Genomic DNA, 93,231 nt, shown 5'->3' on the forward strand with positions numbered 1-93,231 from the left:
CACAGCCGCCAGCAGGAGGGCCAGCTTCAACGTGCCATGGCCCGTGATCGCTGCCAGCGGAAAGGCGCGGGTGGCCTGGTCGTCCTTCACCGCTACTCCGGTTGCCACCATGGACGCGTTCAGCCCGTTCGTGCGCGCCAGTCTCGCTGATGCCCTCCATCGATGACGCTTCTGTTGCGGTGGCGCTGGGGGCGAACCGACCCAGTGCGGCGGGATCGCCGCGCGAAACGTTGGTGGCGGTGCGGCCTTTGCTGGAGGATCTGCTGAGGGTCTGGTCCGATCAGGAGCTGGTTTGCCGCTGGTCATCCCTGCACGACACCGCCCCCGTAGGTGGCCCCCCGGACCAGCCTCGCTACTGCAATGCCGTGATGCTGGTGGAGGGGCTGCGAGCCTCGCCAAGCGAGGCCTCCGCACTGCAATTGCTGGATGAGCTCCAGCGGTTGGAACAGCAGTTCGGCCGCGACCGATCGCGGGAACAGCTCTGGGGGCCGCGCAGCCTCGATCTGGATCTGTTGTTCTGGGGTGAGCTGCGGCTGGAGCACCCGCGACTACAGCTCCCGCATCCACGCCTGCATCTCAGGCGTTTCGTGCTTGCGCCGTTGCTGGAAGCGATGCAGGGCTCGGCTGCACCGTGATCACCTGATCGGCCTGGGCCAGGAGCTCCGGGTCATGACTGCTGATCAGCATCAGCCGTTGCTCGGTGCGTTCGCGAATCACTGAACGAACCTGCTCAGCGGCCTTGGCATCGAGGAAAGCGGTGGGCTCATCGAGCACCTCCATCGGCTTGTCGCGCAGCCAGGCGCGCAGCAGGCCGAGCCGGTGAATCTCGCCACCTGAAAACGGATCCTGCGCCAGGGCGAGCGGTGCATCCAGCCCGCCCTGGCGCTGAAGCAGGTGGGCCAGCCCCAGCCGTTGTAGCCAGGTCTCGATGTCGTCTTGGTGGCGATTCGCCCCCAGCAGCAGGTTCTCGCGCAGGTTGGCCTCAAACAGCACGGCGTTCTGGGGCGCGTAGGCGATCAGCTGGTGCATCTGCCGAGCGCCGGCCAGCCCGCTCAGCGACCAGCCCCCCCCACTGCAGCTCAGCTGCCAATGGCTGTCTTCTTCGCGCAGCAACCCGCAGATCCGATCGAGCAGGGTGGTCTTGCCGCTGCCGGAGGGTCCGGTGATCGCGACCAGTCCGTTGGCGCGCAGGCAGAGGGAATCCAGGCTTTGTGTTCCGTCATCACGACGGCTCCACTGCAACTGATGCCAGCGTTGACGGCTGAGCCTCGACAGCGTGTCGTCAGTGATGGTGAGGTCGCTGGCTTCGCCTTGGCGGGGGATCAGTTGAGCGCGCCGTTGCCGCAGTGCTTCATAGCCCGGCAGGTTCCCCAGGCAGAGCCGGCGGGCCTGCACCACCGTGCTCAGCGAAGCGCTGGCGCGGTAGGCCAGCACCAGGGTGGTGGTGAGCGCTTCGGCGGTCAGGGACTCCCCCTGAAGCAGCATCCACAGACCGGCGACGGCCACCACCAGGGTGTCGCGCCAGGCGTTGAAGCTGGCCCGGCGGCGCACCCGTTCCCGCAGCAGCCAGCGTCCTTCGGCGGTTTCCCTGGCGAAGCGCTGAAGCAGCCAGGCCTCCGCCGTTGCTGCGCGCAGGGCCTTGAGGCCATGCAGCCCATCGCCGACGGTGCGTTGCAGGGCGGCATTGAGGCGGCTCTGTATCCGCCCCAGTCCCCAACTGCCGGAGCGCTGCAGCAACGACGCTGCCGTGGTGGCCAACAGGGCCAGCAACAGCGGCCAGGCGGTGGCCTGGCCCACCAGCAGCACGCTGGCGAGGTAGATCGCCATCGCCAGAAGCGACTGCCCCATGCGCACCGCCTGATCCAGGCTCAGTGCCGTGCGGTTGATGTCGGCCATCAGCAGGGCGAGCAGCTCACCGCGTCCCAGCCGGTCGAGTTGGGCCGATGAAGCCTCGAACACTTCATGCAGCAGCTGTTGCCGAAGTCGATCGGTGAAGCCGGAGCGCAGCCGTTCCCGGTTGATGTCGACCTGGGCCTGGATCAGACCTCGCAGCAGGATCAGGCCGACCAGCAGCCCGAGGCTGGCGGCAATGGGAAGGCCGCCGATCAGGGGTGCGGCGTCCGTGCTGGAGCCTGATCCCAGCAGCAGCGTTACCGCTAGGCCGAGGCCGCCGATATCGAGCAAGCTGTTGAGGGTGCTCAGGCCACTCAGCAGAGCCAGATGGCGCCATCCCGCCTCAAGGGCCAGGGCCTTGAGCAGCTGGACCTGGCGCCGACGGGGCAGTGGTTGCGGGCCTGTTTCGGTCAAGGCAGACGACACGGGTGCTGGGTTTACCCGCCATGCTGGGCCCTAGCAATGCCCTTGAGCCATGGCGCCCCTGCCGTCGCCGGAACCGTTCGAGCTGCTGGACACCGTTGAAGTGGTGGATGCTCGCAAGCTCCGTTTCGAGCGCAACAGGATCAAGTTGCCGATGGGTGTCGAGGCCACCTTTGGGATGATTCGTCACCCAGGCGCCTCTCTGGCGGTGCCGATCACCAACGATGGCCAGGTGGTGTTGTTGCGTCAATACCGCTTTGCGGTTCAGGCCCGCCTGCTCGAATTCCCTGCCGGCACGCTTGAAGATGGCGAAGATCCACTGGAATCGATGCAGCGGGAGCTGGGGGAGGAAGCCGGCTACAGCGCTGCGCAGTGGGATGTGCTGGGGCCGATGCTTCCCTGCCCTGGTTATTCCGATGAAGTGATCCATTGCTTCCTGGCCCGGGAGCTCACGCCCTTGGAGAACCCGCCAGCCGGCGATGACGACGAAGATCTGGAGGTGGTGCTGATGAGCCCAGCTCAGCTGGATGCAGCATTGGCCTCGGGCGACGAATGGCTCGATGGCAAAAGCGTGACCGCCTGGTTCCGTGCCAAACAGCTTCTCGGCCTCTGATGACCAGCTCCCGCGTTCTGTTTTGGCACCGCCGCGACCTGCGCCTGGCGGACAACCTTGGTTTGGTGGCTGCTACAGACATCAGTCCGGCGGTGACGGGGGTGTACGTGCTCGACCCGCAGCTGATCAACCCGCCGGATCATCTGCCGCCGATGGCGCCGGCCCGGCTGTGGTTTCTGATCGAGAGCCTGGTGGAACTGCAACGGCGCTGGCGGGAGGCCGGAAGCCGGTTGCTGATTGTCAAAGGAGACCCGGTGGCGTTACTGCCGCAGTTGGCCCAGCAGATCGGTGCTGATGCTGTGGTCTGGAACCGCGACGTCGAGCCCTATGCCCGTGAGCGGGACCGCCAGGTGGCCAAAAAACTGCAGGCCGATGGCCGCAAGGTTTTGGTGGATTGGGATCAGCTGCTGATCGCTCCGGAGCTGCTCAAGACCGGTGGTGGTGACCCATATCGCGTGTATGGCCCGTTCCTGCGCAACTGGCGCGGCCAGGTGCTGGCCAAGCAACCCAGCACCGTTGCTGCCCCCACCGGGCTGGTGGATCTTGATCCCGCTCAAGTGCCGGCCGGAGATCCGCTCGCGGATCTGAGGGAGAGCCATGGTTTCAAGGGCGCCGAGATCTGCCCTTGTCGTCCTGGAGAAGCGGCGGCCCTGGAGCAACTCACGAGCTTCTGTGATGGGCCGCTGCTCGGCTATGAGCCTGATCGCAATTTTCCAGGAACATCAGGCACTTCTTATCTCAGTGCGGCCCTGAGCATCGGCACGATCAGCCCTCGCCAGGCCTGGTGTGCCGCCCAGGACTCCCGAGAGCAAGCCCGCAGCGAGGAACACTTGCAGGCCATTGCAGTGTGGGAGCAGGAGCTGGGCTGGCGCGAGTTTTACCAGCAGGCTCTGTTTCATTTCCCGGAACTGGCCGATGGCCCCTACCGCGAGCAGTGGCGCCGCTTCCCCTGGGAGAACAACGAGGACTGGTTCGACTTCTGGAAGGAGGGGCAGACCGGAATGCCGATCATCGATGCCGCCATGCGTCAGCTCAACCAGACCGGTTGGATGCACAACCGCTGCCGCATGATCGTGGCCTCCTATCTGGTCAAAGACCTGATCTGCGACTGGCGCTGGGGCGAGCGCGCCTTCATGGAACTCGAGGTGGACGGTGACCTGGCCGCCAACAACGGTGGTTGGCAGTGGAGCGCCAGCAGTGGCATGGACCCCAAGCCCTTGCGCATCTTCAACCCCGCCACCCAGGCCTCCAAATTCGATTCAGCTGGTGACTACATCCGCCAGTGGGTGCCTGAGCTCCGCCATGTGAACACAAAGGATCTGCTCAGCGGTGAGATAGGAGCTCTCGAGAGACGCGATTACCCCGAGCCTCTCGTGAATCACAAAACCCAGCAGGCCAGGTTCAAGGCGCTTTACGCCACCATCCGGTCCTGATCACGGTCGTCGCCGCGGCGGAATTGAGCTGGTGTGTTGTATCCCAGCAACTGGCGCACGGTGTCGATCACTGCCTGTTGCTGGTCGACCGTTAGCTCCGGGAAGATCGGCAGGCTCAGCACCTGGCTGCAGAGCTGTTCTGTAATAGGCAGTGATCCCTGCTTCAAGCCCAGGTGGGCGTAGGCCGGCTGCCGGTGGATTGGAATGGGGTAGTAGATGATCGTGCTTACCCCACGCTCCTGCAGGGTCTGCTTGACCCAGTCGCGACAGCAGCTCTCGGGGATGCCGTGGCGTGCACTGGTGCTGGAGGGATTGCAGCTGGCGTTGCAGAGCGGCTGGCCGGTGGGGCAACTGCCGATGCGCACCACGAACTGGTTCCAGCTGTGACCGTCGTCGGCTGTCGGCAGGGTGAGCCCGTGGAGATCGCCAAGGGCATCCCGGTAACGCTCGGCAATGCTGGTGCGTTTGCTGATCCACTCCTCGAGCTTCGGCAGCTTCACGTTCAGCACCGCTGCTTGGATCGCATCCAGCCGGCTGTTGTAGCCAAGGCTGGTGTGAAGGTACCGCTCGGGCATGCCGTGCACGGCCAGCTCACGCATGGCCTGGGCTAGTTGGGCATCGCTGGTGGTGACAGCACCGCCATCGCCCGCCGCGCCGAGGTTCTTGGTGGGGAAGAAGCTGAAGCAGCCCGCATTGCCGAAGCTGCCCACCGCCTGGCCCTGCCAGCGGGCTCCCGTCGCCTGGGCGCAGTCTTCGATCACCTTGAGCTGATGTCGTTCGGCAATGGCCATAAGCCGGGTCATGTTCACCGCACGCCCGAACAGGTGAACCGGCATAAGGGCCCTGGTGGCGGGGGTGATGGCGGCTTCGATCTGATCGAAATCGATCAGGTAGGTACTGGGGTCGACATCCACGAACACCGGCGTGGCGCCGACGGCGCTGATGGCCTCAGCTGTTGCGAAAAAACTGAACGAGCAAGTGATTACCTCGTCGCCGGCGCCAATGCCCAGGCCGCGCAGGGCGAGGATCAGAGCGTCGGTGCCGCTGTTGCAGCCCACGGCGTGCTCGCAGCCAACGCTGGCGGCAAAGGCCTCCTCGAAGCGTTTGATTTGCGGTCCACCGATGTACTGACCGCTGCGCAATACCTCGAGCACCGCCTCTTCGAGGTCCACACCAAGATCGTCGATCTGCTGGCTGAGGCTGAAGGGAGGTACTTGCATAAAGCAAAGCTTAAGTGGCTCAGTCGAACCACTCCGGCTCCTGTCCGGGGTTCCACTTCACATTGCAGCCCACCGAGGCGGTCTGGTCTGAATTCACCAAAGCTCCCGTCAGTACGGCCTCGAGGGCGGCCCGCAGGTCACGACCATCGAGGGGCTGATCGTTGCCGGGTCGGCTTCCGTCCAATTGGCCGCGATAGCGCAGGCTCTGCAGGCCCTCGCCATCGGGTGAAAACAGGTAGAACTCCGGCGTGCAGGCGGCCCTGAGCGCTCGGGCCAGGGTTTGCTGCTCATCTAGCAGGTAAGGGAAGCTCCAGCCATGGCGCCTGGCCTGGTCCGCCAGTTGCTTCGGCCCATCCTGGGGGTGGGTGATCAGGCTGTTGCTGCTGACGCCCACCAGCTGCACCGCATTGCTGAAGTCGAGGTCCAGCCGAGTGAGCTCGGGCTCCACATGTTTCACAAAGGGGCAATGGGCACAAAGCACCATCAGCAGCACGGGCCGTTGGTCCAGAGACCTGCTGCTCAGCCGACCACCCATGACCTGGGGAAGATCAAAATCAGGCAGGCCTGTTCCCAGCGCCAGCATCGTGGATGGTGTCAGGGCCATAAGGCGCAGGCAGATGCAGCGAATCTGCTTCAGGATGGCCACCTCGGGTGGTGATGGATGCCGCGCTTGCAACTGCTTTGGGGAGTCGCCCTGCTGCTGGGGGCCTGCGCTACTCCAAAGGAACCGCCCAGCTGGCGCTTGTTCTCTTTAAAGCGCCATTCCCCCCATGACGGGGTGGCTGTGGTCAATCAGCCCGATGGCTACGGGGTCCACATCTATCTTGAGACAGACACCAGCTTCCCGGGAGTGTGTCGTCCCCGATGGCTGCCGGATCCGGCCCGTCTGTTCAACGGCAATGGATCCACACCGTTCAGTTCCGGGTTGGCGACCCGTGAGGAGTTTTTTGATGCCGTGGCCCGGCGCGATGTGCGTGGCCTGTTGAAGAGCGAGCTGAAAGCTCTGTGCCAGGCCCGCTCTCCGGAAGACCGCTGGCAGTGGATCGAGCCGCCCCGGAACGACAAGCAGGTGGTTCCTGTGCAGCTGCCCTCACTCGAGGAGGAAGATCTGCTCACCAATCCCGTGGAGGAATTGAAGCGGGCCCGGCAGCTGCTGAGGGATCAACGGGCTGATGAGTAGCCCTCCCACACCACCGCTTCGGCATCGCGCCAGTAGCGGCTGAACCGCCCCAGCCGTGGTGGCCGCGGCAGTTCCACGAACGGTTCGGGATCCAGCAGTTCAAGCGGCAGTTCTGCGTCGATGGACTCGCCGATCCGCTCCAGGCGTGGATCCACAGAGCTGGTGCTCACCACACCATCGGCCTGATGGCGACGGGCAAAGGCCAGCACCTCATCGGCCACATCCCCCTTGCGCAGGGTGAGGGGAAGGTCGAGGGCGTTTTCGTAGAGAAAGCCGAGCCGTTTGCGGCTGATTCGTGCGTCCTGGATCCAGCGGGTGTCGAACACGAACACTGCTGGTGCCTCGGGCCAGGCATGCAGCGCTGGGTTGTTGGTACCAAGGGCCTCCTCGTGAATCCAGAGGATCGGGCGTTGAAATGTCATCGAGGAATCTCCTGCTTATCGCTTGGGACGGGCCAGGGCGGCACGGGCGCCTTCGCTGCTCCGGCGTTGGCGGTTGCGCTGCTGGTTGCGGTTGTTGCCGGTCTCCCGTATGGCCGGTATCGGGGCGAACAGCTGGCTCTCCAGTTGGTCGTAGCTGCCATCGAATGGGCAGCTGTTCGCGCTGGGGCAGCTGTCGCAGTAATGCCCGTCGCTGTAGCGCTCCAGGTTGCTGCGGTTGAAGAAGTAAGGCTTGTGGCTGAAGGTGCTGGCCACCCATTGCCAGCTCAGATGGTTGCTGGCCGGATCGCCATCCAGCAGGTGCTCCAGGAACCAGTCGGCTCCGGCTTTCCAGTGCACCCGTCGCCAGTGCACGAGCCAGGCGGCCATCCACATGCGGGCGTGGTTGTGCAGCCAGCCGGTCGTCACCAGTTGATCGCGGAAGCCATCCATGCAGGCCAGCCCCGTGCTCCCTGCGCGCACATCGGCCGGCAGTTCCCGGGCATAGGCCCCGGCGTCATGGCCTGTTTTGAACGGTTCCTGATCGTCATGGATGCCATCCCCCAGATCGAGCCACATCCGTTGCCAGAAGTCCCGCCAGCCGAGTTCGTTGATCAACTTTCCGCCCTCATCGCGGTTGCGGATCCGTGCAAACACTGAATCGCGCACCTCCGCGAGGGTCAGCACGCCGTGACGGATGTAGGGCGACAGCCCGGTGACCGCACCCTTGAGGTGATTGCGACTTTTGGCGTAGCGCCTTGCGTTAATGCGCCGCAGTTTGTCTTCGGCTGCTTCACGCCCACCGCGGATCGGGCTGAGTTCTCCCTCCGCCCCTGGGAACTCTTGCGCCAACAGGGTGTTGAGGGCATCGCGGGACGCGAATTGCCGCGGCAGGTCGCCGTTGATCGGGGGTGACGCAGCGCTGGGCACCGGCCTTTGTCAGTAAAGGAGCGGTGATCTTGGCGGGGGATGGGGGAGAATCGCGCGAATTCAACCCGTTCCGGTCTGTCCCGATGCTGCTTGATCTCACCGGCAAGAAGATTCTCGTCACCGGCATCGCCAACAACCGTTCGATCGCCTGGGGCATCGCTCAGCAGCTGAAGGCGGCCGGTGCCGAACTGGGCATCACCTACCTGCCTGACGACAAGGGCCGCTTTGAGGCCAAGGTGCGCGAACTCACCGCTCCTCTGGATCCCAGCCTGTTTCTGCCTCTGAATGTGCAAGATGCCGACCAGATGGCTGAGGTTTTCGGCGAGATCAAGGAGAAGTGGGGCGTCCTCGACGGTCTGGTGCACTGCCTGGCCTTTGCCGGCAAGGAAGAGCTGATCGGTGACTACAGCGCCACCACCGCTGAGGGTTTTGCCCGTTCCCTCGACATCAGCGCTTATTCCCTGGCGCCCCTCTGCGCCCATGCCAAGCCGCTGTTCAGCGAAAAGGCCGGTGTGATCACGCTCTCGTACCTCGGTGCTGAGCGGGCGATCCCCAACTACAACGTGATGGGCGTCGCCAAGGCGGCTTTGGAGGCGTCCGTTCGCTACCTGGCGGCAGAGCTGGGCCCCGAAAAGCAGGTGCGCGTCAATGCCATCAGCGCCGGCCCTATCCGCACCCTGGCCAGCTCCGCCATCGGTGGCATTCTCGACATGATCCACAACGTGGAGGAGAAGGCTCCTCTGCGCCGAACCGTCACCCAGATGGAAGTGGGTGGTACCGCTGCCTTCCTGCTCAGCGATCTGGCCAGCGGCATCTCCGGTCAGACCATCTACGTGGATGCGGGCTACTGCGTCACCGGAATGTGAGGCACGATGAGGGCACTGAAGCTCGGGTGATGGCACGTCAGGGAACGATCCATCGGGTCACTGGTGAAACCGACGTGAAGGTGCGTCTGGATCTGGACGGCTCCGGCCAGTGCCAGGCCAGTACTGGTGTGCCGTTTCTCGACCACATGCTTCATCAGATCAGCAGCCATGGCCTGATCGACCTGGAGATCAATGCGGTGGGAGACACTCACATCGACGATCACCACACCAATGAGGACGTGGGCATTGCCGTGGGGCAGGCCCTGGCCCAGGCCCTGGGGGACCGGCGCGGGATTCATCGCTTCGGTCACTTCGTGGCACCGCTGGATGAGGCCCTGGTGCAGGTGGCCCTGGATTGTTCCGGTCGCCCCCACCTCAGCTACAGCCTCGCGATTCCCAGCCAGAAGATCGGCACGTATGACACCGAGCTGGTGAAGGAGTTCTTCGTGGCGGTGGTCAACAACAGCGGGCTGACCCTCCACATCCGTCAGCTGGATGGGGCCAACTCCCACCACATCGCTGAAGCCTGCTTCAAGGCCTTTGCCCGGGCCCTGCGCATGGCCACGGAGGTGGATCCACGCCGGGCCGGCGCCATCCCCAGCAGCAAAGGGGTGCTGGAGCAGGCCGGCGCCAGCTGAGCGCGGCTCCGCGCTTCACAGTCCGTTACGAGAGGATGGGCGGACGTTGATCGTTCTCCCGTGACCGTTGCCCCCGCCCGCAGCTACGACCGCAGCGACTGGGCCAGTTCCTTTGTGAACGTTGAGCAGGAACTCACCGACGTGGCGCTGACCCCGGTGCGTGGAACGGTTCCGACGGAGCTTCAGGGCACCTTTTATCGCAATGGCCCCGGGCGGCTTGAGCGGGATGGGCATCGGGTGCATCATCCCTTCGACGGCGACGGCATGATTGCGGCGATGCGGTTTGAGAACGGCAGCGTCTGCCTCAGCAACCGTTTTGTGCGTACTGAAGGTTGGCTGGCGGAGGAGAAGGCCGGCAAGGTGCTCTACCGAGGCGTGTTCGGCAGTCAGAAGCCGGGTGGTCGGCTGGCCAACGCCTTTGACCTGCGCTTGAAGAACATCGCCAACACCAACGTGGTGTGTCTGGGTGATCAGCTGTTGGCCCTCTGGGAGGCGGCGGAACCCCATGCGCTCGATCCCCGCAGCCTGGAGACCCGTGGCCTGTCACGCCTCGATGGTGTGTTGAAAAAGGGCGAGGCCTTCAGTGCTCACCCCCGCTTCGATCCCGGCCACAACGGACGGCCCTCCATGGTCACCTTCGGGGTCAAGACCGGGCCCCGCAGCACCATCCGTCTGATGGAGTTCGCCACCGATGGCCCGGAGGCGGGCGCCTTGCTGCACGACCGTTCCGACAGCTTCCCCGGCTTCGCCTTCCTTCACGATTTCGCCATCACCCCCAACTGGGCGGTGTTCCTCCAGAACGCCATCGCCTTCAATCCCTTGCCGTTTGTGACCGGCGAAAAGGGTGCGGCCCAGTGCCTGGCATCTCAACCCGGCGGCAAGGGGCGTTTCTGGCTGATTCCCCGCGATTCCGGTCGCTTCGCTGGTCAGAAGCCCCGCATCCTCGAAGCTCCCGACGGTTTCGTCTTCCATCACCTCAATGCCTTTGAGGATGGCGATCATGTTGTGGTGGAGAGCATCGTCTACGACGATTTCCCGTCCATCGGACCTGATGAGGATTTCGCCGAGGTGAATTTCGACACGGTGCCGGAGGGGATCCTGCACCGTTGCCGCCTCGATCTCAGTCGGGAATCGGTGCAGACCGAGCGGATCAGCGAGCGCACCTGTGAGTTCGCCATGGTCAACCCCGAGCGTCAGGGCCTCAGCGCCCGCTTCGCCTGGATGGCGGTGGCGGAGCGGGAGAGGGGCAACGATCCGTTGCAGGCCATCCAGAAACTTGATCTGGATTCCGGGGAGACCCACACCTGGAGTGCGGCGCCCAGGGGCTTTGTGAGTGAGCCGTTGATGGTGCGTCGTCCCGGTGCTGAGGCGGAGGACGACGGCTGGGTGCTCGATCTGGTGTGGAACGGGGCCCGGGCCGCATCCGATCTGGTGATCCTCAACGCCCGTGATCTGTCGGAGGTGGCGGTGCTTGAGCTGCCGTTGGCCGTTCCCCATGGCCTGCACGGGAGCTGGGCGGCGGGTTCAGTCACGGCTTGACATAGGCCGGTCACGGTTGAGCAGGGTTTGCCGCTCCAAGCTCGCCAGCATGGGGATTCAACAGAAGGCTCGGCATGACTTCTCGACTCTGGGGCAGTGCCACGGTCGCCGTGGCCGTCCTCTCCAGGCTGAGTGCTGTGGCGCCATTCCCCCTGAGGGCTGAGGAACGCGTTTGCAATGGCACCCTGCTTCAGATCCAGGTGAACGAGCGTGGAACAAGCCGTAGCGATCGCTTTCGCTTCTCGCTCGGGCTCGACGCTGAAGATCTCAGTAAGGACGCTGCGCTGAGCGCCCTTAATGCTCGGTTGGCAGAGGCGCGTCAGGCCATTCAGCCGCTCGCCCTGGGTCAGCTCACCATCCCTGCACCCCGCAGTTACCCCGTTGGGGGAGGCGCGGCGGGATCACGACTGGAGCGGGCAAGCACCACCATCACAGGCGAGGTGAGCCGTGACGATTACGACGCGCTGATCCAGGCCGCCAGTCGCTTGCCGGGAGTGCGACTGCAGGGAATGACGTCCTTGGCCTCCAGCAACAGCCATGCCTCATTGGCTGATCAGTTGCTCAAACAAGCTCTTGAGACGGGGCGACGTCGCGCTCAGACCACAGCACGGGCTCTCGGCCTGCGCGAGGTGGAGTTGTTGCTGATTGACCAGCGGGGTTCGATCCATCGATCCATGCCGATGGTGGCGCGCATGGGGGAGGCAAGCTTCAGGCCTGGGGAGGCTCCCAAGCCCAGTCAGAACCTCACTCTCAAACTGAACTACTGCCTGCGTTGACTGGCATCGGGATCACTGGGGAGTGACCGTGGTGCGCCGCCATTCCTTCCAGGCCAACCGTGGCGCGCTCCAGAGGGTGGCCAGCACCAAGGGGGTGACCGGCACCGCGGTGATCACGATGAAGGCTTGCAGGGCATCGATGGAGGTGCTGTCCCCCAGGCCCGAGCCGATGCGCAGCAGCACCAAGGTGAGGCTGCCGATCATCAAGGCCCAGAACAGGCGCAGCAGAGCAGGGGGCTCGTTGCGGCCGCTCACCACCATGGCCGCGGCGTAACTCATTGAGTCGGCGCTGGTGCACATGAACAGCACCACCAGCACCAGGCCGATCGGAATCAGCAGACCGGCCAGGGGGAGTTGGCTGAGGATCGTGAGCAGGGCAGCGGCGGCTCCGTTCTGGGCCAGGGCTTCGCTGATGCCGCCCCCCGCCAATTCGAGATGCAATCCGGTGCCCCCCAGCAGGGTGAACCAGAGGTTGGTCACGATCGGGCAGAGGATGGCCACCGCCAGCACCAGTTCACGGATGCTGCGGCCGCGGCTGACACCGGCGGTGAACAGCCCCATCAAGGGCGCATAGCCGAGGAACCAGCCCCAGTAGAACACCGTCCAGCCGTTCACCCAGTTCGCCGGCACGGCATTGGGAGTGAGGGCCATCTGCGGCAGGTGGATCAGGTAGGTGATGAAGCCGCTGAAGAAGTGCTGCATCAGCCAGAGGCCGGGGCCCAAAAGCAGCAGGCCCGTCGCCATGCCCAGGGTGAGCCACACATTGAGCTCCGACAGCCACTTGATGCCTTTCTGAATGCCGCTGACGGTGGAGGTCGCGAAGACGGCGGTCAGCAGCACCACCACCAGGGATTGCAGGCCGGCACTGTCGCTGAGCCAGGGCAGTTGCCCTGCGGCATTGCTGAGCTGCAGCGAGAGGAAGCCCAGGGGGCCAACCGTGCCGGCGATTGCGGCCACCACAGACAACCCATCCGCCAGGTGACCGAGCGGACCATCCACCCAGCTGCGCGGAACGATGTTCACCAGCAGTGTGCGGGGACGCAGGGGTTCACCCCGTCGCTCCAGGATCGAGAAGGTGATCGTGGTGGTGGTGGCCACCAGGGCCCAGGCGAGGAAGCCCCAGTGCAGAAAACTCACCGCCAGGGCGGGATCCACCGCTGCGGCTGTGCTGCCCTCGACCCCCGCAAACACCGGTGATGGGGTCTGGAAGTGATACAGCGGTTCGGCTGCCGACCAGAACACGCCACCCCCCGCCAGCAGGGTGCAGATCAGCACTGCACACCAGTCGAAGAATTTGAGACTGGGCTTGCTCTCCCGGCCTCCAAGCCGGAGTTTGCCGACTGGGCTGATGGCCAGGATCAGCGCGATCAGAAACAGCAGCACCACCATCCACTGCCAGACCCCGCCGAGGGCATCACTGATCACGGCTTTGCCGTTGTCGGTGAATTGCTTGGCCAGCGCCAGGTCGATGGCCGACACCAGCAGAAAGATCAGCAGTGGAGCAGCCCCCACCCAGAGGGGGGGCTGGCGCCACCAGGAGCGCTGGTTCGCGGGGGTGTCAGACATCGGATGAGGGGTGAGGGGTCAGGCGCGGACGGCGGCGCGTTGGTGGCTCCAGCAGGAGAGATCCACCGTTGGTTGCTCTCCACTGGCCAGGCGTGCCAGGGAATCACCGATCAGGGGGGCGAACTTGAAGGCCTGGCCGGAGCCTCCTGCGAACAGGCTCAGCTTCGGGGTGAGCCGGTCCAGCACGAAGTTCACGTCGCTGGCCATGGAGTAAGGGCTGATCACGGTCTCCACCCGCTCCTGCACACCCTCCAGTTCGTTGAACAGGAAGGTGTCGAGTAGTTCCACCAGGCGAGCGGGTGGCTCGGTCACCATGGCGTTGGGTTCGGCGACGCGCAGCTCCCGCGGAGCCCAGTCGATGCCCGCCTTGATCCGGGGGCGGTCATCCGCCGTTTGGCTGAGGACGGGGAATCCGTAGTAGAGGCCACCGTCATCGCCGCGTTCCTGCTGGAAGCAGAACCACTGGGGGTAGCGATCGGCCAGTGCCGGGTCGACCGTGTAGTGAGCCCAGAGCATGGGCCATACCTCCAGTTTGGGTGAGAGGCCCAGAGGGGCCAGTAACAGCTGGCTCCAGATCCCGCAGGCCACCACCAGCTGTCCTGCGGCGATGTGTTCGCCGCTCTCCAGGGTGACGCCACCGCCATCGGCATCGAGGCCCGCTACGGGGCAGTGCTCGATCAGCTGATGGCCGGCATTGCGGGCGGTGTTGATCCAGTGGGCCACGACCCTGTCGCTACGCACGGCGCCGGCGGTGGGCTCGAAAAGTCCTGTGAAGCCCGGCTTCGGCTTCAGCGGGAAACGGGCCGCGATCTGGTCGGCGTTGAGGGCCTCATAGGGGATGCCCTGATCGTCCATGACCCGTCGGGCCCCAGGGATCGACCCCTCGATCGTCTCTTCATCCCAGCTTTCGCCGTAAAAGAGTAGGCCGTGGGTCTCCCGCAGTTGCTGACCGGCGTGGTTTTCTTCCTCGCGCCAGAGGCGGTTGGCCTCCTGGGCGAGACGGCAGAGCACCGGGTCGGAATACATCTCCCGGAACATCCGGGTTTCGCCATAGCTGCTGGCTTTGGCGTGGGCCAGGGTCTGAGCTTCCAGCAGCACCACATCGCGCACGCCACGGCGGGCCAGGGATGCAGCGCAGCTGAGGCCGGCCATGCCGCCGCCAACAATCACGACGGCTGCCCGGCTGGGCAGGGACGCTGTTGCGCTCATTCGCTTTCTCCAAAGCTGAGGCCGATGGGCTCGGTGGAAGGTGTTGCAGCCACCTCCTCAAGGGCTGCACCCACAGACAGGCCCTGTTCGCGCTGATTCAGATACTCGCTGGCCCGTCGGCGCACCTCATCGCGAACGAAGGCATAGACGTCCTTGGCACCAGCGTCTTTCCAGGCGTCGGGGGAGAACCGCTCGATTGAGTCGGCGATCACAGCTCCTGCATTCACCAGGGGGTCCGGCAGCACCCGCACACCGCGGCGACGCAGGTCATCCGCCAATTGGGGTTGCTGGAAGGGGGCATTGGCGGCAGGCACCACGGCGGGGGTTTTCAGCGCCGACGCCATTTCGGCGTTGATCAACCCGGAGATCGAGCAGGGCAGCAGCAGGTCAAGGTTCAGTTCCCACCAAGCGCAGCTCTCCGGCAGCGGCGTTGCGCCAGGAAAACTGGCTTTTTCTCGGTCCAGATCCACGGTGAACACGGTCCAACCGTGCGCGACGAGATGGCGGGCAACGGTGCCACCAACGGCACCGCAGCCGTGCACGAGGGCCCGGCCGGGGCGGGCGTCGTTGAGGTCCTTGTCCAGAACGGCCTCCACAGCGCCGAGGGTGCCGTGGGCGGTGGCGGTACTGGCGTCCACAGGGCTGCCGACCGCCGCCAGCACATGGGGGGTGAGCGCCGTCAGACGCTCCATGTCTTCCAGGCTGGTGTTGAGATCGCAGCCGGTGATCATCGCGCCGTCAAGCGACTCCAGCAGCTCGGCGGTGACGCTGATCAGCTCATCCTTGACGGCATCGGGTTCAGCGGCCCGGGCAACGATCTTGCCGCCGGCGAAGCCGGTGCCGTAAAGATCGTGCTTGTGGGTCATCAATCCCGCCAGTCGCTGGCCGTCTGCGATGCAGGCCTCGTCGCTGGGGTAATTGAGCACCCGCAGGCCTCCGTTGGCGGGGCGCTTGGCATCGGTGTCTTCCGCCACCACGAACACCGAGAGGTGATCGGAGACGTGTTCCGCCAGCACCGACACGGTCGGCGCTGTTTTCTTGCCGCTGCTCATCAGGCCACCTTCTCCATCATCTGGTGGTGTTCGACGTAGTCGAGGCTCCATTCGCTGGGAGCTTCGGCGATGCGCTGCTGCAGCCGCTCGAACACCGTGTCTGCTGCGGTGTCGCCGGCAGCACTGGCGAAGCTGTGGCGGCTCCAGCTGCGGATCGTCGCCATCAATCCGGCGGCGAACGTCGCGGTGTCACCGTTCTCGCTCCAGCGGCGTCGGTAAGGGCACTTCACGTAAACGGTGCGCTCGTCCACCAGCCGCAGGCCGTTGCGGTAGGCGGCGCTGCTCTCGTCCTTCAGCGGAGCCATGAACTCCTCGGGGGACTTGTAGAAGTTCAGAACCGTGCCTTGTTGGTACTGCTCCTGGCTGATCAGGCCTTCCTCGGCCATGCCCCGCCAGATCTGGTGCAGCTGGTCGTGCACGTTGCGGGTTTCGCCGCCGTTTTGGCCGAGATAGAGCCCTGCTTCATCACGGGAGAGGTTCACCGTCAGCAGGCGCCCGCCCACTTTCAGTTCGCGGCTGCGCAGCTCGAGGATGTAGTTCCAGTCCTTCATCGCCTGGGCGGTGAAGCGCTGAAGTGCGTCGGCATCACCGGACGCCAGCACATGGGTGTGGCTGTTCAGGGGGCCGGGGGAGGCGCTTAGCCAGTGCATGGCCGTGGCGGAAAAACCGAAGCTCACCGAGTTCGGCGCCACGGAGGGCTCGTAGAAGCTGCGGGCACTCACCAGCACCGTTGGTTTCGGATCCCGGGGGATCTGCAGGGCCAGATTGTTCGCCAGAGCGATGTTGTCGTTGCTCGGTAGGTCGTTGCCGATCAGCGTCAGGTGGGCCTTCGGCTGGTTGGCATGCAGGCGATCTAGTACCTGGTTCCAGAGCCCAACGGCGGTGCCGCCGTCGGCAGCTCCGTAATCGATCAGGACATGGCTGTCAGCGACAGCCAGTTGATTCACACAAGTCAGGGCCCAGTCCGAGGCGGCTTCGATGCACAGAAGAGCACCCTCGGTCTGCGCGCTGTAACCCGTGGTCATGGCGATGGCCATGGACCTCGTCAGCGGCAGGCCTCACCGTACAGACCATGCCCCGAGAGCCTTCCTATCCGTGGTTCTTCTTCAGCTTGCTTCGAGCAACTGGCGCAACATGGGTTCCAGGAGGCTGAAGGCTTTGCCGCGGTGGCCGTGCTGCTTTTTCTCCGCCAACGGCATCTCCGCGAAGGTGCGGCCGGTTCCAGCAACTTCGAAGATCGGGTCGTAGCCGAAACCCTGATCTCCCCGGGGTGCGCCCGTGATCAAGCCGTCGCAGCGGCCTTCCACCTCCAGCAGGATCGTGCCGTCTGGGGCGGCGACACAGAGCGCGGCGCAGAAATAGGCCTGGCGTTGGTCTGAGCCGTTCAGGGCCTTCAGCAGCCGGGCAATGCGTTCCGGGTCGGTGGGGGCGTAGCGGGCGGAATGAACACCCGGAGCGCCATCAAGCGCATCAACGCTGAGGCCTGAATCGTCGGCCAGGGCCCATTCCCCTGTGGCGGCGGCAACCGCTTGAGCCTTGAGCCGGGCATTGGCGGCAAAGGTGGTGCCCGTCTCCTCCACCTCCAAGCCTTCTGGCTGGGGTTGCACGCTGACGGGCAGGGCCTGCAGCAGACCCTGGAATTCACGAATCTTGCCGGCGTTGCCGCTGGCGATCACAAGGGTCTTCATGCGGCCTCCGCAAAATGTCGGGCCCAGGCGAGCACCTCGTTCACCCGCTCGGCATCCGGCCCTTCGCAGTAGAGCCGCAGCAGCGGTTCCGTGCCGGAGAAGCGCAGCATCAGCCAGTGGTTCGGCCCCATCCTCAGTTTGATCCCGTCGGTGCTGATCACTTCCAGCACGTCTGCGCCGGCGACGGTCGAGGGCGTGCTCTGGTCCAGCAGTGTCTCGAGCCGTCGGCGTGCCTCCATGTCGGCCAGGCGCAGGTCGAGTCGGTCGTAGTGACTGCTGCCTCCATGTTGTTGCTGGAGTGCATCCAGACGCGCACCCAGGGGTTGCTTCCCTTCCACCAGGGCCTCAAGCACCAGCATCGCCGCGAACAGGGCGTCCCGCTCGGGCAGGTGCATGCCGAAGCCCACGCCACCGGATTCCTCTCCGCCGATCAGCACATCCCCGGCCAGCATCTCTGCGGCGATGTACTTGAAGCCCACCGCGAGCTCCAAAACCTTGCGTCCCTGGGCCTCCGCCACCAGCCGCATCAGATCCGAGCCGCTCACGGTCTTGACCACGGCGCCCGGCAGCTGGCGGGCTCGGGCCAGGTGATCGATCAACAGGGGCATCAGCAGCTGGGTGCTGCAGAACCGGCCGGTTTCATCCACGGCAGCGATGCGGTCACCATCGCCGTCGAACACCAATCCCACCGCAGGAGTCCCGGCGGCCATTGAGGCTTTCACGGCCGCGATCAACGCCCCGAGGTAGGGCGCCAGGGGTTCCGGTGGATGACCGCCAAACAAGGGATCACGGTCGCTGCGGATCTCTTCCACAACGCCAGCGGCTTCAGGACCGAGCAGCTCCGTCACACAGCCGGCGGCTGATCCATGCATCGGATCGACGATCACCTTGAGGTTGATGGCCTTGAGGCCATCAACCAGGGCACTGAGGTCCAACTTGCGGCGCAGCCCTTCCAGATGCTCGCCGCGCCCATCAAACCGGGGGACTTCCGCCTTGATTGGTGCCGTGATGCCGCCGGCCGCCAGACGTCGTTCGACTGCGGCCGTGAAGTCTCCCTCGACCGATCCACCAAAGGGTCCTTTGATCTTCAGCCCCAGCCATTCAGGTGGGTTGTGACTGGCGGTGATCACCAACGCTCCCAGGGCTTTGCGCTCCACCACGGCCCAGCTGCAGGCCGGCGTGGGCACAGCGGTTTCGGTGAGCAGGGGTTCCAGTTCACAACCCCGCACAGCGGCCGCGATGGCTTCCGCCAGTTCTGGAGCCAGAAAGCGCCGGTCGTAACCGATCACCACCGTTCGGCTGTTGAGACCCTCGGGGGCGCGATGGGCGAGCTCCTGAGCCGCGGCAGCGGCAACGGGCAACAACCGCTCAACCGTGATGTCGACGCCGGTGATCCCGCGCCAGCCATCGGTGCCGAACTTGATCGGAGCTGGACTCAGGGGGAGGGGAGCCGATGCCATGGCACAGCCTGCACTTCAGTGGATCTAGCAGCTGGCAGCCGTAGGGTCGGCGGATGGGTGACACCCCGGCTGCCGCCAACGCTCTCACCGACCGGTTGCTGCGCAGTTGGCTGCGTTGCCGTCGCAAGGCCTGGCTCGATCGCCACGGGAATCCTGCCGAGCGGCGTTGGACGGCCCATCGCAATCTGCTGCTGGACGACCAGCAGCGCTGTTTTGTGGCCTTGCTGCCCCGCAAGCCTGGCCATGGCATCGCCGCCTGTGCTGCCGGAGCCGAGGCCGTGGTGGGTCTGCGCCTGAAGGGGCTTGGCCCATCCGGTGAGCCGTTGGAGGCACACCCTCCACTGCTGCGGCGGGTCAAGGGGAAGAGCCGCTGGGGTGACTTCGTCTATCAACCGGTGCTGGCCCGTCAGGGCCGCCGCACCACCCGGGAACATCAGCTGCCGCTGGCACTGATGGCCTTGTTGCTTGAGCAGCATCAGCAGGGGGACGTTCCGTCGATGCTGGTGCTCGGCGGTGGTGGCCGGCGCCTGGAACAGGAGCGGCTGCATCTCTCCAGTGGTCTGCGCCGACAGCTGTCGGAGGGGCTGCGCAAACTGCGCTCTGACCTCGAGAGCCCGGTTCCTCCTCCGCTGGCCGCTGACCGGCGCAAGTGCTCACTTTGCAGCTGGCGTGTCGCCTGCAATGCCGTGGCGGTGGAGGAAGGGCATCTGAGCGAGGTCAGCGGCATCGGCGCCAAGCGGCGCGAGATGTTGCTGGAGCTTGGGATTCGCGGCTTGTCCGATCTCGCCGGGGCTGATCCGTTGCAGCTCGCCAAGCAGCTGCAACGTTTTGGGGATCAGCATGGTGAGGTGGCCGCATCCCTGGTGGCTCAGGCCCGGGCGCAGCGGGATGGACGGGTGGAGCGTTTGGATGCCTCAGCGGCACTGCCGGAACTGCAGGATTGTCCTGGTGTGCTGCTCTACGACATCGAATCCGATCCCGACGCCCGTCACGACTTCCTTCACGGTTTTCTGGTGTTGCCCAGAACCAAAAGCGGAAATTGGGATCTGGCATCCGTGGCGTATCACCCGATCCTGGCCCTGGCTGAGCATGGTGAAGCCCGTTGCTGGCTTCGTTTGCAGCGGTTGCTGAATCGCTATCGGGGTTGGCCGATCCTCCACTACGGGGAGACAGAAAGCCTGGCCTTAAGGCGTATGGCTGAGCGGCAGGGTGCTGCCGAGGCCGAGGTGCTGCAGCTTCGTCAGCGGTTGGTGGATGTGCATGCCCGGGTCAGACATCACTGGCGCCTACCCCTGGCCAGTTATGGCCTCAAGGCCGTGGCTGTTTGGCAGGGGTTCCAATGGAGTCAGGCCGGTGTGGATGGGGCCAGGGCCCTGCTCTGGTGGCGGCAGTGGCAGGGAGAGGGGCCCGATCGACGCGGCACCAGACACGGGCTGCGCTGGATCTTCGATTACAACCGCGACGACTGCCTGGCCACCTGGGCAGTAGCCGACTGGTTGCTTGAACAGGATCAGGCGTCGGGATCCTGAAACGCCTCAGGTTGACGGATCTGGAGCTGTTCTCCGTTGGGACCTTCCAGCGTTGGACTGGCCAGGCACTGGCGGCGCACTAGGGCCAGCCCAAGCCAAGTGCCATCGCGTTCGAGCGCACTGGTGATCACCCCGGCTCGCTCGCCATCCAGCGTGAGCTTGGCGGCGGCCGCCAGCGGACTGGGGCAGCTCCAACAGCGCAGCTGTTGCTTCACCCCTGCCTGGCCGATGAGTTTGGCCATGGTCTCCTGGCCGAGGTAGCAGCCTTTCTCCGTGCTGACCTGAGCGATGAGCCCAAGCTCCAGGGGGTTGGTCTCGCCATTGAGTTCACCGGGGCCCGGGGGGAATCCGCTTTGAAGCCGCCATTGCTCCAGAGCCGTCGCGGTGGCTGCTTCCCCTGATGCCCAGGGTTCTGGCAGGGGCACATCCGTATCGCACCACACGGCTGCAGCCATGGGCTCGAGCCACTGCAGTCGGCGCAACTGGCCCAGGGGTTGGAGGCGAACCCGATCGGCTGGAAAGATCACCTGATCAAATCCAGCGTGAACGGCAGAGGCCTCTCCCGCCAGAACGATCACATCGGCCCCTTCTGCATCGAAACGAAGTTCCAGCACGGCCCGCAAGCGTCCCGTTGCGGTCAGCCAGCAGGTCTGAAGCAAATCCCCGGATTGGAGTGCGTTGAGGTCAGCACTGGTCTGCCCCTGAAGAAACTGGCGTGCTCCGCTGCCGTTCAAGCGCAGCCAGGGGACCTTGGCGTCCCAAAACAACTTGCTCATGCCGGCGTGAAGGCGGCGATTTCAGACAGCTTGAAAAGGCTGATCAGTTCAAGATTTTCAGCCGTCATCGCAGCGTCACCCCCTTCTTCCCGGTCGACGATGGTGACGACCCGCTCCACCTTGTAGCCGGCGTCGCGCAGCTGCCGAACCGCCTTGAGGGATGAGCCTCCTGTGGTGACAACGTCTTCCAGCACGGTGATGCGTGCCCCAGGGGCAGGGAGCGGACCCTCCAGCCAGGCACCGGTGCCGTGGCCTTTGGCTTCCTTGCGCACGATCAGCGCATCAAGCTCCCGACCTCGATCGGCGGCGGCCATGGCAACACCGCTCACCAGTGGGTCTGCTCCGAGGGTGAGACCAGCCACGGCCAGCGCATCGGCCTCCACGTGGGTGAGCATCGCCCGGCTGATCAGCGCCAGGCCGGAACCGCTCAGGCTCACGGGTTTGCAGTTCACGTAGTGCTCGCTCTTGCGGCCTGAAGCCAGGGTGAAGTCTCCGCGTCGGTAGGCCAGGGTGGCCAGACGGTTCAGCAGTTGCTCCCGCTCAGTCGGGACACTCGACGATTCAGACATGGGGCTGGCCGCGCTTCGCAGATGTCCTTAGTTTGCGCTTAGAGCTGATTCATCCGGTGCTGCTGCGGTCGTTCTTTGGTTCGAGCCTGCTCCTGCTCGCCGGCCCATCGGTGTTGGCGGGTCCGTTGGTCTGCACCACCAGTGTTGAGGCGCCTATGCCCGGCAGTGGTGGTGCTCCCGTCGAAGTCACGGTGTGCCACCCCACGGAGACCACCAGTGAGCTGGTCAACCGTCGCTTCTACACCTGGACCTCGCCCATGGCCCGGGGCGTGGACCCCCTGCATCAATTGACCGATTTTCTGGGGATCGCAGTTGGCGGCATCGAGGGGAATCGGGTCATGGGATTTGGCTTCCCCGACCAGACGCTGATCTGGGATGGGTCTGCACTTCAGAACACGACGGGAGCGCTGTTGGAGGAGCAGAGTCCGCCGCTGCCGATGCGAACCATGGATATCTCAAGCGGTTTCAACGGCAGCCTGGCGGCCACCGAGACCATCGAAGCCGTGCAGGATGCGCCCTCAGACGATCACTTCCCCGGCGTGACTCCCCTGTGGTAACACTCTCCCCATGGGGGTCTAGCAATCTGGTGAATGCAGCGAACTCATAATTCGCCTAAGGCGAGTTCGATCCTCGCGACCCCCATTCCACCCTGTTGATGCGGCTTCTTCTGCTGGCTGTTCTGCTGATTCTGCCGGCCTTCTTCGCGGCTGCAGAGGTGGCCCTGCTGCGGCTACGCCCCAGTCGCGTTGAAGTGCTCGTTGAGGAAGAGCAGGCCGGGGCCCGTTCCATCCAGCGTCTTCAGCGACGCCTGCGGCGCGCTCTGCTGGTGTCTCAACTGGGTGCAACCCTTGCTCTGGTGGCCCTTGGCTGGGCTGGCCGTGGTCTGGGGGGGCGGCTCTGGTCGGATGGGTCTGTGGGTGTCGCTTGGCGCGACACAGCCTTGTTCCTCAGCATCGTGTTGCTGGCCACGCTGGTGGCTGGTTTGCTGCCCAAGGCCTGGGTGTTGAACCGTCCGGAATCCTCGGCGCTTCGCCTGGTGCCGCTGCTGGAGGTGGTGATGCGCTGCCTAGCCCCACTGCTCAATCTGCTTGAGGCGCTGGCGGGTCTGTTGATGCGCCTGCTTGGCCTGGCTCCCCAATGGGATGTGCTGGTGCCAGCCCTTTCCGCTGGTGAGCTGGAAACCCTTGTGGAGTCTGGACGGGTCACGGGGTTGTTCCCGGATGAGAAGAACATCCTGGAAGGTGTCTTCGCCCTGAGGGACACCCAGGTGCGGGAGGTGATGGTGCCGCGCTCTGGGATGGTCACTCTGCCGGCCACGGTCCGTTTTGCGGAAATGATGGAGGCCGTGCACCACACCCGTCATGCCCGCTTTCCGGTGATCGGCCAGTCGTTGGATGACGTGCGTGGCGTGCTGGATCTGCGTCAGATGGCCGAACCGATCGCACGGGGTGAGCTCCAAGCCGATTCGTTGCTTGAGCCGTATCTCCAGCCTGCGGTGCCCGTGCTGGAGACCTGCACGTTGGCGGAACTGCTGCCGATGATCCGCAGCGGTCAGCCGCTCCTGCTGGTGGTGGATGAGCACGGCGGCACCGAGGGTCTGGTGACCGCAGCTGATCTCACCGGAGAAATCGTTGGTGATGAGGATCCCGCCGAGACCGATGAACCGGATCTGCTCGAAGAGAAGGACTGCCCCGGTGCCTGGCTGGTGGCCGGAGATCTGGAGATTTTCGAGCTCAATCGACAGCTCGATCTCGATCTGCCCGAGGCCGATGACCATCACACCCTGGCGGGCTTCCTGCTGGAGCGGCTCCAGCACATTCCGTCCGCGGGGGAAGGTCTTCATTTCAACGGCCTGCAGTTCGAGATCACAGCCATGGCCGGGCCGCGGATCGAGCGGGTCCGGCTTGTTCTCCCCAGCTCAGAGGAAGATTCCGACTGAAGGCCGATAGTCTTCCCCCAATCGACCGCCTGCGCTGATGTCTCCCGACCCCATGGTCCCAGTCAAGGTAGGGGTGATCGGCATCGGCAACATGGGTTGGCACCACGCGCGGGTGCTCAGCCTTCTGCGGGATGCCGATCTGGTGGGTGTCGCGGATCCGGATGCTGAGCGCGGCAAGCTCGCCACTGAGCAATTCGGCTGCCGCTGGTTCGCCGACTACAACGCCATGCTCTCGGAGGTGGAGGCCGTCTGCATCGCGGTCCCCACGCTGCTGCACCATCCCGTCGGTCTGGCCTGCCTGCGTGCGGGTGTGCACGTTCTGATTGAAAAGCCGATTGCGGCCAGTCAGGACGAGGCCACAGCACTTATCGAGGCCGCTTCAGCGGCGGGGTGTCTGCTGCAAGTGGGCCACATCGAGCGGTTCAACCCTGCCTTCCGTGAGCTCACCAAGGTGGTGGCCAACGAGGAGGTGGTGGTTCTTGAGGCCCGTCGCCACAGCCCCCACTCCGATCGTGCCAATGATGTCTCTGTGGTGCTGGATCTGATGATCCATGACATCGACCTCGTGCTGGAGCTGGCAAAGGCACCGGTGGTACGGCTTGCCGCTGCCGGTGGTCGCAGTGCCGAAGGCCCGATCGATTACGTCAACGCCACGTTGGGTTTCGAGAACGGTGTTGTGGCCAGCCTGACGGCGAGCAAGATGAGCCACCGAAAAATCCGCAGCCTCAGTGCCCATTGCCGTTCGAGCCTGGTGGAGACGGACTTCCTCAACCACACCCTGCATATTCATCGCCGGGCTCACGAGTGGTATTCCGCTGATCACGGCGAGCTGCTGTATCGGAATGATGGCTTCATCGAGGAGGTGAGCACCACCTCGATCGAACCGCTCTATGCCGAGCTCGAGCACTTTCTGCAGTGCGTTCGCGGCCGCGAGACCCCTGCGGTGGATGGTCTTCAGGCCTCGCGGGCTCTCAAATTGGCAGACCTGATCGAGCAGGCCGTTGAACATCCGGATACGGGAGCGCCCCTGTGCGCACCGATCTGAGGGCTTTCACTGGGATTACACCAGCCCCTGCTCTTCGGCCAGTTCCCGCAACGCCGTGACCTGCCAGCGGCGGCAGTCACCGGGTGAGGACCGATAAAACTGCCCCCAGGCCTGGGCCTTGTGTTGCGGGTAGTTCTCTGGATGAAGAGAGGGATGGCTCTGCTGCCAGCCCACCCTGACGGCATGACCGATCACCACGTCGAGGGCCAGGTCATCCTCGAAGCGCACCTCTGGATTGGCTTCGACGAAGGCCATCAGCGAAAGCAGGCATTCGCTGCAGAGTTGTCGGTATTCCGGTGCCTTGATCCGACTGAGCAAATGGTCGACCTGGGCGGCAAAATTGCGCTCCCCTGGCGTCTTCTCGAGGATGAGGCTGCTGTTGAGGCGATTGCGCCGCTCCAGCTTGTCGCCAATCACCAGGCCGCGGCAGTGCTGCAGCAGCGACCAGATCCCGGCATAGAAATCGCGGGGAACTTTCTGGAAGGAACCCAGGCGGATGCGGTGTTGAAGCCAGTCCCCACCCCCCGGTGTTTCCTCCAAGGGGTCAGGCACTGACCACTGCACCCGGCCGCTCACGTGCAGCTGTTCGCCGCGTTGCAGGGCTGCTCTGGCATGGTCCACATCGGCGAGCACGGCGCGCAAGCGCTTGCGAATCGCATGGGGTGCTTCGCTGCAGAGGGCTTCAAAGGCTTCGTCCTGACTAAGCGTTTTCTCCACGGCCAGCTCTGATGTCAGCAGCAGCATCAGCTGCCCCAGCTGCAGGGTGAGGCTCCCCTTCAGCAGCGCTGGCTCCCGCCGCGCCACGCTGTCGAGGGCGAGCAGGAGTTCTTGTTCGAGCATGCGTTCACGGCCGTCGATTCCGCTGGTGGTTTCAATCCGCTCTGCGATGGCGGCACTGTCCATCGGCTGACGCAGCCGGGAGTCGCCGGTGTAGTTGCGCCCCACCACCACCTGTTTCTGACGCACGAGAAGATCGGTGAGGGCATCTTCGAGTTGGGGATGCACCATTCCCATGGCGCCAGCACAGCGCCGCACCACATTCCAGTCTTCACAACGCAAGCCCCGTTGATAGACCTCCTCAAGCAGGGTGCGCAGGGCCACCGGATGGCCCTCAGGGCTGCGTTGAATCCCCTGGGGGCCAAGACGCCGTTGCAGCAACTCGAGCACTTCCGCCTGTTCATGGAGCAGCGCACTGTTCCAGAGGCGCTGGCTCAATTGTTCGATCGGTGTGTCATCCAGCTCCTGCTCCTCTGCGGCGGTCAGATCCCGCAGATCGGTGGCGTCGCGCAGAAGCGGCTTGGCTGGCTCGGAGCATGGAACCGGTTTCTGTTGGAGCGGCGGCAGCTGCACCTCCTGCGCCTGATCCACCAGTTCACTGAGGCAGCCCAAGCGGACGGGGATGCTTTCAATGACGCCGCTGCCGAGTTGCCGGGCCAGTTTGAGGATGACGTCGCGGTGCTGCTGCAGTGCTGCGTCGCGAATGGGGATCACCAGAAGGGGATGTCCCATGCCGCGCCAGTGTCGTTGCAGCAGATGCAGCTCGTCCACAACGGTCTCCAGGAGCTCCTCCGGGTCATCGGCCAGATAGCTGCTGACGTCTTCCAGCACGGACGGGGTGAACACACTGATGGCGCCGTCCTGGCGGTAGACCCGAGCCGTGTCCTCGGTTTCCACCCGGTGCCCGGGGCGCCCAGTGAGCTCAAGCCGCGAATTGGTGCCGGCGGCTTTCAACCGTTGCTTCAGCTCGTCGGACGACTGCACGGAAATCACTGAGGTTGGGTCGATTGGCACCTCGGCGGCCAGCAGCGCCTGGCGCACGTCATCCGTCTCCGCAGCCATCGCCACAAGAACACTGTCGGCGCCGAGCGGCTGCGGCTCCCTGCGGCAACAGGGGTCAATATCCTCGGGACGGATCAGATCGTCCAGCAGCATTTCCCCGAGCCACACCAGGCTCTGGGTCCAGATCAGCGGCAGGTTGGTGTTGGCCACCCGCTCCTGGCTGCCTGGATTGAGCCGTTCCTGATCGACGGCACTGGCCGGCACCTGATAGAGCTCGGGGTAGAGACGTTCGCCGTCCTGTTCAACGGCCAGCGTCTTGAGCTGGCTGTGCAGTTGCCGGGCCTCGTCCCAGCGTCTTTCGCAGCAGGCGGTGACCAGTTCAAAGGCCAGAAATAACGGCCACTCCGACTCGATCCCTTCAAAGGCGGCGAGCTCCTCCGGTTCGTAGTGCAGGCGGTTGACGTCTTCCACCGCCGTTTGGTGACCATCCCGGAGGAAGCGTTTGTAGCCGTAGGACCCGCCGAGTTCTCGTCGAATCCGACGGCCGGTGCGCTCCACCAGGGCGGCATCCTCTACGGCCCAGGCGGGATAACCAATCACCGAGAGGCAGGCACTGTCGGCTTCCTTGCTGGCGGATTCCCGCGGCAGGAGCCCTTGCAAGGCGCGCCGGAGCCGTGCGATGGCCCCCTGGGGAATCAGCAGGATGCAGCTGCCGTCGCCATGGGGGCCGTAGAGGTCAACCCCATCCAGGGCCTCCAGGGCGGCTTTGGCCATGCCAATGGAGCTGGCATTGCGCTCCGGCAAACCATGGTTGCCTTTGTCGCCCCGTTCCCAGATCCCGTAGTCGGGAGTGCGGTAGGCCCTGGCGACGTAGTGCACCAGATTTTGGAGGAAATCCACTTCATCACGGCTTTGCACCACCGCGCAGCCGCCCCTGGTCAACTGCGCCAGCTGCAGCAGAAACAGGGAGGTGGCATCGAGTTGCAGATGCCCCCAGGCGTCGTCAGCCACCACTGGCTCGCCGGTGCAGCTGTCGTATTTGGCGTGAAGGGCGTCGAGGGGGTTAAGGCTCTCTTTGAAGCGCTCCACCTTCTCGGCCTGCCGCATCATCGAGCGCATCAGGCCGCGCATGAGGGCCACCACCCGCTGCTCCAGCTCCCAGGCGCGCAGGCTGTTCTGCCCCTGCTCACGGCGGTGGGCCAGGGCCAGTCCCCAGACGCACTGCACCGAATAGACGCAGTCCCGCACCCAGGCATCGCCGTAGTTTCCATGGATGGTGTGCGCGGTGCTGGCGGGGAGCAGGCCGCTGATCGGGTCCTGCCGATCGAGAACCACCCGTTGGATGGATTGATCCAGACGCTGAAGGGTCGTGGCGTGGTTCTGCGGAAGGGTTTTCGTCGTCGTCACAACCATGCCCTCATCCATTACCGCCCCTAAATTCTCCAACGCAGCCCCATGGCCATGGACTCTGTCAGCACCGCCCCCGATGACCGTCGCCGCTGCCAGGTGCTCGGCGTGCCTGTGGATGCCTGCCGTGATGTCTGTGCTGCTGCACTCGGTCTGCATGCCCGGGGCGGCGGACGCATCGTCACCCTCAACGCTGAGATGACGATGTCGGCCCGGGCCGATGCAGCCTTGGGTCAGGCGATCGCAACGGCTGATCTGGTGATCCCTGATGGTGCGGGAGTGGTCTGGGCCCTGGGCAGTCAGCAGATCCGGGTTGTCAAAACTGCCGGCATCGAACTGGCCTGGACCTTGCTGGAGTACGCCGCCGCCCACCAATGGCGTGTGGCGTTGGTTGGTGCATCACCTGCGGTGATGGCAACGCTGCGCGCGGAGTTGCCGCAATGCATCCGTGGGCTCAACCTGGCTCTCGCGGTGGATGGTTATCAAGCTCCCGAGGCCTGGCCGGGCGTTGAAGCTCAGCTCAAGGAGTTGAAGCCTGATCTCGTTCTGGTGGCCCTGGGGGTGCCGCGCCAGGAAACCTGGTCCGAACGCGTGGCGGCCGGCCAGCCTGGATTGTGGATGGGTGTCGGCGGCAGTTTTGACGTCTGGGCCGGCACCAAAAAACGTGCTCCCGGTTGGATGTGTCGGATGCAGCTTGAGTGGCTGTATCGGCTCATTCAGGAGCCTTCGCGCTGGCGACGCATGCTTTCGCTACCAGCGTTTGTTTTGAAGGTGATCCGGTTGGGCTGAGGCTTCAGCGGAAGCCCACAGATGCCTGCCAAACGAAGGCGAGGAGCAGGAAGAAGACTGGGATCAACGGGAGAATGTCGATCAGCGGAGAGAAGGCCTGATAGGCCTCGGGCAGCTGTGCCAGCAGGTCGAGGGTGAAGGCGGCCATCCCTTGCATCAAAAAGGCGTTGGGCTGGACGCTACCACGTGTGATGGGCTGGCGAGTCTGGCTTCCAGGGAGCGAAATCCTCTGAAAAACAGCCGTCGCGAATCGCTTGTGCCATGGCCGAGGTGAAACGCACCAGATGGGTGATGTTGTGAATGCTCAACAACGTGAGGCCCAGAAGCTCCTCACTGCGAATCAGGTGATGCAGGTAGGCCCGGGTGTGACCGGTGCAGGCCACGCAGGAGCAGCTCGGATCCAGGGGAGTGTGGTCGTGGCGGAAGCGTGCATTGCGCAGGTTCCAACGTTCACCGCCCACCAGGGCGGTGCCATGACGGCCGAGTCGGGTGGGCAGGACGCAGTCGAAGAGGTCGATCCCGTTGGCAACGGCAATGGCCATCTCGCGCAGGGTGCCGATGCCCATCAAGTAGCGCGGTTTGTGTGAAGGAAGCAGGGGCGTGACGTCCCGCACGATGCGATGCATCTCCTCAGCGGGCTCACCAACGCTGACGCCACCGACGGCAATGCCCGGCAGATCAAAGGAGGCTACGGCCATGGCACTCTCCCGCCGCAGATGGGGGAAGCAGCCGCCCTGAACGATGCCGAAAAGCGCCTGATCCTCGCGGGTGTGGGCTGTGACGCAGCGCTCGAGCCAGGCATGGGTGCGGCGACAGGCATCGATGACGTCGTTCTCCGTCGCCGGATAGGGCGGGCACTGGTCGAAGGCCATGGCCACATCCGCCCCGAGGGCCATCTGGATTTGGGTGGCATGTTCCGGGGTCATGTCGATGGTGCGTCCATCGCGGGGGTTTCGGAACACCACCCCACGGTCATCGATCTTGTTCAGGTCCCCCAGGCTGAACACCTGAAAGCCGCCGGAGTCGGTGAGCATCGGGCCGTTCCAGCCCATGAACCGGTGCAGGCCACCGGCCGCCGCCACGATCTCCTCCCCCGGTTGCAAGTGCAGGTGGTAGGTGTTCGAGAGCACCATCTGGGCTCCCGTGCGCCCGAGCTGCTCCGTGCTGATGCCCTTGACGGTGGCCAGGGTTCCCACCGGCATGAAGCGTGGTGTGTGCACCGGCCCATGCGGGGTCTCAAAGGTGCCGCACCGTGCTGATGTGTTGGCGCAATGCGCGTTGATCTCGAAGCCGAACACGACTGATCCGCCTCTGCATTGACCCTACGGTGAGGGCCGATTGCATCCCTCGCGCCATTCCCAGGATCGTTCCGCCCTGGCTTTCCGATCTGGCGGGAGCCTGGATCTTCTACACGGTGCTGCCCGCATGGCCCTGGCCGCAGCCCTCGTTTCAGCGCATTGCCCGCTTCGCCCCCTGGATGGGGCTGCTGATCGGTGCGTTGCAGGGGCTGCTCTGGATTGGTCTGTCCAGGCTCTCCTGGCCTCCGGCGGCCTGTGCCCTTTGCGTGGTGGCTCTCGGCATCCAGCTCAGTGGTGGCTTGCACCACGACGGCCTGATCGACACGGCGGATGGCCTCGGGGCGCCAGCGGAGCGGCGGCTCGAGGCGATGGAGGACAGCCGGGTGGGCGCCAGTGGTGTGCTGGCTCTAGTGATGGTGCTGCTGCTGCAGGTTGCGGCATTGATCCAGCTGGGGGGGCAGGCCCCGCTCGGGCTCTGCCTGGCGGCGTTCTGGGCCCGGGTGGCGCCGCTCTGGGCCATGGCACGTTTCGACTACCTCCGCGCTGATGGAACCGCAGCGTTTCATCGCGAGCACGGCAGGCCGCTCTGGGATGCCTTGCCCTCACTTCTGGTGGTGGTTCTCTTGGCCGGTTGGGTGGGGGCCATGCCCCTTCTCCTGGGGGGCGTGGTGGCGATCCTTGTCGCCCAGAGCCTTGGGCGACGATTGGGGGGGCACACCGGTGACAGCTATGGAGCAGCTCTTGTGCTCACCGAGATGATCACGTTGTTGGGTCTGGCCTTGCTCCTGCCGGCCAGCTGAGGACGAATGCATTGCCCTGAGCGGGCAGATCCGGAGCGATTGTGGAAGGCTCCACGCAGAGCGTGAGCTTGCGGCCCTGCTGCTCCGCCAGGGAGCGTGCAAGGGCGAGCCCAAGTCCGGTGCCCGCCCGGTCCTGTCCGGTGGACCCCCGTGCTCCCCGCTCGAAAATCAGGTCGCGCTCCTTCAGGGGGATCGGCGGCCCGTTGTCCCAGACGCATAGCCCATCGGGCAACAGGCATAGCCCCACGCTGCAGCCCGCTGGGCTGTAACGGAAGGCATTCTCAAGGAGGTTGGCGACGATCTCCGCGATCGTTCCGTCCTGGGACGGTTGATCAAGCCACTGGGGCCACAGGTCTGGTCCCCGCCAGGGGCGGCACTGCAGGCTTGCCGTCGCTTCCGCCCGCTCCAGCAGAGGTATCAGCAGGGTTTGCATGGTGGCCTCACCTTCGGCAGGCCCGGGGGGCAACAGGGTGGGGCCAAGGGGGTCCTGTTCGGGGAGACGTTGTTGCCCGAGGCCATCGAGCACGTCGATGTACTGGCCGAGTTGGCGTTGTTCCGAGAGCATTCCCTCCACGAGTGGACGGTGGGAGCTGTCGGCTTCGAGCCGCCGCAGCAGCAGTTGGGCGTAGGTGCGCAGGGCAGCCAGTGGATTGCGCAGCTGATGCACGAGGGTGCGCAGCTGCTCGTTTTGTTGGCTGAGTTCCTGGCGAAGTTGCAGGCATTCCAGGTCACGCCCCAGTGCGTGGCTGATGGCGGCGGCACTGCGCCGCATCCGTTGGTCCAGGGTCAGCGTCCAGCTCCGCTGCGGATCCAGGTCCGCGCGCAGGGCTCCCAGGATCAGACCGGCATCCTGGAGGGGGTACCAGCGCCGACTCTCGTTCGGCAGGCGCAGGTTCGGGTCTGCGTCGGCAGGGGGAAGCGATCGTTCATTGGCTGACCATTGCCGGATCAGCAGCAGTGGCGGGCCTTGCTGATTGGGTGGCGCACTGACGTACAGCCCCAGATGTTGGATGCCCTCTTTGGCGGTTAGATCAGCCAGCTGTTGATCGGTGAAATCGAAGAATCGATCGGTGAGCTGCATCAGTTCCGGACGATCAATTCAGGTGCTTGGGCAAGCCTGCGCCAGGGGGACTTGAAAAATCTGGGAAAAGTCTTAAGATCCTCATATCGACCGAGGCGCTGTTCACCGTGAACAGACGTCCGCCAGCTCTCACAAAGGTTGCAATTGCTTCGCAACCAAAGCTACAGCAGAGGTTGCAGTGTCCTCCGCTGGTTCCCGCTTGGGTGTTGGTGTCCTGCCGGTGATTGTGGTGTGTCTGCAATTGCCCCGACGCTTCCCTTGCGTCTGGCGTTTTCGCGCCGACGGCACCTGTTTGTTCTGACGATCCACCCCGTTCTTCCTTTCGTACCGGAGCCCTTCCATGTCCAAGAAGCGCAAGCGCATTAGCCGTCGTCGCCTGGCAGGTCAGCGGGTCCTGGCCCATGTGCCAACCCATCACCTCGAAACCGGTGAGTACAAGCCCGTGACGGCCGCTCGTCGTTACATCGCTGAGGGTGGACTGGTGCCTCCGGCGTTGCTGAATGTGCGCCGCAATGAGCACACCACCGACCGCTTCTTCTGGGGTGAGAAAGGTCTGTTCAGCGCCCAATACGCCGAAGAGAACCATTTCCTCTTCCCCTCATTGCGCACGATTGTTGATTCCATTGGTGAAGACAAGCTCTTCGAGGGGCTCGAGCTTGGCGCTGATGATTGGGAGGAAATGGAGGAGTACGAATACGCCTTCGTTTGATCAGGCGTTCTCCAGAACACGCTCGATAAACATCAGCATCGGCTTCACCGTCTCATCAGGGATGGTGTGGCCGTTTTTGAATGGAATTGTCTGGCATTGATCGGGCTGCAACTGCGCAGCGATCGACTGCATGGCCTGGAACGGCACCACGGGATCGTCTGAACCATGCATCAGCAACACAGGGGGGTGTTGCTGGGGCGGAGCCCAGTTGGGGTGTGGATAGCCGCTGCAGCTGATCAGCCCTGCGATCGGAAGGGCGCAGCCTCCCTCCAGGGCCATGGCTCCCCCCTGGGAAAAGCCGAACACCACCGTTCGTTCGAGTCCAAGGCCTGAGCTGCTCAGGCTCTGAAGTTGAGCCTTGAGGCGCTCAACGGCCGCGGGCACGGCATCCCACTGTGCTGGGAACAGGCCGTACCACTGACGCCCTCCCGGTTGGTCGGGATGGAGCTCAGGAGCCTCCAGGTACACCACATCAAGGGTCTTGGAACACTCGCCCGCCAGGCGATCGCCCAGGGGTTTGAGATCCTCTCCGTTGGCTCCCCAGCCGTGGAGCAGCACCAGCCGGCCATCCATGGGGCATGAGCATCACTGCTGCGTAGGTTGGCTCACGACCCAGTCACGACCCTTCGATGGCTCCTGTCGCTCTGCTGAGTGTTTCCGATAAGTCCGGGCTGGTGCCCTTGGCGGAGGCCCTGCATCGGACCCATGGCTATCAGCTGCTCTCCAGTGGGGGCACGGCCAAGGTGCTCGAGCAGGCCGGCCTTCCGGTGACCCGTGTGTCGGAGCACACCGGGGCTCCAGAAATTCTTGGCGGTCGTGTGAAAACGCTCCATCCAAGGGTGCATGGCGGGATTCTTGCCAAGCGGGGTGACGCGTCCCACCAGGCTGATCTTGAGCAGCAGAACATCGCCCCCATCGATGTGGTGGTGGTCAACCTCTATCCCTTCCGCGAGACGATTGCTCGGCCTGACGTCACCTGGGATCAGGCGATCGAGAACATCGACATCGGAGGCCCCGCCATGGTTCGGGCGGCCGCCAAAAATCATGCTGATGTGGCTGTTCTCACCAGCCCTGACCAATACGACCGTCTGTTGACCGCCATGGCGGAGTCGGGCGGGAGCGTGCCTTCGGAGCTGCGGCGCCAACTGGCCCTGGAAGCGTTTCAGCACACGGCGTCGTACGACACGGCGATCAGCCGCTGGATGGCCGACCAAACCGCTGCAGAAGACAGCCCCTGGCTGGAGGCGGTGCCGCTGCGGCAGACCCTTCGGTACGGAGAAAATCCCCATCAGAAAGCGCGTTGGTTCAGCCATCCCAAACAGGGTTGGGGTGGTGCGATTCAGCTGCAGGGCAAGGAGCTGAGCACCAACAACCTCTTGGATCTCGAGGCGGCTCTCGCCACGGTGCGGGAGTTCGGCTACGGAGCCGATGGTTCCGCTCCGGCCTTGCAGCCTGCCGCCGTGGTCGTCAAGCACACCAACCCCTGCGGTGTGGCGATCGGAGCTTCGATTCCTGCTGCACTGACGCGTGCCCTGGATGCCGATCGGGTGAGTGCCTTCGGCGGCATCATCGCCATCAATGGTGTGGTGGAAGCTACGGCGGCCCGTGAGCTCACCAGTCTGTTTCTGGAATGCGTCGTGGCACCGGGCTTCACGCCCGAGGCACGGGAGGTGCTGGCGGCCAAAGCCAATCTGCGCCTGTTGGAGCTGGCTCCGCAGGCCATTGACCTGGCCGGCCCCGATCACGTGCGCAGCATCCTGGGTGGTCTCCTGGTTCAGGACCTCGATGACCAGGCGATCACCCCGGCCGACTGGACCGTGGCCAGCCAGCGGCCGCCCACGCCGCAGGAAAAGCAGGACCTGGAATTTGCCTGGCGCTTGGTGCGTCACGTTCGCTCCAACGCCATCGTTGTGGCCAAGGATGGCCAGAGCCTCGGTGTGGGTGCTGGTCAGATGAATCGTGTGGGCTCAGCGCGGATTGCGCTGGAGGCTGCGGGTGACAAAGCCCAGGGGGCTGTTCTGGCCAGTGATGGTTTCTTCCCGTTTGACGACACGGTGCGTCTGGCCGCCAGCCACGGCATCACCGCCGTGATCCATCCCGGTGGGAGCATGCGCGATTCCGATTCGATCAAAGCTTGCGATGAGCTCGGCCTGGCGATGCAGCTCACGGGGCGCCGCCATTTCCTCCATTGACGCTGGTGGGGGCCGCCGGCCCCCTAGCCTCGCGGCACTGAAGAGTCCCCTTCAATGCTCGCCACCCTCCCCTTCAGCCTCAATTTCGCTCACCCCCTAGCAGAGTGGGGCCTGCTCGCCGTTGGTGGTTGGGCTCTCTACCTGGGGATCAAGGCCAAGAAAACGCGCACCGGTACCCCAGAACAGCGCAAAGAACTGGTGCCGAAAAAGTTCGCCCAGCGGCACTACCTCTGGGGCAGCATCCTGCTGGCCGTGATGACCCTCGGGACCCTGGGTGGCATGGCGGTCACCTATCTGAACAACGGCAAGTTGTTTGTCGGTCCGCACCTGCTGGTGGGTCTGGCCATGACCGGGATGATCGCCGTTGCCGCCTCGCTCTCACCCCTGATGCAGCGGGGCAATGTGATTGCGCGTAAGGCTCATGTGGGCCTGAACATGGGCATGCTCACGCTGTTCCTCTGGCAGGCCGTCAGCGGCATGGAGATCGTCAACAAGATCTGGACCAACCGCTGAAGATTCTTCAGAAGGCTGCCCGCTGACGCGGTGGGCAGCTCAGACCATGGGCGGCGTGGAAATCTTCCTGGACCTTCCAGGTGAGCCGTCGTGAAATCTGACGGACAATCTGCTTGAGCAGATGATCACCACTGCTCTGGACCAACTGATCCGGGAGCATGGTGATCACCTTGGGCAGACGGATCCAGACCTTCAGATCCAGATCCCACTGGACTGAGGTGTGCTCCTGTTCGGAGATCAGGCGCATCCCTGCGCGGAAGTCGACGTCGTAGTGATGGCGCAGGGCGAGCGACTTCGGCACGGTTCGAACGGTTTCGATGCGATAGATCCCTTCCTGCTGTGGCAGCAGTCGCAGAGCGATCGTTGGCTCCACCTCAAAGCCGAAGTTGCCGAACCGCCCCAGGGTCAGGCTGTAGGACTGCCGATCGATGGCCTCGACCTGCATCGGGCTGGCGCAACGTTCAAACCAGCTCTGATGGTCATCCAGGTAGCGAGCTACCACCGCTCGGGGCGCCAGCATCTGCATCGAATCCTCGAAGTGGCTGCTGTAGCAGCGCACTTGCGGGTCGGCACCGTGAAGCTGATTGTCGGTTTCAGTGGGCGACAAGACCGTCACGGATGGGGAGCTGCCGGCGGAGGGCGATTAAAGATGAACCAATGTAAAGCTCTCTGCGCTTCAGTTTTCGCTCAATTGCATCAGTTTTTCGATCACCTCTTCCACCGCCCGATCCGGGGTTGAGGCACCGGAGGTGATTCCCACCCGCACGGGGCCTTCAGGCAGGAAATCGCCCTCACGACGGAGTTCGGCTGCCAGTGGTTTGTGCTCGATCGAATTGCTGCCGACGTCGATGCGCTCGGGCGTGTCGATGTGGAACGAGCGAATCCCACGGCTGACGGCAATCTCCTGAAGGTGGGTGGTGTTGGAGGAGTTGAAACCACCGATCACCACCATCAGGTCCAGAGGTTCATCCACCAGGGAGAACATGGCGTCCTGACGCTCCTGGGTGGCATCGCAGATGGTGTTGAAGGCCAGGAAGTGGTCGTTGAGTTGGGTGGGACCGTATTTGCTCAACATCGTGCGTTCGAACAAGCGGCCGATCTCTTCCGTTTCGCTCTTCAGCATCGTGGTCTGGTTGGCCACGCCCAGACGTTCGAGGTCCCGATCGGGATCGAACCCTGGAGAGCAGGCTTTGGCAAACCGTTGAATGAAGTCATCTCGGTCCCCGTTGCCGAGGATGTAATCCGCGACGTACTGGGCTTCCTCCAGATCGAGCACCACCAGATAGGTGCCGGCAAATGAGCTTGTGGCCAGTGTCTCCTCGTGCTTCACCTTGCCGTGAATGATCGAGGTGAAGGTGTGCTTCTTGTGCTTCTCGACGGTGTTCCAAACCTTGGAGACCCAGGGACAGGTCGTGTCAACGATGTGGCAACCCCGTTCATTCAGCAGCTGCATTTCCTGAACGGTGGCACCAAAGGCCGGCAGGATCACCACATCACCGGAGGTGACACCTGAGAAGTCCTTCACTCCCTGTTCGACAGGGATGAACTGCACATCCATTTCCCTGAGGTGATCATTCACGGAAGGGTTGTGAATGATCTCGTTCGTGATCCAGAGACGCTCGCTCGGGTAGTGCTTGCGGGTCTCGTAGGCCATCGCCACAGCCCGTTCAACACCCCAGCAGAAGCCGAAGGCTTCCGCCAACCGGACGTTAAGCCGGCCGTGTTCCAGTCGGTAGCCGTTGTCCCGGATCGTGCCGATCAGGCCGCTCTGGTAGGCCTGCTCAAGGCTCTCCGCTACTTCCTCGGCGCGCCCGAAGCCTCGCCGGTTGTAACGCTCGGAATGGTGGAGGGAGCGCTTGAAGGCGTGGGTGTCCATGGAGGGCGCTGGAGTGGGGCAACTCTATGTGGCCTGAAGCGCTGCTTCAGGCAGTAAAAAAGCCCGGCCATTCGGCCGGGCTTGAGAACAGCAACAGATCGACGCGGAATCAGTTGTTGGTGGTGGAGAAACCGGCGTAGGCCTCCATGCCGTGTTCGCCGATGTCGAGACCTTCGGACTCTTCCTGTTCGGTGACGCGGATGCCGCCGAAGAGGGAGCCGATGATCTGCCAGGCGATGAAGCAGGTGACCACGGTCCAGATGGCATAGGCAGCAGCACCCAGAGCCTGGATGCCGAGCTGGTCGATGCCGCCGCCGACCAGAAGGCCGAGGCCGGAGCCGTCGCCCTGGACGTCGTATCCCCAGAGACCGATCACGATCGTGCCCCAAACGCCGCACACACCGTGTACGGAGAAGGCGCCGACAGGGTCGTCAATGCCTGCGGCATCGAGAGCGGCAACGGAGAAGACGACGATGATGCCGCCCACCAGACCAGCCACCCAGGAACCCGTCAGGGTGAGGTTGCCGCAACCGGCAGTCACGCTCACCAGGCCGGCCAGGATGCCGTTGATGATCATGGTGAGGTCAGGCTTTTTGGAGGTGATCGTGGAGATCACCGTGGCGCCGATGGCACCACCGGCAGCACCGAGGGTGGTGGTGACGGCCACGTAGGGGACCCACTGGTCCATGGCCAGCTGGGAACCGGGGTTGAAGCCGTACCAGCCGATCCAGAGGATCAGGGCGCCAAGGGTGGCGATGGACATGTTGTGACCAGGGATGGCCTGAACCTTGCCGTCGACGTACTTGCCGATGCGGGGTCCAAGCAGCATGGCGCCGACGAGGCCGGCCCAGGCGCCAACGGAGTGAACGATCGAGGAACCAGCGAAATCGATGAAGCCCATTTCGCTGAGCCAACCACCGTTCCACTGCCAGCTCCCGGCAATCGGGTAGATGACTGCGGTGAGCACCAGGGCGAAGATCACGAATTCGCCGAACTTGATCCGCTCAGCCACAAGACCGGAAACGATCGTGGCTGCGGTTCCGGCGAAGGCCGCCTGGAACAGGAAATCAACGGTGGGAACCAGGCCGGCTTCGCTGATGGTCTCAGCGGTGACGGTCGGGTCGAAGAAGAGGCCCCCGAAATACAACCAGCCGCCAATGACGGAGTCGCCGTACATCAAGGAGTAGCCCACGAACCAGTAGGCGGTCACCGCGAGGGCGAACACGAATAGGTTCTTGGCGAGGATATTGACGGCATTCTTTTGCCGGCACATGCCGGCTTCGACCATGGCGAAGCCGGCATTCATGAAGATCACCAGGATGGTGGCGACCAGAAGCCAAAGGTTGTTAGCCAGGAAAGCGGCGGAGAGCTCAGGCAGCTCTTCGGCTTTGGCTGACAGGGTGAAGATGCCAAGGCCCATGAGCGCCAGGGGCGCACAGGCGAGCCAGGTCATGGCACGGTTGGAACTGAAGCCCCGAATGCTCTTCAGGAGCAGCATCGGGCCTTCCAGGAGGCTGGCCTCCTGAAGGGTTTTGCGCCGCGTTTGCGGTGGCGCGTGGAATGCAGTTGTCATGAACGAGAGTGCAGAGCTGCGTGACACGCCCAGTTGTAACTAGGCGAACCAACCCACGCTGCACCTCAAGAAAGTCTTTCTATGTTCGATCTGCTACCAAAATCAATCTAGGTGGACTAGGCGTGTCCCCTGCCAGTGCACCGCATCGGCGCTGAAGCTGAAGCAGCATGGCAGAACTTCCACTCCGCTGTTGGTGGCCTGACGAAACAGCTCCCCGTAGCGCGGATCGGCGCTGTCACCGGGAGCAAAGGCAGTCACGTCCGGCCGGCTGAGGCAGGGCACCAGCACCGCACGCGCGTCCGGAAGGAGCCCCATCAGCTCAATCAGATGCTTCTGCCCCCGTTCGGTCACCGTGTCGGGGAACAGGGCCGTGCTGCCGTCGGTCCAGGTGGTGTTCTTCACCTCCAGGTAGATCGGTCGTTGATCAGGGTTCTGCGCGGATGGCGTCAGCAGGAGGTCGATCCGGCTGCGTTTGTTCGTGCCGTAGGCCACTTCAGCGCGGATCCCCTCAATGCCCCCGAGCTGGGCCTCCAGGCACCCCGCTTCGACCGTGGCACGAATCAGTCGGTTGGGCAGGGCCGTGTTGATGCCCACCCAGCAAGGTTGGCCATCGGCGCCTGGCACCTCGGCTTGCTCCCAGGTCCAGGCCAGCTTGCGTTTGGGGGAGGGGGCGTAGCGCAGACGCACCCGTTGGCCAGGGATCAAGACTCCTGTCATCGGGCCGGTGTTGGCGCAATGGGCGGTGACGGTCTCACCGCTGCTCAGCTCCACATCGGCCAGGAAGCGTTTGTAGCGCTTCAGCAGCACACCCTCCGTTAGGGGTTCAAAGCGCAGCAGGGCATCGCCCGGAGAGGGAAGGCCAGTCATGGCAGCAGCCGAGATTGGCCCATGGTCTCGTGTGGTGCCTCCACAATGCGCCCAATGCTGGGGGCCGAATGGCGCGTTCACTGAAGGGGATCGCACTGGTGGTGACCCTCGGCACCTTGCTGAGCAAGGTGGGTGGCCTGATTCGGCAGCTGGTGATCGCAGCGGCCTTCGGGGTGGGCGCGGCCTATGACGCCTACAACTACGCTTATGTACTGCCTGGATTTCTGCTTATCCTGCTCGGGGGGATCAATGGTCCCTTCCACAGCGCCATGGTGAGCGTGCTGAGCCGGCGCCCCCGGGCTGAAGGGGCGCACATCCTTGCGGCGCTCAACACCAGCGTCAGTGCTCTGTTGCTCCTGGTCACCATCGTTCTGGTGCTGGCGGCGGATCCTCTGATCACCCTTGTGGGCCCTGGCCTTGCCCCCGAGCTTCACGCCATCGCACGGGTCCAGCTGCAGGTGATGGCGCCGATGGCGCTGCTGGCGGGGCTGATCGGGCTCGGCTTCGGGTCCCTCAACGCCGCCTACGAATTCTGGATCCCTGCGATTTCACCGCTGATGTCCAGCGGGGCCTTGATCCTGGGGGTGGGACTGCTCTGGTGGCAGCTCGGCGCTGATATCGCCTTGCCGTCCGCCGCCATGACAGGTGGTGTGGTGCTGGCCTTGGCCACGTTGGTGGGGGCCTTGCTGCAGTGGTTGATCCAGCTGCCGGCGTTGATCCGGCAGGGGTTGGCCCGTTTCCAACTGGTCTGGGACTGGCGGCACCCGGGAGTGCGGGAGGTGTGGCGTGTGATGGGGCCGGCGACGTTGTCGTCCGGAATGCTTCAGATCAATGTGTTCACGGATCTGTTTTTCGCCTCCGGCATCGTCGGTGCGGCGGCAGGTCTGGGGTACGCCAATTTGCTGGTGCAAACCCCTCTGGGCCTGATCTCGAATGCACTGCTGGTGCCCTTGCTGCCCACTTTTTCCAGGCTCACGGCTCCTGAGGATCGTCCGCAGCTGATCGATCGGATCCGACAGGGGTTGATGTTGTCTGCGGCATCGATGATCCCCCTGGGGGGACTGTTCATTGCTTTGGGTGGCCCCATCGTCGCCTTGGTGTACGAGCGTGGTGCCTTTGATGCATCAGCCGCACAGCTGGTGACGGGCCTGTTGATGGCCTATGGCCTCGGCATGCCGGCTTACCTCGGCAGGGATGTGCTGGTGCGCGTCTTTTATGCCCTTGGCGATGGAACGACGCCTTTTCGGCTCTCGCTGGCGGGGATCGGTCTGAACGTGGTTTTTGACTGGCTGCTGGTGGGTGGTCCGACCCCTTGGGGGAATCAGTCGCCGTTCAATTTCGGTGCGCCAGGGTTGGTGCTCGCCACGGTTGCCATCAACCTGCTCACCTGCCTCGCCCTGTTGGTGGGTCTGCAGCAACAGGTTGGAGGCCTGCCGCTGCGGCGCTGGGGGATGGACCTGATGCGGCTAGCCATCGCCGGAGTTCTGGCAGCGGGGGGTGCGGGAATCCTGGTGACCGTTTTGCCTTGGCCGGCAGGGTTGCTGGGCCTAGTGCTGCAGGTGTCTGCTCCTGGCCTGCTGGGTTTGGCCTTGTTTGCCTTAATCGGTGCACAACTCAAGGTGCCGGAGGTGCGTGAGGTCACGCAGTTGGTGGTGGGCCGGTTCAGGGCTCGCTGAGACGAACATCCAGCTCTTCACGCACCTGAATCGGAAGTTCCAGTTGCTCGCGACCCACGAGTTGCGGGCCCTGAACAGACACGATCCGTGCCTCGATCCCAAATTCTTTAAAGGCGGTTTCCAGTTCCTGGATCAGGGCTTTTTCAACCTGAGCCTCCGCGTCCACGACCCGACCAATCAGCCGTTCACCAAGGCGGCCGATGCGTTGGCGCACCAAATCTCTGGAGTTGGTGACTTCAATGATCAGCACACCAACCGCTGCGGATGGACTGCAACCTTATCTGCAGTACGGCTCGAGGATCTCTTCAAGATCCCTCAGCTGGGCGGGGGGAATCAGCTTGGAGAGCGGGAGCTGACTGGCGCCTCCTGCCAGGGGCACCTTGACCGCGTCGAGGGCCTGCCGGGCCGCTACTTCAGCACCTTGATTGACGCGGGCACTGCATTCAATAGCCAGGGCTGAGGCCAGGTCGGCATCGCCGAGGTAAAGATGCCAGCCGCTGATCTGCACGTAGAGGCGGTCAGCCAAAGCACTCTGAAGGTCCTGCAGGTCACTGGCGGAGAGGGACATCAGCCCGGAAGGATCGAGGAGGGGATTGCATCCATGCTGGCTTTATTCCTCCGGCTTGGGGCGCTGAAGAATCACCCAGATCAATTGGCCCAGCCACAGGCTTGCCCAGAGGCTGGTGACCCAGGTCAGGCTCCCTTCGGGAAAGGGGTGGCGCATCTCCTGCAGAAACCAGCCGCCGCTGTTCACCGCGGCGAACACGCCGCCATGCAGGCACAGGTTCACGATGCGTTCGAAATGCCGGTAGGTCGGATCCTCAGGGTTAGCGGGGCCATACCAGCGGATCGGCATTGCTCAGGCTCAGAAACACCTGAATCTTGACGCGGCCCGCACCCAGTTGACGAGCGGACCCTCGATGGGGTCTGATGGTTTGGCGCAAGCGCTTGTAGCTCAGCGGATTAGAGCATCTGACTACGGATCAGAGGGTCGGGAGTTCGAATCTCTCCAGGCGCGTTTCAACTGCCCCCGGCGGGCAGTTTTTTTTTGGTTGATCGCTCGGGCTGATCGCTGCGGTTTCTTACGATTGGTCAAAGCTTTACTGACATTTCATGGGCCAGATTTCTGGACGCGCCATCGACGCTGATCTGGCTCAGTCGGATCCGGATATCGCCGCGTTCATCAATCAAGAACGTCAGCGTCAGGAAACCCACCTGGAACTGATCGCATCGGAAAACTTTGCCTCCCGTGCGGTGATGCAGGCCCAGGGGTCTGTGCTCACCAACAAGTACGCCGAGGGGTTGCCCAGCAAGCGGTATTACGGCGGTTGTGAGCACGTTGATGCCATTGAGGAGCTGGCCATCGAGCGGGCCAAGCAGTTGTTTGGTGCCGCCTGGGCCAATGTCCAGCCCCACAGCGGTGCCCAGGCCAACTTCGCTGTTTTCCTCGCCCTGCTGCAGCCCGGTGACACGATCATGGGGCTGGACCTGTCCCATGGCGGCCACCTCACCCATGGTTCCCCGGTCAACGTCAGCGGCAAGTGGTTCAACGTTGTTCAGTACGGCGTCGACAAGGAGACCCAACGCCTTGATATGGAGGCGATCCGCCAGCTGGCTTTGGAGCACAAGCCGAAGCTGATCGTTTGCGGCTATTCCGCTTATCCACGCACCATCGATTTCGCCGCATTCCGTGCCATCGCTGATGAAGTGGGTGCTTATCTGCTGGCCGACATGGCTCACATCGCTGGCCTCGTGGCCGCTGGTGTGCACCCCAGCCCGGTGCCCCATTGCGATGTGGTGACCACCACCACCCACAAGACCCTGCGCGGCCCCCGCGGCGGCCTGATCCTCTGCCGCGACGCCGAGTTCGCCAAAAAGTTCGATAAGGCTGTGTTCCCTGGCAGCCAGGGTGGCCCTCTGGAGCATGTGATCGCTGCCAAGGCTGTGGCCTTCGGGGAAGCGCTGCAGCCTTCGTTCAAGGCCTACAGCCAGCAGGTGGTTGCCAATGCGGCAGCCCTCGCTGAACAGCTGATCGCCCGCGGCATCGATGTCGTCAGCGGCGGTACCGACAACCATGTGGTGCTGCTGGATCTGCGTGGCATCGGCATGACTGGAAAGGTGGCTGATCTGTTGGTCAGTGATGTGCACATCACTGCGAATAAGAACACCGTTCCCTTCGACCCCGAATCGCCCTTCGTCACCAGCGGCCTGCGGCTGGGAACAGCTGCCCTCACCACCCGTGGTTTTGATGCGCAGGCCTTCCGGGAGGTCGCAGATGTGATTGCCGACCGTCTTCTCAATCCTGAGGATGATGCGATTCGCCAGCGTTGCCTCGATCGGGTGGCCGCCCTCTGTGAGCGCTTTCCCCTCTACGCCGACAGCAAGCAGCCGGTTCTGGCCTAAGGCTTGGCCTTGGCTCTCGAATGGGCCGAGGCACTGCCTGGTTGAACGGTTGCAAGCTCCCTAGGATTGGAGTGACTCCTTCTGACCGGGGGATCGTCTCTTTCCTGGAGCCTGCGTGAACCTCTTGGCCAGCCCTATTGCGGTCGCCTCGGTCAGCTTTCTTCTGGCTGCGGTGACCACCATGGTGCTGGTGCCCCAAGTCCGCCGGCTGGGTTTGCGCTTTGGGTGGACTGATCAACCGGATGAGCGCAAGCAGCACATCACCCCCATGGTGAGGTTGGGGGGCATTGCCATGGTGCTGGGTTTTGCCCTGGCTTTGGCAACGGTCTGGTCCATGGGGGGCTTCGGCCTGCTGGCGCCGGCCAAGGATCAGCTGATCTGGGGCACCCTGGCCGGTTCGCTCTGTCTTTTTCTGATCGGCCTGGCCGACGACCTCTTCGCTCTCTCGCCCTGGCCGCGGCTGGCTGGACAGGTTGCCGTGGCTTGTGCGGTGTGGAGCCAGGGGGTTCGGATCGGGGCAATCGATCTCCCCTGGTTCACCGCTTCAGCCGGTCCGATTGCTCTGCCTGACAGCCTCAGCCTGCTGGCCACTGTGGTTTGGCTGGTAGGGATCACCAATGCCATCAACTGGCTGGATGGCCTTGATGGTCTTGCTGCGGGAGTGGCTGGCATTGCCGCTGTTGGGTTGGTTTCCGTCAGCTTTTCGCTGCATCAGGTGGCTGCCGGATTCCTTGCCGCAGCGCTGGCGGGCTGCTGCCTCGGCTTCCTACGCCACAACTTCAACCCCGCCCGCATCTTCATGGGGGATGGGGGCTCTTACTTCCTCGGTTTCACCCTCGCCGCCGTGAGCATCGTGGGACCCGCCAAGGGGCTCACGACGGTGAGCCTGCTGTTGCCGTTGCTGATTCTCTCGCTTCCTCTGGCCGACATGTCGGCCGTGATCATGGGCCGTCTGCGGGAAGGCCGTTCCCCCTTCTATCCCGACCGCCGTCACCTCCATCACCGCCTGTTACGCGCGGGGTTCAGTCATCGGCGCACGGTGCTGTTGATCTACGTCTTCACCCAGTGGCTTGCTGCCCTTGCCCTTGTGGTGGCCAATGCCGAGATGCGCTTCCTCTGGCTGGCTTTGGCCACGGCCATCCTCGTGGCCACGGTGGTGATCAGCCGTCGCCAGCTGCAGCATGAGCGAGCTCTGTTAAACACCAACCCCTGCTCCACCCCTGTTGATCCTGCGGCCCTTGGCGAACCGCGTGGCTGAATCGGGTGTTGAAATCCTGTGCGTGGGCACAGAGCTGTTGTTGGGGGACATCCTCAACGGCAATGCTCGATGGATTGCCGAACAGTTGGCCGGCCTGGGTCTGCCGCATTACCGCCAAACCGTAGTTGGCGACAACAAAGAGCGTTTGATCTCTGCCGTACGCGAAGCATCGCAGCGCTGCAGGGTTCTGGTGACGACAGGGGGTTTGGGCCCAACCCCCGATGACCTCACCACCGAGGCCCTGGCCGCTGCTTTCGAGACTCCCTTGGAGGAGCGGCCCGAGCTCTGGCGGGAGATCCAGCGGAAGTTATCGGCCGGTGGCCGGCCGGTTGCTCCCAGCAACCGCAGCCAGGCTTATCTGCCCCGTGGAGCGGAGGTTCTCCCCAATCCAAAGGGGTCGGCACCGGGAATGATTTGGTCTCCCCGGCCTGATTTCACGATCCTCACCTTCCCGGGTGTGCCTGCGGAGATGCGGGCGATGTGGGCGGAAACAGCCGCCCCCTGGCTACAAGCCAATGGTGGAACTTCCGGTGTGTTCGTGAGCCGTCAGCTCCGCTTCACCGGCATTGGTGAATCCGATCTGGCTGAGCGCGTTGCTGATTTGTTGGCGTCGAACAACCCAACAGTGGCTCCCTATGCCTCCCTCGGCGATGTGAAATTGCGGCTCACGGCCTGTGCCCCTAGTGCCGATACCGCCGCTCAGCTGTTGGTGCCGCTGGAAGCTGAGCTGCGCCGTCGCACGGGCAACCACTGCTACGGCGCCGATGCGGACAGCCTGGCGTCGGTGGTGATCGACCTGCTCAAGCAACGGCACCACACGCTGGCGGTGGCGGAGTCCTGCACCGGTGGTGGATTGGCGGCAGCCCTGACGGCTGTTCCAGGCTCTTCGTCGGTTTTTCAGGGTGGCGTCGTTGCCTACAGCAATGCCGTTAAACAGGCATTGCTGGGGGTGTCTCCGGATCTGCTCACTGCCCATGGCGCTGTTTCACAGCCTGTGGTCGAGGCGATGGCTCGGGCAGCCCGGGAGAACCTCAATTGCGATTGGGCGATTGCCGTCAGCGGCATCGCCGGACCTGGTGGTGGCAGTGCTGAGAAGCCGGTGGGTCTGGTGCACCTGGCCTTGGCTGGTCCCGATGGCTGTGAGGCCTGGGTCCAGCATTTCGGTGAGCGGCGAGGTCGGGAGGCCATTCAGAGGATGAGCGTGATCCGCGGCTTGGACCGTCTGCGCCTTCGCTTGCTCGCTCAGGTTTAGGGTCGACGGTTCTTGCGGCTGAACTGTTGAGTGCCGGCACCCTCTACGACAAGGTGTGGGACCTGCATCGGGTGGCGGAGCTCCCCGGCGGATCCACCCAACTGTTTGTCGGTCTGCATCTGATCCATGAGGTCACCAGTCCTCAGGCCTTCTCGGCGTTGAAGGACAAGGGGCTGACGGTGCGCTGTCCTGAGCGCACGGTGGCCACGGTGGACCACATCGTGCCGACCACGTCTCAGCAACGGCCGTTCGCCGATCCGTTGGCGGAGGAGATGCTCAGCACCTTGGAGCGGAACTGCCAGGAGCACGGCATCCCTCTCAACAACATCGGCAGTGGACGGCAGGGCATCGTTCATGTGATTGCCCCCGAGCTGGGCCTGACTCAGCCAGGCATGACGGTGGCCTGCGGTGATTCCCACACCTCCACGCACGGCGCCTTCGGGGCGATTGCCTTCGGGATCGGCACCAGTCAGGTGCGCGATGTGTTGGCCAGCCAGAGCCTGGCCATGAACAAGCTCAAGGTGCGCCGGATTCAGGTGAATGGCCGTCTCGCCGAGGGCGTGTCGGCGAAGGACCTGATCCTGCATGTGATTCGCCACCTGGGTGTGAAGGGCGGCGTTGGCTACGCCTATGAGTTCGCTGGCTCTGCCATCGAGGCGTTGTCGATGGAAGAGCGGATGACCCTCTGCAACATGGCGATCGAGGGGGGCGCCCGATGCGGTTACGTCAATCCCGATCAGGTCACCTTTGACTATCTGAAAGGTCGCCCCCATGCCCCCGAGGGTGAGGCCTGGAACCGTGCTGTCGCCTGGTGGAGCTCCCTGGCCACTGATGCCAACGCAACGGTCGACGACGAGGTGGTGTTTGATGCCGCTGCGATTCCACCCACGGTGACCTGGGGCATTACCCCGGGCCAGGGACTGGGGATCGATGAAACGGTGCCAAGCCTGGATCAGCTGGATCCAGGCGAGCGTCCGATTGCTGAGGAGGCCTACCGCTATATGGATCTCCAGCCGGGAACGGCGATTGCAGGGGTCCCTGTGGATGTCTGTTTCATCGGCAGCTGTACCAATGGTCGTCTTAGCGATCTGCGTGCCGCTGCCGATGTGGCCCGGGGGCGCCAGGTGGCTGAAGGCATCAAGGCGTTTGTGGTCCCCGGTTCAGAGCAGGTGGCGAAAGCTGCTGAAGCGGAAGGGCTGGATGCGGTGTTCCGTGCCGCGGGCTTTGAGTGGCGAGAGCCCGGCTGCTCGATGTGTCTGGCGATGAATCCGGATCGGCTGGAGGGGCGTCAGATCAGCGCCAGCTCCAGCAACCGCAATTTCAAGGGTCGGCAGGGATCGGCCAGTGGCCGGACGTTGTTGATGAGTCCAGCCATGGTGGCGGCCGCTGCTGTTCACGGTCGTGTAACCGATGTCCGTACTTTGATTTCTCCGTCCGCATCGTGATGGCTCTTTTCCCCACTGGTCCGATTCAACAGGTGAGTGGAACGGCTATCGCCGTCCCCGGTGAAGACATCGACACGGATCGGATCATTCCGGCACGGTTCCTCAAATGCGTGAGTTTCGAGGCGCTGGGTGACCAGGTGTTTGCCGACGATCGCCTTGAACTCTCCGGTGAGCATCCCTTTGATCAGGCCCGTTATCAGGGGGCCTCGATACTGGTGGTGAACGGCAATTTCGGCTGTGGTTCCAGCCGTGAACATGCACCTCAGGCGTTGATGCGCTGGGGAATTCGTGCGGTGGTTGGGGTGAGTTTTGCCGAGATCTTCTACGGCAACTGCCTCGCCCTTGGCATTCCCTGTGCAACGGCGGCCCCCGAGCAGATCAAAGCCATTCAGGCGCAGGTGGATGGCGATCCGGGACGCTCCTGGAGTCTCGATCTGGCCAGTTTGCAACTGACCTCAGCCGACTCTAGTTGGCCTGTCTCGATCGATCCTGGTCCTCTGGACATGCTGCGCAGCGGTCGTTGGGATGCAACGTCCCAGCTCCTGGGCCATGGCCCTCAGGTTGCGGAATTGATGCAAACACTGCCCTACATCGACCAGTTTGCCGCAAAGTAACAGCCAAGCGCGACTCCTGTGTCTATGAAAGAGATAGGAGGTTGCATTCGGAGGTTGGATCTCAATGGCCCATTTGCTTTCGCGGTTGTTGCTGCCGTTTGTGCCCCTGTTGGTCGTTGCCGGTGTGGCTCCCGTTGGTGCCGTTCCACTTCAGGTTGATCCCCATGATCCGTTGGACCGCAGCTGTCCAGGCTGTGACCTCCGCGAGGTGGATTTCCGTCAGGCCCATCTGATCGGCGCTGATTTTCGGGGCAGTGATCTGCGCGGTGCTGATCTGCGGGACGCGAATCTGGAAGGGGCGGACCTGACCGGAGCGTTGCTCGAAGGTGCTGACCTGCGGGGAGCCAACCTCACCAATGCCGAGCTGTCAGGCGTGGATCTGCGCAATGCCGATCTACGAGAGGCTCAGGTGATCAACGCCTATGCCCCGAACGTGCGGACCTCCGGCATGCGCTATGCCGGAGCTTCACTGTTTGGTAGCGATCTGATCATCGGGGGCGGTGATTGATCAGAAGGGTCGATCCACGTTGGTGGTTTTCATCCAGTTCGTTGGGATGTAGGGCACAAACGGCACGCCTGTGCCCTTGAAGTCAAAGTCGTGGAGTCTGAATCGGAAACCGCCGATGCCTTCGTAGGGATTGACGTAGAACCCGACGTCATAGCTACGTCGTTGCCATCTAAGTTCGATATTGGAATTAATGACATTGCCGTAGTACTCGGAAGCTGGATCCACATTGACTCCAATGCCGGCATCTAGGACTAAGGGACCAGCGATCTGCTGGGTGATGCCAATGCCAAGGGTGCCCAAGTCGATAGCCTGGTCGAAATCAAAGGGGCTTGAACCATTTTTGAGTGTGGCATTACCGCTGATCGTCAGTTTTGTGTAGTCCAGGAAGGCTTTGCTGAAGGTTCCCAGGGTGAGGGTTGGCCCCATGGACAAGCTGAGCGTGCTTTGACTGGTGCCATCGCCATAGGACGACAGGAGGGTGTTGATATTGGTGTTGAACCGTAGACCTGGAACTATGGCTACCGGTGAGTAGCGGTAGGCGTCTTCAGGGGTCAAAGCGGCTGATTCCCCGCGCCAGATCGGATAAGAGCTGTTGATGGAGCCGTAGAAGTTGGCACGAAACTTTTCGGTGAGATTGGTGTTGGTATGACTGTCCGCCTGGTAGTTGCCCACTCCGATTCGCCAGATGTAGGAGTTACTCAGCTCGCCCAAGTCGAAGGATTTTCTCTGTTCGATGAATCCACCCAGCGCTGAGTAAACATTGGTTTCGCCCAGGGAGCCATTCCAAGATCTGTAGCGGTACGCGCCAAATAATCGAGCGGTGACGTCGCCTAACCATGGCAGCTCAATATCATTTTCAATAGAGCCCCAGTAGCGGCTGCCATTAGCAAAGTTCTGCGGCTTGAAACTGCTGATGTCGGCGTTCAGGGTGATGTCCCAATCCCAGATCTGGCCCTTGAGTTCGGCTTTAAGGCCTAATAGATCTGCTGCTGTGGTGGGCTGGTCGACATCTTCACTATCGGCTGATTCACCCTCTGCCGGATAGCTACTGGTTTCGCCGTTGTTGGCGCGTTGCACCATCAATTGGGGTTCCAGTCTCAGGGTGAAATCGCGGGTCAGTTCAATTGGCTTGAGATTTCGACCAATGAAGAAGCCGTCACGATCCCTATCGTCGAACCCAAGGATCCAACGGTTTTCCACATCTTCCTCTCCTTTTATAAGTTGTCGACGCGTTAATGGGATGGGCAATCGCTCTTCGAGGATTAGGCGGTTTCGCCGCGCAGAGATAATCATGTCGCCATCGGCTTGTTCCCGTGCGACCACGTCCTCTGCATCGATCCTTGTATGTGTCGGTGTGAAAGGGTCGTTGCTGAAGCCCATTCGGTCGGCCTCCCATCCATTGTTTTTGATTAAGACCTCTGATGCCTGAACTCTCCAGCGGCTAACTCTGCCACTGAGAAGTTGTGTTTTCTCTAGGTTTTTGAGTTGAGTAGGTCGAATTGCTCCGAAGCGATTTTCATTCCTGATCGAGGAATTCGAGCGTTGGGTCAGGCTTCCAACGCGTGGTTCGATGATGAAGCTGCCTTTTAAAGCGATTTGCGAGATGCGCTGATCGATGTTGGATATTGCGTTCGCCCGCATGGCTTGCTGCTGGCCTGGCGGAATTGTTTCTTCTTTAGGTTTGCCATAACTCGAGACATTGCCTTGCGGCTCACCTCCATCTCCGAGGGCAATCGATTCGAGTCGTTCTGAAAGGGAGGAGGGCTTGACGTGCTTGTTGCGATCCGGTGCTTCACACTCCGGCAGTGGAGGCATCAAGGTGCGCTCTACCTGGTGTGTATCTTGCCCCCAGCGGTAGCGGAGCCCGAGCAAGTAGCCATTGCTCCCCCCTGAGACTCCGTCAAAGAGGCCAAAAGCTCCTGAGCGGTGGTGAATCCGACCAACGAGTGACAAGTCGGGAGATACAGCGGCTTCCACTTCGAAGCCGAGATAGTTCAGAAGCTGGCTGCTTTTCTCCCGGAAAGTTTTCTCATAGAGGCTGACATCGGTGTAAAAACTGATGCCCTCAACGACGCTGAAACTCAGCCAAGGCTGCACCCACAAGCGTGCTCCGATCCCCAAAATCCCTTCCCCAAAGCTTTGGGACGGGAGATCAGCATTGGGCTGGCTTTGGTTGTAAGCGCCACCTTGTTGTTGGTCTGCGATGTGGCTGAACAGGTCAGCCTCAAGTTCAATGGCAAGCGGGCCTGCTCGCTTGATTCGCTTCTGTAAGCCGACGCCCAGCAGGCCTTCGGGACGCATTCGACCGTCGAAAAGGAAAGTCGGGCCGAAGTCTGCATCAATCATCTGCCCGCCCCAGGCCGTTACTGCCCAGGGATGGGGATGCCAGTCGGGGACCGGAGGAAGCAGTGGTGGACAGGCCACGGTCGGCATGTCTTGACGGCCGGCTGATGTGGGTGACTCCGGTGGGGCTGATGTTGCTTGAGAGCTAGTTAATGGATTAGTGAGGGGCTCCTCGAGGTCGATGACCCCGTAAACATCATTGAGCAGTCCTTCCTGTTGAACGAGGTTGTAGCGGAAGCTTGACGCTTGAAAATATTGACTGCCGCGCCTGAAGCGGACAGCGCCGCGTGCGTAGAGCGTGCGGTAAGCCGCATCAAATTCGACCCGATCGGCGTGCAGTTCGGCGTTCCCGAGTTGAACTGAAACGTTGCCCTCGGCGACGTTGGCTTTCGACTTGTTGTCGGCGTATTGACGGTCAGCGCGAACGTTGAGGCTCGCCGCTGACGTTGCAACGTTCTCTGGCGTTGATTCAGCCGAACCGGCCGCTGCGGGCAATACGGATACCGACCCTGTGATCAGGGTTCCGGTCAATGCAAAAAAAAGGCGGAGGGCCGCCAAGGCAATGCAGCTGCGGCTCATGAGCTTGACAGCTCATTTCAGAAATCATGCTCCGATCAGACCAGTGTGTGGCGCGGTCTGATCGGGAGACGGCATCAATCTTCCAGGTCTTTGCGGCTAGGGGTGCGGCTTGGATCGCTCGCAAGGAACCCGAACACGAAGATGCCGAGGAAGAAGAAGACGACCGAGTAAACGGAGATCTTGAGGGCGAGCATGGAGACCGACCGGCGTCTGTGACAAGGTCATCATCCTATGGGGCATGACAGCGTCAGCAGGGGAATGGACCCTGATCAAGTCGGTCGATCGGAGTGGATTGAAACGTTTCGCAGTCGCTCGCGTTGTGATCTGCGTGCCGGGTGGCGCCGCTCAGGCTCCGCCCAGGCTGGGTTTTTTCTCGATGAAAGCTGGGGATCAACGCACCGGCCGGACTGGGCCAAGCGCGGTCTGCTGATCTGGCCCAGGGGACGCCAATGGTTGCGTCTTGAGCAGCGATTGAGCTGGCCTGATGATTGGAGTAACCGTGATTCCTGCCGTGCCCGGCTGGTGCTGAGCTGGTGGGCTGAGCAGATGCGTCTCTGGGTGGATGGCGTGTTGGTGCATGAGGGTGATCTGTTCGATACCGCCTGTCGCTGGCCGCTGCCTGGGCGTTGTCGTCAGGGGGCTGCCCTGGATTTTGTTCTGGAGCTCTGCAGTCCCTTGCATGACGATGGAGCCCTGATCAGCAGTCATCTCGAGCTGGAGCCGCAGTCTGCAGGCTCCGACCCCGAGGGCTTGCTGTTGCCTGCGGCCCTGGAGCTGCATCTGGCGGCGGATGGAGACCTGCCCTCGCATTGGGCTGATCTGGATCCCAGCAGTGTTGACGCGCAGGCTGCTGTTGCAACGCACCTGCATCAGGCAGAACCGCCGCGAGGGTCGTTGCATTGGCTGGGTCATGCCCATCTCGATCTGGCCTGGCTTTGGCCGGTCGCCGACACCTGGCAGGCCGCTGAACGCACCTTCCGATCAGCGCTGGCGTTGATGCGTCGCTGGCCCGAGCTGCGCTTTGCCCATTCCACGCCGGCGCTTTACGCCTGGGTGGAGCAACATCGGCCAGCTCTTTCTGCGGAGATCCAGGCGGCCAGTCGGGCCGGCCGCTGGGAACCGATCAATGGCCCCTGGGTGGAGACCGACTGTGTGTTGGTCAGCACGGCGTCGTTGTGGAATCAGTTCGCGCTCGGTCAGGACGACAGCCGCCGCCGCTTCCCGGAATGGACCCATGAACTGGCCTGGTTGCCGGACAGCTTTGGCTTCGCTGCTGGCCTGCCTGCCGTGGCGTCAGCCACCGGTGTGCGCTGGTTCTGCACCCACAAGCTGGCCTGGAATGCTGACAACCCTTTCCCCCACCGCTTGTTCCGCTGGCGCGCACGGGGACGGTCGGAACTACACAGCCTGATGCTGCCGCCGATCGGGCGCCGCGCCGATCCTTTGGAGATGCTGGACGAGCAGCGGGCCTGGCATCAGGCCACGGGGCTGGAGGCGGCGCTCTGGATTCCAGGCGTTGGTGATCACGGTGGTGGTCCTACCGAAGAGTTGCTGGAGCAGATCGAGCTCTGGGAAGGGCAAGCGGCCGCCTTGCCCACCCGTGCCGGCACGGTCAGGGAGTTCTTGACCGAGCTGGAGCAGGGCGATCATGCCTTGCCGGTGTGGCGAGATGAACTCTTCCTGGAGTTGCACCGCGGTTGCGCCACCAGCCGTCCCGATCAGAAGCGCCACAACCGGACGCTCGAGCGGCTTTTGCGGGAGGCTGATGCAGTCTCAGCCCTGTTGGCGATCGCAGGTCGCGACAGCGGCAGCAGCGATTGGCGTCCGCTGTTGTTCCAGCAGTTTCACGACATCCTTCCGGGTACCTCGATCCCGGAGGTGTTTGACCAGGCGGAACCGGTCTGGCGCTCGGCCCGGCGCCAGGTCCGCCAGGAACGCGACCGGCGGCTGGCAAGGCTGCCGGGTCCGGAGGACACAGCAGCGGTGTGGAGTTGGTGGGGTCTGCAGCCCTTGGCGTCCTGGTCGCCTCTGGTTCGCCTTCCTGCGGGATCGTGGTCAGCGGACGCCGTTTCACTGCCGCAGCAAAACGCCGCTGCTGGTGGTACCTGGGTGCAGCTACCGCGTCAGCACGGGATTTGTTCGGTGCCGCTCCGGCGTGAACCAGGCTGGACGTCCTGCGCGGCTGAGCCCCGTCAGGCTGTGGTCATCACGCCGCTGGGGGCGGGAGCTTGGCGTGTGGGTAATGGTCTGATCGAGCTCGATGTCTCCTCGGCCGGACTGCTGGCTTTGCGGGATCGCGATGGACGGGATCAGTTGTCGTCTTCCCTGCAGTTGGAGCGCTATCGGGACCGGGACGAATTCTGGGATGCCTGGGATCTTGCGGCGGACTACCGATCTCAGCCCCTGGGTGTGCTCTGTACGGATTCCCTGGAGTGGCTCGATCAGGGCCCCCTGGTGGCGCATCTGGTGCTGCGGCGCCAGCTCGGTGCCAGTTGCATGCGTCTGGACCTGCGGCTGAAGGCCGATACGCCCTGGCTGGAGCTGATCTGCGGTATCGACTGGCGCCAGACCCATGAGTTGCTGCGTCTTGAGCTGCCGCTGGCGACCCCCGCCGTCCGCATCGCTGCCGACTCCAGTGGAGGGGTGATCGAACGGCCGGCTGCACCGATGACGGCTCGGGAGCAAGCCCGTTGGGAAGTGCCTGTGATCTCCTGGTTCGCCTCGCAGTCGGCGGCTCCCGGAGGCGGGATGGCTGTGTTGCTGGACGGTCCCCAGGGTGTGGATTGGTCTTCAGACCGACTTGGCATTTCGCTGCTGCGGGGCCCGACCTGGCCAGATCCCAGCGCTGATCAGGGGTGGCATCGCCAGCGCTTGGCCCTCATGCCGTTCGCCGGCTCATGGAGCGATGCCGGTGTGTCTCAGGCGGCCATTGCCTTTCGTGAGCCCGGGTGGTGTGCGGACTTGCCGGCGGAGCAGCGTCAATGGTTTCCATCGCTGCCGCTTCCACTCACGCCGGTGGGGTTGGAGCGCCATGCCGATGGTTGCGTGCTGAAGCTGCTCAATTCGGGATCAGCGCGCTGTCGCTGGACTCCCGGAGCGGGGTGGAGGGTCCGCAGGGAAGCCGACTCAATGGCCGCTTCTGCCGTGGTGATCACCCCAGGAGAACTCGTCTCCCTGGTGGTGGATCAGTCCTCGTGATCGTCGAACGGGTCGTCGAGTGCTTTTGATGGAGGGCCAAAGGCCTGATACACGCCAAATCCGGTGAGTCCGAACAAAACAGCGAGCACGCCAATGGCGACGGACAGAGCTGGGGACGACGTTTCCATCACATCTCTCGACAGGATCAACCCCGAACCGGAGTCGGCCCCTACAGTATCGAGACTTCAAACCACCCGAGACCCGGCGTCGCCATGGCACAACGCACCCGTCTGGGAGACCTTCTCCGCCCACTGAACTCCGAGTACGGCAAGGTGGTCCCCGGATGGGGCACCACTCCCGTGATGGGCATCTTCATGGTTCTGTTCCTGGTGTTTCTGCTGGTGATTCTTCAGCTGTACAACAAGTCCCTCATCCTCGAGGGCATCAACGTGAACTGGAACGGCCTCGGCTGATCTGCACCCATGAACATCTTCGGCGTCGGTCTCCCCGAAATGGCGGTTATCGGCGCCGTTGCCTTGCTGGTTTTCGGGCCGAAACGCCTGCCTGAGCTTGGTCGGACTCTTGGTAAAACCCTGAAGGGCTTCCAATCCGCGTCCAAGGAATTCGAACGCGAGATCAACAAAGCCATGGCTGAACCGGAAGTTTCCGGTGAGGCTGCGAAGCCGGTTGAAGAACTTCCCCCCAGCGACTGAGTCGTTCCAGCGGTATGACCACTGATCTCAAGCTGGTGGTGGGTCTGGGAAATCCGGGTGCGAAATACGCCGGCACCCGTCACAACATCGGCTTCATGGCCCTCGAGCTTTTGGGTGAGCGTTCTGGGTTCAGTTTTCGTCAGCAAGCCAAGTTGCACGGTCTTGCAGCCGATACAGGGGTTGGCGAGCAGCGGCTGCGCTTGCTGATGCCTCAGACCTACATGAATGACAGCGGTCGTGCCATTCGTGCGGCTCTCGATTGGTTCGGCCTGGAGCCTCACCAATTGCTGGTGCTGGTGGACGACATGGATCTTCCGCTGGGTCGTTTGCGGTTGCGGGCCCAGGGCAGTGCCGGCGGGCACAACGGTTTGCGCAGCACCATTCAGCACCTCGGGACCCAGGCGTTCCCCAGGCTGCGGATCGGCATTGGTGCGCCGGCTCAGAACCCTGCCGAACGCCGCGCCCGAACGGTGTCCCATGTTCTTGGTCCGTTCAGCAAAGCGGAGCAACCCTTTGTCGGCGCTGTTCTCGATGCTGTTCTGGATGGGATTCAACGTCTTCAGCACCAGAGCTTTGAGCGCGCTGGAACCTGGATCAACGGCTTCCGCTATGACCTGGAGTCGGTCGACTGATGCCGGCACTTCCGGCGACAACGGCCCATTTGCGAGTGCTCCGCCAGTGCTTTCAAGCCAAGTGCGTGGAGGGTGAAGTCTCTGCTGGAGGCTTTGAGTGGCAGTTTTCCTGGGCCTTTGATCGCGGTGAACTGGTGGTGGAGCCTTCCCTGGGACGTGCCCTTATCGAGGATGCCCTGCGGCGGTTTCTGGTGCGTTCTGATTACAGGCTGGAACCGGGGGGTGATTACACCTTCATGGTCCGGGCCAGGTTCTGAGCGAGAACGTCGGAGCAGGCTCAGGCCATCTCAGGCGGCATTGCAGGTGCTCCTCAAGCATCACCAAAGCTGCAACAGCATCCAGATCCACCGGTGGAATGCGCAGTCCTGCCGGCAGCATCCGTCGCCAACCTCGAGCCGGCCATAGCGCCCAGTAACGCTGTCTCGCCCTCAGAGTTGTTCCCTGCTCCGGAACCACGGTGAGATGGCCCAGCCGTTCCAGTCGCTGGATCCAGGCTCGGCTTCCCGTGCCATCGCCGATCAGGATGCGATCGAGAGCTTGGTCTTGACTCCAGTGCTCCAACCAGGGTTCGACGGCCTCCGGGGCCAGCACATGCCCTTCGCGCACGAGGCCGAGCTGAAGATCGGCCAGCACAAGACCACATTTGCAGCGGCCTGGATCGAGGACGGCCACCCGTTTCATGGGGAGGCCTGAATGGAGACGACGACGGGATCGGCACTGTCGCTGACCCCTGCGGAAATCACGTCCAAGACCACGCTTTGGCTCGGTCCTTCCATCAGGGTCTGGGCCAGTTGGGAGAGGGCTGATCCATCGAATTGAAGGCCCTCGGTCAGGGACCCCCGCCGCTGCACCTCGGCATAGGCCGAGGCCAAGAGAAGGTTCAGCCGTGTGCGAATGCCCTCTGGAGTGCGTTCATTCGGTTGGAGTGTGGTGGTGGCCAGCACATCTCCGCGTTGGGTCACCGGCCGGTTCGGACGCACTTCTGGGAAGGCATACACCGCTGTTTCACCCCGCAGCACATTGGTGGCTGAGCGCAGCGAGATCACCCAGGTCTCCGGTTTGCGGATGATGCTTTGCAGGCGTTCCACATCGCTGCGCGGAACGCGGATTAACTGGCGTTCTGGTGCTTCGCCAGGTCGCACTTTCCCGTAGGCGTTGAGATTGGCCTCCTGCAACAGCCTGTCGACAGCCTGTTTGGCCTGGTCCGGAGCATCGAGTCGAACCGTTGCTCTTGCCAAGGTCTGTCCGCTGCTGATCACCACCGATCCACGCCGCAAGGCGACCAGATTGCGTTCCAGTTCTTTGAGTTCCTGCTCACCGGCACGGATGCGGCTGCGAACGCTGTTGAGTTCGGCTTCCGTGCGCTGGATGTCCGCATCGCGGGAGGCGATGTCCTGGCTGAGACGTTCACGTTCGGCTTCGAGTTGGGCCAGCTCCTTCTGAAGAGGAGCCAGTTCGAGGCGCAGGGTGTTGGCCCGTTGCTGTGATTGCTCGAGCTCAATGGCGATCCGTTTGGTTTCCGTTTGGGTCTTGTCCCGTTCCCGCTCGGCTGCCTTCAGCTGCTGACGGCTGTCTTGGAGTTTCTCCTGCAGGGCATCCAGTTCAAACAGGCCCACCCGCAACTGCCGGCTCACCAGAAGCATCAGGCCAAGTGAGAGTGCGCTGATCAGGCTGCCGGTCAACACCGTGATCAAAACGGCGGTGCGCCGTGGGCGCATGCTGAACAAACTCAGTCGCGCTTTGCCGACGCGGCTGCCCAAGCGGTCGCCCAGGGTCGACAGCACGCCCCCGAGCACCAACAGAACCAGAATCAGTGCCCAGCCGCTCATCGCTGCACAAGTCGGGCGATGGCAGGCCTAGCTGAAGCGTTTGGCCAGCGCGATCGGATCCAGAACGGTGATTTTCTTGCGGTCAATCTGAACCAGACCGGATTGACGCAAGTCTCCCAGCAGACGCGTGATTGTGACGCGTGTTGAGCCAATTGCTTCAGCGATGGCCTGATGGGACAGGCGCAGGTCGATGGTGATGCCCAGCTCATCTGCTACGCCGAAGTCCCTGCAAAGCACCAGCAGGAAGCTCACCAGTCGGGATGACATGTCCCGATGGGTGAGGGTTTCAATCATCGTCTCGGTCTGCAGAATCCGGCTGGAGAGACCCTGAAGCAAGCGCAGGCCAACGCTGGTGTCTGCTTCGATGGCGGCCTTCACGGAGGTCGCTGGTGCCGTCACCATTTCGACCCGGGTGAAGGCCACAGCGTGATAGAAGCGGTCTGATCGTTGACCTGTCAGCAGTGACAGCACCCCGAAGAGGCTGTTCTCGCGGAGCAGGGCCACGGTGATCTCTTCTCCCGATTCGTAGACGCGGGACAGACGAACGGCCCCCCGGCGGATCAGATACACCCGTTCTGCGGGATCTCCAGGGAAAAAGATGGTCTTGTTGCGATCCACCAGTTCACTGCTGGCGCCATCGAGATCCCGGATGATCTCCAGCAGAGAACGGTTGGCGGGCTCTGCGCTGGGAGCTGGAGCCACCATCTGCGGGGCGTATCGGCTGAAACCTCGGCTACTGGTCATGACAACCCCCTGGTGTGGCGAAGTTACGGAGCCGGCGGTGGCCGCCATGTAGCGGTTATTACGTAACGCTGCTGTGCTCGTTGAAGGCCTGGCGTTGCGCCTGCATCAGGGATGTCAATCCCGGCTCTGCTAAATCCAGCAGCTCATTGAGTTGGCTGCGACTGAAGGGCGCACCCTCCGCAGTTCCCTGGATTTCCAGCAGACGGCCATCGCCGGACTGCACAACGTTCAGGTCCACCTCGGCTCGGCTGTCTTCGCTGTAGTCCAGATCCAGCAAGGCCTGGCCATCAACCAAGCCAACGGATACAGCCGCCACCTGATCGATCAGGGGCGATTGCTCCAGCACTCCCTGGTCCACCAGGGATCGGCAGGCTTGGTCCAGGGCGAGCCAAGCCCCGGTGATCGAGGCCGTCCGGGTGCCGGCGTCCGCTTGGATCACGTCGCAGTCGATCAGCAAGGTGCGCTCCCCTAGACGCTCCATGTCGATCACGGCGCGCAGGCTTCGGCCGATCAGCCGCTGAATTTCCTGGGTGCGACCCGAGAGTTTCATCAGCTCCCGTGATTGCCGCTGTGGGGTGGATCCGGGCAGCAACCGGTATTCGGCGCTGAGCCATCCCAATCCTTCTCCCTTGCGCCAGCGGGGAACCTTGTCCTCCAAGCAAACGCTGCAGAGAACAGCGGTTCGGCCGGTGTGAACCACAAGGGAGCTCAAGGCAAACCCCATGGGATTCCAGGTCACCGAGAACGGTCGCAACTGCTGCGGGCGACGGCCATCAGTGCGTTGTTCAGGGGATTGGCTCATCGGTGGTGTGCAGTTTGTCAAGCCTCGCAGGCGGTTGGTTCTCGCCCTGTCCAAACACCATGGGTGGTGTCAATCCCCTTGTGGAATGTGATCTCGCCGCTACATTCAAGGTCTTGCCGGGGTCGCCCGGACAGATGCTTCCGTGATGACCACAAGCCTCGCCGACCCCCAATCCTTCCAAAATTCCCTGGATCGGGATCAGCAGGCCTTGCAACGGGCGGGCCTGAGGCCCTTGCCTGCCGTCTCTTATCCGCCACCCCTACATCTGGTGGCTCCCGAAGGGCAGCTGCAAGTGCATACGGCGCCTTATCGAGGCAGTTTCGCCAGTGTTCTAAGCCAGGCCATGCGAGCTGCCGGCTTGGGCAGTCGTGTTCTGATTAGTCAGTTCCTCAAAGGGGGCGTGCTGCAGGGACCGGCCGGCCGGGTGCAGCTCTGCGGAGGCCTCGTCTGGCTGCGGCCGGAAGTGCCCCTCTGCCTTTCCTCGCCGGGGCATCCCGGTGGTGCGGAGGCGGTGGCTGAGGTTTGGTCCATCTGCCGTCAGCATCTGATCCAGGGAGATCTCGACCAGCTGGTGTTGGATGAACTCGGCCTTGCCGTGGCCTTCGGATACCTGGATGAAGCGGACGTGATTGCAGCCCTTGAGCAGCGGCCCGCTTCGATGGATGTGATCATCACTGGACCTGCAATCCCCGCCAGTGTGGTGGAGATGGCAGATCAAGTCACGGAGTTGCGCCGAGGTTTCTGATGCTCAAGTGCGATCGCTGGATCACTGAACAGGCCGGGCAGGGAATGATCGAGCCATTCCAGAGCGGTTTGGTCCGTCACCTGGAGCCGGAGCAGAAGCTGCGGCCAGTGCTGAGTTTTGGTTGCTCCTCCTACGGCTACGACCTACGCCTTTCTCCCCAGGAATTTCTGATCTTCCGGCATGTTCCAGGCACGGTAATGAACCCCAAGCGGTTCAACCCGGCCAACCTCGAACCCACTCCCCTTCATGAGGATGAAGACGGGCGATATTTCATTCTCCCGGCCCATTCCTATGGCCTCGGTGTGGCCTTAGAGAAGTTGAGGGTTCCCCCCAACATCACCGTGATCTGTTTGGGCAAGAGCACCTATGCCCGCCTTGGAATCATCGTGAACACCACCCCGGCAGAAGCGAGCTGGGAGGGTCACCTCACCCTTGAGTTCAGCAACAGTTCTGGTGCTGACTGCCGCATCTATGCCGATGAGGGCATCTGTCAGCTGCTGTTTTTTGAGGGTGATCCCTGCTCGACCACCTACAGCGATCGACAAGGCAAGTACCAGCACCAACCGGAACGGGTGACGCTGGCCAAGGTCTAGTTCTCTCTAATTAGGGGGCCAAACGAGCTCGGTGCAGCCTGCTCTTCTCGTACCAGGCTGCAAATTCAGGGGCCCACTCCACCATGTGGGGCCACATCAGATCACAGAGCTGGCGGATCTCCAGCTGGGCATCGAGCTTGGCACGCAGGTCCATGAAGTGCAGGAACGCCCGCAGGCTGAAGCTCACCACAAAATGCTGGCGGTAGTCGAAGGGAAGGATGCCGCGGGCGTGCTCCTCGGCGAAGCCCGCCCTGAGCAGATCCCTGTAGCGCTCGGCGGCGCTACGGCAGAGATCAAGATCCTGTTGGCGTAGTGCTTCGGTGTAGGCGTATTTCTTGCCCTGCCGATCGCTGTACTCGCCGATGGGCCTCAGATAGAACACCTCTTCCAGGTCCAGGGCTCCATCCGCTGCACGGCAGATGCGTTCACCTGTGTAACGCATCGACTGAACATCGAAGCTCACCCCAACCCGGTGGGTGCGGGCCTGCTGCATCACCGAGTGCGGGAACCAGCCCACGTTCAGCACGATCTGTGCATGCTCCATCGGGCCGTAGTGGCCGCGCTCTCCAGACAGCAGGCGTTTCACACAGATCTCTCCAGCCCGCTGCTCATCGGGCCAGTTGGCACGATCTCCGGCCACGAATCCTTCGCTGTAGTCCTGATGCATGGCGGCGTACACGCATTGCTGCGGGTTCGGCGTAGCTGCGATCAGATCGACCCGAAAGCGGTCCATGGGAGCGTCAGAGTGACGAGTTGTGGTGATCATGGCGAGGCGTGTCAACCATGGCTGCGGGGCCCCGCGTTGGCTGGGCTCGAGGCCCCTGCCATCGCGTTGTTCGCAGAGGGGGGCGTCAGCAGCTGGCTGATGTTGCCGACGCCAGGCAAGGCCGGCAACGGCTGATTTTCAAGCAGTGCTGTGGTGAGCAGCTGGAGTTCCTCAGCGCTGCGCAAGCCGAGGGATTGCCCCTTGGCTTCCCCCTCAGCGTTGAACAGGTTCAACTGGGGAATGCCGTTGACGTCGTAGCGATCAACCAGATCTTGCCAACGGGGGTTGTCGACGTTGACCAGAACAACATCGAGTCGATCTCGCGATTGCTTCTCCAAAGTCAGCATCGAAGGTGCCATCTCTCTGCAGACCTGGCACCAATCGGCGTAGAACTCGAGCAGCGTTGGGCGTCCGTTGGTTAACGCTGTTTGTGGGTCAAGGGATCGTCTCGCCAGCTGCTCCATCGGGTTTTCGCTCTGAATGCCACCGCGTAGGACAACCAGGCCAATGGCCAGAGCCACCGCAATCATCACCAGCACCCATCGCTGTGCTGTGCCCAGGGGCGAAGACTCCGGGGTGCCTGTCATCGCACGTCAACCGCAGCGATCACTCTGGCAGCTCCTTCGAAAGGCCGCCGCTACCTTGACGCCATGCCAATTCTGCGACTGCTGAGCCTTCCGGTTCGGGCGCCGTTGCTGACGGTGCTGTTTCTCGTTGCGGTTGTGCTCGGCAACCATTGGCAGATTGTTCAGCCCTCCTTCACGTCTCTCTATGGCGTGAGTGCGGCCTTGTTCTGGGGTCTCGTTCTGCTGCAGATCCAGGTGGTTGTGGTCTTCTGCACCATGCCCGATCTGCTGTTGCGCCAGGTGTCGTTGTTGATGGCATCGAGCCGGGTGATGACGTTGGTGGTCACGCTGCTGGTGGTGATCACTGGTGGCATCTACCTGCTCAAGCTCAATGTGCTCACCGACGTGTTGATCCTGGCCTCAGCCGTGCTGTTGGCCAGGCTCGATCTCATCCGCATCGGTGTTCTGCCCGCTGCTGGGATCTGCCTGCTTCTGATGAGTTTGGTCGTGATCGCTGGCATCGTCGCCGGCACGCTTCTGCCCCACCCCACCGCCAGTCTCTTTGCAGAAGGGTTGATTTCCGCCTAGGTAGCCGAGCAGATTATCGAGCACTTTCTTGGTGTAGAAGCGTGTTTCCGGGTAAGGAATGCGTTCCACCCAGAGCGCATCGTCGTCTTGATCCGTGGGTTGTGCCCAAGAGGCCACAGCACCTGGCCCGGCGTTGTAGCTGGCAATGCTGCGAAAGGGGTCGCTTTCCCATTGCTCCAGCAAGTGGTGGAGGTAGCGCGCGCCCAGTTCGAAGTTGTCGGCGGGATCCTTCAGCATCAGCGTGCTGGTTGGTGCGTCAGCCATCTCTGTGGCTGTGGAGGGCATCAATTGCATCACGCCTACGGCCCCAGCAGGGGAGACGACACCAGGCGCAAAGCGTGATTCCTGTTTGGCGATCGCTCGCAGCAGATTGGCCTGAACGCCTGCTTGCTCTGCCGCTGTCTGGATCTCAGCTTCGAAGAGGCGAGGGAATTGGCTGCGATGCAGGAGAGTCCGTTGATGGCAGCTCGGATCACGCCAGCGGAGGCTGAGCCACCAGAGCTGGTCTAGTCCCATCCAGGTGTCCCCGACGGCAAGGCGCAGCCTGCCTTCGGCGAGACGTTCTTCAGGTGGCGGCGGGACTGCAGGGTCTGCCTGGGCCTGCCAGGCCTCCCAGGCGGCGTGCACCTGGCCCAGGCGCCAAAGCTCGTTCACCAGGCGGTGATGGCTGTTGAGCGGTTGCCAGGCTGGCGGCTCCTGCTGCGGGTCTGGGGATCGCAACCCCAGGGGTTCGGCCACACCCAGGTGCTCCATGGCGCGCCAGCGGTAGTAGCCCCCGGGGAAGGCCCCGATCAGGCGGCGCCAGCTGCGTTCTGCCTTTGTCGTTTCGCCGAGTTGCTTGTGGCTAAGCCCCAACCAGAACAGCCGCCGCGTTTCCAACGGTGGAGGCAGGGGACCATCCTCATCGGGGCGTTCCAGCAGGGCGCGGGCACGATCCCAATCTCCAGCCAGAAATGCCTCGCGGGCGAGGTCCCATTGGAGTTGCCAGATGTCGGGGTCGTTGGGCCAGCGGCTCAGGGCAGCATCCGCCCCGTCGCCGCCGGCGAGTCGCACGCGAGCTGCTGCAACAGCGGCTGAGCGCTCCTCAAGGGCAGCCGGAAGCGCATCCAGAACCCCAGGCTGGGCATCGAGCGGTTCACTCAAGATCCGTGCTGCTTGAAGGCTGGCGGGGTGGTTTGGGTGGTTCTGCGCCAGGGTCAGCAGCCGGGCTGTACCTGCACCAGGGTCGCCATGCAGCAGCAGGGAACGACCGATGGCCAGCTGGGTCTCTGGGGAGGCCTCAAGCTCCTGAAGACAGGTCAGTGCGGTGTCGGCATGGCCTTGTTTTGCCAGTGCTTGCGCCAAGGTTTGGCGTTGGTCGGGTTGAGGTGCCTGCGCCCCCGTGGCCTCGCAGGCGTCACGCATCAGCCCAGGGGCACCGGCTCGGCGCGCATTCCAACGGGCCAGGTGCAGGGCGCCTTGATGGCTTGCTAGCGCTTCGGAGCCATCCCGAGCCGCCAGGGTCAGTGCTGCGGGGTGTGCGGGTTGCTGTTGGAGCAGCTGCTGATGAAGAACGGGATTGTTGTTGCCAAGCGCCAATCGAGCCCAAGCGGAGCCGGGTGCTTCGGGAAAGCGATCCAACAGGCGCTGCCAGGTCTCAGCGGCGTCCGATGGCTTGCCCTGGGCGGCAGCGGTGAGGGCTGCCCGTTCGAGCACCACGGCCGCCATCGGATCGCGCCCCCAGCCTTGGCCATGGAGCAGTTGCGGTGACCCATCCCTCGCCACCATCAATAGGGCGGCCTCTCGACGGGTCTGCGGATCGATGGCCCAGCGGTAGTGCTGCCAGAGCCTTGCCTGCGAGACCTCAGGCGTGAGGCGCTGATGCTGCTTGTTCAGAAGCAGCTGCCCGCCCCATGCAGCCAACCCACTGAAACCAGCAACCGAAAGCAGCAGCAGCGTTCCGATTCGCGGCCCTGCCTGCACACCCAACCTTGAACTCGTTGCATTCTGATGCTTCAAAGAGAGTTGGCGAGCCTTTGATCGCCTGCGGGCCGTGGAGGGCAGAGCTGCACCTGTCACGTCCCTGGGAATCAGCCTCAGAGGTGCTTCCTATGGTGCTGTCCACGATTGAGACCCATGGTTCAAAAGGCGTGCTCCCCGATCGGCCCCGCTCTCGGTGACGCTGCGCCAGGGTTTGGAACCGATGGAATCCGTGGGCTCGCCGGCACGGTTCTCACCCCCGCCCTGTGTCTTCAGGTGGGCTATTGGGTTGGTCGGGTTCTGCAGGCGGAAGGTCCTGTTCTGATCGGGATGGACTCCCGGAACAGCGGCAGCATGGTGGTTGCTGCCCTGACGGCCGGCTTGACGGCCGCTGGTCGCGATGTGTGGACCCTTGGGCTCTGTCCGACGCCGGCGGTTCCGTTGTTGATCCGCCAGCTGGGGGCCTCCGGCGGCCTGATGGTCTCCGCCAGCCATAACCCCCCTGCGGACAACGGCATCAAAGTGTTTGGGGCCGATGGCGCCAAACTCAGCGCCTCCCGTCAAGCCCAGGTGGAAGCCGGTCTGCAGGGGCAGACGCCCATGGCTGAGCAAGCAACATTCCGCTGCGGTGTGGTGCGATCCAGCGCCGATCTCCTGAATGGCTACAGAGAGGTGTTGCAGCAATCGGTGGCTGAACGTCGATTGGATGGCGTTCCCATCGTTTTGGACCTCTGCTGGGGATCCGCGACGGCGTGCGGTGCAGATGCCTTCCGTGCCCTGGGGGCTGATCTCACCGTGCTCCATGGGGAACCCGATGGCTCCCGCATCAACGTGGCTTGCGGGTCAACCCATCTGGAACCGCTGCAACGGGCTGTGATCGAGCGCGGCGCGGCGATGGGTTTTGCCTTTGATGGTGATGCCGATCGGATGCTGGCGGTGGACGGCCGCGGCCGCATCATCGACGGCGACCACGTGCTGTTTCTCTGGGGATCTGTGCTGCAGGAGCAGCAGGCGCTCCCCGATCAGCGGTTGGTGGCCACTGTGATGTCAAACCTTGGCTTCGAGCGTGCCTGGCAGCAGCGGGGCGGCACCCTCGATCGCACGCCAGTGGGGGATCAGCACGTCCATGCCGCCATGGTGGCCAGTGGCGCGGGCCTCGGTGGAGAACAATCCGGCCACATCCTTTCCGCCTCCCATGGGCTGTGTGGCGATGGTGTTCTGACCGCCGTTCAGTTGGCCACCTTGTGCCATGCCCAGGGCATCAGCCTCAGCGATTGGTTGGACCGCAGTTTCCAGGCCTACCCGCAGAAATTGGTCAATGTGCGGGTGATCGACCGTTTGCGTCGTAAGAACTGGAGCGCTTGCACTGCTCTCACCGACGCCATTGCTTCAGCGGAGCAGTCGATGGGCGAGACCGGTCGCATTTTGGTGCGGGCCAGTGGTACGGAGCCCGTCTTGCGGGTGATGGTGGAAGCCGAGCAGTCGGACGCTGTGGAGCATTGGACGGGGCATCTGGCCGCCGTTGCCGAGGATCATCTCAACGCGGCCTGAGGCTTAAGGCCTCGGCCATCAGGAGGGCGCCATCACAGGCATCGCCCTTGGCCTTGCCCCATCGGGCTTCGGGAATCGACTGATGGATGGCCTGTTGCACGGCTGTGCGGAACCCTTGGAGATGGGTGACGGCTCCTCCATGGCAGACCACCAGGGGGGAGCGCAGGGAAAGCTGCTGGGCCACGGTGCTGATGCAGCGGGAGAGGGCTGCTGCCGATCCCTGAACGATCTTCTCCGCGCCAGGGCAGTCCTTGGCTGCTGCTTCCACCACCAGCGGAGCCAAGGCTGCAAAGTCAGCCGTGCCGAAGTCCTGCTGAACCACCCGGGCTTTCACTGCAGCGTGGCTGTCGCAGCCCATCTGATTCCAGATCTGCAGGCGCAGCGGATGGTCGGGCAGGCGTCCATCGGCCATGCGCAGGGTCAGCTGCAATCCCTGGTGGCCGAGATCAAAGGCCGAGCCGGCTCCATCGAGTAGCCATCCCCAGCCACCACAGCGGTGTTCAAGGCCGTTCTCGTCTCGGCCCAGCACGATCATTCCCGTGCCGCTGATCGCCAGGATTCCTGCACCTTCAGGGATTGCACCTCGCAAGGCGGTGCGTTCGTCTCCAGTGACCAGCACCTTGGTCAAGCCTGTGTCATCACCGATGGCCAGGGCCTGACCCACCAAACGTTCAGCACGCTGTTGCAACGCTGTTCCGTGTTCGATACCGCTGGCTCCCACAACGGCCGCCTGGATCACGCCATCGGGGTGATTTTTCAGGGCCTCCTGCGCACTGGTGCTGATCGCCTCGAGGAAACGAAGTTCACCCTGGAGGGCATCCAGGTGGCTGACTCCGGGGCCCTCGCCTTCTCCAACAGGCTGGTGCACGCCGTTTTGAACCACGCTGAGGCGGCAGCGGGTGTGCGTCTGTCCGGCATCGAATCCAGCGAGCAGTCTCATGATTCCCTGGGTTGACTCACCAGGTTGGCCAGAGCAAACCAGCCGATCAGCTGCACTTCGGGGCGGAAGAAGATTGTGTCGGTGCTGCCCTGCATCAGCAGGCCAGCGATGCCAGCGAGGCTGGCGATGGATGCCAAGGCGCTTGGAGCATCGGCATTGAGCTGCTTGAGGCCCTGCCTCAGGCTGCTGGCCAGCAATCCCAGGCAGGCCAGCAGCCCGGGAATGCCGGTTTCCACCAGGATTTCCAAGGGAACGGAGTAGGCACTGAGGGCGTTGAACTTCGGTTGCTGATACAGGGGATAGATGCTGTTGAACGCCGTATTGCCAGTGCCGATGCCCAACCAGGGACGGTCTTGCACCATCTGGATGGCCGCCATCCAGACGTTGATGCGGAAGTTGTTGGAACTATCTCCCCGTCCCGCCAGCAGGCTGGTGATGCGCGTGCGGATCGGATCGATCTGGGTGGCCGCCACCACAAGGCAAGCGGATCCAACCAGCAGCACGGCCAGAGGCACAAGACGTCGCCAGAGCGGAGGCCAGTGGCGTGTCCAGCGCAGCAGCAGCAACAACAGCAGCACGGCACCGGCAGCAACCATTCCCAGCCAGCCGCCGCGGCTGTAGGTGAACAGCGTGGCTGTTGCTGCCAACACCAATGTGGTTCCGGCAAACAGCTGGGCTCCCACCCCACGCCAGCGCACCAGTGCGATCGCTGCGAAGGGAATCAGCGGTAGCAGGTAACCCGCCAGGAGGTTGGGGTTGCCCAGGGGGCCGTAGATCCGAATGGTGCCGGCGCTGATGGAATTCGGATCGGCCCAGCCCGTCAGTGCCTCGCTGGAGGCATACAGCTGTCGCAAAGCCAGAACGCTGCTGAGCAGCCCGCCACTCAGCAGTCCGGCGACCAGACGGTCCCACCATTGGCTGTTGCTTAGCAGCAGCTTGCAGAGCAAGGCATAAACGCCCAGGTAGCTGAGCAGTTTGATCAGGCCTTTGCTGGCGGCAATTGGAACCGGAGAACATCCGGTGGTCACAATCGCGATGGCCAGAAAAAGCATCAGCCAGCGCGAGATGGTTCCGATGTGCTGAGGTGGCGGACTGCAGAGGCACCAGAGCAGCCAAAGAACGCCGCAGGCTGTAATCACCAGGGCCAGGCCTGTGCGTGTGAAGAAAGGAAGACCCGTGAACAAGGCCAGCAGCAGGAGTCCCGCCAGCCCTTCAAGGCGTTTCAGCACCGCCTGATCCGGAGTGATCACCCCCTGCCAGCGCACCAACAGGGCCCTACTGCTTGCCGTCTGGGTTGCATCCGCAGAGGCCATCGTGGGGCTTCAGGTGGTGAGTGCTTCCGCCGGATTATCGATCTCCTGCCAGCGCTGTTCCAGATCTGACACGGAAGGAAGTGGATTCTGGTTCCGGCGATAGAGCACCCGGTAGACGGGGAGGTTTTGCTCAAGCACGTAGCGCTCCCGTTCCGTGGGAACCGAAAGCGGGTTGCTGGCGCGCCAGGGACGTTGGTCCTCGGCGGGGCGGTCGAAACAGTCGCTGAGTTCGGTGAGAGCCACCATCGGCTCAATCACGTCCAGAACATCGCTCTGCAGAAACAGCTCACGGCCGGGCTGCAGGGCTGTTGCGATGGCGAGCAGAAGCGCCGGCTGCAGGACCCGGCGCTTGTGGTGCCTGCGTTTGAACCAGGGATCGGGGAATTGGATCGAGACCCGCTGCAGTCGGTCTTGCTTCAGGGCCTTCATCCAGCCTTCCAGGCTGATGTTGGCGTTGCAGAACAGGATCCGAACATTGCCGTGCTCCGAGGCGAGCGCGTCTTGATCGGCAGATTTCACTAGCGGTCGGCGGATTTCAACGCCGAGATGGTTCCAGTGGGGATCACGCTCGGCCAGGCCCAGCAGGCAGCGTCCACGGGCGCAGCCGATATCAAGGTGGATCGGCTGATCAGGAACGCGAAACAGCTGCTCGGGTGGTGGTAATTCCAGCGGCAACTGGAAGAAGCTGCTGAGGGGATTGACGTGCTGACGCAAGGTTCTGAAGCGGTGCGATCCGGTTCAATCGAGATTGTCAGAGCCACTGCCGGAGGAGCTGTCGGGGTCCTGGCGCAGCAAGCCCCAACAGGCGGTGTAGCCATGCAGATGTGTTGTCCCGCCGACTGGTCCGATCTCCCCGTTGCAGAACGCTCCCGCCACTGGCAGGTCTGGCATCAGTTGACGCGCCAGGCTGATGTCGCCATCGGCTCGACCAAACAGCCCCTGGCCCCGTCCCAGGCAGGCCATGAGCAGTCCGAAGTGGACCGTGTCGCCAGAATCAGTTGTCGCTGCTTTGAGCAGGGCAACGGCTTCGTCTTGAGAGGCCGTGGCTTCGCGCAGGTGAAATTGCACGTTTTGGCCGGCGCGCACCCGCTCTGCAACGGCCACGGCGCCATTGTTGGGATCGACTCCGATCAGGTTGCGGATCAGGAAGGCACTCGTTTCCGAGGCTGCTCCGTTGGCGTTCAGCCGCAGGCTGCTGCGTTCCACACCGAGGAACAACGAGTGACGCACCAGTTCGCGCTCCCGTTCGCTGAGGTCGGCAAGAACCCTTTGCAGGCAATTGATGGGGCTGGCCTTGGTGCTGCCATCACTCAGTTCCAGCAACACGTTGCGCTGCACCTGCTCGATTGAGAAGACCGGGCCGATAGGGCGGCATCCCTGGGCCACAACGGTTTCGAGCCGCCAGCTTCCCCCGATGGAACACACCACTGCGCCGGTGACGACCTGGTCATCCAGCAGCAAAGATCCGTGCGGGCTGTTGTGGGGTGCGGCGATGCCGCCAATCTTTTCGGCACCCGGATAGGCGTAGTCCAGGCCGCTGATCAGGTCATTGATTCCACTGCTGGTGGGGTCGATCAGCAGGATCTGGCTGCGGGCAGCCTCGGGGGTGATGCCAACCCAGTCTTGCCATTGCTGGGCGGCTCCATCCAGATCAGGCAGCTCCTCGATGCTCAGGTGTTGAGTGGCGATCGATGCTCCCGGCAGGGAGAGCAGCGTCACGCTCAAAGCAGGTGTCTGCTCCAGTTCCGCGGCGCTTCCGTCGCCGCGGGTGCCCACCACGCCGCCTCCGGTGCATCCGATCCAATGCTTCGCGCTGATCTGGGCGCGCAGTATCGGCAGCAGCCGCGGCAGGTCGGTGGCGTAACCCGTGGAGGTAAAGACGAGGGCGAGATCGGCTTCGCCCTTGGATCGGCCCAGTTGCTCGACCACATCCCTTACGGCTTCATCCAGGGACGCTTTGCCAGACAACCCTGTCTGGCAACTGGCTTCAGCGCCCCCGGAGCGAAACCAGCTGAACGGTGCGAACGGTGCCATGAAGCGGACCCTATCAACCCTGGAGCACAGCTCGGGACGTTGATAATGGCGGCACTGTGACAGTCCCCAGTGAACGAGCTCACGTACCGCGCTCTGGTGTGGCTGACCTATCGCCTGGCCGCCACCTTCGCCGTTGGTGTGCCTCTGGTCCTGTTGATCTGGTCGTCCTGGCGTCGCGAGCCGTTGGTGCTTCGGCTGCTCGGGATCTATTGGAAAGTGGCCAGCCTGATGGCGATCAGCCTCTTGCTGCTGACGGATCAGCGGCCCTTGGGCTACGCCATGGCGGTTGTCGCACCGGTGTTGATGGTGATCAGCCTGTGGTTCTGGGTCGACATCAATGAGGAGCTGGCCGACCAGCCGCCCTGGCGTCCGCTGCCCCTTGCCGTGAAGGTGTGGCGTTGGGCATTCAGTGGGTTTGCTCTCATCAGCCTGGGCATGAGCGTGACGGGTTTGGGCTGCATGCAACAGCTGGAGTCCTCGGCATGCCTCATCTGGCTGGAAGCTCCTCAAGGCATCCATGGTCTTGCGGCCACGGTGTCCAATTTTCTGTTCGGTGGTTTGTGGACCGAGGCCGTTGCCGCCTTTGTGGGGTACGTCGCCCTGGTGGCTTACCTGGCTGGTTTGCTGCAGTGGCTGTTGGTGCGTTTGCCCCGTTACGGCCGCGTGGCGGGGGATTTCTGATGACTGACCAGGCGCTGGTTCAGGCCCTGGAAGAGCGAACGCGTGTTCAGCCCGAGCGAGTTGTCCGCCTACGGGGTCAGGTCGTGGATGAGCCGTTTGAGTTGCTGATCTTCCGTGGGTTCAGCAGCAGCACCACCCATCCAACCGCCTTTGACCCTGATGCCTCTGTTCTCCCTGAGGGAACCAGCCTGGATCAGGCTGAGCTGCTGCAGGGGCCCTTGTCGCCAGGTCAGGAAGTTGTCATGGCTGGACCGATGCCGCCGAACGATCTCCTGGCTCAGGCTAACTGGTGAGTCCGGCGTTCCAGAACGCCAACACAGCGCCCGCAGATGTGGGGATGCTCCGGGTGCTGACCCACATCCCCCTCGTAGTGCCAGCAGCGCTCGCATTTGGTTCCCCGCGCTCGGCTCACCTCGATTGATGCCAGCTCGTCGTCCTGGCTGGCCAGCACTTCGGCCCAGGGCTCGCCGCCAATCTGCAGTTGTGAGACCAGCAGCCAGTCCCGCAGACCGTCCACCTCGGGATCCCCCGTCTCACTCAGCCAGGAGAGAGCGGCCTGGAGTTCCGGACGGCGGGCGTCAATCCGCACGGCTGCCTCAAGCGATGCGCCAAGTTCCTGACGGCCGCGGCAATCTTCAAGCACTTTGTTGACGGCGGCGCGAAGCTCCCGCAGCTCTTGTACCGGAGCGCTGAGAGCAGCATCACGCCACTCGGTTGGAACCTTCGGCCAGCCGCGGTGGAAGACCGATGTCTCCTCCACGGGATAAGGCAGGTTCTGCCAGATGTCTTCTGCCATGTGGCACAAGACAGGGGCGATCAGTCCGGCCAGCCGTTCGATGATCAGGGCCATCACGGTCTGGCAGCTGCGCCGGCGCTGGTCGGCGGGGGCACTCACGTAGAGCCTGTCCTTGGCGATGTCGAGGTAGAAGTTCGACAGATCGGTGACACAGAAGTTCTGCAGCAGCTGGAAGAAGCGGAAGAACTCGAAGCTTTCGAAGGCTTCTGTGATGTCGTCCATCACCTCGGCCGTGCGCTGCAGCATCCAGCGGTCCAGCAACGGCAGTTCCGCAATCGGGATCGCGTCGGTTGCCGGATTGAAGTCGTGCAGGTTGCCCAGCAGATAGCGGCTGGTGTTGCGCACCTTGCGATACACATCGGCCAGCTGGCGCAGAATCCCGGCTCCGATCGGCACATCGGCGGAGTAATCCACCGAGCTCACCCAGAGCCGCAACACATCGGCGCCGTAGGGCGGTTCCTGTTTCTGGTTTTTGCCCCCCTCGATGATCACCATCGGGTCGACCACGTTGCCGAGGGATTTACTCATCTTGCGGCCCTTCTCATCCAAGGCGAAGCCATGGGTGAGCACCCGCTTGTAGGGAGCGTGGCCATTCACGGCGACCGAGGTGAGCAGTGAACTCTGAAACCAGCCGCGGTGCTGGTCGGACCCTTCCAAGTACAGGTCGGCGGGATAGCTCAGGTTGTCCCGCTGACTGGCGACGGCAGCCCAGCTTGAGCCGGAGTCGAACCACACGTCCATGGTGTCGGTGCCCTTGCGCCACTGGTCGGCCTGGTCGGCGTAGGCGGGCGGCAGCAGATCCGCTTCGTCTTTCTCCCACCAGACGTCGGCACCGTGCTCGGCGATCAACGCCTGGATGTGCTCCAGGGTGTCGGCGTTCAGCAGCACCTCGCCGTTGTTGCGGTGATAAAAGACGGGAATCGGCACCCCCCAGGTGCGCTGACGGGAGATGCACCAGTCGCCCCGCTCCTTGACCATCGATTCGATCCGGTTGCGACCGGAAGCAGGGGTCCACTCCACGGCGGCGATCGCATCCAGGGCCTGTTGACGGAACCCTTCCACGGAGGCAAACCACTGTTCCGTGGCCCGGAAGATGGTGGGTTTCTTGGTGCGCCAGTCGTAGGGGTAGCGGTGGCCATAGGCCTCCTGCTTGAGCAGGGCCCCGGCGGACTCCAGCGCCTCAATGATCTTGGGGTTCGCATCCTTGAGCACATTCAGGCCCGCGAACGGCCCGGCCTCGTCCGTGAGGTTGCCGGCTTCGTCCACAGGGCAGAGCACGGGCAGGCCGTTCTTCTGGCCGGTGTGGAAGTCGTCGACGCCGTGACCAGGTGCGGTGTGCACGAGGCCTGTGCCCGATTCGGTGGTGATGTAATCGCCCCCGATCACCACCGGACTTGTGCGATCCAGCAGCGGGTGGCGGTAGGTCAGCCCGGCGAGCAGAGCGCCTTTGACGGTGGCGCGCCGGCTCAGTGGGCGCGCCAGGGTGCCGCTCAGCGTCTCGATCAGATCGGCAGCCACCAGCAGCAGTCGGCCTTCGCCGTCATCGGCCAGGGCGTAATCGAGCCTTTCATTCACTGACACCGCCAGGTTGGCCGGCAGCGTCCAAGGGGTGGTGGTCCAGATCGCCACCTGCAGGGCCTTTCCAAGGGCGTCCGTCTCCGTGGGCAGGTCCAGGCCCTCTGCCTTGAGTGCATCCCGCAGCGCCGCCGGCAGATCCACTGCTGGGAAGGCGGCGTAGACGCTGGGACTGGTGTGGCCGTCGGGGTACTCCAGTTCGGCTTCGGCCAAAGCGGTGCGTGAACTCGGGCTCCAGTGCACCGGTTTCAGGCCCCGGTAGATGTGCCCCTTGAGCACCATCTCGCCAAACACCCGAATCTGAGCCGATTCGTACTCCTTTTGCAGAGTCAGATACGGCTGCTCCCAGTCCGCCCAGATGCCCCAGCGCTGGAAGCCTTTCATCTGGCCATCCACCTGTTTGCGGGCGTAGGCGGCAGCCTTTTTGCGCAGCTTGATCGGTGTCAGCGCCTTGCGCTGATCCTGATCCATCGACTGCAGCACCTTGAGCTCGATCGGCAGACCGTGGCAGTCCCAGCCCGGCACGTAGCGGACTCGCCGCCCGTTCAACACCTGATATTTGTTGATGACGTCCTTCAGCACCTTGTTGAGGGCATGCCCCATGTGCAGAGCACCGTTGGCGTATGGCGGGCCGTCATGGAGGGTGAAGGTTGGGCCGCTGTTGTTCAGGCCCAGCTCGCCGTCGATGCCGTGGTCTTTCCAGAAGCCCTGCAGTTCGGGTTCGCGTTGGACGGCATTGGCGCGCATGCCGAATCCCGTCTGCAGCAGATTGAGGGTGTGTTTGTAGGAGGGACGTTCCTCAGCGGCGGCGTCGCGCGTCTCCTTGCTCACGGGGTCCCTGCTCTGGCCTCGGGATTATCAGTCTTCGCCCTCTGGAGATGTGACCTTGGCTGCTTCGCCGGACGCGGTGTCGCTTGCGTCAGTGATTTCAGGGGGCTCGGGACGCACCCATTTTTTGCCCGTAACCCCTGATTTCCCAGACGGTTTGAGTTGTTTGGCGATGCCGTTGATGCCTTCGCCCACCCGGCCCGTGGTGATCAGAAGTTGTTGAAGGCTGGTGCGCCAATGATCGAGCGAGGTGAACCGCTGCTGCTCGGTTTCGCTGAGGCTGTTCCAGCGGGCCTGTCCGACCTCGGACCCCAAGCGTGCGATCAACAGGCCGGCGCAGAGAACCGCCAGCATCGGCGCTCCTCGCAGACGGTCTGTGCTGGTGACCAGAACGAGACCCAGCAGCAAGACCACTGCGCCCCAAACACCATCGCGGGGACGACTGAGTTCAACGGCCAGAAGGGGAAGCAGCAGGAGTGCCAGGCCGAGCAGGAGGCAGAGATCGCCGCTGAGGGTCGCAAGCATCCGAGGTGTGGCGGTCTGCTCCCATTCTGGTGCGATCTCTAAAGTCGGGGCGTTGCCCACCTGGCGGAATTGGTAGACGCGCTGGTTTTAGGTACCAGTGGCTTTGGTCGTGGGGGTTCAAGTCCCCCGGTGGGCATTCCTTTTCCTACCGTGGTTCGGGATCGTTACAGACTTTTTGCCTGACCTCCGGATGCATCAGAGCACTGCTCAACAACAGCAGCCTCGTCCGGTTGGAGTGGGCTATCGCTCGGTTCCACGCGAATTCGTTGACCCGCCGGCCTTCTGGAACCCCACCGTCGGGCTCTTCCTAGGTGGTTATGCCCTCGCGGCTCTGACCATCTGGGGCTGGTTTGTGGCGGCCTTGCCCCTGCCGGTGCTGCTGTGCACCGGCTTTCTGGCGCTGCATCTGGAAGGGACGGTGATTCATGACGCCTGCCACAACGCAGCCCATCCCAATCGATGGTTCAATCAGGCCATGGGCCATGGCTCGGCGCTGTTGCTCGGGTTCAGCTTTCCCGTGTTCACGCGGGTGCATCTTGAACATCACGCCCATGTGAATGACCCGAAGAACGACCCGGACCACATCGTCAGCACGTTCGGGCCACTCTGGCTGATCGCCCCGAGATTTTTCTATCACGAGTGGTTTTTCTTTCAACGTCGCCTCTGGCGCCGCTGGGAGTTGATGCAGTGGGGGCTGGAGCGCAGCATCTTTGTGGTGATTGTGCTGGCGGCGGCACGCTTTGACTTTCTGCCGTTCATCTTCAACTGCTGGTTTGCCCCTGCCCTGATGGTGGGCGTGACGCTGGGTTTGTTCTTCGACTACCTCCCGCATCGGCCGTTCACCTCCCGCAACCGCTGGACGAACGCCCGGATCTATCCCGGCAGGCTGATGAACTGGCTGATCATGGGGCAGAACTATCACCTGGTTCATCACCTTTGGCCATCCATTCCCTGGTTCGAATACAAACCGGCCTATGAGGCCACCAAGCCTCTGCTCGACGCCAAGGGATCTCCCCAACGGTTGGGAATTTTTGAGACCCGCCGGGATGGTTACAACTTCCTCTACGACATCCTTGTGGGAGTGCGCAGCCACAAGCGCCGCAGCGGAAAGATGAGGCGCGCAGCCCGTTTCATGCCCGGTCGGGGGCTGCGTCGCCACTGGCTCGGTTTTGTTGATCGCATCGCGATCAAAACCGAGCCCAAACGTTCGGTGTTCCGCTGATCCGGGTTCAGTCGGCCAGGATTTTCGGAACCCGGAAGAAGTCACCCTCCCTCTGGGGTGCCTGGTTGAGAATGTCGTCCCGAACAGGGGTCGGCTGCACACCATCGGCCCGGGTGACGTTGGTCACCTCCACGGCTCGGGTGGTTTCCGGAACACCTTCGGTGTCCACCTGCTGGAGCTGACCCACGTACTCGAGGATCGACTCGAGCTGACCGGTGTAGGTCGCAATCTTGTCCTCGGGCAGATCAAGGCGGGCGAGCTGGGCCACCTTGCGGACATCGTCGCTGGAAATCTGGCTCATGACTCGCCGAGGAACGTGCGCAGATCCTCGCTCAACGCGGTGGCGGCTGTCTCCAGCAAGGCCTCACCGTGCTGGGCGGTGGCCAAGGAGGGGTGGGACCCCATGCGTCCATCGGGGTGACGGCGCCGGAAGTCGTCTGGTCCATGGATGGGACCTGCTGGCGCGGGGTCGGGCAGCGGTCGCTGCTTGCTCTGCAGGCTCGGCTCCATGGCGAGGGTGACAGCGATTTCGCTGGGCGTGGCGTGATGGCCTTCTTTGTCGCCATACAGATCGCGCGCCTGGCGCATCACGGGGCCGGCCATGAACCAGTTGGCCAGCCGACAACGCAGCTGCGGGGCAACGGGGAGATTGCGGGTGGCGGCGGTGCCGTGGGCCTGGGCAAAGGCGGCTTTGGCCGTTGCAATGTTGCCGCCATGGCCATTGATCACGAACACCCGTTCGAAGCCATGCCGGCCCAGGGACAACACCAGGTCGTGCAGAACGGCCAGAAGCGTTGCTGGCTGCAGGCTCATCGTTCCCGCGAAACCAAGGTGGTGTTCCGCCATGCCAAAGGCTTGAGCTGGTGTGACCAAAACGCCCGTGCGCCGTCCCACCTCGAGGGCAACAGCTTCTGCTGTGAGGGCGTCGGTGCCGATGGCGCCCGTGGGACCGTGCTGCTCAGTGGATCCCAGGGGAATGATCACCCCCTTGCAGCCTTGGAGGTAGCTCTCCACTTCAGGCCAACTGCGCAGGGCCAGGCGAATGGCGTTCGTGCTGTCGACAGGACCGGGAGTTGCAGCGCTCATTCAGGCTGAAGCAGTGACCTGATGATCGCTCAACTCCAGCCGATCAGTGGGCGGTGCCGTTGCCGTCGTACTGATCGGTGTTGTAGTAACCGCCGCGTGTTCCGAAAAACAGACAGGCCAAAGGGAACAGCACAATGCTGGCGAGAAGCACAGTGCCGAGGTTGAAGCTGGAGGTGGCTGCGTCCATCACCTGGCCTGAACTGACCTCAGCTTGGCGTGGATGCACCGCTAATGCATCGGTGATGTGGGTTCTGTTGTGAGTTCGCATCCTTCTCCGGGAATCTCCAGCCACTCCCTCAGCCATCCCGTGAGCCAGATGAAGGGCAGCGTGTCGGTCAACGCCGCCAGCACTTTGAACAGGTAGCCGCTGGCGATGAAGCTGAGCAGCTGCGGAAGCACGGATCGTTCCTGCTGTACAGGAAGCACATGGGCGCCGTAATGGCTGATCAGCACCACTGCAGTGGTGTCCACCAGCTGGCTCACCAGCGTGGAGCCGTTGTTGCGCAGCCAGAGCGCCTTGCCTTTGGTGAGCCGTTTCCAGAAATGAAACAGCCGCACATCCACGAACTGCGCCGTGAGGTAAGCCACCATCGAGGCGCCAATCGCACCGAAGCTGAGCTGCTGAATGGTGCGAAAGGTGGTGTCATCGCTGCCGCTCATGCCCGGCAGAACGCCCCCAAGCCAAAGGATCAGCAGCACCCAGCCGTTGAGCAGCAGCCCGACCCACACCACTTGATTGGCTTTCTGTTCTCCCCAGAGTTCGCTGATCAGATCGGTGCATAGGAACGTGATCGGATAGGGCAGTGCACCGACAGCCACCACGATCTGCCAGCTTCCAATGCTGCCCAGTTGCAGGAAGCGCGTCAGCCCCAGGATGTTGAGCATGCCGAGGGTTCCGAGGAATAAACCCGCCAGCACCAGAAACACCCCATCACGCCGTGCCTGGAGGTTGCTGTCCACAGCCTGCAACGTTCAAGCTGAAACAAGCGTGGCCGCCAGCCGGCAGCCTGTCATCGATTTCGTATCGCTTCCGCTCAATTTTTTTGCCCGTCCGGCTCAGATCGTGGGCCCCGATTTGGTGGGCTGCAGGTTGGTGAAACGCCAAGCGGATGGAGGTTTGTTGTGGGGCGTGATTGTGGAAACAGAGGCTTGTTCCCAGGACGATCCCGCCTGTCATGGCTACCGCCGCCGTTCACCGCAAAACGAAACTCTGTTCGGTGAGCCAGGGCGGTTCTATGTGTATGTCAGCTATGGCATCCACCACTGCGTGAAGCGAGCCCTGACTTGAAGGACCCCAAGTTGGGCTTGATTGTTAAGTGTTTGCCGTGGGTCAGGCAGCCAATAATCAAGCCACTGCAGCTGATTTGTGCGATTTGTCTTGCTTGAAGACCGCCAATGGCTACGGAAGGCTACGAACTTGATGAGCTGTTTTGGATAAATCAGTACTCAAATCCAAGCTGAATGCCAAAAGATCCCAAAAGGAAGAGTGTCGCGGTAGGAGATAGATGAGAAATATGCTTGGCTAGTTTGAGCAATCGGATGAGCTAGTATTAGCGTCAAAAAAGCAATTGTGAATTAGCTGTAGATAAATGGATTTTGGTCTTCGGAAAGAAGGGCTTTTAAGGCTGGAAACTCTTCAATCCTTTTGTTGCATAAATCGCGGAGTCTTGCCATGATATCGGCATCTAGATTGAGATCTGAGCCTTTGATTGCGATTTCGTCATTGCTGGGAATGAGCGGTTTTTTAAGCATCTGAATGTCAAGGCTATTGCAGAGACTTTCGGTTGCTGCAGTGTGGTTCGTTAGTAGCTGTCTGTAAGAGACGCTCTTTGCCATGGGGTTATTCTTGCATTGGGCAATGCCGTCAATCACATGTGCAGCCCAGCGCTCAAAATAGTCTTTGTAATTGGAAGTCTGATACCTTTGGGATTGACCGGAGGGTCTTGCGGTCGCAAGCTCAATGGGGGTTTCTGTTTTCGGACCTTCATCCCAGCTCCATCTATGCAGGTATTTCCAAAGTGAGGCGATCGTCTCTGCAGGATCTCTCCAAACATAAATAATCTTGAGTGGTAAGTTTTTCACTTCCTCGCCAAGATGGCTTATCGGGAAGTGTGACTTAATTATGCTTGCATTGCATCTTGAAGTGCCATTGACTTTTATATCTGACAAGCTTCTGATGTAAGTGCTAGTACTTGTGGGGTTGAAGAAATTTATCATTGATCCAAGAGGACGTAGGTCGTAGTTGAGCCATGGGTTGGAGCAATATTCGCTTACGGCGTCTATTGTGTTCATTGTGAGATGTGTTCCACTTCTTTCGTGGGAGCACACCATTAGCTGTTCCGTAATTTCCGCTGAAGTCTTAACCTGCACATTAATGTTGATGGCAAGATCTGCGTTCATGTATTGCATATATCTCTGGACTTAGATGCGAGAGCCCTGTCGTCTGGGCTTGCTCACGCTTGCTCAAGGTGGTTGAAGCAAGTTTAGGAAGGTTTTCAAGCCACTCCCATAGCCACCCAGCCCATCACCCAAGATTTCCCACGCCTGCCCCACGCCTTCTTCTGCCGTCCAGCGGAGGTCGTTGCCCCTGAGCTGATTGGCTGCCGGTTGGTGAAACGTCAAACAGACGGCAGCCTGCTTTGGGGCGTCATCGTTGAAACCGAGGCGTATTCCCAGGACGATCCCGCTTGTCACGGTTACCGCCGCCGTTCACCGCAAAACGAAACCTTGTTCGGTAAGCCAGGGCGTTTTTATGTGTATGTCAGCTATGGCATCCACCACTGCGTGAACGTGGTCACCGATCGGGCCGATTGGGCCAATGGCGTGTTGCTGCGTGCCGTGGCACTTCCCGATGAACCGGAGCGGATTGCTGCAGGGCCCGGCCTGTTGGCACGACGTTTCGGGCTTGATCGCTGTGATGACAGCCGTCCGGTGACGGGCGAACATGACGTGTGGATGGCCCCAAGGTCAGACACATTTGCCAGCCAGGATCTTGTGACAACCACCCGGATCGGCATCTCCCAGGGCGCTCCAACCCCATGGCGCTGGTATCTGCGGAGCAGTCGCAGTGTCAGCAGACGAGCTCGGGGTGATCGCATGCCACCCAAGGCCCAGTGCTGGGCGCCATCGCTGGAGTCGTCGTCATGAGTGGCTGGCCGCATCGACACGTGCTGGATCTCGCCTCGTTTTCGCGGGAAGACTTTGCTGCGGTGCTTGAGCTGGCCCAGCGGTTTCGTTCGCTGCCCGTCACTGGTGCCCGCAAACTGCCCGCCTTGCAGGGCCGTCTGGTGGCAACGCTGTTCTTCGAGCCCAGCACCCGAACTCGCAGCAGTTTTGAGTTGGCGGCCAAGCGTCTATCGGCAGATGTGATGAGCTTTTCACCCTCCAGCAGCTCACTCAGCAAAGGGGAAAGCGTTCTCGACACAGCGCGCACCTACGTGGCCATGGGCGCCGACGTTCTGGTGGTGCGCCACCGTTCCACCGGTGTGCCGCAGCAACTGGCGCTGGATCTGCAGCAGATGGGTGAGCGCACCGTGGTGCTCAATGGGGGCGATGGACTTCACAGTCATCCCAGTCAGGGACTGCTGGATCTGCTCACTCTTGCCCGGCATTTCTCGCCCCAGTACCCCATGCCGGAAGCGCTGCAAGGTCGCCGGATTGTGATTGTTGGAGACATCCTTCACTCGCGGGTGGCCCGATCCAATCTCTGGGCTTTGACGGCCTGTGGCGCGGATGTGGTGTTGTGCGGTCCTCCCAGCCTTGTCCCCGAGGATTTTTCGGCCTTCGTGGATGCTCCGCCCCCGGGTCTGCTGAAGGATCCGGTGCCGCAACGGGGCAAGGTCAGCGTGGTGCGGCGCCTGGAGCATGCGCTGCCGGGCGCCGATGCCGTGATGACCCTGCGGCTTCAGAAGGAACGGATGGGCCAGCAGTTGCTCACCAGCTTGGAGCGCTATCACCGGGACTTCGGGCTGAGCCATGAGCGCATGCAGCTCTGCGGAGAGAACGTTCCCGTACTGCACCCCGGCCCGGTCAATCGCGGCGTCGAATTGAGTGGCTCGCTTCTGGATGACCCGCGCGTCAGCCTTGTGGAAGAGCAGGTCAGGAATGGCGTGCCCACCAGGATGGCCTTGCTCTATTTGATGGCAGCTTCCGAATCCGCAACTGAGGCCTCCTTGGTGTCGAGCAGCTCCTGAGTTTGGGGGAGGCCACTGAGCTGATGGGCGTAGTAATCCATCGCTGCCTTGAGGGCGGCATCGGGTTCTGCGATGGAGGGACCTTTGCCGCTGGCCATCGGGAAGTGGGCATCCTCAGCATCAAGGGCCAGATGCTGGCTGGGCATTCTGGTTAGCAGAATCGAGGCCCGTTGCCGGGTCGCCAGGGCGTACAGCCATTTGATGCTCAAGGTGATCCGGTTCTCTCGGTTGGGGATCAAGGCCAGGTGAACGATGGCCCACAGCAGCAGGCCCAGGCGTCCAGAAAATTTGAAGCCATGCAGGTCGGCCACTGCACTGGCGTGCACCACAGCCATGCTGCCGAAATCGACGTAGCGGAAGGTGGGGCGGGAACCTCCGGAGACGATTGCAGCGATGTCTTTGCCGATGAATGTGCCGGCCTGTTTGGCGGGAGCCGCCATGCCCGGCAGCGGCCTGCCATTCACGGTGTGGCTGTAGCTGCAGAGATCACCAGCGATGCGGATCTCGGGATGGCTGGGAATCGAGAAATCGGGGTTGACGATGACCCTTCCACCGCGATCGTGGTTGCAACCGGTGGCCTCCGTGAGCTTCTGTCCCAGATGGGATGGCTTCACACCAGAGGTCCAGATCACCGTTGCCGCCTGGACTCGGACATCACCATCGGGGCTGCTGATCACCACCTCTCCGGGCCGCATGGTTTGGACGCGGCCCTGGGGCAAAAACTCAATCCTGTCGCGTTTGAGAGTCGCAAGGGCCGCTTCGGAGAGCTCCTCTGGCATCGCTCTCAGCACTCTGTCGCCGGGGTCCACCAACACGATCCGTGTTTTCTGGGGATCCAGCTGTTTGAAGGCATTGTTCAGGGCCCACCGCATCAACTCTGAAACGGCAGCAGCCATCTCGCAGCCGCTGGGGCCGGCACCAACGATCACCACCGTCTGCAGAAACTGGCGTGCCTCGGGGTTCGGTGTCTGCTCCGCCTGCTCCATCGCCATCAGCAGACGGCGACGTATTTCCTCGGCGTGCTCGAGGATTTTCATCGGGGGCGCAAAGGTACGCCAGTCTTCGTGGCCGAAATAAGTGCTGCCTGATCCTGTGGCCAGGATCAGATGGTCATAGCTGTAGGCCTTGCCGTTGAAAACGATTTGTTTGCCTTCGGGGTTCACGGTGGTGACCTCCCCAGCAGCACCTGCACGTTGTCTTGCTTGCCCACCAATTCGCGCAGAGGCGTGGCCACATCACTTCTCGAGACCAAACCTGTGGCCACCTGATTGAGCAGTGGCTGGAACAGGTTGAAGTTGCGCTTGTCAATCAGGGTGATGCGCACATTGGCCTTGGCCAGGGCTTTGCAGGCATGCACCCCTGCAAAGCCTCCGCCGACGATGACCACATGCGGTGCATGACGTAACCGCTCCGCTGGCGGTTCAAGCTCCAGGAAGCAATGGTTGCTCGCCATTTGCATCCCATCGGATTCTTTCCCAAGGGTATGAATCGCAATCTTGGTTGGCTGTTTTGAACGGTTCTGCTTCAGATCAGCTTGAACCCTTCGAGAAAGAGGCCGTAGAGAAAGCCAATACGACCAAGGTCCAGGAGCTGTTGGGGCAGCTTCAGTGATGGTTCGGAGCTGCGTCGGCGCCGGATCGTGAGTTCAGTGCCAAGAACCACCACAAGCGCAGCAACGGGGTCCATTTGCCCGAGAACGCCTGCCACTGATGTGATGGCGCTACCGATCAAAAAGCCAATGAGTCCGGCAAGGGCCAGCAAGGAAAACCGCCGCCAAGGATTGCGCGCCCATCGATCCAGCCTTTGAAGTGCTGCTCCAACGTTGGTTTGCAGCCGGGTGGATTGAAGCCGTTGCACGGCACTGGTTTCAGGGGAAGAGGCAGGGTTGAAACCAGTGATCCCCATCACCCGGCCATGCCCCTGCCAGCCCCTGTTTACACCACCCGTAGGCAACCTGCAGGCATCAGACACTACGGATAGGAGATTTCAATAAAAAACCCGGGACAAGCCCGGGCCAGGTGATGGGGATTGAAACAGCAAAGCCAGAGCTGAGGGCTTTGACAACGGCTTGCGCTGAAAGTTATTTGGACTCAGCCTTCGCTTTTCTGGACGCTTTGCCTTCGAGAAGCTCCAGCAGAGCTTCCATTTGTGCCATCACACCGCGAACTTCGCCCGCTTCGGGAAGAAGGCCGTCTTCCATGACTCCTTGGTGCATCTCGCGCAGCTCTTGGCGGATGTAGCGCAGGTGGCTCACGACCTGCTCGCGCTTCGATTGCGACATCGGCTACGGGGGAGTTCAACACCCCTTTTACCTCATGGGGGGTCAGGTGCGGCGTGATGGGGCGCGACTTATCGCACCGGCTGCAGCCAGGAGTGTGAAGGTGAGCAGAGCTGAAGGTCGTGCCACGGTGCTGAACACCACCAGGACAAACAGGCCAATAAGTGGCAGGCGACGCTGCAAAAGCGCAGTGGAGAATAGGGGATTCGAACCCCTGACCTCTGCGGTGCGATCGCAGCGCTCTACCAACTGAGCTAATTCCCCGGTCAGCCAACGCTAGCCGGCACGGCCTGCGTCAAACTGCCATGAATGGGGGCTGAGGACGGCTTGATGCTTACGCAGGAACGGCTCGAAGCTTTTGACGAGGCCTCGACGGCCGAACTCGCCCGCCGGCTTGAAGAGGACGATTACCCCTCTCCTTTCGACAGCCTTTCGGATTGGCACCTGCTTCGGGCGCTGGCCATCCACCGGCCCGAACTGATCCTTCCGTACCACCATTTGGTGGACCAAGAGCCTTTTGATGAAGACTGACCAGGCGTCGCCACTGTCGTCGCCACTGTCGTCGCCACTGTGCGGGCGGCGTGTGCTGGTCGCCGTCAGCGGCAGCATCGCTGCTGTTAAGACGCCATTGCTCGTCAGCGCGCTGATTAAGGCCGGTGCTGAGGTGCGCTGTCTTGTGACCACCAGTGGTGCTGCCTTGGTGAGTCCCGTGGCGCTCGCCAGCCTCAGTCGCCATAGCTGCTACCTCGAGGCCGACCAGTGGGACTCCGCCTTATCCAGGCCGTTGCACATCGAGTTGGCGGAGTGGGCGGAGTTGGCCATCGTTGCGCCCCTTAGTGCCAGCAGCCTGTCCCGCTGGAGCCAGGGTTCAGCCGATGGTCTGCTCGCCAGTGTTCTGCTGGCCATGGAAGCTCCTGTCATCGCGGCTCCGGCGATGAACACGGCCATGTGGCGTCACCCTGCGGTGCAACGCAACTGGCAGCAGGTTCAATCCTTCCCTGGGGTGATCCCCCTCGTGCCGGCGTCCGGTCTCTTGGCCTGTGATCGCGTCGGCGATGGGCGCATGGCCGATCCGCTGTTGATTGAGTTGGCGGCTGCGTCTGTGTTCAGCCGCGGTTCGGGAATTCCTGACGTGACCCTTGATTGCTCGGGGATGACTGTTCTTGTTTCGGCTGGACCGACGCAAGAGTCGATTGATCCGGCCCGTTTCCTGAGCAACCGCAGCAGCGGCCGCATGGGTGTGTTGCTGGCGCAGGCGGCACGCTTCCGGGGTGCCACCGTTCATCTGGTGCATGGTCCATTGGATCTCCCCGACGCCTGGCTTGAAGGCCTGGAGTGCACTGCGGTGGAGAGTGCCGCCGAACTCGGTTCAGCTCTGCACTTGGCTCAGCCCGGATCCGATGTGCTCGTCATGGCTGCTGCCGTCGCTGACCTGCGGCGCGATGCCGCTCCCCCAAGCAAACTGGCCAAGCAGGATCTTCAGCAGGCTTTTGTCTCCGGTTGGGCCGAAGTGCCTGATTTGCTGTCGAATCTGACCCGCCAACGCCGTCCCGGACAGTTGGTTCTCGGCTTCTCAGCGCTCACAGGCAGCGATGCCCATTTGCTGGAGCGGGCTGAAAGCAAGCGGCTGGCGAAGGGCTGCGATCTGATGATGGTGAATCCCGTGGATCGCGATGGTCAGGGTTTCGGGGACCAACCCAATGGAGGCTGGTTGCTTGGAGATGGCTGGAGACGAGAGCTGCCCGTGACGGCCAAGCTCTCTCTGGCCCATCAATTGCTTGATGCTCTGGTTGAGGCTCGGGATCAGGCCGCGGCGTCGATGGAGTCCTGACCGAGCAGGTCGATGAAGGTGCGCAGCTGAAGACGAGGGATGTAGGGCCAGCCTCCGTTTTTCTCCATTCCCTGCAGAAGTGTGAACAATTTCTGGCGGTTTTCTGGAAGGCTTTGACGAAACGGACCGTCCTGAACGTCGCGATGCAGGGCCTCAAGCTCACGCAGCAGGGTGAGCAGTGCTTCGGGATTTCCCCTCAACTCCTCTGCCAGCTCGCCCAGGGCGGCCAGTGCCGGAGCCATCCGTGCCTGGGTCGAATTGGGATCGTTGGATGTCACGCGCTTTCGACAAGTTGTTGAGAGCTGCAAAAGGCTAGCCCTGACGTCATTTTTCGCCCTGTAAGATCCAGATCTGACGGCATTCCGTCCCCATTAGCGTTCAGCCGATCGGCTCCTTCCATGCGCATTCGTCCTCTGCTGGCCGTCGTGCTGGCGCTCTGCCTCGCGTTCTTCACCACGGCCTGCAGTGGCGACAGTGATGCAGTTCAGCGTGGTGGATCCAACGTCACCTACGACGACATCCACAACACCGGCAAAGCCAACGATTGCCCCACGATTGGGGATTCAGCCCGGGGCTCGATTCCTCTGACGGCCGGTGGCAGCTACGAGCTGCGTGAGATCTGCATGCACCCCGTGCAGGTTTATGCCAAGGAGGAGCCCAAGAACATTCGTCAGCAAGCCGAGTTTGTTGAGGGCAAGATCCTCACCCGTTACACCTCCAGCCTCGACTCCGTTTTTGGCGATCTGAAGGTGACGGAATCTGGCCTGCAATTCCAGGAGAAAGGTGGAATCGACTTCCAGCCGATCACCGTTTTGGTGCCCGGTGGCGAAGAGTTCCCCTTCACGTTCTCCAGCAAGTCCCTCAATGCCACTGCTGATGGCTCGGCTCTGACCACCAGCACCGACTTTGAAGGCACTTATCGCACCCCCAGCTACCGCACCAGCAACTTCATTGATCCCAAGGGTCGGGCTCTGACCACTGGTGTTCAGTACGCCCAGGGTCTTGTGGCACTTGGTGGTGATGACGAGCAGCTCGAGAAGGACAACAACAAGCGCTACATCGATGGTGTGGGAACCATGAGCCTCTCCATCACCAAGGTTGATCCTGAAACCGGAGAATTCGCTGGTGTGTTCAGCGCCATCCAGCCCTCTGACTCCGACATGGGTGGTCGTGAAGTGGTCGACATCAAGATCACTGGCGATCTCTACGGCCGTCTTGAAGAGGCTTGATCGAGGTCATCACAACAGGTTGCAAGGGGGCTTAGGCCCCCTTTTTTGTGGCCCATTGCAATCCTCCGGCGATCTGGGAGAATCGCCCGATCTTTCCATGCAGCCATGACCGCCAGTGCTTCAGCTCCTGCCCAGCGATCCGGTGTGATTGCTCCCTACGGCGGAACGCTGGTTGATCTGATGGTGGCAGAGGCGGATCGTGCCGCTGTGAAAGCCACGGCGACCAAAACGATCGAGTGTTCCGATCGCAACGCCTGTGATGTGGAGCTGCTGTGTGTGGGTGGCTTCTCTCCTCTGCGTGGCTTCATGCACCAGGAGGACTACGACGCCGTGGTCAGTGGGCATCGTCTGGCTGCTGGCCAGCTGTTCGGTCTGCCGATCGTGATGGACACCGACCGCGATGACGTGGTGGTGGGCGACAAGCTGCTGCTCACCTACAAGGGTCAGGGCCTGGCCGTCCTCGAGGTGGAGGACAAGTGGGAACCCAACAAAGTGGCTGAAGCCAAGGGCTGCTACGGCACCACCTCCATCGAGCACCCTGCGGTTCGGATGATCACGATGGAGCGCAAGCGCTTCTATCTGGGTGGAAGCCTCCAGGGTCTTGCTCTGCCCGAGCGGGTGTTCCCCTGCAAGACCCCTGCTGAGGTGCGTGCAGGCCTGCCCGAAGGTGAGGACGTGGTGGCGTTCCAGTGCCGTAACCCCATTCACCGCGCGCACTACGAACTGTTCACCCGTGCCCTGCATGCACAGAACGTCAGTGACCACGCTGTGGTGCTCGTTCATCCCACCTGCGGTCCCACTCAGCAGGACGACATCCCTGGTGCCGTTCGCTTCCAGACCTATGAACGTCTGGCGGCCGAAGTGAACAACGACAGCATTCGCTGGGCCTACCTGCCCTACGCCATGCACATGGCCGGTCCGCGTGAAGCGCTGCAGCACATGATCATCCGCCGCAACTACGGCTGCACCCATTTCATCATTGGCCGGGATATGGCCGGCTGCAAATCGTCTCTCACCGGTGACGATTTCTATGGCCCTTACGACGCTCAGAACTTCGCGAAGGAGTGTGCCCCCGAGCTCACGATGGAAACCGTTCCCTCCCTGAACCTCGTTTACACCCAGGAAGAGGGCTATGTGACGGCCGAGCATGCTGAAGCGCGTGGCCTGCACGTGAAGAAGCTGAGCGGCACCCAGTTCCGCAAGATGCTGCGCGGTGGTGAGGAGATTCCCGAGTGGTTCGCCTTCAAGAGCGTGGTTGAGGTGCTCCGCGCCGCCTGAAGACTGAGAACCCGTTTAACATTCCTTCATCTACGAGACGACCTGTGAACAAGCGTTGGCGAAATATCGGTCTCGGGGCCCTCTTGGTTCTGGCGATCGTTGTGATTGCACCAGCTTTCTTTGGTGGCGGCGGTGGCAGCCAGCCCCAGGTGAACACAATCCGCTACAGCGAGTTCGTTGAGGCGGTGAAGGATGACCAAATCAGCCGTGTGCTGATTTCTCCTGATCAAGGCACCGCCCAGGTGGTTGAAAACGACGGCCGTCGTGCCCAGGTCAACCTGGCCCCCGATCGTGAGCTGCTCGGCTTGCTGACCGAACACAGCGTTGATATCGCCGTGCAGCCCTCCCGTCAGACCCCTGGCTGGCAGCAGGCTGCTGGAAGTCTGATCTTCCCTCTGCTTCTGCTCGGTGGTCTGTTCTTCCTCTTCCGGCGCGCCCAGGGTGGAGGTGGCGGCAACCCAGCCATGCAGTTCGGCAAGAGCAAAGCGCGGGTTCAGATGGAGCCCTCCACCCAGGTGACCTTCACCGATGTGGCCGGCATTGAAGGGGCGAAGCTTGAGCTGACCGAGGTGGTCGACTTCCTCAAGAACCCCGATCGCTTCACGGCCGTCGGCGCCAAGATCCCCAAGGGTGTTCTGCTTGTGGGGCCTCCTGGCACCGGTAAGACCCTTCTCGCCAAGGCTGTGGCTGGTGAAGCAGGTGTTCCCTTCTTCTCGATCTCTGGTTCTGAGTTCGTTGAGATGTTTGTTGGCGTTGGTGCCAGCCGCGTTCGCGACCTCTTCGAGCAAGCCAAGAAAAACGCTCCCTGCATCGTCTTCATCGACGAGATCGATGCCGTTGGCCGTCAGCGGGGTGCAGGCCTCGGCGGTGGTAACGACGAGCGTGAGCAAACGCTGAACCAGCTCCTAACGGAGATGGATGGTTTCGAGGGCAACACCGGGATCATCATCGTGGCGGCCACCAACCGCCCGGACGTGCTCGATGCCGCTCTGATGCGCCCTGGACGTTTCGATCGTCAGGTCACCGTTGATCGGCCTGACTATTCCGGACGTCTACAAATTCTTGGCGTTCACGCTCGCGGCAAGACCCTCGCCAAGGACGTCGATCTCGACAAGGTTGCACGCCGGACACCTGGTTACACCGGTGCTGATCTCGCCAACCTTCTCAACGAAGCCGCCATCCTTGCGGCCCGTCGCGAGCTCACCGAAGTGAGCAACGACGAGATCAGCGATGCCATTGAACGGGTGATGGCGGGCCCGGAGAAGAAGGACCGTGTGATGAGCGAGCGCCGCGCTCGCCTGGTGGCCTATCACGAGGCTGGTCATGCCCTTGTGGGCGCTCTGATGCCGGACTATGACCCGGTTCAGAAGATCTCGATCATTCCCCGCGGTAATGCCGGCGGTCTGACCTTCTTCACCCCCAGTGAAGAGCGAATGGAATCAGGTCTCTACTCCAGGGCCTACCTGCAGAACCAGATGGCTGTTGCCCTTGGCGGTCGGGTGGCTGAAGAGATTGTCTACGGCGAAGATGAGGTCACCACTGGTGCCTCCAACGACCTCCAGCAGGTTGCTTCCACAGCGCGTCAGATGATCACCCGCTTCGGCATGAGCGATGAGCTGGGTCCTGTTGCCTTGGGGCGCGCGCAGGGTGGCATGTTCCTTGGCCGCGACATCGCTGCGGAGCGTGACTTCTCTGAGGAAACCGCCGCCATGATCGATAAAGAGGTCTCTGAGCTGGTCGATGTGGCCTACAAGCGCGCCACCAAGGTGCTCGTCGACAACCGAGCCGTTCTGGATGAATTGGCTGAGATGCTCGTTGAGCAGGAGACTGTTGATGCTGAAGAGCTTCAGGAGCTGCTGATTAAACGTGACGTCCGGGTCGCCGAATACGTCTGATTTCGATTCGTCTTCCAACCCTTGGCTGGTGCGGCAGGAGCTTTTGGTGGCATCCCTGCAGCATCAGCCGCTTTTGTTGGTGATTCGGCCTGAGCCCGACGACCTCGCGGCTTCAGGCTCTGGTTTGTTGGACCAGGTGAAGCAGCTTCATGCCGCAGGACTTCGACATCTCGAAGTGGCCTGGGTTGACCAGCCAGGCTGGATGGGGTTCATGCAACGGGTGCAAGACCATTGCCCTGGTCTGAATCTGGGGGCTGCTTCGGTGACGGTCTCCAAGGCGCTCAACGATCTATCTCGGCTTGATTTCAGTTATGCCATGGCACCGTGCTGGTGCCCTGAGCTCGTGGAGCAGGCCAGAGAACTTGGTGTCTTGCTGGTGCCTGGGGTCTTCAGCCCCACTGAGGTTCACCAGGCCATGCGGTTCGGCTGTCGTGTCGTCAAGCTGTTTCCCGCTGCCAATCTGGGGCCTGGTTACTGGAGCCGCTTGCAGGCGCCCCTTGGCCCCCTGCCCTTCGTGATTGCCGCTGGTGGTCTCGAGGTAAGCGACCTTCCCGTATGGCTGGAGGCTGGGCATGGCGCCGTGGCTCTGGGCCGCAGGGTGGTGGGATCGCCGCCTGCATTCCGGGCACTTCTCGACTGGTTGCGTCAATCGACAAGCCAGCGTTGACGCCAACGACTGGTCGACATGCGTCCAAAATGCTACAGATGAGATAGTTATCCAACTGCGTCATGTCGCAGCTCACGATCAAGCTCAGCGACAAGGCCGATGCCCTGATCGCTCAGCTTCAGAAGGAGATCTTCAATCGTCGGCGCAAGAAGGTTTCGGCTGCTGGAGTCGTGGAGACCCTGGTGGAGAGCGGCGCGAAATCGCAGTCTGACAAGCGTTTTGCCACGTCCTGGACGAACCTGATCAAGGACATTGAAAAGGCGGCCAAGCTCTCCTACGCCCATGGCAGCAAGCCATCCACCCTCAGTGATGAGGAGTGGGCCCTGGTGTTGAGTCATCGCAGCCGTGGGACCACCGGTCGTGCACGCCGGACGGTGAAGAAAACGTTGGCTGCCAAGAAACCAGCCTCAGCCAAGGCTCAGGCCAGCAAAAAGCCCGCCCGCCGCACCCGGACCCGCAGCGCGGCAAAGACGAAAACGGCCGCAGCGGCGGTGAGCTCCAGCTCAGCGGTGGGTTCCGTCTGAACTGATTGAAGGGTCGTGCTCACCAAAGGCTGCATTGCCCCTGCTGCCTCAGCAGGTGATCAGCCAGAACGAGTGCCACCATCGCTTCCACCATCGGTACGGCCCGCGGCAGAACGCAGGGGTCGTGCCGTCCTTTCCCAGCGAGTGTGGTGGCCTTGCCATCGGAATCGATGGTCTGCTGCTCTTTGCGGATCGTGGCCGTTGGCTTGAAGGCCACTCGGATCACAATCGGCTCACCATTGCTGATCCCTCCCTGGATGCCCCCGGAGTTGTTGGTGGCGGTCTTCAGCCGTCCATCGTCGGTCGGCACAAAGGCGTCGTTGTGCTCGCTGCCTTTCAACAGCGTTCCATCGAAACCAGACCCAATTTCAAATCCTTTGGTGGCCGGCAACGACATCACAGCTTTGGCGAGGTCGGCTTCGAGTTTGTCGAACACTGGCATGCCCAGACCAATGGCGGGATGACGCACCACGCATTCGATCACCCCGCCGCAGGAATCACCCTCGCGGCCAATGGCTTCGATGCGCTCAATCATCCGCTCGGCGATCGCTGGCTCGGGGCACCGAACGATGTTGGCCTCCACATCACTCAGCTGAACCTGCTGTGGGTCGATGCCGGAGGCTTCGATGGTGTGGATCCGCTTCACCCAGGCCAGGATTTCAGTTCCTGCCGCTTGTTTCAGCAGTTGTTTGGCGATCGCACCTGCAGCGACACGGCCGATGGTTTCCCGCGCTGATGCACGTCCACCACCGCTGCGGGCTTGGATTCCATACTTCGCCTGGTAGGTGGCATCGGCATGGGAGGGCCGAAAGGCGACCGCCATGTCCTTGTAATCCCCGGGTCGTTGGTCCTTGTTCCGCACGACCATGGCAATCGGGGTGCCAAGCGTGGTTTCGCCATCCAGCAGGCCACTGAGAATTTCCACCTGGTCCGCTTCCTTGCGCGGTGTGGTGATGTGGCTTTGGCCTGGCTTGCGTCGGTCCAGTTCGACCTGAATCGACTCGACGCTGAGGTTGAGCCGTGGTGGACAGCCCTCAACGATGACACCCACCCCTCCTCCGTGGGATTCACCGAAGGTGCTGATCCGGAAGAGGTCGCCGAAGCTGCTGCCCATGGCCATTGATCGATGTGGTGAGGCTACGAAGCCATCGGTTCAGATCAACTCCGGATGGGGCAATTTCGGACGTTCTGTCGCGGGATGCTGCCGGGCCATCTCGAAATCACAGAACTCAAATCCCGGCCCGACACAACAGCTCATCAATGAGTAGTCACCAAGACTCCGCGCCGCCTGCCAGGTGTTGGCGGGAACCACCTGGATGGGGTTGGACGCATGCAAAGCATCACGTTTCAGCCCTGTGCCATCGCCCTGGCATTGAAAGAGCTCCAGCGTGGCCCCATCAATGTGCGTCCAGACTTCGTCTCCACAGATCACCCGATGCCAGCAACTCACGGCACCGGCGGGCAGCAAAAACAGAATGGCCGTCAAGGCAGATCGCTCGGCACCGTCCTGTCGTTGAACTTGGTCTGGACTGCGATGCAGCTCTCGGTACCAGCCCCCCTCTGGATGGGGCTTTAAGCCGAGGTGCTGGATCAGGGTTTGCGTTTTTCTCATGGCAGTCCGGCGCGTTGTCTCATGCTTTTCAGTTGCTGCTAGTCCCTGCCCATCCATAGGACTGCTCAGTCAATGCCCACCAGCAAAAGCGGTTGGTTCTTGTCATGTCGAGGTTGCCTTGCTTCCACACTGCTGAGTCGACTTAAAGCGTTGCTGAGGAGTTGGCAACCTCTACATCGCACCGAGTTGTGCAGAGAGGGCCACAGATGGCTCCTCGCTATGGATGGTTGATTGGAGCTCAATTCTGCAAGCACAACAAAAAGCCCCCTCCGAGGAGGGGGCTTTCCGATTCAGTTGATCTGAACCGTTTGTTGATTCCAGATCAACCGATGGCAGGAGCCTGCAGAGCCACAGGAGTGGACTCAGCAGCAGC

General features: G+C 62.4%; 97 protein-coding genes, 4 tRNA genes and 3 pseudogenes (1 of these 104 only partly in view). 49 read left to right on the forward strand and 55 right to left on the reverse strand.

Annotated elements, in window-relative coordinates; all coding sequences use genetic code 11:
* Window positions 1-111: the start of a magnesium chelatase subunit D family protein gene (locus tag AAXE93_RS07425; RefSeq protein WP_390129584.1), read on the reverse strand. Its footprint begins 1,998 nt before the window's first position; the window shows 111 of its 2,109 coding nt (coding positions 1-111); the start codon lies at window positions 109-111; its stop codon lies off the left edge, out of view.
* 38 nt (window positions 112-149) lie between these two features.
* On the opposite strand from AAXE93_RS07425, the gene folK reads away from it, so the two are divergent.
* A complete protein-coding gene (gene folK / locus AAXE93_RS07430) occupies window positions 150-635 on the forward strand; it encodes a 2-amino-4-hydroxy-6-hydroxymethyldihydropteridine diphosphokinase (RefSeq protein ID WP_250397070.1) in 486 nt (161 codons plus the stop codon).
* Here folK and AAXE93_RS07435 read toward each other — a convergent pair.
* The gene (locus AAXE93_RS07435; protein ID WP_390129587.1) at window positions 577-2,319 is read right to left on the reverse strand and encodes an ATP-binding cassette domain-containing protein; all 1,743 of its coding nucleotides are present in this window, start codon (window positions 2,317-2,319) and stop codon (window positions 577-579) included. The genes folK and AAXE93_RS07435 overlap by 59 nt on opposite strands.
* Window positions 2,320-2,368: 49 nt before the next feature.
* On the opposite strand from AAXE93_RS07435, the gene AAXE93_RS07440 reads away from it, so the two are divergent.
* Complete coding sequence (locus tag AAXE93_RS07440; RefSeq protein ID WP_115131576.1) at window positions 2,369-2,929, forward strand: NUDIX hydrolase; 561 nt, start codon at window positions 2,369-2,371, stop codon at window positions 2,927-2,929.
* Window positions 2,929-4,362 (forward strand): FAD-binding domain-containing protein, encoded by a 1,434-nt coding sequence (locus tag AAXE93_RS07445; protein ID WP_390129590.1) that lies wholly within the window; start codon window positions 2,929-2,931, stop codon window positions 4,360-4,362. Before AAXE93_RS07440 ends, AAXE93_RS07445 begins: the two co-directional genes overlap by 1 nt.
* Here AAXE93_RS07445 and AAXE93_RS07450 read toward each other — a convergent pair.
* On the reverse strand, window positions 4,341-5,582 hold the full coding sequence (locus AAXE93_RS07450) for a DegT/DnrJ/EryC1/StrS family aminotransferase (protein WP_390129592.1): 1,242 nt from the start codon (window positions 5,580-5,582) through the stop codon (window positions 4,341-4,343). The genes AAXE93_RS07445 and AAXE93_RS07450 overlap by 22 nt on opposite strands.
* 19 nt (window positions 5,583-5,601) lie before the next feature.
* Window positions 5,602-6,186 carry a thioredoxin family protein gene (locus tag AAXE93_RS07455; protein WP_390129794.1) on the reverse strand — a complete coding sequence of 195 codons (585 nt, stop codon included), beginning with the start codon at window positions 6,184-6,186 and terminating at the stop codon, window positions 5,602-5,604.
* A gap of 57 nt (window positions 6,187-6,243) precedes the next feature.
* Between AAXE93_RS07455 and AAXE93_RS07460 the strand changes: the two genes are divergently transcribed.
* A complete protein-coding gene (locus AAXE93_RS07460) occupies window positions 6,244-6,762 on the forward strand; it encodes a hypothetical protein (RefSeq protein WP_390129594.1) in 519 nt (172 codons plus the stop codon).
* On the opposite strand, the gene AAXE93_RS07465 is transcribed toward AAXE93_RS07460, so the two are convergent.
* Window positions 6,744-7,184 (reverse strand): hypothetical protein, encoded by a 441-nt coding sequence (locus AAXE93_RS07465; protein WP_390129597.1) that lies wholly within the window; start codon window positions 7,182-7,184, stop codon window positions 6,744-6,746. The genes AAXE93_RS07460 and AAXE93_RS07465 overlap by 19 nt on opposite strands.
* A 15-nt stretch (window positions 7,185-7,199) precedes the next feature.
* Window positions 7,200-8,111 carry an FAD-binding domain-containing protein gene (locus AAXE93_RS07470; protein WP_390129599.1) on the reverse strand — a complete coding sequence of 304 codons (912 nt, stop codon included), beginning with the start codon at window positions 8,109-8,111 and terminating at the stop codon, window positions 7,200-7,202.
* Window positions 8,112-8,194: 83 nt separating this feature from the next.
* Here AAXE93_RS07470 and fabI point away from each other — a divergent pair, with 83 nt between their 5' ends.
* The 4 genes from fabI to AAXE93_RS07490 all read left to right on the forward strand — a co-directional run bounded on the left by fabI (window position 8,195) and on the right by AAXE93_RS07490 (window position 11,930).
* Window positions 8,195-8,977 (forward strand): enoyl-ACP reductase FabI, encoded by a 783-nt coding sequence (gene fabI, locus AAXE93_RS07475; protein ID WP_390129601.1) that lies wholly within the window; start codon window positions 8,195-8,197, stop codon window positions 8,975-8,977.
* Between the two features lie 29 nt (window positions 8,978-9,006).
* Window positions 9,007-9,615 (forward strand): imidazoleglycerol-phosphate dehydratase HisB, encoded by a 609-nt coding sequence (gene hisB / locus AAXE93_RS07480; protein WP_390129604.1) that lies wholly within the window; start codon window positions 9,007-9,009, stop codon window positions 9,613-9,615.
* A 60-nt stretch (window positions 9,616-9,675) separates the two neighbouring features.
* Window positions 9,676-11,154, forward strand: coding sequence for a carotenoid oxygenase family protein (locus tag AAXE93_RS07485; RefSeq protein ID WP_390129606.1), 1,479 nt, complete (start codon window positions 9,676-9,678; stop codon window positions 11,152-11,154).
* Window positions 11,155-11,228: 74 nt separating this feature from the next.
* Window positions 11,229-11,930, forward strand: coding sequence for an SIMPL domain-containing protein (locus tag AAXE93_RS07490; RefSeq protein ID WP_390129609.1), 702 nt, complete (start codon window positions 11,229-11,231; stop codon window positions 11,928-11,930).
* A gap of 12 nt (window positions 11,931-11,942) precedes the next feature.
* Here the strand turns inward: AAXE93_RS07490 and AAXE93_RS07495 are convergent, their stop codons facing one another.
* The 6 genes from AAXE93_RS07495 to AAXE93_RS07520 form a co-directional block, all read right to left on the reverse strand.
* Complete coding sequence (locus AAXE93_RS07495; protein WP_390129611.1) at window positions 11,943-13,496, reverse strand: BCCT family transporter; 1,554 nt, start codon at window positions 13,494-13,496, stop codon at window positions 11,943-11,945.
* 18 nt (window positions 13,497-13,514) lie between these two features.
* Entirely contained in the window at window positions 13,515-14,705 is a 1,191-nt protein-coding gene (locus AAXE93_RS07500) for an FAD-dependent oxidoreductase (RefSeq protein WP_390129613.1), read from the reverse strand.
* Window positions 14,702-15,757, reverse strand: a complete 1,056-nt coding sequence (locus tag AAXE93_RS07505) for a Glu/Leu/Phe/Val dehydrogenase dimerization domain-containing protein (protein WP_390129615.1) — start codon at window positions 15,755-15,757, stop codon at window positions 14,702-14,704. The genes AAXE93_RS07500 and AAXE93_RS07505 overlap by 4 nt, the downstream gene beginning before the upstream one ends.
* Window positions 15,757-16,794: an SAM-dependent methyltransferase gene (locus AAXE93_RS07510; RefSeq protein ID WP_390129617.1), complete on the reverse strand. Its 1,038-nt coding sequence runs from the start codon at window positions 16,792-16,794 to the stop codon at window positions 15,757-15,759. Before AAXE93_RS07510 ends, AAXE93_RS07505 begins: the two co-directional genes overlap by 1 nt.
* A 69-nt stretch (window positions 16,795-16,863) precedes the next feature.
* Window positions 16,864-17,445, reverse strand: coding sequence for an RdgB/HAM1 family non-canonical purine NTP pyrophosphatase (gene rdgB, locus AAXE93_RS07515; RefSeq protein ID WP_390129619.1), 582 nt, complete (start codon window positions 17,443-17,445; stop codon window positions 16,864-16,866).
* Window positions 17,442-18,905 carry a phosphoglucomutase/phosphomannomutase family protein gene (locus AAXE93_RS07520; RefSeq protein WP_390129621.1) on the reverse strand — a complete coding sequence of 488 codons (1,464 nt, stop codon included), beginning with the start codon at window positions 18,903-18,905 and terminating at the stop codon, window positions 17,442-17,444. The genes rdgB and AAXE93_RS07520 overlap by 4 nt, the downstream gene beginning before the upstream one ends.
* Before the next feature lie 53 nt (window positions 18,906-18,958).
* On the opposite strand from AAXE93_RS07520, the gene AAXE93_RS07525 reads away from it, so the two are divergent.
* Window positions 18,959-20,434, forward strand: a complete 1,476-nt coding sequence (locus AAXE93_RS07525) for a TM0106 family RecB-like putative nuclease (RefSeq protein WP_390129623.1) — start codon at window positions 18,959-18,961, stop codon at window positions 20,432-20,434.
* On the opposite strand, the gene AAXE93_RS07530 is transcribed toward AAXE93_RS07525, so the two are convergent.
* Entirely contained in the window at window positions 20,416-21,210 is a 795-nt protein-coding gene (locus AAXE93_RS07530) for a glycine cleavage T-protein (protein WP_390129625.1), read from the reverse strand. The genes AAXE93_RS07525 and AAXE93_RS07530 overlap by 19 nt on opposite strands.
* Complete coding sequence (gene pyrE, locus AAXE93_RS07535; RefSeq protein WP_115081541.1) at window positions 21,207-21,779, reverse strand: orotate phosphoribosyltransferase; 573 nt, start codon at window positions 21,777-21,779, stop codon at window positions 21,207-21,209. Before pyrE ends, AAXE93_RS07530 begins: the two co-directional genes overlap by 4 nt.
* 56 nt (window positions 21,780-21,835) lie before the next feature.
* On the opposite strand from pyrE, the gene AAXE93_RS07540 reads away from it, so the two are divergent.
* The 4 genes from AAXE93_RS07540 (at window position 21,836) to AAXE93_RS07555 (ending at window position 24,763) form a co-directional block, all read left to right on the forward strand.
* Window positions 21,836-22,336, forward strand: coding sequence for a hypothetical protein (locus tag AAXE93_RS07540; protein ID WP_390129629.1), 501 nt, complete (start codon window positions 21,836-21,838; stop codon window positions 22,334-22,336).
* A 12-nt stretch (window positions 22,337-22,348) separates the two neighbouring features.
* Window positions 22,349-22,421: transfer RNA gene (locus tag AAXE93_RS07545), tRNA-Ile, on the forward strand.
* A 13-nt stretch (window positions 22,422-22,434) separates the two neighbouring features.
* Entirely contained in the window at window positions 22,435-23,718 is a 1,284-nt protein-coding gene (locus AAXE93_RS07550) for a hemolysin family protein (protein WP_390129631.1), read from the forward strand.
* 37 nt (window positions 23,719-23,755) lie between these two features.
* Entirely contained in the window at window positions 23,756-24,763 is a 1,008-nt protein-coding gene (locus AAXE93_RS07555; protein ID WP_115081544.1) for a Gfo/Idh/MocA family protein, read from the forward strand.
* Between the two features lie 15 nt (window positions 24,764-24,778).
* Here AAXE93_RS07555 and AAXE93_RS07560 read toward each other — a convergent pair whose 3' ends face one another.
* Window positions 24,779-27,955, reverse strand: a complete 3,177-nt coding sequence (locus AAXE93_RS07560) for a glycoside hydrolase family 15 protein (RefSeq protein ID WP_390129635.1) — start codon at window positions 27,953-27,955, stop codon at window positions 24,779-24,781.
* Between the two features lie 48 nt (window positions 27,956-28,003).
* Here AAXE93_RS07560 and AAXE93_RS07565 point away from each other — a divergent pair, with 48 nt between their 5' ends.
* The gene (locus tag AAXE93_RS07565) at window positions 28,004-28,738 is read left to right on the forward strand and encodes a WecB/TagA/CpsF family glycosyltransferase (protein WP_390129637.1); all 735 of its coding nucleotides are present in this window, start codon (window positions 28,004-28,006) and stop codon (window positions 28,736-28,738) included.
* Window positions 28,739-28,742: 4 nt separating this feature from the next.
* On the opposite strand, the gene AAXE93_RS07570 is transcribed toward AAXE93_RS07565, so the two are convergent.
* The gene (locus AAXE93_RS07570; RefSeq protein WP_025362038.1) at window positions 28,743-28,886 is read right to left on the reverse strand and encodes a photosystem II reaction center protein K; all 144 of its coding nucleotides are present in this window, start codon (window positions 28,884-28,886) and stop codon (window positions 28,743-28,745) included.
* Between the two features lie 31 nt (window positions 28,887-28,917).
* A complete protein-coding gene (gene tgt, locus AAXE93_RS07575; protein WP_390129639.1) occupies window positions 28,918-30,036 on the reverse strand; it encodes a tRNA guanosine(34) transglycosylase Tgt in 1,119 nt (372 codons plus the stop codon).
* 29 nt (window positions 30,037-30,065) lie between these two features.
* Here tgt and cobS point away from each other — a divergent pair, with 29 nt between their 5' ends.
* Window positions 30,066-30,836 (forward strand): adenosylcobinamide-GDP ribazoletransferase, encoded by a 771-nt coding sequence (gene cobS, locus AAXE93_RS07580; RefSeq protein ID WP_186494440.1) that lies wholly within the window; start codon window positions 30,066-30,068, stop codon window positions 30,834-30,836.
* Here cobS and AAXE93_RS07585 read toward each other — a convergent pair.
* On the reverse strand, window positions 30,796-31,917 hold the full coding sequence (locus AAXE93_RS07585) for a sensor histidine kinase (RefSeq protein ID WP_390129643.1): 1,122 nt from the start codon (window positions 31,915-31,917) through the stop codon (window positions 30,796-30,798). The two genes, cobS and AAXE93_RS07585, sit on opposite strands and share 41 nt — an antisense overlap.
* Before the next feature lie 340 nt (window positions 31,918-32,257).
* Between AAXE93_RS07585 and AAXE93_RS07590 the strand changes: the two genes are divergently transcribed.
* On the forward strand, window positions 32,258-32,626 hold the full coding sequence (locus AAXE93_RS07590) for a DUF3155 domain-containing protein (RefSeq protein ID WP_011363271.1): 369 nt from the start codon (window positions 32,258-32,260) through the stop codon (window positions 32,624-32,626).
* Here AAXE93_RS07590 and AAXE93_RS07595 read toward each other — a convergent pair whose 3' ends face one another.
* Window positions 32,627-33,199: an alpha/beta hydrolase gene (locus AAXE93_RS07595; protein ID WP_390129647.1), complete on the reverse strand. Its 573-nt coding sequence runs from the start codon at window positions 33,197-33,199 to the stop codon at window positions 32,627-32,629.
* A gap of 56 nt (window positions 33,200-33,255) precedes the next feature.
* On the opposite strand from AAXE93_RS07595, the gene purH reads away from it, so the two are divergent.
* The gene (purH, locus tag AAXE93_RS07600) at window positions 33,256-34,818 is read left to right on the forward strand and encodes a bifunctional phosphoribosylaminoimidazolecarboxamide formyltransferase/IMP cyclohydrolase (RefSeq protein ID WP_390129649.1); all 1,563 of its coding nucleotides are present in this window, start codon (window positions 33,256-33,258) and stop codon (window positions 34,816-34,818) included.
* A gap of 54 nt (window positions 34,819-34,872) precedes the next feature.
* Entirely contained in the window at window positions 34,873-35,331 is a 459-nt protein-coding gene (locus AAXE93_RS07605) for a DUF4079 domain-containing protein (protein ID WP_114988117.1), read from the forward strand.
* A gap of 7 nt (window positions 35,332-35,338) precedes the next feature.
* Here AAXE93_RS07605 and AAXE93_RS07610 read toward each other — a convergent pair whose 3' ends face one another.
* The 4 genes from AAXE93_RS07610 to sfsA all read right to left on the reverse strand — a co-directional run bounded on the left by AAXE93_RS07610 (window position 35,339) and on the right by sfsA (window position 39,647).
* Window positions 35,339-35,947 carry a DUF1997 domain-containing protein gene (locus AAXE93_RS07610; RefSeq protein ID WP_114988118.1) on the reverse strand — a complete coding sequence of 203 codons (609 nt, stop codon included), beginning with the start codon at window positions 35,945-35,947 and terminating at the stop codon, window positions 35,339-35,341.
* A 60-nt stretch (window positions 35,948-36,007) separates the two neighbouring features.
* On the reverse strand, window positions 36,008-37,207 hold the full coding sequence (locus tag AAXE93_RS07615) for a 4-hydroxy-3-methylbut-2-enyl diphosphate reductase (RefSeq protein WP_114988119.1): 1,200 nt from the start codon (window positions 37,205-37,207) through the stop codon (window positions 36,008-36,010).
* 109 nt (window positions 37,208-37,316) lie between these two features.
* Window positions 37,317-38,780: an ammonium transporter gene (locus tag AAXE93_RS07620; protein WP_390129653.1), complete on the reverse strand. Its 1,464-nt coding sequence runs from the start codon at window positions 38,778-38,780 to the stop codon at window positions 37,317-37,319.
* 102 nt (window positions 38,781-38,882) lie between these two features.
* On the reverse strand, window positions 38,883-39,647 hold the full coding sequence (gene sfsA, locus AAXE93_RS07625; protein ID WP_390129656.1) for a DNA/RNA nuclease SfsA: 765 nt from the start codon (window positions 39,645-39,647) through the stop codon (window positions 38,883-38,885).
* Between the two features lie 68 nt (window positions 39,648-39,715).
* Between sfsA and murJ the strand changes: the two genes are divergently transcribed.
* Complete coding sequence (gene murJ / locus AAXE93_RS07630; protein WP_390129658.1) at window positions 39,716-41,323, forward strand: murein biosynthesis integral membrane protein MurJ; 1,608 nt, start codon at window positions 39,716-39,718, stop codon at window positions 41,321-41,323.
* Here murJ and AAXE93_RS07635 read toward each other — a convergent pair.
* From AAXE93_RS07635 to AAXE93_RS07645, 3 genes are read right to left on the reverse strand one after another with little or no spacing between them, the layout of a single operon-like run.
* Entirely contained in the window at window positions 41,310-41,573 is a 264-nt protein-coding gene (locus tag AAXE93_RS07635; protein WP_114988123.1) for a cytochrome-c oxidase, read from the reverse strand. The two genes, murJ and AAXE93_RS07635, sit on opposite strands and share 14 nt — an antisense overlap.
* 27 nt (window positions 41,574-41,600) lie before the next feature.
* Window positions 41,601-41,891, reverse strand: a complete 291-nt coding sequence (locus AAXE93_RS07640; protein ID WP_114988124.1) for a DUF3181 family protein — start codon at window positions 41,889-41,891, stop codon at window positions 41,601-41,603.
* 42 nt (window positions 41,892-41,933) lie between these two features.
* The gene (locus AAXE93_RS07645; protein WP_115081555.1) at window positions 41,934-42,179 is read right to left on the reverse strand and encodes a hypothetical protein; all 246 of its coding nucleotides are present in this window, start codon (window positions 42,177-42,179) and stop codon (window positions 41,934-41,936) included.
* A gap of 88 nt (window positions 42,180-42,267) precedes the next feature.
* Between AAXE93_RS07645 and AAXE93_RS07650 the strand changes: the two genes are divergently transcribed.
* The 7 genes from AAXE93_RS07650 to AAXE93_RS07680 all read left to right on the forward strand — a co-directional run bounded on the left by AAXE93_RS07650 (window position 42,268) and on the right by AAXE93_RS07680 (window position 48,803).
* Window positions 42,268-42,341: transfer RNA gene (locus AAXE93_RS07650), tRNA-Arg, on the forward strand.
* 95 nt (window positions 42,342-42,436) lie between these two features.
* Entirely contained in the window at window positions 42,437-43,726 is a 1,290-nt protein-coding gene (glyA, locus tag AAXE93_RS07655) for a serine hydroxymethyltransferase (RefSeq protein ID WP_250397896.1), read from the forward strand.
* 115 nt (window positions 43,727-43,841) lie between these two features.
* Window positions 43,842-44,984: a glycosyltransferase family 4 protein gene (locus AAXE93_RS07660; protein ID WP_115131603.1), complete on the forward strand. Its 1,143-nt coding sequence runs from the start codon at window positions 43,842-43,844 to the stop codon at window positions 44,982-44,984.
* Window positions 44,977-46,236, forward strand: coding sequence for a competence/damage-inducible protein A (locus AAXE93_RS07665; protein WP_390129796.1), 1,260 nt, complete (start codon window positions 44,977-44,979; stop codon window positions 46,234-46,236). Before AAXE93_RS07660 ends, AAXE93_RS07665 begins: the two co-directional genes overlap by 8 nt.
* Before the next feature lie 26 nt (window positions 46,237-46,262).
* A complete protein-coding gene (gene leuC / locus AAXE93_RS07670; protein WP_115131604.1) occupies window positions 46,263-47,681 on the forward strand; it encodes a 3-isopropylmalate dehydratase large subunit in 1,419 nt (472 codons plus the stop codon).
* Window positions 47,681-48,295, forward strand: coding sequence for a 3-isopropylmalate dehydratase small subunit (gene leuD / locus AAXE93_RS07675; RefSeq protein ID WP_390129664.1), 615 nt, complete (start codon window positions 47,681-47,683; stop codon window positions 48,293-48,295). Before leuC ends, leuD begins: the two co-directional genes overlap by 1 nt.
* Before the next feature lie 64 nt (window positions 48,296-48,359).
* The gene (locus AAXE93_RS07680) at window positions 48,360-48,803 is read left to right on the forward strand and encodes a pentapeptide repeat-containing protein (RefSeq protein WP_115131606.1); all 444 of its coding nucleotides are present in this window, start codon (window positions 48,360-48,362) and stop codon (window positions 48,801-48,803) included.
* Here AAXE93_RS07680 and AAXE93_RS07685 read toward each other — a convergent pair whose 3' ends face one another.
* Both AAXE93_RS07685 and AAXE93_RS07690 read right to left on the reverse strand, forming a co-directional pair.
* Complete coding sequence (locus AAXE93_RS07685; protein WP_390129667.1) at window positions 48,804-51,704, reverse strand: DUF3769 domain-containing protein; 2,901 nt, start codon at window positions 51,702-51,704, stop codon at window positions 48,804-48,806.
* 95 nt (window positions 51,705-51,799) lie between these two features.
* A complete protein-coding gene (locus tag AAXE93_RS07690; RefSeq protein WP_006042333.1) occupies window positions 51,800-51,919 on the reverse strand; it encodes a photosystem II reaction center protein I in 120 nt (39 codons plus the stop codon).
* Window positions 51,920-51,983: 64 nt separating this feature from the next.
* Between AAXE93_RS07690 and AAXE93_RS07695 the strand changes: the two genes are divergently transcribed.
* Window positions 51,984-54,923 (forward strand): alpha-mannosidase, encoded by a 2,940-nt coding sequence (locus tag AAXE93_RS07695; protein WP_390129672.1) that lies wholly within the window; start codon window positions 51,984-51,986, stop codon window positions 54,921-54,923.
* Here AAXE93_RS07695 and psbN read toward each other — a convergent pair.
* The gene (gene psbN, locus AAXE93_RS07700; RefSeq protein ID WP_011363291.1) at window positions 54,911-55,051 is read right to left on the reverse strand and encodes a photosystem II reaction center protein PsbN; all 141 of its coding nucleotides are present in this window, start codon (window positions 55,049-55,051) and stop codon (window positions 54,911-54,913) included. The two genes, AAXE93_RS07695 and psbN, sit on opposite strands and share 13 nt — an antisense overlap.
* A gap of 84 nt (window positions 55,052-55,135) precedes the next feature.
* On the opposite strand from psbN, the gene psbH reads away from it, so the two are divergent.
* The 4 genes from psbH to AAXE93_RS07720 are packed head-to-tail and all read left to right on the forward strand — an operon-like array spanning window position 55,136 to window position 56,465.
* Window positions 55,136-55,336, forward strand: coding sequence for a photosystem II reaction center phosphoprotein PsbH (gene psbH, locus AAXE93_RS07705; protein ID WP_006849996.1), 201 nt, complete (start codon window positions 55,136-55,138; stop codon window positions 55,334-55,336).
* Window positions 55,337-55,345: 9 nt separating this feature from the next.
* Entirely contained in the window at window positions 55,346-55,576 is a 231-nt protein-coding gene (locus tag AAXE93_RS07710) for a TatA/E family twin arginine-targeting protein translocase (protein WP_115131609.1), read from the forward strand.
* A gap of 14 nt (window positions 55,577-55,590) precedes the next feature.
* Window positions 55,591-56,208 (forward strand): aminoacyl-tRNA hydrolase, encoded by a 618-nt coding sequence (pth, locus tag AAXE93_RS07715; RefSeq protein WP_390129677.1) that lies wholly within the window; start codon window positions 55,591-55,593, stop codon window positions 56,206-56,208.
* The gene (locus AAXE93_RS07720) at window positions 56,208-56,465 is read left to right on the forward strand and encodes a DUF3146 family protein (RefSeq protein ID WP_011363294.1); all 258 of its coding nucleotides are present in this window, start codon (window positions 56,208-56,210) and stop codon (window positions 56,463-56,465) included. The genes pth and AAXE93_RS07720 overlap by 1 nt, the downstream gene beginning before the upstream one ends.
* Here the strand turns inward: AAXE93_RS07720 and AAXE93_RS07725 are convergent.
* The 4 genes from AAXE93_RS07725 to rph are packed head-to-tail and all read right to left on the reverse strand — an operon-like array spanning window position 56,443 to window position 59,583.
* Entirely contained in the window at window positions 56,443-56,889 is a 447-nt protein-coding gene (locus tag AAXE93_RS07725) for a resolvase (protein WP_115131610.1), read from the reverse strand. The genes AAXE93_RS07720 and AAXE93_RS07725 overlap by 23 nt on opposite strands.
* Window positions 56,886-58,037, reverse strand: coding sequence for a DUF3084 domain-containing protein (locus tag AAXE93_RS07730; RefSeq protein WP_115131611.1), 1,152 nt, complete (start codon window positions 58,035-58,037; stop codon window positions 56,886-56,888). Before AAXE93_RS07730 ends, AAXE93_RS07725 begins: the two co-directional genes overlap by 4 nt.
* A gap of 27 nt (window positions 58,038-58,064) precedes the next feature.
* On the reverse strand, window positions 58,065-58,781 hold the full coding sequence (ntcA, locus tag AAXE93_RS07735) for a global nitrogen regulator NtcA (RefSeq protein WP_006850810.1): 717 nt from the start codon (window positions 58,779-58,781) through the stop codon (window positions 58,065-58,067).
* A gap of 58 nt (window positions 58,782-58,839) precedes the next feature.
* Window positions 58,840-59,583 carry a ribonuclease PH gene (gene rph, locus AAXE93_RS07740; RefSeq protein ID WP_115081566.1) on the reverse strand — a complete coding sequence of 248 codons (744 nt, stop codon included), beginning with the start codon at window positions 59,581-59,583 and terminating at the stop codon, window positions 58,840-58,842.
* Window positions 59,584-59,728: 145 nt separating this feature from the next.
* Here rph and AAXE93_RS07745 point away from each other — a divergent pair, with 145 nt between their 5' ends.
* Both AAXE93_RS07745 and dcd read left to right on the forward strand, forming a co-directional pair.
* A complete protein-coding gene (locus tag AAXE93_RS07745; protein ID WP_390129681.1) occupies window positions 59,729-60,328 on the forward strand; it encodes a cob(I)yrinic acid a,c-diamide adenosyltransferase in 600 nt (199 codons plus the stop codon).
* Window positions 60,328-60,921 (forward strand): dCTP deaminase, encoded by a 594-nt coding sequence (gene dcd / locus AAXE93_RS07750; protein ID WP_006849961.1) that lies wholly within the window; start codon window positions 60,328-60,330, stop codon window positions 60,919-60,921. The genes AAXE93_RS07745 and dcd overlap by 1 nt, the downstream gene beginning before the upstream one ends.
* 10 nt (window positions 60,922-60,931) lie before the next feature.
* On the opposite strand, the gene thyX is transcribed toward dcd, so the two are convergent.
* On the reverse strand, window positions 60,932-61,654 hold the full coding sequence (gene thyX / locus AAXE93_RS07755) for an FAD-dependent thymidylate synthase (RefSeq protein WP_250397884.1): 723 nt from the start codon (window positions 61,652-61,654) through the stop codon (window positions 60,932-60,934).
* Between the two features lie 44 nt (window positions 61,655-61,698).
* The gene (locus tag AAXE93_RS07760) at window positions 61,699-62,274 is read right to left on the reverse strand and encodes a thioredoxin domain-containing protein (protein WP_390129685.1); all 576 of its coding nucleotides are present in this window, start codon (window positions 62,272-62,274) and stop codon (window positions 61,699-61,701) included.
* 63 nt (window positions 62,275-62,337) lie between these two features.
* On the opposite strand from AAXE93_RS07760, the gene AAXE93_RS07765 reads away from it, so the two are divergent.
* The gene (locus AAXE93_RS07765; protein ID WP_390129688.1) at window positions 62,338-62,841 is read left to right on the forward strand and encodes a hypothetical protein; all 504 of its coding nucleotides are present in this window, start codon (window positions 62,338-62,340) and stop codon (window positions 62,839-62,841) included.
* A gap of 87 nt (window positions 62,842-62,928) precedes the next feature.
* Here the strand turns inward: AAXE93_RS07765 and AAXE93_RS07770 are convergent.
* Window positions 62,929-64,608 (reverse strand): annotated as a pseudogene (locus AAXE93_RS07770) (transglycosylase SLT domain-containing protein); the annotation flags it as partial.
* Window positions 64,609-64,956: 348 nt separating this feature from the next.
* Between AAXE93_RS07770 and glmM the strand changes: the two are divergent.
* On the forward strand, window positions 64,957-66,351 hold the full coding sequence (gene glmM / locus AAXE93_RS07775; RefSeq protein ID WP_390129691.1) for a phosphoglucosamine mutase: 1,395 nt from the start codon (window positions 64,957-64,959) through the stop codon (window positions 66,349-66,351).
* Here the strand turns inward: glmM and AAXE93_RS07780 are convergent.
* Genes AAXE93_RS07780 through AAXE93_RS07795 form a run of 4 tightly spaced genes read right to left on the reverse strand, consistent with a single transcriptional unit; the run spans window position 66,338 to window position 70,638 of the window.
* The gene (locus AAXE93_RS07780) at window positions 66,338-67,291 is read right to left on the reverse strand and encodes a BadF/BadG/BcrA/BcrD ATPase family protein (protein ID WP_390129694.1); all 954 of its coding nucleotides are present in this window, start codon (window positions 67,289-67,291) and stop codon (window positions 66,338-66,340) included. The genes glmM and AAXE93_RS07780 overlap by 14 nt on opposite strands.
* Window positions 67,288-68,604, reverse strand: a complete 1,317-nt coding sequence (locus AAXE93_RS07785) for an IctB family putative bicarbonate transporter (protein WP_390129696.1) — start codon at window positions 68,602-68,604, stop codon at window positions 67,288-67,290. The genes AAXE93_RS07780 and AAXE93_RS07785 overlap by 4 nt, the downstream gene beginning before the upstream one ends.
* Before the next feature lie 9 nt (window positions 68,605-68,613).
* On the reverse strand, window positions 68,614-69,318 hold the full coding sequence (trmB, locus tag AAXE93_RS07790) for a tRNA (guanosine(46)-N7)-methyltransferase TrmB (protein ID WP_390129699.1): 705 nt from the start codon (window positions 69,316-69,318) through the stop codon (window positions 68,614-68,616).
* A 24-nt stretch (window positions 69,319-69,342) separates the two neighbouring features.
* On the reverse strand, window positions 69,343-70,638 hold the full coding sequence (locus AAXE93_RS07795; RefSeq protein ID WP_390129701.1) for an FIST N-terminal domain-containing protein: 1,296 nt from the start codon (window positions 70,636-70,638) through the stop codon (window positions 69,343-69,345).
* 69 nt (window positions 70,639-70,707) lie between these two features.
* Here AAXE93_RS07795 and AAXE93_RS07800 point away from each other — a divergent pair, with 69 nt between their 5' ends.
* Both AAXE93_RS07800 and AAXE93_RS07805 read left to right on the forward strand, forming a co-directional pair.
* Entirely contained in the window at window positions 70,708-71,319 is a 612-nt protein-coding gene (locus tag AAXE93_RS07800; protein WP_390129704.1) for a DUF3177 family protein, read from the forward strand.
* Window positions 71,319-71,612: a hypothetical protein gene (locus AAXE93_RS07805; protein ID WP_390129706.1), complete on the forward strand. Its 294-nt coding sequence runs from the start codon at window positions 71,319-71,321 to the stop codon at window positions 71,610-71,612. The genes AAXE93_RS07800 and AAXE93_RS07805 overlap by 1 nt, the downstream gene beginning before the upstream one ends.
* Here AAXE93_RS07805 and ileS read toward each other — a convergent pair.
* On the reverse strand, window positions 71,597-74,521 hold the full coding sequence (gene ileS, locus AAXE93_RS07810; RefSeq protein ID WP_390129709.1) for an isoleucine--tRNA ligase: 2,925 nt from the start codon (window positions 74,519-74,521) through the stop codon (window positions 71,597-71,599). The two genes, AAXE93_RS07805 and ileS, sit on opposite strands and share 16 nt — an antisense overlap.
* Window positions 74,522-74,548: 27 nt before the next feature.
* On the reverse strand, window positions 74,549-75,043 hold the full coding sequence (locus AAXE93_RS07815; RefSeq protein ID WP_390129711.1) for a Ycf66 family protein: 495 nt from the start codon (window positions 75,041-75,043) through the stop codon (window positions 74,549-74,551).
* 54 nt (window positions 75,044-75,097) lie between these two features.
* On the opposite strand from AAXE93_RS07815, the gene AAXE93_RS07820 reads away from it, so the two are divergent.
* Both AAXE93_RS07820 and crtR read left to right on the forward strand, forming a co-directional pair.
* A tRNA-Leu gene (locus AAXE93_RS07820) sits at window positions 75,098-75,179 on the forward strand.
* Window positions 75,180-75,233: 54 nt separating this feature from the next.
* Window positions 75,234-76,265 (forward strand): beta-carotene hydroxylase, encoded by a 1,032-nt coding sequence (gene crtR / locus AAXE93_RS07825; RefSeq protein ID WP_390129714.1) that lies wholly within the window; start codon window positions 75,234-75,236, stop codon window positions 76,263-76,265.
* A 7-nt stretch (window positions 76,266-76,272) separates the two neighbouring features.
* Here the strand turns inward: crtR and gatC are convergent, their stop codons facing one another.
* Genes gatC through AAXE93_RS07845 form a run of 4 tightly spaced genes read right to left on the reverse strand, consistent with a single transcriptional unit; the run spans window position 76,273 to window position 78,311 of the window.
* A complete protein-coding gene (gatC, locus tag AAXE93_RS07830) occupies window positions 76,273-76,566 on the reverse strand; it encodes an Asp-tRNA(Asn)/Glu-tRNA(Gln) amidotransferase subunit GatC (RefSeq protein ID WP_114988151.1) in 294 nt (97 codons plus the stop codon).
* Window positions 76,563-77,351, reverse strand: a complete 789-nt coding sequence (locus tag AAXE93_RS07835) for a creatininase family protein (RefSeq protein ID WP_390129717.1) — start codon at window positions 77,349-77,351, stop codon at window positions 76,563-76,565. Before AAXE93_RS07835 ends, gatC begins: the two co-directional genes overlap by 4 nt.
* 43 nt (window positions 77,352-77,394) lie before the next feature.
* The gene (locus AAXE93_RS07840; RefSeq protein ID WP_170950905.1) at window positions 77,395-77,538 is read right to left on the reverse strand and encodes a hypothetical protein; all 144 of its coding nucleotides are present in this window, start codon (window positions 77,536-77,538) and stop codon (window positions 77,395-77,397) included.
* A gap of 41 nt (window positions 77,539-77,579) precedes the next feature.
* A complete protein-coding gene (locus AAXE93_RS07845; protein WP_390129721.1) occupies window positions 77,580-78,311 on the reverse strand; it encodes a queuosine precursor transporter in 732 nt (243 codons plus the stop codon).
* Window positions 78,312-78,339: 28 nt separating this feature from the next.
* Here AAXE93_RS07845 and AAXE93_RS07850 point away from each other — a divergent pair.
* Window positions 78,340-78,621: pseudogene (locus AAXE93_RS07850) on the forward strand (DNA-3-methyladenine glycosylase); the annotation flags it as partial.
* A gap of 305 nt (window positions 78,622-78,926) precedes the next feature.
* On the opposite strand, the gene AAXE93_RS07855 reads toward AAXE93_RS07850, so the two are convergent.
* Window positions 78,927-79,751: a sulfotransferase domain-containing protein gene (locus AAXE93_RS07855; RefSeq protein ID WP_390129723.1), complete on the reverse strand. Its 825-nt coding sequence runs from the start codon at window positions 79,749-79,751 to the stop codon at window positions 78,927-78,929.
* Window positions 79,752-79,859: 108 nt separating this feature from the next.
* On the opposite strand from AAXE93_RS07855, the gene AAXE93_RS07860 reads away from it, so the two are divergent.
* Both AAXE93_RS07860 and AAXE93_RS07865 read left to right on the forward strand, forming a co-directional pair.
* Window positions 79,860-80,498 (forward strand): DNA-3-methyladenine glycosylase, encoded by a 639-nt coding sequence (locus AAXE93_RS07860; RefSeq protein WP_390129798.1) that lies wholly within the window; start codon window positions 79,860-79,862, stop codon window positions 80,496-80,498.
* Window positions 80,495-81,544, forward strand: a complete 1,050-nt coding sequence (locus AAXE93_RS07865; protein WP_115009533.1) for an aspartate carbamoyltransferase catalytic subunit — start codon at window positions 80,495-80,497, stop codon at window positions 81,542-81,544. The genes AAXE93_RS07860 and AAXE93_RS07865 overlap by 4 nt, the downstream gene beginning before the upstream one ends.
* Here AAXE93_RS07865 and AAXE93_RS07870 read toward each other — a convergent pair.
* From AAXE93_RS07870 to AAXE93_RS07890, 5 genes and pseudogenes are all read right to left on the reverse strand, one after another.
* A pseudogene (locus tag AAXE93_RS07870) lies at window positions 81,484-82,997 on the reverse strand (NAD(P)/FAD-dependent oxidoreductase). The gene AAXE93_RS07865 and the pseudogene AAXE93_RS07870 overlap by 61 nt on opposite strands.
* Window positions 82,998-83,068: 71 nt before the next feature.
* Window positions 83,069-83,449 (reverse strand): DUF565 domain-containing protein, encoded by a 381-nt coding sequence (locus AAXE93_RS07875; RefSeq protein WP_390129725.1) that lies wholly within the window; start codon window positions 83,447-83,449, stop codon window positions 83,069-83,071.
* Between the two features lie 175 nt (window positions 83,450-83,624).
* Window positions 83,625-83,825 carry a hypothetical protein gene (locus tag AAXE93_RS07880; RefSeq protein WP_011363323.1) on the reverse strand — a complete coding sequence of 67 codons (201 nt, stop codon included), beginning with the start codon at window positions 83,823-83,825 and terminating at the stop codon, window positions 83,625-83,627.
* Between the two features lie 42 nt (window positions 83,826-83,867).
* Window positions 83,868-84,005 carry a hypothetical protein gene (locus AAXE93_RS07885; protein ID WP_170950906.1) on the reverse strand — a complete coding sequence of 46 codons (138 nt, stop codon included), beginning with the start codon at window positions 84,003-84,005 and terminating at the stop codon, window positions 83,868-83,870.
* Window positions 84,006-84,013: 8 nt separating this feature from the next.
* Window positions 84,014-84,086 (reverse strand) — tRNA-Ala (locus AAXE93_RS07890).
* A gap of 66 nt (window positions 84,087-84,152) precedes the next feature.
* Here AAXE93_RS07890 and AAXE93_RS07895 point away from each other — a divergent pair.
* Window positions 84,153-84,353, forward strand: a complete 201-nt coding sequence (locus AAXE93_RS07895; protein WP_025362051.1) for a DUF2555 domain-containing protein — start codon at window positions 84,153-84,155, stop codon at window positions 84,351-84,353.
* On the forward strand, window positions 84,343-85,653 hold the full coding sequence (coaBC, locus tag AAXE93_RS07900) for a bifunctional phosphopantothenoylcysteine decarboxylase/phosphopantothenate--cysteine ligase CoaBC (RefSeq protein ID WP_390129729.1): 1,311 nt from the start codon (window positions 84,343-84,345) through the stop codon (window positions 85,651-85,653). The genes AAXE93_RS07895 and coaBC overlap by 11 nt, the downstream gene beginning before the upstream one ends.
* On the opposite strand, the gene AAXE93_RS07905 is transcribed toward coaBC, so the two are convergent.
* Window positions 85,626-85,895: a hypothetical protein gene (locus AAXE93_RS07905; RefSeq protein WP_244276136.1), complete on the reverse strand. Its 270-nt coding sequence runs from the start codon at window positions 85,893-85,895 to the stop codon at window positions 85,626-85,628. The two genes, coaBC and AAXE93_RS07905, sit on opposite strands and share 28 nt — an antisense overlap.
* Window positions 85,896-86,051: 156 nt before the next feature.
* On the opposite strand from AAXE93_RS07905, the gene AAXE93_RS07910 reads away from it, so the two are divergent.
* From AAXE93_RS07910 to AAXE93_RS07930, 5 genes are all read left to right on the forward strand, one after another.
* A complete protein-coding gene (locus AAXE93_RS07910) occupies window positions 86,052-86,882 on the forward strand; it encodes a photosystem II manganese-stabilizing polypeptide (protein ID WP_114988159.1) in 831 nt (276 codons plus the stop codon).
* A 105-nt stretch (window positions 86,883-86,987) separates the two neighbouring features.
* A complete protein-coding gene (sat, locus tag AAXE93_RS07915; RefSeq protein ID WP_390129732.1) occupies window positions 86,988-88,160 on the forward strand; it encodes a sulfate adenylyltransferase in 1,173 nt (390 codons plus the stop codon).
* Window positions 88,161-88,204: 44 nt separating this feature from the next.
* Window positions 88,205-90,055: an ATP-dependent zinc metalloprotease FtsH gene (gene ftsH, locus AAXE93_RS07920; RefSeq protein ID WP_006851961.1), complete on the forward strand. Its 1,851-nt coding sequence runs from the start codon at window positions 88,205-88,207 to the stop codon at window positions 90,053-90,055.
* Window positions 90,027-90,722 (forward strand): bifunctional 4-hydroxy-2-oxoglutarate aldolase/2-dehydro-3-deoxy-phosphogluconate aldolase, encoded by a 696-nt coding sequence (locus AAXE93_RS07925; RefSeq protein ID WP_390129735.1) that lies wholly within the window; start codon window positions 90,027-90,029, stop codon window positions 90,720-90,722. The genes ftsH and AAXE93_RS07925 overlap by 29 nt, the downstream gene beginning before the upstream one ends.
* 62 nt (window positions 90,723-90,784) lie before the next feature.
* A complete protein-coding gene (locus tag AAXE93_RS07930; protein ID WP_186496958.1) occupies window positions 90,785-91,246 on the forward strand; it encodes a hypothetical protein in 462 nt (153 codons plus the stop codon).
* A 19-nt stretch (window positions 91,247-91,265) separates the two neighbouring features.
* On the opposite strand, the gene aroC is transcribed toward AAXE93_RS07930, so the two are convergent.
* Both aroC and AAXE93_RS07940 read right to left on the reverse strand, forming a co-directional pair.
* Entirely contained in the window at window positions 91,266-92,360 is a 1,095-nt protein-coding gene (gene aroC, locus AAXE93_RS07935) for a chorismate synthase (protein WP_390129738.1), read from the reverse strand.
* Between the two features lie 39 nt (window positions 92,361-92,399).
* Window positions 92,400-92,858 (reverse strand): cupin domain-containing protein, encoded by a 459-nt coding sequence (locus AAXE93_RS07940; RefSeq protein ID WP_390129740.1) that lies wholly within the window; start codon window positions 92,856-92,858, stop codon window positions 92,400-92,402.
* Between the last annotated feature and the right edge of the window lie 373 nt (window positions 92,859-93,231).

The organism is Synechococcus sp. HIMB2401, assembly GCF_042883245.1.
In the GTDB taxonomy this organism is placed as follows: domain Bacteria; phylum Cyanobacteriota; class Cyanobacteriia; order PCC-6307; family Cyanobiaceae; genus Parasynechococcus.

What these genes read in the sequence shown, in the direction of transcription:
- folK (WP_250397070.1), top strand. Translation starts at nt 150, where the DNA reads ATGCCCTCCATCGATGACGCTTCTGTTGCGGTGGCGCTGGGGGCGAAC.
- AAXE93_RS07440 (WP_115131576.1), top strand. Translation starts at nt 2,369, where the DNA reads ATGGCGCCCCTGCCGTCGCCGGAACCGTTCGAGCTGCTGGACACCGTT.
- AAXE93_RS07445 (WP_390129590.1), top strand. Translation starts at nt 2,929, where the DNA reads ATGACCAGCTCCCGCGTTCTGTTTTGGCACCGCCGCGACCTGCGCCTG.
- AAXE93_RS07450 (WP_390129592.1), bottom strand. Translation starts at nt 5,582, where the DNA reads ATGCAAGTACCTCCCTTCAGCCTCAGCCAGCAGATCGACGATCTTGGT.
- AAXE93_RS07455 (WP_390129794.1), bottom strand. Translation starts at nt 6,186, where the DNA reads ATGGCCCTGACACCATCCACGATGCTGGCGCTGGGAACAGGCCTGCCT.
- AAXE93_RS07460 (WP_390129594.1), top strand. Translation starts at nt 6,244, where the DNA reads ATGCCGCGCTTGCAACTGCTTTGGGGAGTCGCCCTGCTGCTGGGGGCC.
- AAXE93_RS07465 (WP_390129597.1), bottom strand. Translation starts at nt 7,184, where the DNA reads ATGACATTTCAACGCCCGATCCTCTGGATTCACGAGGAGGCCCTTGGT.
- fabI (WP_390129601.1), top strand. Translation starts at nt 8,195, where the DNA reads ATGCTGCTTGATCTCACCGGCAAGAAGATTCTCGTCACCGGCATCGCC.
- hisB (WP_390129604.1), top strand. Translation starts at nt 9,007, where the DNA reads ATGGCACGTCAGGGAACGATCCATCGGGTCACTGGTGAAACCGACGTG.
- AAXE93_RS07490 (WP_390129609.1), top strand. Translation starts at nt 11,229, where the DNA reads ATGACTTCTCGACTCTGGGGCAGTGCCACGGTCGCCGTGGCCGTCCTC.
- AAXE93_RS07495 (WP_390129611.1), bottom strand. Translation starts at nt 13,496, where the DNA reads ATGTCTGACACCCCCGCGAACCAGCGCTCCTGGTGGCGCCAGCCCCCC.
- AAXE93_RS07500 (WP_390129613.1), bottom strand. Translation starts at nt 14,705, where the DNA reads ATGAGCGCAACAGCGTCCCTGCCCAGCCGGGCAGCCGTCGTGATTGTT.
- AAXE93_RS07505 (WP_390129615.1), bottom strand. Translation starts at nt 15,757, where the DNA reads ATGAGCAGCGGCAAGAAAACAGCGCCGACCGTGTCGGTGCTGGCGGAA.
- AAXE93_RS07510 (WP_390129617.1), bottom strand. Translation starts at nt 16,794, where the DNA reads ATGGCCATCGCCATGACCACGGGTTACAGCGCGCAGACCGAGGGTGCT.
- rdgB (WP_390129619.1), bottom strand. Translation starts at nt 17,445, where the DNA reads ATGAAGACCCTTGTGATCGCCAGCGGCAACGCCGGCAAGATTCGTGAA.
- AAXE93_RS07520 (WP_390129621.1), bottom strand. Translation starts at nt 18,905, where the DNA reads ATGGCATCGGCTCCCCTCCCCCTGAGTCCAGCTCCGATCAAGTTCGGC.
- AAXE93_RS07525 (WP_390129623.1), top strand. Translation starts at nt 18,959, where the DNA reads ATGGGTGACACCCCGGCTGCCGCCAACGCTCTCACCGACCGGTTGCTG.
- AAXE93_RS07530 (WP_390129625.1), bottom strand. Translation starts at nt 21,210, where the DNA reads ATGAGCAAGTTGTTTTGGGACGCCAAGGTCCCCTGGCTGCGCTTGAAC.
- pyrE (WP_115081541.1), bottom strand. Translation starts at nt 21,779, where the DNA reads ATGTCTGAATCGTCGAGTGTCCCGACTGAGCGGGAGCAACTGCTGAAC.
- AAXE93_RS07550 (WP_390129631.1), top strand. Translation starts at nt 22,435, where the DNA reads ATGCGGCTTCTTCTGCTGGCTGTTCTGCTGATTCTGCCGGCCTTCTTC.
- AAXE93_RS07555 (WP_115081544.1), top strand. Translation starts at nt 23,756, where the DNA reads ATGTCTCCCGACCCCATGGTCCCAGTCAAGGTAGGGGTGATCGGCATC.
- AAXE93_RS07560 (WP_390129635.1), bottom strand. Translation starts at nt 27,955, where the DNA reads ATGGTTGTGACGACGACGAAAACCCTTCCGCAGAACCACGCCACGACC.
- AAXE93_RS07565 (WP_390129637.1), top strand. Translation starts at nt 28,004, where the DNA reads ATGGACTCTGTCAGCACCGCCCCCGATGACCGTCGCCGCTGCCAGGTG.
- AAXE93_RS07570 (WP_025362038.1), bottom strand. Translation starts at nt 28,886, where the DNA reads ATGGCCGCCTTCACCCTCGACCTGCTGGCACAGCTGCCCGAGGCCTAT.
- AAXE93_RS07585 (WP_390129643.1), bottom strand. Translation starts at nt 31,917, where the DNA reads ATGCAGCTCACCGATCGATTCTTCGATTTCACCGATCAACAGCTGGCT.
- AAXE93_RS07590 (WP_011363271.1), top strand. Translation starts at nt 32,258, where the DNA reads ATGTCCAAGAAGCGCAAGCGCATTAGCCGTCGTCGCCTGGCAGGTCAG.
- AAXE93_RS07595 (WP_390129647.1), bottom strand. Translation starts at nt 33,199, where the DNA reads ATGGATGGCCGGCTGGTGCTGCTCCACGGCTGGGGAGCCAACGGAGAG.
- purH (WP_390129649.1), top strand. Translation starts at nt 33,256, where the DNA reads ATGGCTCCTGTCGCTCTGCTGAGTGTTTCCGATAAGTCCGGGCTGGTG.
- AAXE93_RS07605 (WP_114988117.1), top strand. Translation starts at nt 34,873, where the DNA reads ATGCTCGCCACCCTCCCCTTCAGCCTCAATTTCGCTCACCCCCTAGCA.
- AAXE93_RS07615 (WP_114988119.1), bottom strand. Translation starts at nt 37,207, where the DNA reads ATGGACACCCACGCCTTCAAGCGCTCCCTCCACCATTCCGAGCGTTAC.
- AAXE93_RS07620 (WP_390129653.1), bottom strand. Translation starts at nt 38,780, where the DNA reads ATGACAACTGCATTCCACGCGCCACCGCAAACGCGGCGCAAAACCCTT.
- sfsA (WP_390129656.1), bottom strand. Translation starts at nt 39,647, where the DNA reads ATGACTGGCCTTCCCTCTCCGGGCGATGCCCTGCTGCGCTTTGAACCC.
- murJ (WP_390129658.1), top strand. Translation starts at nt 39,716, where the DNA reads ATGGCGCGTTCACTGAAGGGGATCGCACTGGTGGTGACCCTCGGCACC.
- AAXE93_RS07640 (WP_114988124.1), bottom strand. Translation starts at nt 41,891, where the DNA reads ATGTCCCTCTCCGCCAGTGACCTGCAGGACCTTCAGAGTGCTTTGGCT.
- AAXE93_RS07645 (WP_115081555.1), bottom strand. Translation starts at nt 42,179, where the DNA reads ATGCCGATCCGCTGGTATGGCCCCGCTAACCCTGAGGATCCGACCTAC.
- glyA (WP_250397896.1), top strand. Translation starts at nt 42,437, where the DNA reads ATGGGCCAGATTTCTGGACGCGCCATCGACGCTGATCTGGCTCAGTCG.
- leuD (WP_390129664.1), top strand. Translation starts at nt 47,681, where the DNA reads ATGGCTCTTTTCCCCACTGGTCCGATTCAACAGGTGAGTGGAACGGCT.
- AAXE93_RS07680 (WP_115131606.1), top strand. Translation starts at nt 48,360, where the DNA reads ATGGCCCATTTGCTTTCGCGGTTGTTGCTGCCGTTTGTGCCCCTGTTG.
- AAXE93_RS07690 (WP_006042333.1), bottom strand. Translation starts at nt 51,919, where the DNA reads ATGCTCGCCCTCAAGATCTCCGTTTACTCGGTCGTCTTCTTCTTCCTC.
- AAXE93_RS07695 (WP_390129672.1), top strand. Translation starts at nt 51,984, where the DNA reads ATGGACCCTGATCAAGTCGGTCGATCGGAGTGGATTGAAACGTTTCGC.
- psbN (WP_011363291.1), bottom strand. Translation starts at nt 55,051, where the DNA reads ATGGAAACGTCGTCCCCAGCTCTGTCCGTCGCCATTGGCGTGCTCGCT.
- psbH (WP_006849996.1), top strand. Translation starts at nt 55,136, where the DNA reads ATGGCACAACGCACCCGTCTGGGAGACCTTCTCCGCCCACTGAACTCC.
- AAXE93_RS07710 (WP_115131609.1), top strand. Translation starts at nt 55,346, where the DNA reads ATGAACATCTTCGGCGTCGGTCTCCCCGAAATGGCGGTTATCGGCGCC.
- pth (WP_390129677.1), top strand. Translation starts at nt 55,591, where the DNA reads ATGACCACTGATCTCAAGCTGGTGGTGGGTCTGGGAAATCCGGGTGCG.
- AAXE93_RS07720 (WP_011363294.1), top strand. Translation starts at nt 56,208, where the DNA reads ATGCCGGCACTTCCGGCGACAACGGCCCATTTGCGAGTGCTCCGCCAG.
- AAXE93_RS07725 (WP_115131610.1), bottom strand. Translation starts at nt 56,889, where the DNA reads ATGAAACGGGTGGCCGTCCTCGATCCAGGCCGCTGCAAATGTGGTCTT.
- AAXE93_RS07730 (WP_115131611.1), bottom strand. Translation starts at nt 58,037, where the DNA reads ATGAGCGGCTGGGCACTGATTCTGGTTCTGTTGGTGCTCGGGGGCGTG.
- ntcA (WP_006850810.1), bottom strand. Translation starts at nt 58,781, where the DNA reads ATGACCAGTAGCCGAGGTTTCAGCCGATACGCCCCGCAGATGGTGGCT.
- rph (WP_115081566.1), bottom strand. Translation starts at nt 59,583, where the DNA reads ATGAGCCAATCCCCTGAACAACGCACTGATGGCCGTCGCCCGCAGCAG.
- AAXE93_RS07745 (WP_390129681.1), top strand. Translation starts at nt 59,729, where the DNA reads ATGACCACAAGCCTCGCCGACCCCCAATCCTTCCAAAATTCCCTGGAT.
- dcd (WP_006849961.1), top strand. Translation starts at nt 60,328, where the DNA reads ATGCTCAAGTGCGATCGCTGGATCACTGAACAGGCCGGGCAGGGAATG.
- thyX (WP_250397884.1), bottom strand. Translation starts at nt 61,654, where the DNA reads ATGGACCGCTTTCGGGTCGATCTGATCGCAGCTACGCCGAACCCGCAG.
- AAXE93_RS07760 (WP_390129685.1), bottom strand. Translation starts at nt 62,274, where the DNA reads ATGACAGGCACCCCGGAGTCTTCGCCCCTGGGCACAGCACAGCGATGG.
- AAXE93_RS07765 (WP_390129688.1), top strand. Translation starts at nt 62,338, where the DNA reads ATGCCAATTCTGCGACTGCTGAGCCTTCCGGTTCGGGCGCCGTTGCTG.
- glmM (WP_390129691.1), top strand. Translation starts at nt 64,957, where the DNA reads ATGGTTCAAAAGGCGTGCTCCCCGATCGGCCCCGCTCTCGGTGACGCT.
- AAXE93_RS07780 (WP_390129694.1), bottom strand. Translation starts at nt 67,291, where the DNA reads ATGAGACTGCTCGCTGGATTCGATGCCGGACAGACGCACACCCGCTGC.
- AAXE93_RS07785 (WP_390129696.1), bottom strand. Translation starts at nt 68,604, where the DNA reads ATGGCCTCTGCGGATGCAACCCAGACGGCAAGCAGTAGGGCCCTGTTG.
- AAXE93_RS07795 (WP_390129701.1), bottom strand. Translation starts at nt 70,638, where the DNA reads ATGGCACCGTTCGCACCGTTCAGCTGGTTTCGCTCCGGGGGCGCTGAA.
- AAXE93_RS07805 (WP_390129706.1), top strand. Translation starts at nt 71,319, where the DNA reads ATGACTGACCAGGCGCTGGTTCAGGCCCTGGAAGAGCGAACGCGTGTT.
- AAXE93_RS07815 (WP_390129711.1), bottom strand. Translation starts at nt 75,043, where the DNA reads ATGCTTGCGACCCTCAGCGGCGATCTCTGCCTCCTGCTCGGCCTGGCA.
- crtR (WP_390129714.1), top strand. Translation starts at nt 75,234, where the DNA reads ATGCATCAGAGCACTGCTCAACAACAGCAGCCTCGTCCGGTTGGAGTG.
- gatC (WP_114988151.1), bottom strand. Translation starts at nt 76,566, where the DNA reads ATGAGCCAGATTTCCAGCGACGATGTCCGCAAGGTGGCCCAGCTCGCC.
- AAXE93_RS07835 (WP_390129717.1), bottom strand. Translation starts at nt 77,351, where the DNA reads ATGAGCGCTGCAACTCCCGGTCCTGTCGACAGCACGAACGCCATTCGC.
- AAXE93_RS07840 (WP_170950905.1), bottom strand. Translation starts at nt 77,538, where the DNA reads ATGGACGCAGCCACCTCCAGCTTCAACCTCGGCACTGTGCTTCTCGCC.
- AAXE93_RS07855 (WP_390129723.1), bottom strand. Translation starts at nt 79,751, where the DNA reads ATGAACGCAGATCTTGCCATCAACATTAATGTGCAGGTTAAGACTTCA.
- AAXE93_RS07865 (WP_115009533.1), top strand. Translation starts at nt 80,495, where the DNA reads ATGAGTGGCTGGCCGCATCGACACGTGCTGGATCTCGCCTCGTTTTCG.
- AAXE93_RS07875 (WP_390129725.1), bottom strand. Translation starts at nt 83,449, where the DNA reads ATGGGGATCACTGGTTTCAACCCTGCCTCTTCCCCTGAAACCAGTGCC.
- AAXE93_RS07880 (WP_011363323.1), bottom strand. Translation starts at nt 83,825, where the DNA reads ATGTCGCAATCGAAGCGCGAGCAGGTCGTGAGCCACCTGCGCTACATC.
- AAXE93_RS07895 (WP_025362051.1), top strand. Translation starts at nt 84,153, where the DNA reads ATGCTTACGCAGGAACGGCTCGAAGCTTTTGACGAGGCCTCGACGGCC.
- coaBC (WP_390129729.1), top strand. Translation starts at nt 84,343, where the DNA reads ATGAAGACTGACCAGGCGTCGCCACTGTCGTCGCCACTGTCGTCGCCA.
- AAXE93_RS07905 (WP_244276136.1), bottom strand. Translation starts at nt 85,895, where the DNA reads ATGGCTCCGGCACTGGCCGCCCTGGGCGAGCTGGCAGAGGAGTTGAGG.
- AAXE93_RS07910 (WP_114988159.1), top strand. Translation starts at nt 86,052, where the DNA reads ATGCGCATTCGTCCTCTGCTGGCCGTCGTGCTGGCGCTCTGCCTCGCG.
- sat (WP_390129732.1), top strand. Translation starts at nt 86,988, where the DNA reads ATGACCGCCAGTGCTTCAGCTCCTGCCCAGCGATCCGGTGTGATTGCT.
- AAXE93_RS07930 (WP_186496958.1), top strand. Translation starts at nt 90,785, where the DNA reads ATGTCGCAGCTCACGATCAAGCTCAGCGACAAGGCCGATGCCCTGATC.
- aroC (WP_390129738.1), bottom strand. Translation starts at nt 92,360, where the DNA reads ATGGGCAGCAGCTTCGGCGACCTCTTCCGGATCAGCACCTTCGGTGAA.
- AAXE93_RS07940 (WP_390129740.1), bottom strand. Translation starts at nt 92,858, where the DNA reads ATGAGAAAAACGCAAACCCTGATCCAGCACCTCGGCTTAAAGCCCCAT.